General features: G+C 58.4%; 95 protein-coding genes, 3 pseudogenes and 2 riboswitches (1 of these 100 only partly in view). Of the genes and pseudogenes, 55 read left to right on the forward strand and 43 right to left on the reverse strand.

The window, feature by feature from the left end:
* The 3 genes from JIF53_RS17245 to JIF53_RS17255 form a co-directional block, all read left to right on the forward strand.
* Positions 1 to 1779, forward strand: partial view of a TonB-dependent receptor domain-containing protein gene (locus tag JIF53_RS17245; RefSeq protein WP_199453604.1) — the 3' portion only. The gene continues 267 nt to the left of window position 1, outside the view; the window shows 1779 of its 2046 coding nt (coding positions 268-2046); its start codon lies beyond the left edge, outside the window; it ends in the stop codon at positions 1777 to 1779.
* Positions 1780 to 1968: 189 nt separating this feature from the next.
* Positions 1969 to 3021 (forward strand): efflux RND transporter periplasmic adaptor subunit, encoded by a 1053-nt coding sequence (locus JIF53_RS17250; protein WP_199453606.1) that lies wholly within the window; start codon positions 1969 to 1971, stop codon positions 3019 to 3021.
* 6 nt (positions 3022 to 3027) lie between these two features.
* Positions 3028 to 6258 carry an efflux RND transporter permease subunit gene (locus tag JIF53_RS17255; RefSeq protein WP_199453608.1) on the forward strand — a complete coding sequence of 1077 codons (3231 nt, stop codon included), beginning with the start codon at positions 3028 to 3030 and terminating at the stop codon, positions 6256 to 6258.
* A gap of 14 nt (positions 6259 to 6272) precedes the next feature.
* On the opposite strand, the gene JIF53_RS17260 is transcribed toward JIF53_RS17255, so the two are convergent.
* Entirely contained in the window at positions 6273 to 6698 is a 426-nt protein-coding gene (locus tag JIF53_RS17260; protein WP_031211080.1) for an ion channel, read from the reverse strand.
* A gap of 135 nt (positions 6699 to 6833) precedes the next feature.
* Between JIF53_RS17260 and JIF53_RS17265 the strand changes: the two genes are divergently transcribed.
* The 5 genes from JIF53_RS17265 to JIF53_RS17285 are packed head-to-tail and all read left to right on the forward strand — an operon-like array spanning position 6834 to position 15270.
* On the forward strand, positions 6834 to 8075 hold the full coding sequence (locus tag JIF53_RS17265; RefSeq protein ID WP_199453610.1) for an efflux RND transporter periplasmic adaptor subunit: 1242 nt from the start codon (positions 6834 to 6836) through the stop codon (positions 8073 to 8075).
* A complete protein-coding gene (locus tag JIF53_RS17270) occupies positions 8072 to 11224 on the forward strand; it encodes an efflux RND transporter permease subunit (protein ID WP_199453612.1) in 3153 nt (1050 codons plus the stop codon). The genes JIF53_RS17265 and JIF53_RS17270 overlap by 4 nt, the downstream gene beginning before the upstream one ends.
* Positions 11225 to 11239: 15 nt before the next feature.
* Complete coding sequence (locus tag JIF53_RS17275; protein ID WP_199453614.1) at positions 11240 to 11923, forward strand: ABC transporter ATP-binding protein; 684 nt, start codon at positions 11240 to 11242, stop codon at positions 11921 to 11923.
* A gap of 6 nt (positions 11924 to 11929) precedes the next feature.
* A complete protein-coding gene (locus JIF53_RS17280) occupies positions 11930 to 14191 on the forward strand; it encodes an ABC transporter permease (protein WP_199453616.1) in 2262 nt (753 codons plus the stop codon).
* Entirely contained in the window at positions 14188 to 15270 is a 1083-nt protein-coding gene (locus tag JIF53_RS17285) for a lipocalin-like domain-containing protein (RefSeq protein WP_199453618.1), read from the forward strand. The genes JIF53_RS17280 and JIF53_RS17285 overlap by 4 nt, the downstream gene beginning before the upstream one ends.
* Before the next feature lie 11 nt (positions 15271 to 15281).
* Here the strand turns inward: JIF53_RS17285 and JIF53_RS17290 are convergent, their stop codons facing one another.
* The 8 genes from JIF53_RS17290 to JIF53_RS17325 all read right to left on the reverse strand — a co-directional run bounded on the left by JIF53_RS17290 (position 15282) and on the right by JIF53_RS17325 (position 23060).
* Entirely contained in the window at positions 15282 to 16490 is a 1209-nt protein-coding gene (locus JIF53_RS17290; RefSeq protein WP_199453620.1) for an ammonium transporter, read from the reverse strand.
* A gap of 229 nt (positions 16491 to 16719) precedes the next feature.
* On the reverse strand, positions 16720 to 17637 hold the full coding sequence (locus JIF53_RS17295) for a flagellar motor protein MotB (RefSeq protein WP_199453622.1): 918 nt from the start codon (positions 17635 to 17637) through the stop codon (positions 16720 to 16722).
* Between the two features lie 2 nt (positions 17638 to 17639).
* Positions 17640 to 18416: a flagellar motor protein PomA gene (gene pomA, locus JIF53_RS17300; protein ID WP_199453624.1), complete on the reverse strand. Its 777-nt coding sequence runs from the start codon at positions 18414 to 18416 to the stop codon at positions 17640 to 17642.
* 90 nt (positions 18417 to 18506) lie between these two features.
* Positions 18507 to 18902 (reverse strand): YkvA family protein, encoded by a 396-nt coding sequence (locus JIF53_RS17305; protein ID WP_141066799.1) that lies wholly within the window; start codon positions 18900 to 18902, stop codon positions 18507 to 18509.
* A gap of 75 nt (positions 18903 to 18977) precedes the next feature.
* Positions 18978 to 19613: a tRNA-uridine aminocarboxypropyltransferase gene (locus JIF53_RS17310; RefSeq protein WP_199453626.1), complete on the reverse strand. Its 636-nt coding sequence runs from the start codon at positions 19611 to 19613 to the stop codon at positions 18978 to 18980.
* A gap of 2 nt (positions 19614 to 19615) precedes the next feature.
* The gene (locus JIF53_RS17315) at positions 19616 to 21259 is read right to left on the reverse strand and encodes a phytoene desaturase family protein (RefSeq protein ID WP_303293497.1); all 1644 of its coding nucleotides are present in this window, start codon (positions 21257 to 21259) and stop codon (positions 19616 to 19618) included.
* The gene (locus tag JIF53_RS17320) at positions 21250 to 21741 is read right to left on the reverse strand and encodes a DUF6231 family protein (RefSeq protein WP_121208163.1); all 492 of its coding nucleotides are present in this window, start codon (positions 21739 to 21741) and stop codon (positions 21250 to 21252) included. Before JIF53_RS17320 ends, JIF53_RS17315 begins: the two co-directional genes overlap by 10 nt.
* A complete protein-coding gene (locus JIF53_RS17325) occupies positions 21738 to 23060 on the reverse strand; it encodes a DASH family cryptochrome (RefSeq protein ID WP_199453630.1) in 1323 nt (440 codons plus the stop codon). Before JIF53_RS17325 ends, JIF53_RS17320 begins: the two co-directional genes overlap by 4 nt.
* A 191-nt stretch (positions 23061 to 23251) precedes the next feature.
* Here JIF53_RS17325 and JIF53_RS19810 point away from each other — a divergent pair.
* The 4 genes and pseudogenes from JIF53_RS19810 to JIF53_RS19685 all read left to right on the forward strand — a co-directional run.
* Positions 23252 to 23983 (forward strand): annotated as a pseudogene (locus JIF53_RS19810) (PAS domain-containing protein); the annotation flags it as partial.
* 159 nt (positions 23984 to 24142) lie between these two features.
* Positions 24143 to 24523 (forward strand): annotated as a pseudogene (locus JIF53_RS19815) (methyl-accepting chemotaxis protein); the annotation flags it as partial.
* Positions 24524 to 24608: 85 nt separating this feature from the next.
* The gene (locus JIF53_RS17335; protein ID WP_022993365.1) at positions 24609 to 25721 is read left to right on the forward strand and encodes an S-(hydroxymethyl)glutathione dehydrogenase/class III alcohol dehydrogenase; all 1113 of its coding nucleotides are present in this window, start codon (positions 24609 to 24611) and stop codon (positions 25719 to 25721) included.
* A 68-nt stretch (positions 25722 to 25789) separates the two neighbouring features.
* Positions 25790 to 25951: a hypothetical protein gene (locus tag JIF53_RS19685; RefSeq protein ID WP_022993364.1), complete on the forward strand. Its 162-nt coding sequence runs from the start codon at positions 25790 to 25792 to the stop codon at positions 25949 to 25951.
* Positions 25952 to 26033: 82 nt separating this feature from the next.
* Here the strand turns inward: JIF53_RS19685 and JIF53_RS17345 are convergent, their stop codons facing one another.
* Positions 26034 to 26717, reverse strand: a complete 684-nt coding sequence (locus JIF53_RS17345; protein ID WP_022993363.1) for a type 1 glutamine amidotransferase domain-containing protein — start codon at positions 26715 to 26717, stop codon at positions 26034 to 26036.
* 181 nt (positions 26718 to 26898) lie between these two features.
* Here JIF53_RS17345 and JIF53_RS17350 point away from each other — a divergent pair, with 181 nt between their 5' ends.
* Both JIF53_RS17350 and JIF53_RS17355 read left to right on the forward strand, forming a co-directional pair.
* Positions 26899 to 27669 (forward strand): substrate-binding periplasmic protein, encoded by a 771-nt coding sequence (locus tag JIF53_RS17350; protein WP_199453632.1) that lies wholly within the window; start codon positions 26899 to 26901, stop codon positions 27667 to 27669.
* 100 nt (positions 27670 to 27769) lie between these two features.
* Complete coding sequence (locus JIF53_RS17355; RefSeq protein ID WP_023007751.1) at positions 27770 to 28453, forward strand: cytochrome b/b6 domain-containing protein; 684 nt, start codon at positions 27770 to 27772, stop codon at positions 28451 to 28453.
* Between the two features lie 10 nt (positions 28454 to 28463).
* Here the strand turns inward: JIF53_RS17355 and JIF53_RS17360 are convergent.
* Positions 28464 to 28926: pseudogene (locus JIF53_RS17360) on the reverse strand (c-type cytochrome).
* 134 nt (positions 28927 to 29060) lie between these two features.
* On the opposite strand from JIF53_RS17360, the gene JIF53_RS17365 reads away from it, so the two are divergent.
* Entirely contained in the window at positions 29061 to 29486 is a 426-nt protein-coding gene (locus tag JIF53_RS17365; RefSeq protein ID WP_014420257.1) for a hotdog fold thioesterase, read from the forward strand.
* A 283-nt stretch (positions 29487 to 29769) separates the two neighbouring features.
* Positions 29770 to 30498 carry a substrate-binding periplasmic protein gene (locus JIF53_RS17370; RefSeq protein ID WP_228285609.1) on the forward strand — a complete coding sequence of 243 codons (729 nt, stop codon included), beginning with the start codon at positions 29770 to 29772 and terminating at the stop codon, positions 30496 to 30498.
* A gap of 16 nt (positions 30499 to 30514) precedes the next feature.
* Here the strand turns inward: JIF53_RS17370 and JIF53_RS17375 are convergent, their stop codons facing one another.
* Positions 30515 to 31471: a GGDEF domain-containing protein gene (locus JIF53_RS17375; protein WP_199453634.1), complete on the reverse strand. Its 957-nt coding sequence runs from the start codon at positions 31469 to 31471 to the stop codon at positions 30515 to 30517.
* Between the two features lie 139 nt (positions 31472 to 31610).
* Here JIF53_RS17375 and JIF53_RS17380 point away from each other — a divergent pair, with 139 nt between their 5' ends.
* Positions 31611 to 32081 carry a YchJ family protein gene (locus JIF53_RS17380; RefSeq protein WP_228285610.1) on the forward strand — a complete coding sequence of 157 codons (471 nt, stop codon included), beginning with the start codon at positions 31611 to 31613 and terminating at the stop codon, positions 32079 to 32081.
* A gap of 5 nt (positions 32082 to 32086) precedes the next feature.
* On the opposite strand, the gene JIF53_RS17385 is transcribed toward JIF53_RS17380, so the two are convergent.
* Complete coding sequence (locus JIF53_RS17385; RefSeq protein ID WP_014420261.1) at positions 32087 to 32467, reverse strand: rhodanese-like domain-containing protein; 381 nt, start codon at positions 32465 to 32467, stop codon at positions 32087 to 32089.
* Between the two features lie 144 nt (positions 32468 to 32611).
* Between JIF53_RS17385 and rarD the strand changes: the two genes are divergently transcribed.
* The gene (gene rarD / locus JIF53_RS17390) at positions 32612 to 33508 is read left to right on the forward strand and encodes an EamA family transporter RarD (protein ID WP_199453636.1); all 897 of its coding nucleotides are present in this window, start codon (positions 32612 to 32614) and stop codon (positions 33506 to 33508) included.
* Positions 33505 to 33762 carry a DUF3565 domain-containing protein gene (locus JIF53_RS17395; RefSeq protein WP_121208183.1) on the forward strand — a complete coding sequence of 86 codons (258 nt, stop codon included), beginning with the start codon at positions 33505 to 33507 and terminating at the stop codon, positions 33760 to 33762. Before rarD ends, JIF53_RS17395 begins: the two co-directional genes overlap by 4 nt.
* Here the strand turns inward: JIF53_RS17395 and JIF53_RS17400 are convergent.
* Positions 33741 to 34622, reverse strand: coding sequence for a LysR family transcriptional regulator (locus JIF53_RS17400; RefSeq protein ID WP_022993354.1), 882 nt, complete (start codon positions 34620 to 34622; stop codon positions 33741 to 33743). The two genes, JIF53_RS17395 and JIF53_RS17400, sit on opposite strands and share 22 nt — an antisense overlap.
* 92 nt (positions 34623 to 34714) lie before the next feature.
* Between JIF53_RS17400 and JIF53_RS17405 the strand changes: the two genes are divergently transcribed.
* Complete coding sequence (locus JIF53_RS17405) at positions 34715 to 35548, forward strand: cation diffusion facilitator family transporter (RefSeq protein WP_228285611.1); 834 nt, start codon at positions 34715 to 34717, stop codon at positions 35546 to 35548.
* Here JIF53_RS17405 and JIF53_RS17410 read toward each other — a convergent pair.
* Positions 35471 to 36808 carry a CHAD domain-containing protein gene (locus tag JIF53_RS17410; RefSeq protein ID WP_023008750.1) on the reverse strand — a complete coding sequence of 446 codons (1338 nt, stop codon included), beginning with the start codon at positions 36806 to 36808 and terminating at the stop codon, positions 35471 to 35473. The genes JIF53_RS17405 and JIF53_RS17410 overlap by 78 nt on opposite strands.
* A 232-nt stretch (positions 36809 to 37040) precedes the next feature.
* On the opposite strand from JIF53_RS17410, the gene JIF53_RS17415 reads away from it, so the two are divergent.
* The 11 genes from JIF53_RS17415 (at position 37041) to JIF53_RS17465 (ending at position 50145) form a co-directional block, all read left to right on the forward strand.
* The gene (locus JIF53_RS17415) at positions 37041 to 38717 is read left to right on the forward strand and encodes a methyl-accepting chemotaxis protein (protein WP_199453638.1); all 1677 of its coding nucleotides are present in this window, start codon (positions 37041 to 37043) and stop codon (positions 38715 to 38717) included.
* 112 nt (positions 38718 to 38829) lie between these two features.
* Entirely contained in the window at positions 38830 to 39900 is a 1071-nt protein-coding gene (locus JIF53_RS17420) for a TRAP transporter substrate-binding protein (RefSeq protein ID WP_197535988.1), read from the forward strand.
* Positions 39901 to 40031: 131 nt separating this feature from the next.
* A complete protein-coding gene (gene potA / locus JIF53_RS17425; RefSeq protein WP_153739829.1) occupies positions 40032 to 41153 on the forward strand; it encodes a spermidine/putrescine ABC transporter ATP-binding protein PotA in 1122 nt (373 codons plus the stop codon).
* On the forward strand, positions 41146 to 42003 hold the full coding sequence (gene potB, locus JIF53_RS17430) for a spermidine/putrescine ABC transporter permease PotB (RefSeq protein ID WP_113879541.1): 858 nt from the start codon (positions 41146 to 41148) through the stop codon (positions 42001 to 42003). The genes potA and potB overlap by 8 nt, the downstream gene beginning before the upstream one ends.
* Positions 42000 to 42770 carry a spermidine/putrescine ABC transporter permease PotC gene (potC, locus tag JIF53_RS17435; protein WP_011783896.1) on the forward strand — a complete coding sequence of 257 codons (771 nt, stop codon included), beginning with the start codon at positions 42000 to 42002 and terminating at the stop codon, positions 42768 to 42770. The genes potB and potC overlap by 4 nt, the downstream gene beginning before the upstream one ends.
* Positions 42767 to 43807, forward strand: coding sequence for an extracellular solute-binding protein (locus JIF53_RS17440; RefSeq protein WP_199453640.1), 1041 nt, complete (start codon positions 42767 to 42769; stop codon positions 43805 to 43807). Before potC ends, JIF53_RS17440 begins: the two co-directional genes overlap by 4 nt.
* Before the next feature lie 151 nt (positions 43808 to 43958).
* Positions 43959 to 45032: an extracellular solute-binding protein gene (locus tag JIF53_RS17445; RefSeq protein ID WP_199453654.1), complete on the forward strand. Its 1074-nt coding sequence runs from the start codon at positions 43959 to 43961 to the stop codon at positions 45030 to 45032.
* Between the two features lie 5 nt (positions 45033 to 45037).
* Positions 45038 to 46132, forward strand: a complete 1095-nt coding sequence (locus JIF53_RS17450) for an ABC transporter ATP-binding protein (RefSeq protein WP_199453656.1) — start codon at positions 45038 to 45040, stop codon at positions 46130 to 46132.
* Positions 46129 to 46989, forward strand: a complete 861-nt coding sequence (locus tag JIF53_RS17455) for an ABC transporter permease (RefSeq protein ID WP_011783900.1) — start codon at positions 46129 to 46131, stop codon at positions 46987 to 46989. Before JIF53_RS17450 ends, JIF53_RS17455 begins: the two co-directional genes overlap by 4 nt.
* A gap of 4 nt (positions 46990 to 46993) precedes the next feature.
* Positions 46994 to 47842: an ABC transporter permease gene (locus JIF53_RS17460; protein ID WP_011783901.1), complete on the forward strand. Its 849-nt coding sequence runs from the start codon at positions 46994 to 46996 to the stop codon at positions 47840 to 47842.
* A gap of 65 nt (positions 47843 to 47907) precedes the next feature.
* Entirely contained in the window at positions 47908 to 50145 is a 2238-nt protein-coding gene (locus tag JIF53_RS17465) for a sensor domain-containing diguanylate cyclase (protein ID WP_228285612.1), read from the forward strand.
* Positions 50146 to 50147: 2 nt separating this feature from the next.
* Here JIF53_RS17465 and JIF53_RS17470 read toward each other — a convergent pair whose 3' ends face one another.
* The 9 genes from JIF53_RS17470 to JIF53_RS17510 form a co-directional block, all read right to left on the reverse strand.
* Positions 50148 to 51560, reverse strand: coding sequence for an alanine/glycine:cation symporter family protein (locus tag JIF53_RS17470; RefSeq protein ID WP_153739835.1), 1413 nt, complete (start codon positions 51558 to 51560; stop codon positions 50148 to 50150).
* A gap of 149 nt (positions 51561 to 51709) precedes the next feature.
* Complete coding sequence (locus tag JIF53_RS17475; RefSeq protein WP_011783904.1) at positions 51710 to 52153, reverse strand: universal stress protein; 444 nt, start codon at positions 52151 to 52153, stop codon at positions 51710 to 51712.
* Positions 52154 to 52183: 30 nt separating this feature from the next.
* A complete protein-coding gene (locus JIF53_RS17480) occupies positions 52184 to 53461 on the reverse strand; it encodes a TRAP transporter large permease (protein ID WP_199453658.1) in 1278 nt (425 codons plus the stop codon).
* A 36-nt stretch (positions 53462 to 53497) separates the two neighbouring features.
* A complete protein-coding gene (locus tag JIF53_RS17485; protein ID WP_199453660.1) occupies positions 53498 to 54091 on the reverse strand; it encodes a TRAP transporter small permease in 594 nt (197 codons plus the stop codon).
* A gap of 106 nt (positions 54092 to 54197) precedes the next feature.
* The gene (gene dctP / locus JIF53_RS17490) at positions 54198 to 55226 is read right to left on the reverse strand and encodes a TRAP transporter substrate-binding protein DctP (protein WP_199453662.1); all 1029 of its coding nucleotides are present in this window, start codon (positions 55224 to 55226) and stop codon (positions 54198 to 54200) included.
* Positions 55227 to 55367: 141 nt separating this feature from the next.
* Positions 55368 to 55907 carry a YqiA/YcfP family alpha/beta fold hydrolase gene (locus tag JIF53_RS17495; protein WP_153739838.1) on the reverse strand — a complete coding sequence of 180 codons (540 nt, stop codon included), beginning with the start codon at positions 55905 to 55907 and terminating at the stop codon, positions 55368 to 55370.
* 13 nt (positions 55908 to 55920) lie between these two features.
* On the reverse strand, positions 55921 to 56940 hold the full coding sequence (locus JIF53_RS17500) for an LLM class flavin-dependent oxidoreductase (protein WP_153739839.1): 1020 nt from the start codon (positions 56938 to 56940) through the stop codon (positions 55921 to 55923).
* Positions 56941 to 57071: 131 nt separating this feature from the next.
* Positions 57072 to 58895, reverse strand: coding sequence for an NAD nucleotidase (nadN, locus tag JIF53_RS17505; protein WP_199453664.1), 1824 nt, complete (start codon positions 58893 to 58895; stop codon positions 57072 to 57074).
* Positions 58896 to 58917: 22 nt separating this feature from the next.
* A complete protein-coding gene (locus JIF53_RS17510; protein ID WP_228285617.1) occupies positions 58918 to 61392 on the reverse strand; it encodes an ExeM/NucH family extracellular endonuclease in 2475 nt (824 codons plus the stop codon).
* A 185-nt stretch (positions 61393 to 61577) separates the two neighbouring features.
* Between JIF53_RS17510 and JIF53_RS17515 the strand changes: the two genes are divergently transcribed.
* The 3 genes from JIF53_RS17515 (at position 61578) to JIF53_RS17525 (ending at position 64152) form a co-directional block, all read left to right on the forward strand.
* Positions 61578 to 62126 (forward strand): glutathione peroxidase, encoded by a 549-nt coding sequence (locus tag JIF53_RS17515; RefSeq protein WP_041654477.1) that lies wholly within the window; start codon positions 61578 to 61580, stop codon positions 62124 to 62126.
* A 93-nt stretch (positions 62127 to 62219) separates the two neighbouring features.
* Positions 62220 to 63401, forward strand: a complete 1182-nt coding sequence (locus tag JIF53_RS17520) for a mechanosensitive ion channel family protein (RefSeq protein WP_199453668.1) — start codon at positions 62220 to 62222, stop codon at positions 63399 to 63401.
* Positions 63394 to 64152: a putative 4-mercaptohistidine N1-methyltransferase gene (locus JIF53_RS17525; RefSeq protein ID WP_014420283.1), complete on the forward strand. Its 759-nt coding sequence runs from the start codon at positions 63394 to 63396 to the stop codon at positions 64150 to 64152. The genes JIF53_RS17520 and JIF53_RS17525 overlap by 8 nt, the downstream gene beginning before the upstream one ends.
* 115 nt (positions 64153 to 64267) lie before the next feature.
* Here the strand turns inward: JIF53_RS17525 and JIF53_RS17530 are convergent, their stop codons facing one another.
* Positions 64268 to 65053 carry an FCD domain-containing protein gene (locus JIF53_RS17530; RefSeq protein ID WP_199453670.1) on the reverse strand — a complete coding sequence of 262 codons (786 nt, stop codon included), beginning with the start codon at positions 65051 to 65053 and terminating at the stop codon, positions 64268 to 64270.
* A gap of 220 nt (positions 65054 to 65273) precedes the next feature.
* On the opposite strand from JIF53_RS17530, the gene JIF53_RS17535 reads away from it, so the two are divergent.
* The 4 genes from JIF53_RS17535 to JIF53_RS17550 all read left to right on the forward strand — a co-directional run bounded on the left by JIF53_RS17535 (position 65274) and on the right by JIF53_RS17550 (position 69966).
* On the forward strand, positions 65274 to 66965 hold the full coding sequence (locus tag JIF53_RS17535; RefSeq protein WP_199453738.1) for an L-lactate permease: 1692 nt from the start codon (positions 65274 to 65276) through the stop codon (positions 66963 to 66965).
* Between the two features lie 63 nt (positions 66966 to 67028).
* A complete protein-coding gene (locus JIF53_RS17540; RefSeq protein WP_199453672.1) occupies positions 67029 to 67856 on the forward strand; it encodes a (Fe-S)-binding protein in 828 nt (275 codons plus the stop codon).
* Positions 67853 to 69295, forward strand: coding sequence for a LutB/LldF family L-lactate oxidation iron-sulfur protein (locus JIF53_RS17545; protein WP_199453679.1), 1443 nt, complete (start codon positions 67853 to 67855; stop codon positions 69293 to 69295). Before JIF53_RS17540 ends, JIF53_RS17545 begins: the two co-directional genes overlap by 4 nt.
* The gene (locus tag JIF53_RS17550; protein ID WP_199453681.1) at positions 69295 to 69966 is read left to right on the forward strand and encodes a LutC/YkgG family protein; all 672 of its coding nucleotides are present in this window, start codon (positions 69295 to 69297) and stop codon (positions 69964 to 69966) included. The genes JIF53_RS17545 and JIF53_RS17550 overlap by 1 nt, the downstream gene beginning before the upstream one ends.
* Here the strand turns inward: JIF53_RS17550 and JIF53_RS17555 are convergent, their stop codons facing one another.
* From JIF53_RS17555 to JIF53_RS17580, 6 genes are all read right to left on the reverse strand, one after another.
* A complete protein-coding gene (locus tag JIF53_RS17555) occupies positions 69967 to 71364 on the reverse strand; it encodes an NAD(P)(+) transhydrogenase (Re/Si-specific) subunit beta (protein ID WP_153739847.1) in 1398 nt (465 codons plus the stop codon).
* A gap of 2 nt (positions 71365 to 71366) precedes the next feature.
* Complete coding sequence (locus JIF53_RS17560) at positions 71367 to 71654, reverse strand: NAD(P) transhydrogenase subunit alpha (protein WP_011783921.1); 288 nt, start codon at positions 71652 to 71654, stop codon at positions 71367 to 71369.
* On the reverse strand, positions 71654 to 72811 hold the full coding sequence (locus JIF53_RS17565; protein ID WP_014420290.1) for a Re/Si-specific NAD(P)(+) transhydrogenase subunit alpha: 1158 nt from the start codon (positions 72809 to 72811) through the stop codon (positions 71654 to 71656). The genes JIF53_RS17560 and JIF53_RS17565 overlap by 1 nt, the downstream gene beginning before the upstream one ends.
* Positions 72808 to 74322: a malate dehydrogenase (quinone) gene (mqo, locus tag JIF53_RS17570; protein WP_199453683.1), complete on the reverse strand. Its 1515-nt coding sequence runs from the start codon at positions 74320 to 74322 to the stop codon at positions 72808 to 72810. The genes JIF53_RS17565 and mqo overlap by 4 nt, the downstream gene beginning before the upstream one ends.
* Before the next feature lie 106 nt (positions 74323 to 74428).
* Entirely contained in the window at positions 74429 to 75166 is a 738-nt protein-coding gene (nfsA, locus tag JIF53_RS17575) for an oxygen-insensitive NADPH nitroreductase (RefSeq protein ID WP_153739849.1), read from the reverse strand.
* Positions 75167 to 75328: 162 nt separating this feature from the next.
* Positions 75329 to 76378 carry a cytochrome-c peroxidase gene (locus tag JIF53_RS17580; protein ID WP_153739850.1) on the reverse strand — a complete coding sequence of 350 codons (1050 nt, stop codon included), beginning with the start codon at positions 76376 to 76378 and terminating at the stop codon, positions 75329 to 75331.
* 246 nt (positions 76379 to 76624) lie between these two features.
* On the opposite strand from JIF53_RS17580, the gene JIF53_RS17585 reads away from it, so the two are divergent.
* The gene (locus JIF53_RS17585) at positions 76625 to 77185 is read left to right on the forward strand and encodes a rhodanese-like domain-containing protein (RefSeq protein WP_153739851.1); all 561 of its coding nucleotides are present in this window, start codon (positions 76625 to 76627) and stop codon (positions 77183 to 77185) included.
* A 62-nt stretch (positions 77186 to 77247) separates the two neighbouring features.
* Here the strand turns inward: JIF53_RS17585 and JIF53_RS17590 are convergent, their stop codons facing one another.
* Positions 77248 to 77709 (reverse strand): hypothetical protein, encoded by a 462-nt coding sequence (locus tag JIF53_RS17590; RefSeq protein WP_153739852.1) that lies wholly within the window; start codon positions 77707 to 77709, stop codon positions 77248 to 77250.
* 243 nt (positions 77710 to 77952) lie between these two features.
* Between JIF53_RS17590 and JIF53_RS17595 the strand changes: the two genes are divergently transcribed.
* Positions 77953 to 79215, forward strand: coding sequence for an NAD(P)/FAD-dependent oxidoreductase (locus tag JIF53_RS17595; protein WP_199453685.1), 1263 nt, complete (start codon positions 77953 to 77955; stop codon positions 79213 to 79215).
* A 4-nt stretch (positions 79216 to 79219) separates the two neighbouring features.
* On the opposite strand, the gene JIF53_RS17600 is transcribed toward JIF53_RS17595, so the two are convergent.
* Entirely contained in the window at positions 79220 to 80215 is a 996-nt protein-coding gene (locus JIF53_RS17600) for a lipid A deacylase LpxR family protein (protein WP_199453687.1), read from the reverse strand.
* A 103-nt stretch (positions 80216 to 80318) separates the two neighbouring features.
* Between JIF53_RS17600 and JIF53_RS17605 the strand changes: the two genes are divergently transcribed.
* Positions 80319 to 81077, forward strand: a complete 759-nt coding sequence (locus tag JIF53_RS17605; protein ID WP_199453689.1) for a fructosamine kinase family protein — start codon at positions 80319 to 80321, stop codon at positions 81075 to 81077.
* A gap of 28 nt (positions 81078 to 81105) precedes the next feature.
* Here the strand turns inward: JIF53_RS17605 and ovoA are convergent, their stop codons facing one another.
* Both ovoA and JIF53_RS17615 read right to left on the reverse strand, forming a co-directional pair.
* The gene (ovoA, locus tag JIF53_RS17610; RefSeq protein WP_199453691.1) at positions 81106 to 83256 is read right to left on the reverse strand and encodes a 5-histidylcysteine sulfoxide synthase; all 2151 of its coding nucleotides are present in this window, start codon (positions 83254 to 83256) and stop codon (positions 81106 to 81108) included.
* A 105-nt stretch (positions 83257 to 83361) separates the two neighbouring features.
* Positions 83362 to 84090 (reverse strand): TrmH family RNA methyltransferase, encoded by a 729-nt coding sequence (locus JIF53_RS17615; RefSeq protein WP_199453693.1) that lies wholly within the window; start codon positions 84088 to 84090, stop codon positions 83362 to 83364.
* 180 nt (positions 84091 to 84270) lie between these two features.
* Here JIF53_RS17615 and rlmE point away from each other — a divergent pair, with 180 nt between their 5' ends.
* The 5 genes from rlmE to JIF53_RS17640 all read left to right on the forward strand — a co-directional run bounded on the left by rlmE (position 84271) and on the right by JIF53_RS17640 (position 87638).
* Entirely contained in the window at positions 84271 to 84891 is a 621-nt protein-coding gene (rlmE, locus tag JIF53_RS17620) for a 23S rRNA (uridine(2552)-2'-O)-methyltransferase RlmE (RefSeq protein WP_199453695.1), read from the forward strand.
* Positions 84892 to 84973: 82 nt separating this feature from the next.
* Positions 84974 to 85060: riboswitch (glycine riboswitch) on the forward strand.
* Positions 85061 to 85159, forward strand: a riboswitch (glycine riboswitch).
* Positions 85160 to 85199: 40 nt separating this feature from the next.
* Complete coding sequence (locus JIF53_RS17625) at positions 85200 to 85799, forward strand: trimeric intracellular cation channel family protein (RefSeq protein WP_206769654.1); 600 nt, start codon at positions 85200 to 85202, stop codon at positions 85797 to 85799.
* A 186-nt stretch (positions 85800 to 85985) separates the two neighbouring features.
* Positions 85986 to 86702 (forward strand): substrate-binding periplasmic protein, encoded by a 717-nt coding sequence (locus tag JIF53_RS17630; protein ID WP_199453699.1) that lies wholly within the window; start codon positions 85986 to 85988, stop codon positions 86700 to 86702.
* A 597-nt stretch (positions 86703 to 87299) separates the two neighbouring features.
* Positions 87300 to 87455 (forward strand): hypothetical protein, encoded by a 156-nt coding sequence (locus tag JIF53_RS17635; RefSeq protein WP_199453701.1) that lies wholly within the window; start codon positions 87300 to 87302, stop codon positions 87453 to 87455.
* A gap of 39 nt (positions 87456 to 87494) precedes the next feature.
* Complete coding sequence (locus JIF53_RS17640; RefSeq protein ID WP_156509988.1) at positions 87495 to 87638, forward strand: hypothetical protein; 144 nt, start codon at positions 87495 to 87497, stop codon at positions 87636 to 87638.
* An 88-nt stretch (positions 87639 to 87726) separates the two neighbouring features.
* On the opposite strand, the gene JIF53_RS17645 is transcribed toward JIF53_RS17640, so the two are convergent.
* The 3 genes from JIF53_RS17645 to dctP (JIF53_RS17655) all read right to left on the reverse strand — a co-directional run bounded on the left by JIF53_RS17645 (position 87727) and on the right by dctP (JIF53_RS17655) (position 90716).
* The gene (locus tag JIF53_RS17645) at positions 87727 to 89037 is read right to left on the reverse strand and encodes a TRAP transporter large permease (protein ID WP_199453703.1); all 1311 of its coding nucleotides are present in this window, start codon (positions 89035 to 89037) and stop codon (positions 87727 to 87729) included.
* Positions 89037 to 89588, reverse strand: a complete 552-nt coding sequence (locus JIF53_RS17650; RefSeq protein ID WP_023008944.1) for a TRAP transporter small permease subunit — start codon at positions 89586 to 89588, stop codon at positions 89037 to 89039. The genes JIF53_RS17645 and JIF53_RS17650 overlap by 1 nt, the downstream gene beginning before the upstream one ends.
* Positions 89589 to 89669: 81 nt before the next feature.
* Entirely contained in the window at positions 89670 to 90716 is a 1047-nt protein-coding gene (gene dctP, locus JIF53_RS17655) for a TRAP transporter substrate-binding protein DctP (protein WP_199453705.1), read from the reverse strand.
* 167 nt (positions 90717 to 90883) lie between these two features.
* On the opposite strand from dctP (JIF53_RS17655), the gene JIF53_RS17660 reads away from it, so the two are divergent.
* Positions 90884 to 91624 (forward strand): enoyl-CoA hydratase/isomerase family protein, encoded by a 741-nt coding sequence (locus JIF53_RS17660; RefSeq protein WP_199453707.1) that lies wholly within the window; start codon positions 90884 to 90886, stop codon positions 91622 to 91624.
* On the opposite strand, the gene JIF53_RS17665 is transcribed toward JIF53_RS17660, so the two are convergent.
* Positions 91621 to 93213 carry a class I adenylate-forming enzyme family protein gene (locus tag JIF53_RS17665; RefSeq protein ID WP_199453709.1) on the reverse strand — a complete coding sequence of 531 codons (1593 nt, stop codon included), beginning with the start codon at positions 93211 to 93213 and terminating at the stop codon, positions 91621 to 91623. The genes JIF53_RS17660 and JIF53_RS17665 overlap by 4 nt on opposite strands.
* A 141-nt stretch (positions 93214 to 93354) precedes the next feature.
* Here JIF53_RS17665 and JIF53_RS17670 point away from each other — a divergent pair, with 141 nt between their 5' ends.
* The 7 genes from JIF53_RS17670 (at position 93355) to JIF53_RS17700 (ending at position 100284) form a co-directional block, all read left to right on the forward strand.
* Positions 93355 to 94149 carry an SDR family NAD(P)-dependent oxidoreductase gene (locus JIF53_RS17670; protein WP_199453711.1) on the forward strand — a complete coding sequence of 265 codons (795 nt, stop codon included), beginning with the start codon at positions 93355 to 93357 and terminating at the stop codon, positions 94147 to 94149.
* Complete coding sequence (locus tag JIF53_RS17675; RefSeq protein ID WP_199453713.1) at positions 94149 to 94589, forward strand: PaaI family thioesterase; 441 nt, start codon at positions 94149 to 94151, stop codon at positions 94587 to 94589. The genes JIF53_RS17670 and JIF53_RS17675 overlap by 1 nt, the downstream gene beginning before the upstream one ends.
* Before the next feature lie 66 nt (positions 94590 to 94655).
* Positions 94656 to 95858, forward strand: coding sequence for an acyl-CoA dehydrogenase family protein (locus JIF53_RS17680; RefSeq protein ID WP_199453715.1), 1203 nt, complete (start codon positions 94656 to 94658; stop codon positions 95856 to 95858).
* A gap of 34 nt (positions 95859 to 95892) precedes the next feature.
* Positions 95893 to 96660, forward strand: a complete 768-nt coding sequence (locus JIF53_RS17685) for an SDR family NAD(P)-dependent oxidoreductase (protein ID WP_031210154.1) — start codon at positions 95893 to 95895, stop codon at positions 96658 to 96660.
* 81 nt (positions 96661 to 96741) lie between these two features.
* Positions 96742 to 97806 (forward strand): phosphotransferase, encoded by a 1065-nt coding sequence (locus tag JIF53_RS17690; RefSeq protein ID WP_199453717.1) that lies wholly within the window; start codon positions 96742 to 96744, stop codon positions 97804 to 97806.
* Positions 97803 to 98600, forward strand: a complete 798-nt coding sequence (surE, locus tag JIF53_RS17695; protein WP_228285613.1) for a 5'/3'-nucleotidase SurE — start codon at positions 97803 to 97805, stop codon at positions 98598 to 98600. The genes JIF53_RS17690 and surE overlap by 4 nt, the downstream gene beginning before the upstream one ends.
* Before the next feature lie 25 nt (positions 98601 to 98625).
* On the forward strand, positions 98626 to 100284 hold the full coding sequence (locus JIF53_RS17700; protein WP_199453719.1) for a long-chain fatty acid--CoA ligase: 1659 nt from the start codon (positions 98626 to 98628) through the stop codon (positions 100282 to 100284).
* 79 nt (positions 100285 to 100363) lie between these two features.
* On the opposite strand, the gene JIF53_RS17705 is transcribed toward JIF53_RS17700, so the two are convergent.
* The 4 genes from JIF53_RS17705 to JIF53_RS17720 all read right to left on the reverse strand — a co-directional run bounded on the left by JIF53_RS17705 (position 100364) and on the right by JIF53_RS17720 (position 104089).
* The gene (locus JIF53_RS17705; protein WP_058342383.1) at positions 100364 to 100819 is read right to left on the reverse strand and encodes a MaoC family dehydratase; all 456 of its coding nucleotides are present in this window, start codon (positions 100817 to 100819) and stop codon (positions 100364 to 100366) included.
* A 32-nt stretch (positions 100820 to 100851) separates the two neighbouring features.
* On the reverse strand, positions 100852 to 101613 hold the full coding sequence (locus JIF53_RS17710) for a class II aldolase/adducin family protein (protein ID WP_199453721.1): 762 nt from the start codon (positions 101611 to 101613) through the stop codon (positions 100852 to 100854).
* Between the two features lie 126 nt (positions 101614 to 101739).
* The gene (locus JIF53_RS17715; protein WP_199453723.1) at positions 101740 to 102882 is read right to left on the reverse strand and encodes an acyl-CoA dehydrogenase family protein; all 1143 of its coding nucleotides are present in this window, start codon (positions 102880 to 102882) and stop codon (positions 101740 to 101742) included.
* 10 nt (positions 102883 to 102892) lie between these two features.
* Positions 102893 to 104089 carry an acyl-CoA dehydrogenase family protein gene (locus JIF53_RS17720; RefSeq protein ID WP_199453724.1) on the reverse strand — a complete coding sequence of 399 codons (1197 nt, stop codon included), beginning with the start codon at positions 104087 to 104089 and terminating at the stop codon, positions 102893 to 102895.
* A gap of 320 nt (positions 104090 to 104409) precedes the next feature.
* Here JIF53_RS17720 and JIF53_RS17725 point away from each other — a divergent pair, with 320 nt between their 5' ends.
* Positions 104410 to 104934: a hypothetical protein gene (locus JIF53_RS17725; RefSeq protein WP_199453726.1), complete on the forward strand. Its 525-nt coding sequence runs from the start codon at positions 104410 to 104412 to the stop codon at positions 104932 to 104934.
* The last annotated feature ends 135 nt before the right edge of the window (positions 104935 to 105069 follow it).

Genomic DNA, 105069 nt, shown 5'->3' on the forward strand with positions numbered 1-105069 from the left:
GTGGAGGTTCTCCTTGATGGCATGCGGGTGGAAGGTGCCTGCCCGAGCCGGATGGATCCGCCCACCAGCCGCTTGAGCACGGCGCTGGCGCCGGTGCTGGAAGTGCGCACCAGCAACCGCACCCTGCGCTGGGGCCCGATTGCCGGCGGCCAGGTGGTCGCCACCACCGCCGCCCCGGAATTTGCTGATGACAACCGCACAACCGGCCACCTGACCGTCGGCGGTGCCGACAATGGCGAAGGCAAGCTGGTTAACGGCAGCGTGGCGGTCGGTGACAAGGAAACGTTTATCCGCCTCGCTGGCGGCTACGACGAAGCGGACGACTATGAAGACGGCGACGGTAACGAAGTCCGCAGCGCCTACAAAAACTCTGAAGGCCGGGTGGATGCCGCCTGGACCGCTGATAATGGCTTTTACATCAAGGGCCTGGTCAGCCGCCAGGAAGAGCGGGATGTAAAGTTTCCCGGCCGGGGTATGGATGCACCGAAAACGGATACCGACCTGTACCGGCTGGAGCTGGGAGCGCCGGTCGCCAGCGGCGGCTGGAACCTGATGGCCTGGCAGGCAGATGTGGATCACGTGATGGATAATTTCAGCCTGCGTGAGCCGCCGGTAAATATGGGTATGCCCATGAAAATGCAGACCAACTCGGAAACCCGTACCCGGGGCGCCCGATTGGTGCTGGATCAGACCATCAACTACACCAAAGACATTGCCTTTGGTGTGGATGTGGAAAGCAATGAGTGGGACGCCACCATGTACAACGGCATGAATCTCGACCACGAGGCCTCTTTGATGTGGCCTGGTGTCGAGCGTGACCGGGTAGGTGTGTTTGTGGAGGCTTTCCACCAGATCCGCGCCAATGCCCGCCTCGGCGCCGGCATCCGTTATGACCGGGTGGAAATGGATGCAACCCGTGCTGATCAGACGTTTACTCCGATGGCCGGCGGTATGATGACGTTCTCTCCTTCGGGACTTTACGCCTCGGCCTATGGTGCAAACGATACCGAAGCCAACGATGACAACGTGAGTGGTTTCCTGACCGGGGAGTGGCGTTTTTCTCCGGTCCAGGCCCTTGAGGTTACGGCCAGCCACAGCGTGCGCTCCCCCAGTGTGAATGAGCGCTACGTTGCCCGTAAGACCATGAAAGGCAGTTGGATTGGAAACCCGGATCTGGACACCGAAAAACACCACAAGCTGGAAGTCAGCCTGCCCGGCAATCAGGGCGAGTGGAGCTGGCGCCCGGCCGTCTGGGTAGACCAGGTGGATGACTATGTTTACCGCTTTGACATCCGCAATCCCAATAACACCACGGATACCCGCTACGAAAATATCAGCGCCCGCCTGCTCGGCGTAGAGGGCATGCTGGGATGGACCAACGGTACCTGGAGCAGCACCAGCAAGCTGGCCTCGGTGCGCGGCGAAAACCGCGATGCCGACAAGGCGCTGCCGCGGATTCCGCCCATCCAGTTTATCCAGACCCTGGGCTGGCACTACCAGGGCCACACCCTGGAGGCCGAATGGCAACTGGCCCGTCGCCAGGATCGGGTAGACCTGGAATCCGGACTGGACCCCAGCACTTCACCGGGATACGGCGTATTCAACCTGTCCGGAACCCATCCGCTCATGGCCAATCTGAGCCTGACCTGGGCAGTGGATAACCTGTTCGACAATACCTGGGCGTATCATGTCAGTAAGGACAACCTGGCCGACAGTGGGGTGTTCCGGGTCAATGAGCCCGGGCGCACATTGCGCGCAGCGCTTACGGCCCGGTGGTAAAAACGATTATGGCGGTTACCCGCTTCTCATAGCCGGCGGGTGACATTGATACCCCGGGTGGAGGTCACTCCATCCGGGGTTTTTTTGTCGTTGATCAAGCCCGGTTCGCAAGGACAACAACTAGACTGAAGGGTGTCAGGGGTAATGCTACAATTGGTTATCAGGTAATTCTCTAAAGGAATAACGAAGATGGGCAAGTGTGTTCAGGCGATCCGGATCCTGCTTCTGATGCTGATCAGTTTTGCTTTAGCGGCTGAGGACTTGGAAACGCAGGCGGTAACACGGGCGGCTCTGCAGGAAACCGCCCATCTTGATGGTGTTATTGAAGCGGTTCAGCAGAGTACCGTATCCGCCCAGACCAGCGGTACGGTGGTGGAGCTGCCCTTTGATGTGGATGATTCCGTTGCCGCCGATGATCTGATCGTGCGCCTGGAAGACAGCGAACAGCAGGCCCGGCTCAACCAGGCCGAAGCCGGACTGCAGGAAGCCCGTTCCGGATTGGAGGATGCCCGTCAGCAGTATCAAAGAATCGAAGCCATTCATGAACGGGGCCTGGTGTCGCGGCAGGAATTCGACCAGGCTCGCAATAATCTGGGCGCTGCCCAGGCCAGGGTGGAAAGGGCGGAAGCGACCGTGGCCGAAGCACGCAAGCAGTTGGACTACACTCGTATTATCGCCCCCTATGGCGGCATTCTCACCGAACGGCATGTCGAGCTTGGTGAGTCTGTGAGCCCCGGCCAGCCTTTGCTCAGCGGTCTGTCCCTTGAACAGCTGCGGGTGGTGGTGGACCTTCCCCAGAAATACGCCGATGTTGCACGCAGTCAGCGCCAGGCCACCGTGACCCTGCCCGATGGCCGGGTGCTGGAGACCGGCGAGATGACCTTCTATCCCTATGCCAACCCGCAAACCCATACCTTCCGGCTGCGCCTTCAGCTCAACGAACCCAATGGTGCCTTGTTCCCGGGCATGCTGGTGAAAGTGAGTGTGCCGGTGGCGAGCCGGGAGGCGCTGTGGATTCCGGCGTCTGCCCTGGTTCAGCGCAGTGAACTGCGGGCCGTGTTCGTGATTAACCCTGAGGGCGAACCACGGCTACGCCAGATTCGGCCCGGGGTTCGCGATGGTCAGCGGCTGGAGGTGTTGTCGGGGCTCGGTGCCGGTGAACAGGTGGTGAGCAATCCGGGGGTTCTGGTGGGCAGCGAAACACTGGCCATGCCCGGTTCCTCAGCGGCAAGCGGGGAGTAAGCGGCCATGAGTCAGGAATTGCCCCCGGTTGGCCCGTCCGGTGTCATTGCCCGGGCCTTTCAGAACAATCACCTGACCCCGCTGCTGGCCATTCTGGCGATCATCCTCGGTATCCTGTCGGTGATTGTCACACCAAAAGAAGAGGAACCCCAGATTGATGTCACCATGGCCGACATCATGGTGGCGCTGCCGGGAGCCAGTGCCCGCGAAGTGGAAAGTGTGATTGCCACGCCGGCCGAACAGGTGATGAGTGAGATCAAGGGCGTGGAACACGTCTATTCCGTATCTCGCCAGGGACAGGCGGTGATTACGATGCAGTTCGAGGTGGGTATTCCACGGCAGGAAGCCCTGGTTCGGCTCTATAACCAGGTGTATTCCAACCAGGACTGGCTGCCCCCGGATCTGGGTGCCTCCCAGCCCCTGATCAAGCCCCGGGGCATCGATGATGTGCCGGTGATGAGCCTGACCCTGTTTGATCCCACCAACACCCATTCCGGGGAGGAACTCACCCGGTTGGCGTACATGCTCGAAGTGGCCCTCAAGCGCGTGCCCGGTACCCGGGACATCTATACCCTCGGCGGCGTACCGGACCGGGTGGATATCGTTTTTGATCCGGCGTTGTTGGCGGGGTATGGCCTCACTACCGAGGACATCGCGAATGCGCTCAATGCTGGCAACGCGGCCAGCCAGGAAGCCCGGGTAACCCGCGACAACGTCTCCATTCCGGTACAGGCCGGAACGCTGCTGGAATCCGTAGAGGATGTCCGTTCCCTGGTGGTGGGCATGCACAATGGGGCGGCCGTCTACATGGATGATGTGGCGCAAGTGCGCCGTGGCGGGACGGTGCCGGACCAGAGTGTAATGGTCGGTTTCGGCCCGGCCCACCCGGAGCACAAAGCAGGCGTGGCCGGCCAGGTGTATTCGGCGGTGACGCTGGCGATTGCCAAGAAGCCAGGCGAAAACGCCATCGACATCACCACTGCCATCGAGCAGCGGCTGGATGAGCTGCGTAACCGGGCCCTGCCACCGGATATTGAGGTGCTGGTGACCCGGGATTACGGGGTGACCGCCTCCGACAAGGCACAGAAACTGATCTCCGATCTGGTGTCCGCCACCGTGGCGGTGATGCTGCTGGTGTTGGCGGCCATGGGCTGGCGCCAGGCCCTGATTGTCGGTATTTCGGTACTGATTACACTGCTGCTAACGTTGGTATTTTCCTGGGCCTGGGGCTTTACCCTGAACCGTGTGTCGCTGTTTGCGCTGATCTTTTCCATCGGGATTCTGGTGGATGACGCCATCGTGATCACCGAGAACATCAACCGGCGCATCCAGAACACCCGCCGTTCGATCACGGACATCATCCCGGTGGCGGTGGATGAGGTGGGCACCCCCACCATTATGGCTAGCCTGACCATCATGGCCGCGCTGCTGCCCATGGCGTTTGTGACTGGCCTGATGGGGCCCTACATGAGCCCGATTCCAATCAACGCCTCGGCTGGGATGGTGCTGTCCCAAATCGTTGCTTTCGTGGTGGCTCCCTGGCTGGCCTTCCGGTTGCTCAAGCACAAGAAGGGTGAGCAGGCCGCCGAAGCCGAGGAGGCGTCCAGCTCTGCCGATGGCGTCAGCCCAGTGTCCCTGAGAATTTTCCGGACGGTGCTCGGTCCGTTCCTGGGTGATCATCCCTGGCGGCGTCGTGTGCTGGCGCTGGGCGTGGTGGGCCTGACCCTGGCCGCCACCTCGCTGCCGGTGTTCCAGGCGGTGATCCTGAAAATGCTGCCGTTCGACAACAAGTCCGAGTTGCAGGTGGTAGTGGATATGCCCGAGCGAACGCCCATGGAGCAGACCCAGCGGGTGTTAATGGAAATGGGCAGCTACCTGGAAACGGTGGATGAGGTGGCCAACTGGCAGACCTACGCCGGTACCGCGTCGCCGATCAATTTCAACGGTCTGGTCAGGCAATACTACCTGCGTGGCGATCCTTACCACGGCGATATCCAGGTCAATCTTATTCATGAGGAGCGCCGGGAACGGCAGTCTCATGCCATTGCCCAGTCGCTCCGGGGTCCGTTGACCGAGATCGGTAAGCAGCACGGCGCCAGCGTCAAGATTGTCGAGGTGCCGCCCGGTCCGCCGGTATTGTCACCGGTGGTGGCGGAGATCTACGCGGTGGATGAAAACCGTCGGGCGGAACTGGCCCGGCAAGTGGCCGAGGGCATGACCCGGGTGGATGGTCTGGTGGATATCGATACCACGCTTGAGGCGCCTACTCGACAGTGGGAAGTGGTTGTGGATCGGGACCGCGCGGCACGGCTTGGCGTGTCCCAGGCCCAGGTGGTCGGTGCCCTCCAGACGGCCCTGGGCGGCACCAGTGTCAGTTTCCTGCACGATGACCACGCCAAGTACCCGGTTCCGATTCGTGTGATTCTGAGCGAAGGCGACAAGGCCCAGCCCGCGGCATTGTTATCCCTGAACGTGCGCAGTCGTGATGGCAACCTGCTTCCTTTGGCGAGTATTGCCGATGTTCGCGAGGCCGACTGGATGGGCGCGATCTACCACAAGGATTTGCTGCCGGTGACCTACGTGACGGCGGATATGGCGGGCGAGATCGATTCACCGTTGTATGGCATGTTTGCGATGGTTGAACGTCTGGACCAACAGGAGTGGGCGCCGGAGCAGTATTTCATTGATCAGCCCCCATTGCCGGAAAAAGGCACCCTGAAATGGGACGGCGAATGGCAGATCACCTACGAAACGTTTCGGGATATGGGGGCCGCCTACAGCGTGGGGGTTTTCATGATCTTCGTGTTGCTGGTGGCCCAGTTCCGCTCCTATATTTTGCCGTTGGTGATCATGGCGCCCATTCCCCTGACGATGATCGGTATCATGCCCGGCCATGCCCTGTTGGGGCGGGAATTCACCGCCACCAGCATGATCGGAATGATTGCCCTGGCCGGCATCATTGTGCGCAATTCCATTCTGCTGGTGGTATTTATCCGACAGTTAATCGAGGAGGGCGTAGAACTGGACGAAGCGGTGGTGCTGGCAGGTGCAGTCCGCATCAAACCGATTGCTCTGACGGCCATTTCAGCGATGGTGGGTGCTTACTTTATCCTGAACGATCCAATTTTTAACGGCCTGGCGATATCGTTGGTCTTTGGCCTCGCCATGTCCACTTTGCTGACGGTTCTGGTGGTTCCGCTTCTGTACTACACACTTGCGCGTTGCCGGTGGATTTGACGCCGGGTCATTTGCTACCGGGTTGGCCAGTAGCGCTGCATTTCGAGGAACAGGAAGGAGGCGCTCCAGGTAATCAGGACCAGCCCTGTCAGGGCCTCGATGCCGGTCAGATGACGGAGCATGCCAACGGCTTCAATATCGCCGTAGCCGAGGGTGGTAAAGGTTGTGAAAGAAAAATAGGTACAGTCCAGCATGGAGCCGTTGAAATTGCCAAGCAACTGGCCCCAGCCATCCGCGTGGTGCATGAAATAAAAGGCCGTGGCAAATATCCAGACCTGAAGAGCATGGGCGGTAAGGCAGCCGAGCACTGCGACGATCAAGCGGAAGTGGTGGCTTTGCCGCATTCGTCCCAAGAGGCTACTCAAACGGATCAGGACTTCGTTATGTATCACTACAACGGCACACACCAGAAGGATGTTCAGCAGGGTGACGTTGATCAGAGTATCGTGAGTGGCGTCCAACGGAGTCGGTCCTGAAGCCGGGAAACCTGCCGGAGTAATCCGGAACCTGTTGAAAATTGTATAGTAAATTCGTTGCCTTCGCGCATCTTCATTTAATCAGAGTATCGACGGTCCATGTCCAGAAAACTGCTACCCCTGTTAATGATCGCCCTCGGTATTGCCGGCTTCCTGCTTTTGAAGGCAACCCGGCCGGAACCGGCGGAAGTATCCGCCACCGAGCGTAGCTGGCTGGTGCAGGTGCAGAAGGTCAAGCCCACTCGAGCGACCCCGGTGTTGCCTCTGTATGGTGAGGTGGTGGCGCCGGATCTGCAGACCATCACCGCCACTCTGGCCGGGCGTATTGACCGGTTACCGGTACGGGAAGGGCAGCAGGTGAGCGAAGGTGACTTGCTGGTCGCGCTGGATTCCGCCGATATTGAACCGGTACTTGCCCAGGCTCGGGCCCAGGTCGCCGACCTGGAGGCGCAGGTGCGGTCCGAACAGGTGCGATACCGCAACGATCAGCGATCCCTGGAGAGTGAAAAGGCCATCCTGGACAACGCCCGTCGCCAGTTTGAGCGCATTCAGTCGCTGGTTGAGCGCAACCTGGCCTCCCGCGAGAACCTTGAGGCTGCCACCGATGCGCTGGCCAGGGCGGAGTTGACCGTTCGTACCCGGGAGCGGGCCATAGCTGAGCATCCGGCCCGGCTGCAAAGCCTGGAAGCCCGGTTGTCGCAGGCCCGGGCCAGTCTGAGCACGGCAGAACTGGACGGTGAGCGGGCGGTATCAACAGCGCCTTTTGACGGTATGGTCACCAACCTGCAAGTGGCGGCTGGCGATCAGGTATCCCGCAGTCAGGCGTTGTTGAGCATCTATCCGATACAGGGGCTGGAAGTCCGGGCGCGGGTGCCGCAGATGTATCTCGGCGAGTTGGTGGATGCCCTGGCCGGGGGGGCAACACTAACGGCTACCGCCGAGGATTCCGGCCTGCGCTTTGAGCTGGTCCGGTTTGCTGGCCTGTCTGATCCGGCCGGCACCGAGGCGGTGCTGGAGCTGAACGGGGAATCGGGAGCCTTGCGGCCCGGGGCTTTGCAGCCACTGCTGCTGCAGCGGCCAGCAAGGGACAACCTGATTGCCATACCCTTCAGCGCACTGTACGGGGCCGACAGTGTTTACATCATGACTGATGATAACCGCATGCAGCGGGTGACGGTGCAACGGGTCGGCGAGGCACTCAGCGAGAACGGTGAGCGTCGGTTGTTGATCGCCAGTGAACACCTGAAACCGGGCATGCACCTGATCACCACCCACCTGCCCAATGCGATCACCGGCCTGAAAGTAAAGCTGGCGGATAGCGAGGGAGCACCGGCCTCATGAGTCGCAAAAAGGGTGTGATCGGCTTTTTTGTCCATCACCGGTTAGCCGGCAATCTGGTGATGCTGGTGATGTTGCTCGGTGGCGTAATGGCCCTGAGCCGCATGAATATCCAGTTCTTCCCTACTTTCGCCCTGGATGTGGTCAGCGTGCGGGTGGTGTGGAGTGGTGCGTCGGCCGAGGATGTGGAGCGCGGCATTACCGACCCGCTGGAGCAGCGTCTGCGCAGCGTCGACGGCCTCAAGAAGATGACCTCCACGTCGGCGCAGGGGGTGTCGTCCATTACCCTGGAATTCCATGAAGGCACCGACCCGATACAGGCAGTGGACGACGTGCGCCAGCAGGTGGACGAGTTCAACAACTTGCCGGCGGATGCCGAAGAACCGCAGGTGGCCAGGGTAGAACGGTACGAACCGGTGGCCCGGCTGCTGGTTTACGGTGATGTCGACCGGGCCGAGTTGCGCCAGCTCGTGTACCGGTTTGAGGATGAATTGCTGGACCGGGGCATCGACCGGGTGACGCTCCGGGGCCTGCCGGAGCAGCAGATCAGTATTGATGTGCCGGTGGAGCGGCTGGAATCCCTGGGCCTGTCGCTGGAACAGATTGCCGACCGGGTGGCGTCGCTGTCCCGTGACCTGCCGGCGGGGATGATGGCTCAGGAGGATGCCACCCGAGAGCTGCGGGCGGTGGAACAGCGACGCAGCCCCCAGGCCTTCGAGACCATTCCGGTGCTCAGCGGTGATCGCATCCGCATGCAACTGGGTGACATAGCCATCATCCGCCAGGAAGCCCGGGACAACCAGACGGTCATGGAAAACAACGGCATGTCCGCCGTAGAGCTGCAGCTTCAGCGGGCGGAAAATGGCAACTCCCTGACCGCCGCGCGGGTGTTTGAGTCCTGGCTGACGGATACCCGCCCGACCTTGCCGGCCACCGTAAAAATCAAGGTGTACGACGAAACCTGGCAGCTGATTGAAGACCGGATTTCCTTGCTGGTGAATAACGGCCTGGGTGGTCTGGTGCTGGTGGTGGGGCTGCTCTACCTGTTTCTTCCCGGGCGGGTCGCCGCCTGGGTGGCGGTGGGTATTCCCACCGCCTTTCTCGCAGCCCTGGGGGTGCTATGGCTGATCGGCGGCTCCATCAACATGATTTCCCTGTTTGCACTGATCATGGCCCTGGGGGTGATCGTTGACGATGCCATCGTGGTGGGGGAGGACGCGGACGCCCATGCCCGTATGGGAGAGCAGTCCATCTATGCCGCCGAAGGCGCTGCCAAGCGTATGGTCTGGCCAGTACTGGCTTCGTCCCTGACCACGGTGGCGGCGTTCATGCCACTGCTGGTGGTGGGAGGTGTAATAGGCAATATCCTGGGCGATATTCCGGTGGTGATGATCTGCGTGTTGATTGCCTCTCTGCTGGAGTGTTTTGTGGTCTTGCCAGCCCATCTTCGCCATGCCTTTGTTCGCAAGGTTTCCGAGAATCAGCCAGAGCGACGCCCTCACGCCGTGGCCCGTTTGCGCCGGGGATTTGAGCAACGGTTCGATACCTTCCGCGACGGCCCTTTCCGCCGGTTCTCCCGCTACAGCCTGAAGCACCGGGGCATGACCGTAGCCTCGGCACTGGCGTTGGCTATTGTCACCGTCGGCCTGCTGGCCGGTGGACGGCTTGGGTTCAATTTCTTCCCGACGCCGGAACCATCGGTGTTCTACGCCAATGCCAGCTTTGTGGCGGGCACGGACAAGGACACGGTGGCGCGCTTCATCCGGGAAATGCAGCGCTCACTCACGGAAACGGAGGAGGCACTGGGTGGCGAGCTCGTACTCCATGCCGTGACTACCTACGGTGCTACCCAGGGGGCTGAGGGCAGTTCCCGGAACGATGACGAGCTTGGCTCCATGCTGGTGGAACTGGTGCCTTCAGACAGCCGTTCTGTGCGTAATGCCGAGTTCATTCGGGAATGGCGCAGCCGTATGAGTCAACCGGCCGGGCTTGATGCCCTGAATATCAACGAACGCCAGGCCGGCCCGCCCGGGCGAGATGTCAACGTGCGACTGACCGGTGATGACGCCGAGGCCCTGAAGCGGGCGGCGGATGAAGTGGCCCAGGCTCTGGATACCCTGCCGGGCGTGCTGGATGTGGAAGACGATATGCCCTGGGGCCGGGAACAGTTGCTCTATCAGGTCAGCCCTTATGGTGAGGCCCTGGGGCTGACCACTGTGGATCTGGGCCGACAGTTGCGGGCGGCATTTGATGGCCGGATCGCCCAGATCTACCAGGATGGTCGCGATGAGGTGGAAGTCCGGGTGCAGTTGCCGAGGGCGCAACGGGAGCAATATTCCACCCTGGAGCGCATGACCATCCGCATCCCCGATGGCCGTTTTGTACCGCTGACCCAGGTGATGAACCTGGATCACCGCCAGGGATTCCAGGCCCTGCGCCATGCCGATGGCAAACTGGCGGTGGAGGTCACTTCGGCGCTGAATACCCGGGTTGCCACCACCGACCAGATTCTTGAAAGCCTGCAGTCCGGGCCTTTGCCGGAGATCGCCAGTCGTCACGGTGTGCGCTACAGCTTTGAGGGCCGCTCGGCCGATCAACGCGAAACCATGGCGGACATGCAAACGGGGCTGCTTATCGGCCTGGCCCTGATGTATGTGGTGCTGGCCTGGGTGTTTGCATCCTGGAGTCTGCCCCTGATCGTCATGGCGATTATTCCCTTTGCCCTGGTCGGTGCCCTGCTGGGCCACTGGATCATGGGGCTGCAGCTCACCATACTGTCCCTGTTCGGGTTGTTCGGCCTGTCCGGTATCGTGGTGAATAACGCCATTATTCTGGTGGCTTTCTACAACCAGCAACGGCAGAAGGGGCTGGACATCACGGATGCCCTGAATGAGGCCGCCGTGCAGCGGGTTCGCGCGGTTCTGCTGACGTCCCTGACCACTATTGGGGGGCTGACACCGCTGCTGTTCGAAACGTCGTTGCAGGCCCAGTTCCTGATTCCTATGGCAACGTCGATTGCCTTTGGCTTGGGACTGTCCACCTTCCTGGTACTGCTGGTGATTCCAGCGCTGTTGTCCTGGGTCGAGCAATTCCGGGAATGGCGTGCCCAACGCAGGAACGGTGCGGCAGAACCTCTGGGGGCTGCCGACTGAATACCGGGAGAAAACATGGCCGATAACCTGATCAGTGCCACCGGCCTGAGCAAACAGTTCAAGAGCGGCGACCAGCATGTGACTGTGTTGCAGGAACTGAGTGTGCATCTGGGGCGAGGCGAGTCGCTGGCGCTGACCGGCCCGTCCGGGTCCGGGAAAAGCACGCTGCTGAATATTCTCTGTGGCCTGGAGTCTCCCGGTTCCGGTCGGCTGGCTATGTTGGGACAGCCTTTAGCCGGGGATGGCGCGCCAATGGGCAAGGCTCTGGAGCGGGCCTGGTGCAAATTGAGGCAGAGCCGACTCGGCGTGGTCTTTCAGGATGCCAACCTGATGCCGACCCTGTCCCTGCTGGATAATATCCGGTTGCGAGCGCGCCTGGCTGGCCAGGACGACACCAGCGCTGGCGACTGGCTCCAGAGGTTGGGCATTGGTGAGCTGGGCCAGCGTTATCCGGATCAGGTTTCCGGTGGCCAACGCCAGCGGGCTGCGCTGGCCATGGTATTTGTTACCCGGCCGGCACTGATTCTGGCGGATGAGCCGACCGGTAGCCTGGACCGGAGGACGGCAGAGACTGTCGCCGATGAGTTGTTCGAACTCCAGGCCCGACATGGCTGTGGGCTGGTGCTGGCTACCCACGATGCGGACCTGGCAGCCCGTTGCCTTCATCAGTTGGACCTCGGGCACCAGGGCGGGCCCTGAAGACCAATGTCTCCCCCCATCGCATTGTTCAGTCATTATCGTCGTCACCCCCTGCAGCTGGCCGCGCTGGCCGCCATGATCCTGCTTGCCACCGCGCTCTGGACTGGAATACATCACCTCACCAGCCAGGCCAGGGCCAGCCTTGAACAGAGCGAGAGCGCTGTCGCCGAGCGCCAGCAAGTGGTGCGTGAGGACGGCCAGCCGGTCTCGGTGCAGGACTTTGTCATGCTTCGACGCCAGGGCCTGTGCGTGATGCCATGGCTGGAAGTGCCGGTACCGGGGCGCGGCCGGCTGGTGGGCATTGATCCGCTGGCGGCCCATTGCTTTGCCGAGCCGGAACACACGCCAGCACCCTGGCAGGGCGAACTTGATGGCAAGCCCTTCGTCGATATCAGCGAAGCCGCTGTCCAGGCCTCAGCCGAGGCGTCGGCCCTGGTTCTGCTGGTGTCGCAAGCCGACGGTCAGTCGCCACCACCGGCGGGCTACCGCTATCAGGCATTCGCCGTTGCGCCTGATACGGCAGAGCTGGGTGACAGTTTTCTGCTCAACCTGGATGCGCTTGGAGTGCTGGTCCTGCTGATTACCTCGTTGTTGTTGCGCAGTGTGTTCCTTCTGGGCCTGGCTCAACGTCGGGAAAGCCTGGCTTTGCTGTATCGCTATGGTGTGAACAGGAGCCAGCTCAGCCGCCTGTTGCTGGTGGAAAACCTGCTGCTGGCGTTGGTGTGCATACTGCCCGGGGTTTGGTTGGGGCGGGCGCTGTCACTGGTTTTGGCAGATGGCTTTGAGCAGGCCCTGGAAGGCCTGTTCGACCGTCCGCTCTATGCCGGTGGAGGGGAGGACTGGTGGCTGCCAACCCTGACCATGGTGGCGGCGGTCGTGGCCGCTTGCCTGGCGGGCGTTCGGGACTCGTCGGGGCCGCTCTTGACTCGGGTGCAACCGGCAATTTATGTGCTGCTACTGGCCCTGGGGCTGGCAGTATCTCTGTGGGCACCAACTCTGATCTGGCTGTTCCTGGCGGTGGCACTGGTTTTTCTCGCTGCCGGTTGGCTGGCCCCGCTGGCGATTGCCGGGGTTGTCCGCTGGCTGGCCCGTAACACCGGGGATCCGCTGATTCGCTGGCGCCTACAGGAAGTCGCAGTCCTGGTGCGTCGGCTGGCGCTACCGCTGGTGGCCCTGCAGTTTGCCTTGGCACTGGTGCTGGCGGTTCATGCCCTGGTAACCACGTTCGAGGACACCTTTGATCAGTGGCTGGGGCAACGGCTGGAAGCGGATTACTACATTGAAGTACCGCCAGGGGCGGATATCACCGCTGCCGCAAGCTGGCTGACGGCGCAGCCGGAGCTGGTGAGTCCGGAATCGTGGCATCAGGTGATTCGGGGGCGGGCCAGCGTGCAGGCAGCACCAGGCAGTGAGCCGGTGCCTGTCGATGTGTTTGCCCTCGGGCCGGTCAGTCACCTGGTGCAAAACTGGCGCTTGCTGGCGCAAACAGAAACGCCCTGGCAGGCGTTGGCGCGGGGCAAGGGGCTAATGGTCAATGAGCAGTTGGCCAGAAGGCAAAAGCTTGCAGTAGGCGACCGTCTCATTGTCAGGCTTGGCGCCCGTCGGTTTCAGGCTCCGGTGCTGGCCGTTTATCCGGATTACGGACGGCCCTCCGGTGAGGTGCTGGTGCTGGCGAGTCTCTTGCCTGAGGACTTTGAAGCCCGCTTTCGAAGCCTGTCGATAAGCGCGGGCGTCGAAGAGATCAAAGTGGTTGAGGCGCAACTGGCCCGGCTTTGGCATACCCCCCAACTGACAGTGAGGGATAATCAGGCCATCCGGACCCTGGCCACTGATATTTTTGACCAGACCTTCCTGCTGACCCGGGCCATGACTACCCTCACGCTTATTCTGGCAGCCGCCGCGTTGTTGCTGATGGTGTGGGTCTTCCTCTCTACCCGCGCCTGGTATTTCCGGCTGCTGATCGTCTGGGGTATGCCCCAACGCCAGGCCGCGGCCCAGCTCACCCGGGTTTCCCTGGCGCTGATTTTTGCGGTATTGGTTTGTGCACTGCCGCTTGGCGTGTGGCTCACCTGGATTCTGGTCCAGCGCATCAACCCGCTGGCTTTCGGCTGGTCACTGCCGATGGCGGTGTACCCGGGGTTCTGGATCGAGCTGGCCGTGTTGGCTCTGATCATCGGCCTCAGCATTGCTTTGCTGATGCGCCTGCAACTGCGTCGCCCGGCCTCGGCGCCGGAGTCCGCCCACGGGCTGCAGGGAGGGGAACGATGAATCGTTTCGTTATCGTACTTCTGGCGCTGCTACTCACCGCCTGTGATCGGGCAGAAGAGCCGAGCGGATTCGCAGGCCTTGCCGGTGTGGCGGAATCTGAGCATGAGATTCAGTTCCTGCAGCCCGGGCCCGGAGACCGGCTGTCCTTCCCCGCCGATTTCGGCCCTCATCCCCAGCACCGCATTGAATGGTGGTATCTCACCGCGAATCTGGAAACCGAAAACGGCAGGCCGCTGGGTCTGCAATGGACGCAGTTCCGGCAGGCCTTGACCCCGAGGTCCGTTGAATCCGAACCGCCGAAGCCGGCACTCTGGCCTCTGGAGGCTGCCTGGATGGCTCATGCAGCGGTGAGCTACAACGGTCAGCACCGCTTTGCCGAAAAGCTCGCCAGGGGTGATGTCGGGCATGCCGGGGCCACCGCCCAACCTTTTTCAGTCTGGCTGGATCACTGGCACCTGAGGCCAGCGAGCGGACACGTTGGCTGGCAGCTGTCGGTCGCTACAGAACACTGGTCCTATGATCTGTTGTTGCAGCCGCAAGGTGATCCTGTCGCTCATGGTGACGACGGTTTCAGCGCCAAATCCGCCAGTGGCGAAGGCTCCATGTACTTCAGCCTGGTAGACCTGAAAATCGAGGGGACGGTCACCCTTGAGGGTGACACCTTGACGGTGGCGGGTACCGGGTGGTTCGACCGGGAGTGGAGCAGCCAGTTTCTCAAAGCCGGACAGCAGGGCTGGGACTGGTTTGCCCTGCATCTGGATTCGGGGTACAAGCTGATGCTGTTCCAGCTTCGGGAAACACAACAGGCGTTCCGCTCGGGTACCTGGATTCCAGCCACGGGCGAGCCGGTGGCGCTGGGTCCGGAACAGATCGGGCTGACCACTGTGGGCGAGCCAGCCGGATATCCGCGCCGTTGGCAGATAACCCTTCCGGGTTTCGACGTGAACCTTGAGGTCTCCGCGCCGGCTGGGGATTACCGGAATTCCGGGCTCTATCCGTATTGGGAGAGCCCGGTTTCCGTCACCGGAAGCCATTCCGGCGTGGGTTACATGGAGCTTACCGGTTACCAGGCACAATAAGGCCCGGAAACTCACTCAACGGCATTGGCACCGATACGGTGAATGCTGAGGTCGGCACCATTGAACTCTTCTTCCTCTGTCAGTCTCAGACCGCTAATGGTTTTGATGGCACCGTAAACGATGAGCCCGCCGGCAAAGGCCACGATCACACCGGCCACCGAGCCAATAATCTGCGACATCAGGCTGACGCCACCCAGGCCCCCGAGCGTTTCCTGGCCGAAGATACCGCAGGCAATGGCGCCCCAGACACCGCATACGCCATGTAAGGGCCAGACACCCAGAACATCATCCAGCCGCTCGATTTTCGCCTGTGCCCACTCGAACAGATAGACAAAGATGGCACCGGCCACGCCCCCGGTAATCAGGGCGCCGACGGGGTGCATAAGGTCTGAGCCGGCGCACACCGCCACCAGTCCGGCCAGCGGACCGTTGTGAATGAAGCCAGGGTCTTTGCGGCCGAGCAGCATGGAAACCAGAATACCCCCCACCATGGCCATCAGACTGTTGACCGCAACCAGGCCACTGATGCCGTCCAGAGTCTGGGCCGACATGACGTTAAAGCCAAACCAGCCCACGGTCAGAATCCAGGCGCCGAGGGCGAGAAACGGAATGTTGGAAGGGGCAAAGGCCACGACCCGACCGTTGCGATAGCGACCGGTGCGGGCGCCGAGCAGCAGCACCGCAGCGAGAGCAATCCAGCCACCGACAGCATGCACCACAACGGAGCCGGCGAAATCATGGAAGGACGCACCAAACTGGTTCTCCAGCCAGGCCTGGAAACCAAAGTTCCCATTCCAGATCAGGCCCTCAAAGAAAGGATAGACGAAGGCCACGATCAGGCCCGAGGCAATCAGCATGGGGTAGAAGCGGGCACGCTCTGCGATGCCGCCGGAAACGATCGCCGGAATGGCCGCGGCGAAGGTCATCAGGAAGAAAAATTTGACCAGTTCATAGCCGTTGGCGGAGGTGAGTTCGGCGGCGCCATTGAGAAAGTGCCCGCCATAGGCGATGTAGTAGCCGATGAAAAAATAGGCGACTGCGGATATGCCGAAGTCGGTCATGATTTTAACCAGGGCATTGACCTGATTTTTATGGCGAACAGTGCCCACTTCCAGGAACGCAAAGCCGGCGTGCATGGCCAGCACCATAATGGCGCCAATCAGAATGAAGAGCGTGTTGGCGCTCTCGGTCAGGGTGTGTACGGCACTCGTGATATCCACGGGTTTTTCTCCTGAGTGTTTTGATTACGCGGCTTCTGATGAGCCGTTGTGCATTGTTGGGGTGCGACTTAAGCAAGTGCTGTTCCAAAACAATGCATATCAAGTACTGCAGGGGGGTTGGAGAACCTGAGGGCGCCGAGGGAGGTATTTATCTGCGTCAAAGTGCACCAGAGGCGTGCGCATCAAGGGCTTGTGCACCAATCTGGATAGGGCGCGAGGCAAGGTTTTACTACCAGGTAATCTCGCTGGGCGTTTCCCGACCGGGCTCAATGCCAATAATGGCTTCCTGCGACTCGCTTTCGGAACGAATCAGCTCGCGAAGGCGCAGTTCCTGCTCTTCCATGGGCTCTGACAGATCGATAACGATTTCAACCCGCCGGTTCTTGGCTCGGTTTTCCGGCGAGGTGTTGGGTACCCGTGGTTCGGTGTCGGCCAGACCGGTCACCCGGATGCGATCCGGGGTCACCTGCTCCCGAGCCAGCAGAACATTAGCCACCGCGGCGGCACGGGCTGCGGACAGGTCCCAGTTACTGTAGAAACGTTCGGTGCGGATGGGCACGTTATCGGTATGGCCTTCAATGGCGAGGTCGCCGGGCATGTCGGCCAGAACCTCCGCCATATCCAGAAGCAGGCCTTCGAATTCCCAGGTCAGTTGGGCTGAACCTGAGGCAAACGAGCCCTTCTCCTCAATGCGAATGATGATGCGGCGCTGATCTTCCGAGACGTTGATCCGGCCATCCATAATCGCCGGTTCCAGCACTTCAAGAATCCGGGCCATGTTGGCGTCCATCTGTTCCTGGATGGATTCCTCAATGGCTTTCTCTTCGGGGCTTTTCAGAGTCTGGATTTCGGGCTGTACGTCGGTGGTGGTCTGTTTGACTTCATTGACCACCGTGGGCTCTGGCGGCGCCGGCGAAAACTTGTCGAAGATCGGGCTGGTGCCCTGAGGGATCTCAAGCGCAGGCACTTCCCGCTGCACTCCGAAGGCCTTGGAGAGTTCACCGGCGATCTGTTTGAACTTCTGGGCGTCGATTTCCGAAAACGACAGGAGCAATACGAAAAAGCACATCAGCAGCGACATCAGGTCGGCAAATGTGACAACCCACGCAGGAATCCCGGGCTTTTCCTCTTCTGGCAAATCATCCATGTTTAACCGCCTGCCGTTTCCGCATCGCCGTTTCTGGCCCGCTCTTTGGGCGAAAGATAGCTGGACAGCATCTGCTCGATAATGCGCGGGTTGGTGCCTTCCTGGATGGCGACGAGGGCATCAATATAGAGCGATTGCATGCGGGCCTCCTCCGTCATGCGCAGGGACAGCTTGTCGGCAATGGGGGTAGCGATCATGGTGGCGATCATGGCGCCGTAGAGCGTGGTCAGCAGGGCTACGGCCATGGCCGGCCCGATGGACTTGGGATCTTCCATGTTGGACAGCATCTGCACCAGGCCAATCAGCGTGCCAATCATACCCATGGCCGGAGCCACATCTGCCATGGCGGTGAACACTTTCGCGCCCGACCGGTTGTGTTCCAGTGTCATCAGGCGTTCCTTGTTGAGGAGCTGCTTGATGGTGTTGCCGTCCTGTCCATCCACCAGCATCTGAATACCCTGGCCCAGGAAAGGGCTGCTGACCTCCCTCCCTTCGATACCAAGAACGCCCTCTTTTCGAGCGATGCTGGCAATCTCCACCAGTTCTTCGATGCTGGCCTGAGTTTCGGGCAGTTTGAATTTGAACGCTCGGGCTGCCACCTTGAAGGCATCAAAAAACTGGGCAAGACTGAATTTGGCCAGAACCACCAGCAAGGTACCGCCGATCACAATCAGCAGGGATGGCGGATTGATGAACATGCCTGGCGATGCGCCCAGGATAATGGCCGAAGAAATCAGAAGAATGGCGCCGATGAGGCCGATAAGGGTGGCGAAATCCACAGTAACTCCAGAACTGTGCAGGTGACGATTAAGGGGGCGGGAGAATACTCCCTGGTTGATTATTAATCAATGCCCGGTTGGTCCCTCATCCTATGATGAGTGAAGCTCCTTCCATGCAGCGTAGCGGTGCAGATCGGATTCGACCAGTTTAAGGCACAAGGCAACCACACCGGCATCATCAACCAGGCCGAAGCCGAAGATCAGATCCGGAATCAGGTCCAGCGGATTCAGCACGTACAGCAACGCTCCGGCTACCGCAGCGATGGACTTCCAGGGTATGGCCCGGTAGTGGCCGTACCAGTAATCGCGAATCAGCGAGAACATCAGCTTGATATCGGTAGAGAAACGATTCAGCCTGCCGCTGTTTTTGACTTTCTCTTCAACGGCTTTTTGTCGTTCAAGCAGGGCCTCAAGGTCGCCTCTGTGAACCTTGGCACTTTGCTCTCTCAACTCGTTTGCCGCTGTTTTATCTGAGATCCATGCCATACATTGTCACCACTTTGCTCAGCGATTGCCTCAACATAACGAAATCGTGCAGGTTCGTCACCTTCCCAGGCCATTTCAATAATTCGTGAGACTTCCTGGGAGTTCAGGATCGGGCGCTTCATGGTCTTTGGTTTTGTGGTGGTCCGGAACGAAGGCCAGCCGTTTTCGAATCAGTACGTCCTGAGCTCTGAGTAATGGCTCGGTATCTGTGGCCGGTTCGGTCAATGTAAAAAGGTAGGCGACGGCTTCTGCGGTTGAGAGTTGCCCGGCCTTTGGTGCCTTTCGGATACGGTAATGTGAAGCTGGTGGCTCAGCGAAATGAAAGCAGGGCAACTGCCGGAACTGCGGGTTCAGGTGCAGGATTTTAGCGGCTTTACGCCAGGTGCCGTCCAGAACCAGCCACTGGTCGATCTGGGCTGGCGCGTTGCTCTCCACGGGCTGACTGTCAGCACATGGAAACAGCAGTCCGGTGCGGGTTCCGGTTAACAGGCGCTCCAAGCCTTGACCGGAAAACGACTCAGGGCTCTCGCCGACCAGTACCTCCAGCCGGGTCAGACACTGCTGAAGTACTCGCACAGTACCCTTGCTGTGACCGACTTCTGACGGGTGCTGCAAAATGATGACGCGATGGCGGTTGTCGACCTGCTCGCAAACCTCGCATACGCAGGTGTTCGGGTGCAGGCCGCAGCGGGTACACAGTGCTCTGGCCACGCTTAACCCACGAAAATGCGCTTGGCCAACCCCGCGCCTTTCAGGCCGCGAACGGCCAGGGTTGTAACCAGCCCGCCGATCATTGCCCCGACCACGCCACAGGTAAGAATATCCTGCCCGGTCAGGTACAGTCCGGGGATGTCGGTTTTCGGCCTCAGCCAGCGTTGCTCGAAACGTTCTGGCGTGTGGTCCAGCCCGTACAGCTCACCCTGCTCATAGCGGCAGAACCAGGCGGTCGACAGTGGTGTGGAGGTTTCCACATAGTCTACTTTACCTCGAAGCTGGGGCAGTTTTTCGTACATGACTTCCAGAAGCTGCTCGGTGATCCGAGCCTTCAGAGCCTCATAATCCTCGCCCCGTTTGCCCCAGGTGGAGCCCTGCCACGGCTCGAACATTTCCCAGGTGGTGGGCGCCACAATCTCGATGGTGGAGGTTCCGGGCCAGCGGTTCTGGTAGTCCGGGTCTTTGGCTGCCGGGAACGAGATGTAGACTACCGGGAAAGAGGTGTTCCGGGGATCTTTCAGGAATTGCTCCACGTTGCCATCGTGGTCGGCGCTCGGATAAATCCAGAAGTTGGTGCGCGGCAAGCCGAGCTGGTCGGGCGTGCCTTTCAGGCCTATATACAGGCCGATATGGGGCATTGAGGGTTTGATGTGTTCCCGGCTGCCAGGATAGCCAATGCTGTCTGCGACAGACTCGGGTAAAAGCCGTTCGAAAGTATTGATCACACCGGCGTTGCTGATCACCAGCGGTGACCGGATATCATGGCCATCGGCCATGCGCACACCCACGGCTTTGCCCTTTTCGACCAGGACCTCTCTCACGTCGGCGTAGGTGAGCACGTCACCACCGCCGGACTGAATCACCGGGATGATGGTTTTGGCAATTTCCGAGGCACCGCCCACCGGGTAGAAACCACCGTACAGGTAATGTTTGGCAATGAGCGCGTGCACCATGAAGCTCGACTGTTTCGGGGTCACCCCGCAATCGCCCCACTGACCGGTAATGGCGCCAATCAGCTCTTCGTTGGCGGTGAGTTCCCGCAATACGTCATAGGTGGTGCGGTTGAAACAGTCCGGCAGTACCGTTTTCAACCCTCTGGAAACCAGTGGCGCAGCCAGCGCGGGCGAGAGTTTGGACAGGGTATACCATTGCATGCCATCGGCCACTTTTCCGAGCAGAGCCAGGTAACGGTCGATGGCCTCTTCTTCGTCCGGGAAGGACGCCAGTAGCGAGTGCCTCAGGCCTTCCTTGCCGGCCCTGAGGTTGACCACTTTGTCGCCCAGAAAGAACCGGTCGTAGTTCTCATCCATCGGAGCCCATTCGAGCTTGCCATCGGTGATGTAATCGAACAGCCGGCGGCCGAGGGTGTGGCGCGCGCCCATGTCGCCTATGTAGTGCACGCCCACATCCCACTCGTAGCCATTACGGGCGTAGCTGTGGGTGTAGCCACCGGCGGTGTAATGCTGTTCCAACACCAGTACTTTGTAGCCGGCTTTGGACAGGCAGGCGGCAGTGGTCAGACCGCCGATACCGGAGCCGATCACTATCGCATCATAGGGCCCATCGAGCCGGCTCGCGCGGTAACGGGTACCGATTCGGATTGTACTGGGCTTCAAGGATTTCGAATTTGTATCTACCACCACGCTTTTCCCCACATTTCCGGATTGGCCCAGTTATCGGGATTGTTCCAGGCCCGTTTATGATTGTAAGTATCCAGATTGTAGGTATAGAGCGTGAGTGCGCCGTTCTCGCTTTCGATATCGGCGTGACGCTGAAAGCCCAGGGCGATGAAGTCGGTAAAACCCCAGTCTGTGGTTTGGGGCACCAGTACCGCAATCTGGTGGGTGCCATAGTTGCGTAACTGGCCCAGTAAAAGCGCCCCTTCTTCGTAGGGGAGGTGTTCCAGAGTGTCTGTGATGATGGCCAGGTCGGGCACGGAATCCAGTGGCAGTCGGGCGTTCGGGTCCGCGGTGTCCAGCGCCAGCAAGCGAACGGCTTTCCGTTGCCCGTGCCACACCTCGCTGACCCGGCTGGCGGTGTCGCCGCAATACAGAAGGGTGTCTGGCTGGCTGGTATCCAGAATCCGGGCCAGTACTCTCTCTGGTTGGCTAACAGGTATTGTCATGATATTGGCCAGTCTGCTGCGTCTACGGTATGCAGGCCCACTGGTTGTTGAGCCTCTCCCTGCCAACGATGTACGAAGGCTCCCTCAGGATCGTACTGTTGCGCCTGCTTGTCCAGATTGAACTGCCGAAGCCCGCGGGGATCGGCGCCGACGCCGGCCAGATACTGCCAGTTTCCGTAGTTACTGGCCACGTCGTAATCCACCAGTTGCTGTTCGAACCAGGCAGCACCGTAACGCCAGTCCAGTTCCAGTTCATTGATCAGGCAGCTGGCCACCAGTTGGCGTGCGCGATTACTGATGTAGCCGGTTTCCCGTAACTGATTCATGGCCGCGTTGACTATCGAATACTGGGTATTGCCCTCGCACCAGGCCTTGAATCGATGGCCATAGAAGGTCACCGGGCGGCGTTTACGTTGCACGCCATCGCGGCTAAACAACCGCCCCCCGTGTTTAAGGGCATACCAGAAGAAATACTCGCGCCAGAGCAGCTCAAACCAGAGCCAGTAGGTCGAATCGTTACGGGTGTGCTGACGTTCGTATTGTTCGATGGCGGCAACCACCTCCCGCACTGACAGGCAGCCGTTCGCCAGCCAGGGGGAGAACTTGGAGGATGAGCCCCAGTCGTCCAGCGCATTGCGGGTTTCCTTGTAGTTGGCAATGCGATGTTGTCCGAATACGAAGGCTTGCAGCTGTGCCAGGCCGGCTTCCTCACCGCCGGTGAATGGTGACCGATGTATCGGTTCCGGTATCGGCGGGCACAGGCCCCGGTTATCTTCGGGGAATCCCGGGGGTGGTGGCAGTGCGCTGACGGTTCGAATCCTGAGGGTGTGGTCCGGTTGCTCAGCTTTCTCCACCTGCTTGCGGAATTGCGAGAAGGTATCGGGCAGCTCTGCCAGTTCCATGGGAAGCTGGCCTTCCGCAAACATGCCCAGGGTTTCGAACTGCTGAAACGTCACTTCCGGCAGGCGGGTTTTGAGGGCCTGCCACTGCGCGGCTTCTTCGGTGCCGGGTAGGCGTGAGCGAATCAAACGCTGCACGCCGTGCTCACGGGCCAGCTCTGGCAGAACGATTTCCGGTTCGCCCCAGGCGATATGCATTCGTTGCCCCAGAGGCCGCAGGCTACGTTCCAGTGCCATCAAGCTTTGCCACAGGAAGCGCCAACGATGATCACCCAGGGCACGGCACTGCAACCGGTCACCGGTAAACCAGCGCGGGTCTACTACAAAGACACACAACAACATGTCTGAACGGGCTGCGGCCAGCAAGGCCGGGTTGTCATGCAATCGAAGGTCGCGGGTAAACCAGTAAAGGGTATGCAACGTATACACCTCTTCGTTAGATAGTAAACCGTTTAGTGGTACGCCTGCTGATTCGAAAAGGATCTGAAAACACGATGAAGGAATACCTCGGGGCGCCGATATAACGCTACCCACGGAACAGGATGTCAGTGGTTACCGATCAATGTAAGAGTAAAACGACGATGTTTCTGACCCGAAAGCAAAAGCAAGACATGGCCGATTGCCAGGCCCGTGCCAGCCAATGCCAGGCTGTGTACAGTGCTATCCGCCACGCGGTGGCGACGATTGAATTTACCACGGACGGGCTGATCGTGGATGTAAACGATCTGTTCCTTGACGTGGTGGGCTACCACCGGGATGAGGTGGTGGGGAAGCACCACAGCCTGTTCTGTGATCGTGAAGTGGCAAACTCGGCCGATTACCGGAGGTTCTGGGATGCAATCCGGGCTGGCCAGGCACAGACCGATACCTTCCCGCGCCGGCGCAAGGATGGCGGCAAACTCTGGCTGGAGGCAACCTACTTCCCGGTTTATGGGAACGATGGCCGGGTGCAGCGAGTGATGAAAATTGCCTCGGATGTCACCGCGAAACAGGAGCGCCTGCGGGACCAGCAAGCGGTCTTTGAGTCCGTTGACCGCTCCATGGCAATCATCGAGTTCGAGCCGGACGGCACCATCATTACCGCCAATGCCAATTTCCTTGCCGCGACTGGTTACCGGTTGAGCCAGGTTGAGGGCAAACACCACCGGATGTTCTGTGATCCGGGCTTTTACCGGGATAATCCCGATTTCTGGAAGGGTCTTGCCAGTGGCCAGTTCCGCAGTGGCCGTTTTCATCGCCTGCGCTCAGACGGCAGCGACCTGTGGCTCGAAGCCAGCTATAACCCGATACTGGACGAGCGTGGCCGTGTCACTAAAGTGATCAAGTTTGCCAGTGACATTACCGAACGGGTGGAAAAATCACTGCAGACCCAGGATGCGGCAGCGATTGCATCATCCACCGCCACCCAGACCGCGAATATTATCGGCAAGGCGGATGAGGCCCTGCGCCAGTCCAAAACCACTGCCGAACGCATTGAAGCGGGCGTCGACAAAGCCCGGGCTCTGATTGCTGATCTGAACGAACGGTCGCAAAGCATCGAGAAAATGGTCGATACCATTGCCGGCGTCGCGGATCAGACCAACCTGCTGGCGTTGAATGCGGCCATCGAGGCCGCCCGCGCCGGAGAACATGGCCGGGGCTTTGCCGTGGTGGCCGACGAAGTACGCAAGCTGGCGGCCAGAACCGGCACAGCCACCGATGAAATCGCTGATGTGATTCACACCATTCTGGAGCTGTCTGGTGGCGTGGAAACCCAGATTGCCGAGGTTCTGGCTGTGGCGGTCGAAGGGCGCCGGCAATCCGAGGATGCCGAGGCGGTGATCGCCGAAATCCGCGATGGCGCCAGGGCGGTGCTGGCCGCCATTGATGACATCGGACGGTAAGGCCCGGAAGACCGGGGCGTGCTAGAGTTGTGAACTGTATCAATGTCGGCGCTGGCCGACCGAACCGGACAACAGGAGACTGAACGTGATCAAATCCCGCGCAGCTGTGGCGTTTGAGGCCAACAAACCGCTGGAAATTGTGGAAGTGGATGTGGCGCCGCCCAAAGAAGGCGAAGTACTGGTGAAGATCGTGGCCACAGGCGTGTGCCATACCGATGCCTACACTCTGTCCGGCGCCGACCCCGAAGGCCTGTTTCCGACCATTCTCGGCCACGAGGGCGGCGGCATTGTTGAAGCTGTAGGGCCGGGTGTGACCGGCCTGGAAGTGGGTGACCACGTGATCCCGCTGTACACCGCCGAATGCGGTAAATGCAAGTTCTGCACCTCCGGCAAGACCAACCTGTGTGGCGCGGTGCGCGAAACCCAGGGCAAGGGTGTGATGCCAGACGGCACCTCCCGGTTCTCCTACAAGGGCCAGCCGCTGTATCACTACATGGGCTGTTCCACGTTTTCAGAGTACACCGTACTGCCGGAAATCTCCCTGGCCAAAATCCCTAAGGAAGCCCCGCTCGACAAGGTGTGCCTGCTGGGCTGTGGTGTAACCACCGGGATTGGCGCGGTGCTTAACACTGCCAAGGTTGAAGAAGGCGCCACGGTCGCCATCTTTGGCCTGGGCGGCATCGGCCTGGCAGCCATCATCGGCGCGACTATGGCCAAGGCCGGGCGCATCATTGCGATTGATATCAACCCTGGCAAGTTCGACATCGCCAAGCAGTTGGGCGCCACCGATGTGGTCAACCCCAACGACTACGACAAGCCGCTCCAGGAAGTCATCATCGAGATGACCGATGGTGGCGCCGACTATACCTTCGAGTGTGTGGGCAGCGTGAAGCTGATGCGTGCGGCGCTGGAAGCCTGTCACAAGGGATGGGGTGAAAGCACCATCATCGGTGTGGCCGGTGCCGGTGAAGAAATCAGTGCCCGCCCGTTCCAGTTGGTGACCGGCCGGGTCTGGCGCGGTTCCGCCTTCGGTGGCGTGAAAGGCCGCACCGAGCTGCCGTCTTACGTGGAAAAAGCCGAGAAAGGTGAGATCCCGCTGGATGTGTTCATCACCCACGAGATGAAGCTGGAAGACATCAACAAGGCGTTTGACCTGATGCACGAGGGTAAGAGCATCCGGACTGTGATTCACTTCTGACCACTGCTGACCAGAAGTGAACTCCGGGTCACTTCTGGTCAGACCCTTTCGATGAGGGTAGCAATACCTTGGCCGACGCCTACACACATGGTGCAAAGGGCATAGCGGCCACCGGTGCGCTGAACGTCAGTACCAACGCCGCACGGGTGGATATCAATACCCTGATGAACATCTACCTGTCACGCCTTCAGAACGTTGCGGAGAAGATTCGCCAGGCCGCTCGCGCCTGAAAGCGCAGAGGTGGGCCTGGAAACCAGAATTGCATGGATGAGCTCTGCTGTGACCTTGAGGGAAACAGACAGAATGTGACGGTCAGCCTTCCTGCAGCGCCTGCAGCACAGCCTTGGCAGCGCCTTCGGAAGACGCCGGGTTCTGGCCGGTAATCAGCTTGCCGTCCACCACAATGTGCGGTGCCCAGTCATCGCCCCGGCTGTAACGGGCGTTGTTCTGCTTGAGCATGTCTTCCAGCAGGAAGGGCACAATATTGGTGAGCTGCACAGCGTCTTCTTCGGTATTGCTGAAACCGGTGACTTCACGGCCGCCCACGATGTTCTGGTCCGGTTTTATGAACACATTCTTGAACACGGCAGGAGCATGGCATACGGCGCCGATCACCTTGTCCTGCTCGTAAGCGGTTTTGATCAGGGCTATCGACTTGTCGTCCTCGGCCAGATCCCACAGCGGGCCATGGCCACCGGGGTAGAAGATGGCGTCGTACTGATTCATGTCCACGTCGGCCAGTTTTCTGGTGCTGGCCAGCATTTCCCGGGCATGGGTGTCTTCACTGAACCGCCGGGTGGACTCGGTCAGTGCATCTTCAGCCTCGCTGTTCGGGTCAACCGGTGGCTGGCCGCCTTTAGGGGATGCGAGGGTGATGTCGGCGCCTGCGTCTTTGAATACGTAGAACGGCGCAGTGAATTCTTCCAGCCAGAAACCGGTTTTATGGCCGGTGTCGCCCATCTGGTCGTGGGAGGTTAGTACCATCAGAATCTTCATACCAGTCGACCCTCCTGTCGGGAGTCCGGGTGTATTTCGTTCGTCTCACTACATCAAATTGTGATGATCGCTCGGTTTTCAACCGTCAGTACGTTGGCACTGGCATATTGGATGCTCATTAACGGCTATACTGCGAGGGTAGTTATCGCACATGTAACGTCATGGACCAGGACGGATTTATATGAGGTGGATTGCCTTGAAAGGCGTGCTTGCCGGCATTCTGATGCTGCTTTGGGCGCCTGGTGTTCTTTCACAACAGGGCACTGAAACAGTAGAGCCACTGACGGTGACCGTTGGCGTTGACCACTCGCCGCCCTACCGTATTCTCGAGCCGTCGCAAAAATCCGGTCTTTATCTTGAGCTATTCGAGGAAATTGCCGACCGGCTAGGCTGGCGTGTGCAGTACCGGGAGGCGCCATTCCGGCGCATCCTGCTGCTGATGCGCAGGGGTGAGGTGGATGTCATGCTGGGGCCGCTGCGTACCGAAGAACGGGAAGAATTCATGACCTTCGTGGCTCCGGCTTTTCCGCCGGAGCGGCGCTTGTTTTTCTACCTGAACGAGAGTAACCGTATTGAGCGATACAGTGACCTGCCGGGAAAAGTCATCGGTATTCTGGAGGGCGCCCGCTACTTTACCCGGTTTGACAATGATCCGGCTCTGAATAAAGAGCCTGCGGCCCACTACGAAAACCTGATGATGATGCTTCAAAGAGGGCGGGTTGATGTCGTGGTGGCCCCCGAGCTGGTTGGTTTGTATACGCTGAGAGCCCAGGGTATAGAAGCGAACATTTCACCGTTCTTCGTGCCGGGTGACCGCTCCTGGATTGCGGTTTCGAACCAGTCTCCTGCCCGCCGGTATGCAGAAGATATAAGGGCAGCCCTGAAATTGATTGAACGCGAGGGGATTCGGGAAGACCTTGTGCTGAAGTACCAGGAACAAAAAGCCTATTGATCGATTTCCATGGTTTATACCGATGCTCCCCTGCTAAAAGGAACTTAGGGTGCTTACCTTTGTCTGTGATCGTTTGACAGGTTTTGGCAAAGGAACTGGTATGAAGACGATTCGATTGTGGGATCTCCCCACCCGGCTGTTCCACTGGTTGCTGGTAATTGCTGTGGTTGGGGCAGTGGTGACGGTCAAACTGGGCGCTGGCTGGATGGCCTGGCATGAGCGTTTTGGACTGGCGGTTGTTGGCTTGCTGGCGTTCCGGGTGGTCTGGGGGCTGGTGGGCTCCACTTACGCGCGCTTCAGTCAGTTTATATCGGGGCCAGGGGCGATGATCCGTTATCTTAGGGGCCAGTGGCAGGGCGCAGGCCACAATCCCCTTGGTGCCTGGTCGGTGCTGTTGTTACTGGGACTGTTCGGTTTTCAGGCTGTTACCGGTTTATTTTCCAATGATGAAATTGCCTTTAACGGCCCACTCTACCGGCTGGTGTCGTCGGGCTGGAGCGATACCCTGAGCAGCTGGCACCGTCTCATGGAATGGGGGCTGTACGCCGTGGTTGCCCTTCATGTCCTGGCGGTGCTGTTTTACACCCACGTGCGTAAGGATAATCTGGTAAAGCCGATGGTGACTGGCCGAAAGCAGGTTCAGAGCTCAGAGCTGAAAGACGCCAGCGGCGGTGGCTGGCTGGCAATGATCATTGCACTGGCGATTGCCGTTGCTGTGGTCTGGGCGGCGAGTGGCGGACTGATTCCGCCACCGCCGCCACCGCCCCAGAATCTGGGTTGGTAAGCCCCTTGGCCTACTTGGCGCGGGAGTTGTCGTGGCAAGCCTTGCAGGTTTCACCGACTTTGGCGAACTGGCGTGCAATCGCGGCTTGGTCGCCGGCTGCAGCCAGTTCCTGCAGTGCGTTGGCTTCACGGACGAAGCTGACCGCAATTTCCTGAACCTTCATCGGCTCCTCAAAGAAGCTGGGCTTGAGGCGGGTGTTCTCGGCCCGGTCATTGGCGCTGTCACGGCTGTAAAGCACGCTCATGCCGGAGTTGGCCACGGCTGCAATGGCTTTGGCGGCTGCGGCAACCTGGTTCTGGTCAAACGCTGCGGAGCCATCCACGGTCTGGGGCCTTGATTTTGCCCATGTTCCAGGACGCAAACTGGTAGGCGGCCTGGCGGGTTTCGATCTGGTCTTCCACGCTCATCTGGGCCACGGTCGGGGTTGAGATCGCGGCCGCAAGCACCGCAACGGAAACAAAACGTTTATTCATTCCAGGTCCCTCTCTTGGTGTGATTGGTGATAATGCAAAAATGCTCTATAAAGGCGTGGTTATAAGCATGCTACCTGTATAGACTCATTCCTGACAGCTATAAGAAACGAAAGTTCAATCTGAGGAGTTGCACGATGTCGATCTGGACGGTTACCCCTAATCTTGAGCAAATGACAGAGGCCAGCAAAAACACCGCGGTCAGTCATATGGGCATTGAATACCTCGAAATCGGTGACGATTATGTGAAAGGCCGGATGCCGGTGGATGAGCGCACGGTTCAGCCATTCGGGATCCTGCATGGTGGTTCCTCCGTCGTGTTGGCGGAAACGCTGGGCAGCATGGCTGCCAACTGTTGCCTGAAAGATAAAAATACGGTCGCGGTGGGGCTGGATATTAATGCCAATCATATTCGGCCTGTTACCGGGGGATGGGTCTATGGCACGGCGAAGGCCATACACATCGGCAGTGCAACGCAAGTATGGGAAATCCGCCTGGAAAACGATCAAGGCAAGGTGACCTGCATTTCCAGGTTGACCATGGCGGTAACCCGCCGCTCGTAAGAAAACAGGGAGCGATGGCTCCCTGATTCCGACCTTGCGCGTCGATTTGCGAAATAAGCTCGCCATCCTTGATTAATATCAAAAGAAAATCGTTTGCCGGGACTGTCGCCCTGCTATACTTAAAATAGTTGAGGATGTTAACTAAATGCCATGAGGTTATTCCTCACGGGAAGGTTTCACTGTGCTGAAAATTCGTTGTAACAGGGTGTCTTCGAAAGCGCACAAGTTCTGGTATGCGTTGCTCTTTTTGCTATGCGCATCCTTTGGTCTGCGAGCTGCCCCTTTGTCTGAGTGTTCAACGCTGAGAGTGAGTGGTAATCCGGAGTATCCGCCTCTCCTATGGCCGAGCGTGGAGTCGCCGGATCTTTTAAATGGCGCGGTTCCTCATTTCCTGCGGGAGTTGGTGGAGCCCCTGGGTATCAAGGTCAATGTCCGCAATATTGGGTCCTGGGCGCGGGTACAGCGGTTGGCAGAGTTGGGGGAGATCGATCTGGTGGCCGGGGCCTTTATCACGGCAGAAAGATTGGGCTACCTGGATTATATTCTGCCGCCCATGATGCACCTCGATACCAATGTCTGGGTGCCGCGGCAAAGGATGTTTGAGTATCGGCACTGGCCGGACCTGGAGGGGAAACAAGGCAGCACCCTGATCGACAACAGTTTCGGTGAGCGGTTCGACAGCTTTGCCGCCGATCACCTGGATATCCTCGGCGTCCGCTCCATTCACCAGTCCTACCTGATGGCCGATATCGGTCGTATCGATTATGTACTGTACGAGTTGTTGCAGGGGCGGGCGAAGCTGGCCCGGTATGGCATGTCGAATGACTTTGTGGCGCTGGAGCCCCCTGTGAGCAGAGAAGGCCTGTTCTTCGCGTTTCCGAAACTTTCCCGCTGCAATAGCAAAGCCTTGCGAGAGGCTTTTGCAGCCAGGTTGCTGGAGTTGACGGAGCAGGGCAGGCTGGAAGAGTTGATTGAAGAGTATCTCATCCGGTATACCGAGGAGGGCCGTTAGCGAGGCCTTCCTGGGTTCAGGTGGCCAGTGTCACTCTGCTTCTTCCTTTGGCCTTGGACTGGTACATGGCCTCGTCTGCGCGACACATCAGATCTTCCAGTCTGCGGTCGCCGTTTCCCAGGCTACTGATTCCGATACTTGCCGACGGCGAGATTCTGCTTTTCTCGTAAGACACCACCAGATTACAAAGCAAGGCCAGCAAGCGGCTCGCCAACACGTGTGCCATCGTCATGTCGGTGTCCGGTAGCAGAATGGCGAATTCCTCTCCGCCCATTCTGGCCACAATATCGCAATCCCGAATCCGGGCTTTCAGTAGCCCGCTGACCTGCTTTAACACTTCATCGCCCGCCTGGTGACCGTAGGTATCGTTGATGATCTTGAAGTGATCCAGATCCATCATGACCAGAGTCAGTGGTGTCTGATGCCTGGCAGACTGGTTCAGCAGTTGCTCTCCGAACTCGAAGAACGCGCGTCGGTTATGCAGCCCGGTAAGTTCATCCTCCAGCGCTGCCGCCCTGGCTTTTTCGTGGGCTGCCCGCAGCTCCAGCTCCATCTGTTTACGTTCGGTAATATCAGTGGCAATCTCCAACCTCACCAGGCGGCCATCGGTCCAGCGGATCGCCTGGTCACGGCACTGGTACCATCGTTGGTCCAGTTGATTCTGGAACTCCCAGACATGGGGTTTGTTGGGCTCGCCCTGATCATTGATCAGCAGGTGATTGGTGCAGAAGCTGCATGGGCCGTCACCGTCCTGAAGCACCTGCCAGCATTTTCGGTTGCCAATGTCACCCCAGATCTGCCGGCCGTAAGCGTTCATGTACAGCAGATCGTGTGTTGTAAAATCGGAGACGTACACCAGGGCATCCAGATTATCGAGTACGGCCTGAAGACCGTCCGGGGGTGTTTCCTCGGTGGCTGGCGGTGTCTGATCCCGGTGAACGGGCAGATTCAGTGATGGAATGCCGGATTTCATGGGGTGTGCGCTGTCTGCTTTTTATTCAGTTTAATTTCCAGTATGGCTTTTGTCATACGACGCTGTCTGCAAAAGCGTGTAAGGTTTGCGGACATTACCTACGTTGGCCGGACAGCCGGGCCAACGAAATTCTGGCTTCATGAGGGTTTGGAAAGGGATGAAGGTGTCCGGGGAAAACTGCCCCTGCGGTAGCGGGAAAGCCTACCTGCTGTGTTGTCAGCCCTGCCATGCAGGCGCGCCTGCCACCACACCGGAGGCGTTGATGCGTTCCCGGTTCAGTGCCTTTGTGGTGAAGGATGCCGATTATCTGCTCGAGACCTGGCATCCGGAGACCCGGCCGGCGGAACTGGACCTTTCCGGCTCACCGGAATGGGTTTCGCTGCAGGTACTCTCCTCCAGTGCCGGTGTCGACACGGGCCGGGTTCACTTCCGGGCGGTCTATCGTGCCGGTTCTGATTGGGGCTATCTGGAGGAGCAGTCAGACTTCAGCAAAGAGAATGGCTGCTGGTTCTATCGTGAGGGCAAAACCAGCGAGGGAGTGCTGAAGCTCGGCCGAAACGACCGCTGCCCCTGTGGCAGTGGCCGCAAGTTCAAGGCCTGTTGCCTCTAAACGTTCTATTCGAACTTCGGCAGATCCGGCTGAGCGACCTCTTTACCCGCTTCCAGCCAGGCGTCAAAGCCGCCTTCAATGGATTGCACGTTCATATAGCCCATCTCTTTCAGCGCTTTGGCGCTGAGTGCTGCACGGCCTGATGTTTTGCAGTAGAGCACAATTTTCATCTGCCGGTTCTCCAGCGCGGGGTCGTTGGTGAACTTGAATTCGAGCATGCCCCGGGAAATATTCACGGCGCCCGGAATATGGCTGGAGCGGTATTCATCGGCGTCCCGCACATCCAGCAGCAAATCGGCATTTTTAATGGCCGCCTCGGCGTTGGCCAGCGGCACCTCCTGAATCTCTTTTTTGGCTTCGGCAACAAGGTCGTGGGCAGTCTTCATGGCAGTTCCCTTTGAGCGTGGGTGTGTCTTTTCAGGTTAAGGCATTTACCACGGGCGAGTCACCTATAGGTTGTCTGTGACTAAGGCATGAGCCTTTGGCTAGCGGGTTTGTGCTAGATTGACGGGCCTGACAATGAGGAAGCTATGAAACCGCTGAATGACACCACCAAAGGCGTGGTCTACGGGTTAGGTGCCTACACCCTGTGGGGAAGCTTTCCCCTGTATTTTGCCCTGTTCAAGGGGATCCCTTCCTGGGAGGTGCTGATTCATCGGGTGATCTGGTCCTGCCTGTTGCTGGCCGTGGTCATCTCGATACTCAAGCGCTGGCCGCCGGTGGTGGCGGCACTGCGACAGCCGCGCCGGCTGGGGTATGTGCTGGGTTGTGCCGTGTTTATTGCCTTGAACTGGGGTATCTATATTTATGCCGTGGAAACCCGCCATGTGTTACAGGCCAGTCTGGGCTATTTCCTGACGCCGTTGGTAAATGTGGCCATGGGGCTGCTGATCCTGGGTGAGCGTATTTCCCGGCTGCAGGCTGCGGCGGTGGGTCTGGCGGCGGTTGCGATTCTCTATCAGCTGTTGCTGCTGGGCGAGCTGCCGTGGATTACTCTGGTGCTGGCGTTCAGCTTCGGCACCTATGGCCTGATGCGCAAGAAAGTGGAACTTGATGGTCTTTCCGGTCTGTTTGTTGAAACGCTGTTATTGCTGCCGTTGGGCCTGCTGACCCTGGCCTGGCTGTCGTCGCAGGGGCTGTCACACTTTTCGGACAGCACCTACAGTGCATTGCTACTGGCCTCCAGTGGCGCCGTGACCGCCATCCCGCTGCTGGCCTTTGCCGGGGCTGCGCGCCGTTTGAAGCTGTCAACCGTGGGCTTTCTTATGTACATCAACCCCACAATCCAGTTCCTGATCGCGCTGTATATCTTCCATGAGCCGCTCAGCACGGCCAAACTGGTGAGCTTTGTGATGATCTGGGTGGCGTTGTCAATATACTCGTGGTCGGCCTGGGTGGGCCGATCGAACAGAGAGGCTTCGGCATGAAACAACCCATCAGCGGCTATCACAAAGACGGGGAAAGCCATTGGGTAGCGCAGCTGGCGTGTGGCCATAACCAGCACGTGCGCCATGATCCGCCCTGGGTAAACCGGCCCTGGGTTGTCACGGTGGAAGGCCGGCAATCCATGTTGGGGGTTAAGCTGGATTGCCGGAAATGTGATGACGATGCGCCTGCGGATGTCCGTCCGGAGAGTCCGGAAGGACCTCAGTCTCCCGATCAGGCCAGGGTTTCCAGATAGGCTTCCAGTTCGTTGGCGAGCCAGCCCACCACGGCGCCTCCTTGCGCCTGCTCTGACTCCAGCGCACTGAACACTTTCCACCAGCGGGCGCTGCGGTGGTGGATGGTTTTCAGCTGTTCCTTGCGCAATGCCTCAGCAATCAGGGGTAAGGGTAAATCCGCCCAGCCAGCGCCATCAATCACCGCATCCCGCATCAGTTCGTATTGGGTAAAGGCGAGGTAGTTGGCGGTTTCCGGGGATTCGGCCACCAGTTGGGCGTCGAGCATGTAGGCCAGGGTGATTTCCGTGTGGCTGACCAGGTCGTCCTGAGTGACCCGTTTCAGCTGACTCAGGGGGTGATCCGGCGCCGCCACGGTGAGCATGCGCACATCAGCCAGTTCCCGAAACCATTGATAACCTTCGTTCAGCAATTCCGGCATCAGGCCATAGGCCACATCCACGGACTGGTTGCGAACCAGCGGCGCCAGTTCCCGGGGCGAGGCAAGGTAAACCGACAGGCTGGTCTGGGGGAAGCGTTGTTTCAGCCGGCGCAGAATGTCCCGCCAGATATCTTCCGGAATGGCATCGTCCCGGGCAATGCGCAGGACCGATTCGGCACCACTCAGGTGGTGCTGGCAGCGAGCCCTGATCTGGCTGGCAACCTGGTCGAATCGCCGGCAGTCGGTCAGGATGGACTGGCCGATGGCCGTCAGGTGCAGTTGATTGCCGCTGCGTTCAAACAGCTCCACCCCCAGTTCATCCTCCAGGGACGCCAGCACGGTACTGACGGTGGTGCGGCTGCGGTTCAGCTCCCGGGCTGCCGCGGCCACGCTGCCGTTGCGCACAACCGAGAGGAAGGTCTTGATCTGTGACGTTTTCATGGTTTGCTCTTTGCGACGGATTTTCCGTCGCTCAGCGACTCACACCTGTTGAATGATGCCGCTAATATGGCAGCAATTCTCAGGAGGTCAAAATGTTTACTTCTCTGGCGCGGGAAAACCTGGCGCTGACATTATCAGCAGTGGGCGCGGGCCTGTTTGCGCTCGCCGGTATTACCTGGGGTCTTTGGGTCGATTCCCTGGTTATTCTCTTCGATGGTGCCTATTCCCTGATCAGCCTCGGGTTGTCGCTCCTGTCACTCTATGCCGCCCGTCTGGTGCGCCGGCCGGCCAATGACGATTACCCATTCGGGATGGGGGCCGTGGAGCCTTTGGTGATCGCCGTGAAAGGTCTGGTGATTGCGGTGGTGTGTATCTTGTCGCTGGTATCGGCGGTGGTGTCGCTGCTTCAGGGTGGTCGTGCCGTGGCGGCGGACATGGCAATGATCTTTGGTGCGGTGAACGTGGTGGGGTGCCTGGCGGTCTGGGCGTATCTACGGTGGTCAACTCTGCGCAATGGTTCGGGGCTGGTGCAGGCGGAACAGCGCCAGTGGCTGATGGACAGTGCCCTAAGCGCTGCCGTAATGATTGGTTTTGGCGCGGCCTGGCTGCTGGAACGCAGTCATTGGGCGGAGCTGGCCGTGTATGCCGACCCGGTAATGATGCTGGTGATTTCGGTCTACTTCATGACGGTGCCTGTGAAGATGGTTCTGGAATCAGTTCGGGAGCTGTTGCTGGCGGCGCCCAAAGAGGATGCGCTCGAAGACATCCATGAAACGCTGGAAGATCTGGGTCTGAATCCGGAACAGGTCCGGGTGGCCAAGCTCGGCCCGAACCTTCTTCTTGAGGCCTCAGACGTTCAGCCCTCCCATAGCCAGTATTTGCCTGCGGGTATTGGCTTTCTCTTGCTCAAGTTTGCCAGTCAGTGACACCCCGTCGCACTCCGGATGGTCGGCGAGGAATCGCCGGGTCAGCTCGATCTGGACATGCAGATCCTGGAAACGGCCGTACAGATCCTGTCGCTGGCGTAGCTCTTTCCGGAATGGCTTGCTGTACCGGGCATCCAGTTCCAGAAGATAGCGGATACGCTTGAGGTTCTTGCGCAGCTGGTGCAGGGCTTCATCCGGAGCGGTGTGCAGCAGTTCTGCGGTTTTTCGGTTGAACTGCTTCAGGCGCCGGTTTGTCGCGGCCTGGATGTCTTTTTTCCGCAGGTTTGCAGCCAGCTTATGAAAAGATTTGGACTCAATGTAGTCTTGCCAGCGCGACAGGCTTTGCTGGTAGCGTTTCTGGCCAAGGCGTTTGGCCAGTTTGCGCTGTGCTTTAGATGCCCTGAGCCGCGCCCAGTCGGTCAGCGTGGTGCAGAGTTGTGGGTTGTCGTGGCACAGCTCGGGGATATCCTGAAGAAATACGTGCAGATCCCGCAGGGCGCTGGTGGCCCGGGCATGTCGCTTCAGTTCTCGGATATGCTCCTGTAGTTGGCGATCGCCGGTAATCTCGGCCAGGGGTTCGGCAATGGCCCGGCTGCGGCGAAGGGCAATGCGGTACTGGTGCAGAAATTCGTCATCCAGCCCCAGAATGACCCCCGGGGTCAGCAGTTCCAACTGATTGGTCAGCTGCTGCAAAACCTCCGGGAGTGTGTTCTGGTCCAGTTCAGTGGCGCCGGGACTGGCTTTTCGGTTCTTGCGCCGGAATTCGTTGTAACTGAAATCACGAGGCGTCAGGAAGGTTTCCAGTGCACCCTTGTTTTTGTCCACTTTCTTCCAGTGCCTTACCGGCAGCCGGATCTCAAGGATACTGGCGGTTGGCAATTCGAACGGAGCCTGAGGCGCCAGAAAGGCGGCCAGTTCGAGTAATGCCGGGTTGTGGCCAATAAGGGTAATGCGGTTCTGGTTGTTATCCAGATTCTGCAGCCAGCGTAATAGACGCCGGAAGTCGAAGGTGTAAAGCTCGTTTTCGGTGACGACTTGGGCCGGCTGGGCGTCGACGCTGAGTGCGCCTGCCAGCGTTTGCTGGGCTCGCACAGCGGGACTTGCATAAACGGCGCCAGACAGCGCGCCCAGGCATCTCAGTGCCCGCGCGAGCGGCGCAAGCTGGCTTTGGCCTCTGTCATTCAGCGGGCGTTCCTGATCGCAGAGGTTGTCGTCGTTCCAGCTCGATTTGGCGTGGCGGATAAGAAAAAGCCGTTTCATGCATGCTTGCTCATGAGCTGAATATTCAGACCTTAGTCTGACACAGCCTCAAGTCGTTTACATGACGGCCGATAAGTATTTAGACGTATGACCCTGATATGACGGGCTTGTTTACACAAAAACCTGTTCCGGACCTGCGTTTGGTATACAGCTTTTAACAAACTGCAACGGAGTGCGGGCTGCGTTTGTGCATAATCAAAGGATTACAAGAGATGACCCCGGAGCGAAGACCATGACCTTCATGAGCAACCTGACCATCAGAACACGGCTTCTGATTGGAGTGTTGGTGCCTGTACTGATTACGGCTGGAACAATTGCATGGATTACGGCGAACCAGATCCGGGCCAATGGAGAGGCAGAGTTGGAACGCCTCGAGCAGGAACTGTTGGAAGCGCGCAAGGAAGGTTTGAAAAATCTGGTTGAAACCGCGAAATCCGTGGTGCTTGAGGCCAAGTCCACTCCAGGTTTTACGGAGCAGGAGGCGCAGGAAGAGGCGCGAGAGCGGTTGCGGTCAATCAAGTTCGGTCAGAACAACTATGTCTTCGCCTATGATCGCAGCCTGTTCAATCTCGCCTATGCACCGGATCCCTCCAAGGAAGGGCCGACTACCAATCCGAACACCCAAAAGCTGGTTCGCGGGTTGTTTGACGCGGCAGGTGACGATGGCTTCATGCCTTATGAGTGGGCGAACCCTGCTACCGGCCAGGTGGAACCGAAAGTCTCCTACTCCACCATCATTCCGGGCTGGGACTGGATGATAGGTTCCGGCGTGTATGTAACCGATGTTCAGAGAGCTGTGGCCGCTGCCCGGCAAGAAATCGATGCAACCATGACGTCTGCTATGGGCTTCATTTTACTGCTGACCATTGTGGTGGTGGTGATTTCGTTGGTAATCGGGTTGGTCATTGGCCGCACCGTGACTGCGCCGCTGAACAAGGTCAGCGACATGATGCGGGAGATTGCCGACGGTGAGGGCGACCTGCGCCAGCGCCTGCCGGAAGATGGTAAAGATGAGCTGGCCGTTCTGGGCCGCCGCTTCAACCACTTCGTCATCAAGATTCAGGACACCATCCGTGAGGTCGGCTCAACCACCGACCAGGTGGCGTCGGCAGCTGAAGAACTCAGCAGGGTGGCGAATGAAACCCGTCAATCGGTTCAGGAACAGGGTTCAGAAACCGACCAGATTGCTTCGGCCATCAACGAAATGGCGGCAACGATTCAGCAGATTTCCGGCAACGCCAATGAGGTGGAAGGCGCAGCTTCCGATGCGGACCGCATGGCCAAAGAGGGTGGCGAGACCATCAACAGTGCCCAGGGCGCGGTCAATCAGCTGTCCCAGGAAATGGAAGATACCGCCCGCAGCATCAATGCCCTGGCCGAGAAGTCGAACGATATTCAGCAGGTGCTGGATGTGATTCACGCGGTTACCGAGCAGACCAACCTGCTGGCCCTGAACGCTGCCATTGAGGCAGCCCGGGCCGGCGAGCACGGTCGCGGCTTCTCGGTGGTTGCCGACGAAGTGCGCCAGCTGGCCAAGCGGTCAGCGGAATCGGCTGATCAGATCCGGGAAATGATTGATGGCTTTGTGGCGGAGTCCAAAGCTTCGGTGGAGCGCATGAACAACTCCCGCAAGAGTTCAGAAGCGACCGTTGAGCGCATCAATCACGCCACCAGTGCACTGAACACCATCGTGACGTCAGTGACCCAGATCCACGATCAGGTGACTCAGATTGCGACGGCCGCTGAACAGCAGAGCCAGGTGGCAGAAGAGATCAATCAGAACGTGGTGCGGATTGTCGACGCGGCCCAGCGCAGTGACACCGGCGTGACCCAGACCAATGAGGCCAGCCACGAACTGGCCCGGCTGGGGGAGAATCTGCGCGAGCTGGTTGGCCAGTTCAAGGTCTGATTACCCTCATAAGAAAGCCGGCCCGCCACATTGGCGCGGTCGGCTTTCGTCGTTATGATGGTTCATTCCGGCATGTTTGAATCAAAAATCGATAACAATGGAAGCCAACACTATGTCCCTGCGTAAAACCCTGCTGGCGGCGGTCAGCACTCTTGGCCTGCTGGCCAGTCCTTTCGCGGTCTCTGAAGAAACCTATACCCTGCGTCTCGCGGAAACCTGGGGTCCCAATTCTGGCCTGCTGGGGGATGCGCCCCGCAACATGGCGGCCATGGCCGAGGAAATGTCGGGCGGCCGCCTGAAGATCCGGATTGATTCCTCCAACAAGCACAAGGCCCCTTTCGGTATTTTCGATCTGGTCCGTAACGGCCAGTACGACATGGGCCACACCGCCTCTTATTACTACAAGGGCACCATTCCCAACGCCATGTACTTCACCACCATACCCTTCGGCATGATTGCACCGGAGATGTATGCCTGGTTCTACCACGACGACGGCATGGAGTTGATGCAGAAGGTATATGAACCCTTCGGGCTGCTGTCCTTCCCGGGTGGCAACACGGCCAATCAGATGGGTGGCTGGTTCCGGAAAGAGATCAAGTCTCTGGAGGACCTGAAAGGCCTGAAAATGCGCACCCCCGGCTTTGCCGGCGAGGTTATGTCGGAAGTGGGCGTGGCGGTCACCAACCTGCCGCCGGGCGAGCTGTATACCGCGCTTGAGCGCAACACCATCGATGCCGTTGAATGGGTTGGCCCGGCGCTGGATCTGCAGATGGGCTTTCATCAGATTGCCAAGTATTACTACTCCGGCTGGCAGGAGCCCAATGCCGAAGTGCAGTTCCTGATCAACAAGAAAACCTGGGACAAGCTGCCGGCTGATCTGCAGGCCATCCTGCGGGTCTCCATGCGTACCGCAGCGTATGACATGTATATCCAGAGCACCCACGAAAGCGGTGTGGCGTGGGAGAAGATGAAGCAGGAATACCCGGATGTGACCCACAAGGTGTTTCCACCGGAAGTTATTACTGCCCTGCGAGAAACCACCAATCGCCTGTTGGATGAATTTGCCGAGAAAGACGAACTGGCGAACGAAATCATCACCTCACAGCGTGAATACCTTAAGCAGGTGCGCCCCTGGACCAATATTTCGGACAAGGCGTATCTGAACAGTGTCGCGGAGCAGTAAAAACGCTGCGTGACAATCGGGCCTGATAAGGCTGGAAAACAGGAGGGGCGTGGTCAGGGAATATCCCGACGCCCCTTTTTGTTTGCGTCTGTTTCTGGAAAAATACGCCGCTCAAACTTTGGGCAGGGCCGATGAAACAGACACTGCTATCTCTGAGCAATCTCACCAAACAGTTCGACGGCAAAAAAGTGCTGGATTCACTGAATCTGGACATTTTTGACGGCGAGTTCATTACCCTCCTGGGACCTTCCGGTTGCGGCAAGACCACCTTGTTGCGGATGATGGCGGGTTTCGAGCATCCGGATGACGGCACCATCGCGCTGGGCGATCAGGACTTGACTCACACCCCGCCGGAACACCGGCCGCTGAACACGGTCTTCCAGAACTACGCGCTGTTTCCTCACATGTCGGTCTTCGACAACGTGGCCTATGGCCTGAAAATGGAGAAACGGCCAAAGCAGGAAATCCGGGATCGGGTCGAGGATGCCCTGGCCATGGTCCAGCTTGAGGACTTCGCCCGGCGCAAGCCGCATCAGTTGTCCGGTGGCCAGCAACAGCGGGTGGCCATTGCCCGTGCGGTGGTCAAGCGCCCGAAGGTACTGCTGCTGGATGAGCCGTTGTCGGCGCTGGACTACAAATTGCGCCGCACCATGCAGGTGGAGCTCAAACGCCTGCAGCGGGAGCTGGGCATCACCTTTGTGTTTGTCACCCACGATCAGGAAGAAGCCCTGTCCATGTCTGACCGGGTGGTGGTGCTGAAAGATGGCCTGATCCAGCAACTGGGGACGCCGCGGGAAGTCTACGAGCGACCGGCTAACCTGTTTACCGCCCGCTTTGTCGGTGAAACCAACTTCTTCCCGGGCCGGGTGGACAAAGCCAACGGCGACGACACGATCACCGTGGATGTGTTCGGCCTGAAACGTACCTTCCGCAAGCCGGATTTCCCGGTCTCCGGTGGCCAGTCTCTGCATGTGCTGTTGCGCCCCGAGGATATCCGGGTACTGGCGCCGGACGATGAGGATGGTGTGGCTGGCAAGATTGTAGAGCGTAACTACAAGGGCAGTACCCTGGATTCGGTGATTCATCTTGAGGATGGCACCGAGGTGCTGGCGTCGGAATTCTTCGACGAAGACGACCCTACCTTCGACTATCGCCTTGGCGAGCCGGTCAAAGTGAGCTGGGTTGATGGCTGGGAATGGCTGTTACCCACAGAGCCGGAAGCTCTGCCAGAGGAAGAAGGCACCGATGCGTAGCCTGACACAGCAGCCGTTCCGTACGGCGGTGCTGGTGCTGGTTTGGGGCTGGTTGCTGTTTCTGGTGCTGACCCCCAACCTGCTGGTGGTCGGTGCCAGTGTAATGACCCGGGACCCGGGCTCCTTCATTTCGCTGCCGCTGACCCTGGATGCCTACCGGCAACTGCTCAATCCGCTGTACCTGGAAGTGTTCCTGCACTCCCTGTATATGGCGGCCATGACGACGCTGGTGTGTCTGCTGATCGGCTACCCGTTTGCGTGGGCGTTGTCCAAGGTCGGCAAACGCAATCAGGTGCTGCTGATCTTCCTGCTTATCGTGCCGTTCTGGACCAATTCCCTGGTGCGAACCTACGCCCTGAAGTTGATCCTGGCCACCAATGGCCTGCTCAACAACGCGCTGATGTCGCTCGGGGTGATCGAGGAGCCCATGCAGCTGCTGTATACCGAAGGAGCCGTGATTATCGGGCTGGTGTATCTGTTGTTGCCGTTCATGATCCTGCCGCTCTACTCGGTGTTTGAAGACCTGCGGGAGGACTACCTGAGGGCGTCGCACGATCTGGGCGCGGGGCGCCTGTCCACGTTTATCCATGTGATCGTGCCGCTGACCCTGCCGGGGGTGCTGGCGGGCATCATGCTGGTGCTGTTGCCGGCCATGGGGTTGTTCTTTGTGCCTGATATTCTGGGCGGTTCCCGCAACCTGCTGGTGGGTAACGTCATCAAGAACCAGTTTCTGGATGCCCGCAACTGGCCCTTTGGTGCCGCTGCCAGCATCCTGCTGACCCTGGCCATGGCGTTCCTGATGTTCGCCCACCGCCTGAGTAAACGGCGGATCGGGGAGGACGGTGTATGAATCGCTGGCTGCCCCGCACCTACCTGACGCTGGTGTATCTGCTGCTTTACGTGCCTATCGTGGTACTGGTGGTATTCTCCTTCAACGATTCCCGCACCGGTTACGAATGGGGTGGCCTGAGCCTGCGCTGGTACGAAGCCCTGTTGAACAACCGGGCCATGGTGCAGGCCATGTGGAATTCCCTTTGGCTGGCGCTCTCCGCGGCCACTGTGTCGACGTTGATCGGCGCGCTCACCGCACTGGCACTGCACCGATACCGGTTCCGGGGCAAGAAAGTTCTCAATGGCATGCTGTTTGTAGTGATGATGTCGCCGGAAATTGTCCTGGCGATTTCGCTGCTGGCGCTGTTTCTGCTGGTGGGGCTGCAGCTGGGGTATGTATCCCTGTTGCTGGCTCACGTTACCTTCTGCCTGCCGTTTGTGGTCATCACCGTGATGGCTCGGCTCAGCGGGTTTGACGAACGCCTGCCGGAGGCGGCCCGGGATCTGGGCGCCAACGATTTCACCATGACCCGCACGGTCCTGATTCCGGTGATCATGCCGGCCCTGCTGGCGGGCTGGCTGCTGGGGTTTACACTGTCACTGGACGACGTGGTGGTCAGTACGTTTGTCAGTGGCCCGAGTTATGAAATTCTGCCGTTGCGCATCTATTCCATGGTGCGGGTGGGCCTGAAGCCCGAAGTGAATGCCCTTGGCACCCTGCTACTGGTATTCTCACTGGTCATGTTGATCTTGTCTCAATGGATACTGTTAAGGAGCAAACGATGAAGAAACTGGCACTGGCCGGCCTGCTGGCGGTGGGCCTGACTGGCTGCAGTGGTTCTGAGGAGCCCAAGGTTCTGAACCTGTACAACTGGTCTGAGTACATGCCCCAGGAAGTTCTGGATCGCTTTACTGAGGAAACTGGTATCCAGGTGGTCTACACCACCTACGACAGCAACGAAGCTATGTATGCCCGGCTGAAACTGCTGGATGAGAGCGCCGCCTACGACCTGGCCGTGCCCTCCACCTACTACGTGAGCAAGATGCGGCAGGAAGACCTGCTGATGCCCATCGATCGCAGCAAGATTGAAGGTTTCGATAACCTGGATCCGGAACTGGTGAACCTGGATATCGATCCGGAAAACCAGTACAGCGTGCCCTACCTGTGGGGCACCACCGGCCTGGCCGTGGATACCGCGGATGTGGAAGGCGAGGTTACCGCCTGGGCCGATCTGTGGGATGAGCGTTTCGAAGGCCGGGTCATGCTGACCAACGACATGCGTGAAGTGTTCCACGTGGGCCTGCGGGTACTGGGTTACTCCGGTAACAGTACTGACCCTCAGGAAATCGCGGAAGCCTACGAGAAGCTGACTGAGCTGATGCCGTCGGTGCGTACCTTTAACTCGGATGCCCCTCGCATGCCGTACCTGGAAGGTGAAACCGACGTGGGTATGATCTGGAACGGCGAAGCCGTCATGGGCCGCGATACCCTGGATTCCCTGGAATACGTGTATCCGGAAGAAGGCATCATCGCCTGGCTGGACAGCTTCGTGATTCCCAAGAACGCCAAGAACCCGGAAGCCGCTCACCAGTTCATCAGCTTTGTGCTGCAGCCGGAAATCTCGGCCCTGATCAGCGAAGAGATCGGCTACGCCACGCCCAACCTGGCGGCCCGGGATCTGCTGGATGACGCCGTTGCGAACGACCGGGCCAGCTACCCCAACGCCACCGACATGATCAATGCCGAGTTCCAGACCGACATTGGCGACGAGGCGCTGCAGGTGTATGCCAAATACTGGGAAATGTTGAAGTCCGGTCAGTAACCGGAAGAGCATCATGAACCTGGAAAACGGAGGCTTCGGCCTCCGTTTTTTATTGTCCAGGTTTCACAAAACTGAAATACATGGTCTATAACTTCCTGATAACAAAACCTTAGCGAGTTCGCATAACACCGTTTCAGGGGAATGAACGACCATGGCACTGCGCAAGACACGGATATCAGCACTGGCCACCCTGCTGGCCGCAACCACAGCTTCCGGCAACCTGCTGGCGGAAGAACTTCGCCTGATTACCTGGGGAGGCTACGCCCCGGATGAGGTGGTCGCCCAGTTCGAGGAAGAAACCGGAATTGATGTAAAGATCACCTTGTCCAACAACGAGGACATGATCTCCAAGCTTCGGGCCACCGGCGGCGCCGGTTTTGATCTGGCCCAGCCGAGCCAGGATCGTATCGTGGGCGTACAGCGCCAGTTCAACATCTACAAGCCCATTGATTATAGCCGCATCAATACCGGCCAGTTGCAGGCGTCGATGGTGAAGGCGACTCAGGAGTCGACGGCTCTGGATGGTCAATCTTACGGTGTGCCCTCGGTCTGGGGGACCAGTGGCCTGATTGTGCACAGTTCCGTCGCGGACACCGTTACCGATTACACCGACCTGTGTGACCCGGCAGTGGCTGGCAAAGTGAGTTACCGCCTGAAGCGGCCGACGCTGATCGGCTTTGCCTTCGCCATGGGCATGGATCCATTTGCGGCCTATGAAGACCGGGACGAGTACCAGTCCATCCTGGCGAAAGTGGAAGACAAACTGATCGACTGCAAAGACAACGTGAAAACCTACTGGACCGGTGGCGACCAACTGCTGTCGCTGCTTCGTACCGGAGAAGTGACCGCTGCCATGGCCTGGGATGCCGGCGGCTGGAAGCTGAATGCGGAGAACTCGGACATCCGCTTTGTGGCGCCGGAATCCGGAGCCCTGGGCTGGATTGATACCTTTGCTATCCCGCGCCGCAGCGAGAACGAAGAGGCCGCCTACAAGTGGATCAACTTTGTGATGCAGCCGGAAATTGCGGCCAAAATCACCAATGCCTCCGGCAACTTCACGGCCTCCAAAGGGGCCGATGAGTTTGTGAACGCTGAGCTGCGGGACGCCTATCGCCTGAGCTTCGATGAAGAAGCCATCAACAACATCAAATGGTATCCGCCGGTACCACCGGGGCTGGAAGCCATGGAAGGGCAGGTGCTGGATCGCGTCCAGGCGGCGAACTGATCCTTATGGCAACAGAGTCTGACCTGTCCTGCAGCGGACTGGTCCGCCGCTTTGGTAATAACGCGGCGGTGGACCATGTGTCGCTGGATGTTCCTGCGGGCACCTTTTTTTCCATTCTGGGGCCGTCGGGGTGTGGCAAGACCACCCTGCTGCGGCTGCTGGCAGGCTTCGACAAGCCGGATGAAGGAGATATCTTCATTCGCGGCCAGCGCATGAATGAGGTGCCGCCTAACAAGCGCCCGGTGAACATGGTGTTCCAGCACCTGGCGCTGTTCCCCACCATGTCCGTCGGTGACAACATTGGCTATGGCCTGAAACGCAAGAAGGTGCCCGCGGCCGAGCGCCGCAAGCGGATTGCACGGGTGCTGGAACAGGTGGGGCTGCCGGAACTGGAGAATCGCAATCCCCAGGAATTGTCGGGTGGCCAGCGCCAGCGCGTGGCCCTGGCCCGCTGCCTGGTGCTCGAACCCACCTTGTTGTTGCTGGATGAGCCTCTCGGTGCCCTGGATCTGAAACTTCGGGAGCAGATGAAGGTCGAGCTCAAACACCTGCAAAAGCAATTTGGCACCACCTTTGTGTACATCACCCATGACCAGTCCGAAGCCATGGTGATGTCGGATCAGGTGGCGGTGATGAAAAATGGCCGCTTCGAGCAGGTGGCGCCGCCGGAGGAGCTTTACCGGCATCCGGCAACGCCGTTTGTCGCGGGGTTTGTCGGCGACAACAATCGCCTGGCGGGGACGGTGGTGTCCGTGGCCGATGATGTGGCGGCTGTTCGTATGAGCGATGGTGCGGTGGTACGCGGTCGGGCTGCATCGGCGGGCCTGGCACCTGGTGCCCAGGCAGAATTGTACATTCGGCCGGAATCATTGTCGTTTTCGCAAACGGCTGCGGTCGCGGGTTCCTCCTCACTGCAGACCCGAGTCCGGACCACGCTGTTTGATGGCGCCAACAGCCGGGTTGAAGTCGAAAGCAATGGCCAGGCACTATTTGCACGACTCCCCCAGGACGGCTCGGCGCCGGCGCTGACGCAGGACGGCCACCTTGAGCTGTCGTGGGATCCGGACCTGGCCCGGGTATTTGGAGCTGCGCACCAGTGAATAGCTCGGTTAGCCGTTTCTCGCTGTGGCTGTTATTGGCGCCTTTCCTGCTCTGGATAGTGCTATTGGTGCTGGTGCCCCATCTACAGATGTTGCGGGTGTCGTTCCAGGTACGGGAAAGCTGGGATACCCTGGCCTGGGGGCTGGAGCAGTACCAGAATTTCTTCAGTGAATCCTACTACTGGCGTACCTTCGTGCGTACCGGGCTCATGTCCCTGTTCACCACCTTCCTCACCCTGCTGATTGCCTTTCCCATTGCCTGGTACATTGCCCGCCTGGCCCGTGGGAGGAGCAAGGGTATTCTGTTCCTGGCTTGCCTGATCCCGTTCTGGGCCAGCGAGTTGGTGCGTACCTACGGCTGGATGATCCTGTTGCGGGAGAGCGGCCTGTTCAGTTCCTGGCTGCAGGCGCTGGGCTGGGTGGATGGCCCGGTGGAGATGCTCTACAACGATGTCGCGGTGATCATCGGCCTGGTCTACAACGGCCTGCTGTTTATGGTGGTGCCGCTGGTGACCACGCTCGACGGCATGGACGAGAACCTGGTCGAGGCCGGCTACGATCTGGGTGGCGGCCACGGTACCGTGCTGCGGGAGGTAGTGATTCCCTGGGCCATGCCGGGCATTGTCTCCGGCTGTATTGTGGTGTTCATGCTCACCCTGGGCAGTTACCTCACGCCGATTCTGATGGGGGGCAAAGACAGTGCCTGGTTTACTCAGCAGATTTTCACCCAGTTCATCACCCGGTTTAACTGGGAGCAGGGGGCGGCTTTGGGGGTCTTGCTACTGGTATTGTCGTCGCTGCTGGTCTGGCTGGGCCTGAAGCTGACCGGGCAATCCCTGCGCAAGGTTATGGGGTGATGTCATGATCCGTTCTGTACCTCGGTCCCGGTTGTTTGATGCCCTTTACCTGAGCTATCTGTTGGCCTTTTTCCTGTATCTTGCGTTGCCTTTGCTGGTGACGGCCGTGTTCGCATTCAACGACTCGCCGTTCCCGTCATTACCGTGGCAGGGTTTTACCCTGGACTGGTATCTGGCCGACGGCACCGACGGGCGTACCGGGCTGTTTCACGACGACGGATTGCTCAGTGCGCTCTGGGTCAGTACCAAAATTGCGTTCTGGGTGACGCTGGTCAGTGTGGGGCTTGGCTGCGTGAATGCAGTATTGTTCGAGCGGGTGGAGTTTCGCGGCAAGGAGCTGCTGTACCTGTTGATGCTGCTGCCGCTGGTGATTCCGGGCGTGATTCTCGGGGTATCCATTCTGGTGTTCTACAGTGGCATGGCCAACGATGTCTCCCGCTTGTGGGGTATCGAGCTGGACTTGTTCCGGCCGGGGCTGACATTGGTGGTGATGGGGCAGGTCACCTTCATTACCACCCTGGCTACTCTGGTGATTGCGGCCAGGCTGCGCAAATTCGACCGACAGCTGGAAGAGGCTGCCCTCAATCTGGGTGCCACGCCGCTTGTGGCGTGGTTCACGGTTACCCTGCCGTGGCTGCTTCCCTCCATCCTCGGGGCCGCGGCAATGGCGTTTTTGATGTCCTTCGAGAACTTCAATACCACGGTCATGCTCACCGGTAGTGATACCCCGCTCACCGTGGCCCTGTTCAATCGTCTGCGGGAAGGCTCAACGCCGGTGTTGAACGCGGTGGCGCTGTTTCTGATGCTGGTGTCTGCGTTGCTTGCGCTGTTTACCCTCCGACAAAAAAGTTGAGAAAGTTCTGTATCTGGCGTTTACGGTTTATACTGGAACGATCACTCCTGAAAGCGGGTTCTGCTTTGCACGCGTCCACTTGTCGCATCAGATTTCTGCTGGTGATCATCGCCCTCGGGGTCTGTCTGTCCCAGCCTGGATTTGCCGCTATCCAGCCGGTGGATGAAGGGTGGCAGTATCGCTGGGGAGATTCCCCGTTTTTGCCTGATGGCACGCCATTGTGGATCCTTGAAGACTCTCCACAACACTGGCACGACATTGGTTTTCCATCGAACCCTCCTGGCCGCGATGGTCGTGAGCATGCCTGGTTCAGGGTGCAATTGCCGGAAGGTAGCTGGTACCAGCCTGTCCTTTATGTTTATAGCGTCGACATCATTGTGCAGGCCTGGTTTCGGGGTGAATTGCTCTATCAATATGGCACCTTTGACCAAGAGGGAAGGGGCCGTTTTGAGGGATGGCCCTGGCATGAAATACGGCTACCCGAGGATTATCAGGGAGAGACGCTCTATTTCCGGATATTCTCGAATTACACCGACATAGGGTTATGGGGGGAGGTCGGGATTACCGATCATGCCGATCTGACGGTATACCTCCTCGGGGGAGCTGCTGAGGAACTGGTAGTCTCGGCATTGTCGGCTCTGATAGCTTTTCTGGCTCTGGTGTTCGCCGTAATCCAAAGGGGCCAGCGCAGTTTCGCCAGCATTGCTCTGTTTTCATTCCTGACCTCGGTGATGCTGTTGGCTGAGAGCCAGGCGAGCTTGTTGATTGCTTACAAACCTTTGTTGTGGGACTACCTCGCGGCCGGCTCTTACTACCTGATTCCTATGGCGTTGGCCTTGTTGTTGCGGCAATGGCTGGGCGCTGCGCGCCCGGCGCTGATCAGCTGGCTGGTGTGGATTCATCTTGGATTGGCGGTGAGCGCCCTGGCCCTGGCGTTGGTCGGCGCGGTCGACCTTTCGTCGACCTTCCCGGTGTTTGATGTGTTGCTTCTGGTCTCCCTGGTGTTGATGGCTGGGGCTGTATTGCCTCGCTTCTGCGTGCTGTTCCGGGAGCAGCAGGTGCTGGTGGTGGCCTGTGGTGTGCTGGCCGTGCTGCTGATCGTCGATATGGCCGTTGCTCACGGGTTCCTGCCCTGGGGCCGGGTGCCGGTGAGCTGGGGCGCGCTGGGTTTCTCGCTGGCGGTGGTCAGCATTTCGGTCTGGCACTACGGCAAGACCCAGAAAGAGCTCCAGCAACTGAACATCCGGCTGGAACAGAAGGTTCAGGAGCGCACCGCCCGCGCTGAGTCACTGGCAGAAAGGGAAGTTGCCCGGGCCCGGTTGCTGGCACTGGAAAGCAAGAAAAGCCAGAAGCTGGCGGATGTCATTGCTGCCCTGCAGGATTGCGCCGGCATTGAGGAAGCCTTCGAGCCCCTGTTAAGAGCCATGCCGGAACTCTACCTGCCCATGACCGGTTGCTTTTATCGAAGAGGCGTCGATGGGCATTACGACCGCGTGGTTCACTGGGGCAGCGCCCCGGAGGACGTGTTCCCGGCGTCACTGGGGTCGAATCTTTCTGCCCTGACTGAAACCGTACTGCCGGTGCGTAGCTACGATTTACCGGCTCAAATGTGTTTCTTCCTGCGGGTAGAGTCTGCCCGCTCCGGCAATCGGCCTGAAGGGGTGTTGATGCTGGAGCGCCCGGATCTGCCGCCAGTGGTGAAAGACTATGGCATCGCACGGGTGATTGCCTGGGTATACCAGTCGGTTGAGAAAATTGGCATTACCTTGTCTGGTCTGGCCTTGCGGGCTGAATTGCAACGATTCTCCTATGAGGACAGTCTGACCGGCCTGAAAAATCGTCGCTACTTTGATGAACTCTTTCGCCATGAGCGGGAAGTGTCGGCCAGATCCGACAGGCCGCTTTGCCTGCTGATCTTCGATATCGACCACTTCAAACAGTTCAATGACTGCCACGGCCACGAGGCCGGCGATCAGGCGCTAAGAATGGTCGGTGACGTGCTCGGTACCTACTTTCGCGGCAGTGATACCGTATGTCGTTACGGCGGTGAGGAGTTTGCGGTGCTGATGCCGGGGGCATCCCTTGAGGAAGCCCGTCAGCGGGCCGAGCAGTTGCGGGCGGCCATTGCAGCCGAGCAGGTGGAGCATCGGAATGAAAACCTGGGCAGCCTGACCATTTCAGCCGGTATTGCCTGCTGGCCGGAAAACTGCGCGGAGTATGACGAGCTGTTCCGGGCCGCCGACAAGGCGCTCTATCAGGCCAAGGAAGCGGGCCGCAACCGAGTAGTTGCGGCCACGCTCTGACATCAATGCCAGATATTGCTGTCGATCTTTTCGTGCAGCTCAGGATAGTCCTTGGACTTGAAGTGCGGCACCAGGCCTTCCTTGCGCTGAGCCAGGTAGTCTTTGGTCAGTTTCACAACCGTGCCGGACAACAGAACGATAGCAATCAGGTTGATGGTGGCCATCAGCCCCATGGATGCGTCCGCCGCATTGAATACCGTGACCACCGCTTCGTAGCCACCCCAGATCACCATGCCCAGCGCAGCGAGCCGCAACAGGGTCAAGCCCAGAGTGTTGCCACCGCGCAGGTAGATCAAAGCGTTCTCGGCGTAGGTGTAGTTGGCGACAATGGAGGTGAAGGCGAAGAACAGAATCGCGATGGCGATAAAGTAGCCCCCGAACTCACCCAGGTGTACTTCCATGGCCTGTTGGGTCAACTGGGTGCCGGTCACACCGGAACCCGGCTCCAGAACGCCTGCCAACAGGATCATCACGGCGGTCGCCGTACAGACAATGATGGTATCGATAAAGACACCGAATGCCTGAACCAGACCCTGTGAAGAGGGATGGTGCGGAGCCGGGGTTGCGGTCGCGGCAATGTTGGGTGCCGAGCCCATACCGGCTTCGTTGGAGAACAGGCCGCGTTTGATGCCATTCAGCATGGCAGCGGTAACGGAGCCTGCCGCGCCGCCGGCGGCCTCTTCCAGGCCAAAAGCACTTTTTACGATCAGCGCCAGAATGCCCGGGACTTCGGTAATGTTCAGGGCCATCACGCCCAGCGCCAGGAGTACGTAGGCGCCGGCCATGAACGGCACGACAAACTCAGCGAAGCGAACGATCTTGCGCAGACCGCCAAAGATGACAATGCCGGCAAAAGCCGCGATGACCACGCCGACACCCAGCTTGGGCGCACCAAAGGCGCCCTGCATGGCATCGGCAATGGAGTTGGCCTGTACGGCGTTGAAAACCAGGCCGAAGGAGATAATCAGGCAGACCGCGAAAATGGCCGCGGCCCAGGGCGCTTTCAGGCCTTTGGCAATGTACACCGCCGGGCCTCCCCGGTACTGGCCCTTGCCGTCGCGAACCTTGTACAGCTGGGCCAGAGTGCTTTCAGCGTAACCGGTGGCCATACCGACGAGGGCTACCATCCACATCCAGAAAATGGCACCGGCGCCGCCCAGGTACAGGGCAACCGCAACCCCGGCAAGGTTACCGGTACCCACCCGGGAAGCCAGGCTGGTGCACAGGGCCTGGAACGGAGAAATCCCGTGTACATCGCTTTCCCGGGAGCCACGGATGGCGCGGACCATTTCGCCGAAATTGACGAACTGAAGGAAGCCCAGACGGATGGTAAAGAATACACCGACGGCAAGCAGGCCATAGACGAGGACATAGCCCCAGAGGATCGAGTTGAGAAAATCAACAATTGCAGTCATGGCTAGACGCCTTGTGATTTGTGAATGAGAAGTAATCCGAGGCGAGGCAGTCTAGCACGGTGAAAAATCAAGCAGACTGCGGAAATCCGTGATTGCCGGACAGCAAGGAATATGCTGTCCGGCGGTACTGCGGGGAGGGTTTCGCCGGTTCAGACCACCAGCACCGGGCACTTGGCCTGGGAGGCAACCCGGTGCGAGACGCTGCCCAGAAAGGTGCCATCCTTGTCGCTGTTGGTGCCCTTGGTGCCCACTACAATCAGGTCGGCCTCCTTGTCCTGGGCAAATTTCACAATCACCTTCGAGGGCCGGCCGGCTTTGACGAAACCGCGTACCTTGGTGGCGCCATGCTCCTTGGCCAGCTCCTTGGCGTGGTTCACTACGCCTTTGGCATACTCAGACAGCACCTTGTCCGGGATGTCCATGTCGTCGGGCCTTCCGATAGACAACGACGCCTCAAACAGGCTGTGATGCTTGTACACACAGAGGATGTAGATCTCGGCGTCCGGGATCAGTTTCTGCAGTTCAATGGCTTTATCCAGTGCCTTGAGTGAGGTTTTGGAACCATCCACAGCGGCCAGAATCCGTTTAAACATGTTGTTCTCCTTTGATCAGTGGCTGTGGATCTAGTCCCTGAACGCGATGTCACGCAGGAACAGGGCAATATCCGGGAAGGCGATGATCAGGCCGGCAGCCGCCACCAGCATGAATATGAACGGAGGCGTACCCCGGATAACTTCCATGTAGGGCCGTTTGAAGATGGCAATGGCGGTGAAAATGTCGCAGCCAAAGGGTGGCGTGGCAGAACCGATGGCCACCTGCAGGGTAATCAGCACACCGACAAGCACCGGATCCAGCCCGGTGGCCTGAATGGCGGGCGCAAAGATCGGTGTCAGCACCAGGATAACCACGATGGGATCGACGAACATACAGGCGATGAAGAAGGCCACACAGATGGCAATCAGCACGCCCACAGGTCCGGCCTCGTTGACGCCCACCGCTTCCAGGATGGCCTGGGGAATCTGGGCAAAGGAAATGATCCAGGAGAAGCCATTACCCACGGCCACCAGAATGAACACCACAGCCGTGATCAGCCCGGTGGATTTGGCAATCTTGTAAATGTCGTTCAGTTTCAGCGACCGGAAGACCACAAATTCCAGCAAGAAGGCGTAGAGCACGCAGACTGCAGCTGCCTCGGTGGGGCTGAAAATACCACCGTAGATACCACCGACAATGATCACCGGGAACATCAGGGGCCAGGAGGCATCCCTGACTGACATCGCCCGTTCTTTCCAGCTGGCCTTGGCTTCAGTCGGAACATCGTTCTTGTAGGCGTAGATCAGGCAGTAGATCGAGAACATGAACAAAATCAGGATGCCCGGGCCGATGCCCGCAATGAACAGTTCGGCAATGGAGGTTTCCGAGATGACCCCGTAGATGATCATGCCGATGCTGGGAGGGATCAGGAAGGCGATATCACTGGCGTTGATAATCAGAGCCAGCGTGAAGGGATCGGAGTAGCCAGCCTTGAGCATTTTCGGGCGCAGCGGTGAGCCCACTGCGACCTGGGTTGAGCCAGACACCGCCCCGAACAGGGTGCATGAGGTGGCGGTACTGATGGCGAGGCCACCTTTGATGTGGCCGATAAAGGCCATGACCATATTGATCAGGCGGTCCGCAGACTGGCCCCGGGTCATGATATCGGCCGCCAGAATGAACATGGGTACCGCAATCAACGACGCTGGCCGGATGCCACCCATCATCTGCTGGATGAATGTGCCCATCTGCCCGAAGCCATCGAACATCATAACGAAGCCGATGACGGCAGCAGTGGTTAGCGGAATCATCATCGGGAAGCCCAGAAGCAGCAGCCCGATCATGACGATCATCATAATAGTTGCCATGGTGTGTCTTTCCTTAACCTATGGGTTCACGCTGCTTCAGACTTCGGTTTCGGTATCGGCGTAGCCATCCACCACACCCGTCGACAGGTACACGTCTTTGGTGGTGAAGTTCTTGATGGCGGTCAGCAGGTACTGGATGCCGGTAATGGCGAAACCGACAGGGGCCCAGATGTAAATCCACCAAATCTCAAAACCAAGCGCTGGCAAAATCCGACCTCGGCTGTACAGGGTCTGGATGTACTCAAAGGAGTAATAGCACAGGAAAAACATGACCACGGAGGTAAACAGGGCGATGATGATCATCAGTACCTTACGGCCCTTGGTCGGGAAGGCATCGTACATGGCGGACATGCGGATATGGCGGCCGTGCCGGGCGGCGTAGCCAATGCCGGCAAAGGTAATCAGAATGATCAGAATCCGGTTGATTTCACCGGAGAAAAACAGGCCCTCACTGAACACGAAACGGGCAATAACATTGGCGCAGGTGTTTACCGCCATCAGAATCACGCCAGCGGCGAGCATGAGGGCTTCGATTTTTGAAATCCAGACGTCAATCGTGCCCAGAAAGCCAGGCAAGCCGGACTCATAGTGACCGGTATCGTCTTCGATCTCCGGGGAATTCTCGGACATGGATTCTGCTCCAGAACATGTCGCTCCCGGCGGGAAGAATCCCCGGCGGGGCGGGGTTAAAGCTGGGTTGCCACCCGCCGGAGCGGGGGCAACCGTTTGGCGAGGTTCAGTCGTTCTGAACTTCTTTCAGATCTTCCTTGAACTGCTCCAGCAGCTCTTTACCACGCTCACCGGTCATTTCGATGAACTTCTCTTCCACCTGTGGCGCGCGGGCCTTGAAGGCTTCGATCTGTTCGTCAGTCAGACGGGTAACGGTAACTTCGTCGCTGTTGGACTGGATCTTTTCCAGGGCCTCGTCCGCCAGACCATCAATGTGCACGATGATTTCCTCGAAGGCGTAATCAGCGGCATCCTGAACCAGCTTCTTGTCCTCATCAGACAGGCCTTCGTAGAAGTTCTGGTTCGCCATCATGGCGGTGGTGAACCAGCCGTGGCCGGTGAATACCAGGTTCGGGGAAACCTCATACAGACCACCTGACTCAATCCAGAAAATCGGGTTCTCCTGACCCTGGATCATGTTGGTCTGCAACGCACCGTATACTTCACCCCAGGGCAGGGGCGTGGGAGTGGCACCAAACGCAGAGTAGGTCTCGGACAGAAGCGGGTTGGTCATTACCCGGATCTTCTTGTTGTTGAACTCTTCTGGTGAGGTAACCGGCTCATCCACAGTCACCACCATTTCCCCTTCCGGGTACATCTTCAGCAGCTCCAGGCCTTTCTCGGAATACAACTCCGGGAAGTCTTCGTTGATGGCCTCGGATTCACGGAAGAACTTGATCACCTGGTCCATGTCGGTAGGCATCAGGTAAGGAATAAAGAAGATCTGCGCTTCCGGGATCAGGGAGCCGGTAAAGCCAGGAGACTGGTTTACAAAGTTAAGGATACCGGCCTGGGTCTGTTCCATGATGTCGTCAGACTCACCCAGCTCACCGAAACGGTAAATCTGCAGGGTGTGGTCGGAATTCTCTTCAATGTATTCCTTGAACTTATATGCGAATACGTCCTGAACGTCGCCTTCGTATTCTTCATGGGCGTAGCGCCAGTTGGCGGCATTCACGGCATTTGCCGCGGTCAGGCCGGCAAATGCCAGCGCTGAAATACCAGCCAGTTTCCTGAATTTACTTGTGCTGCTCATCGGGTTGTCTCCGCTCGTTATTTTACGTTAATCCATTGTTACATTATTAAAGACTGGCAAATCAAAGCGGTTTTCGCAAGGAAACGGGGGAAATAACCTGCGCGCCAATAGCCGATTAAGTCAAATTGCAAGTGCATGAATTCAGGATGGATTCGGGTTTTCAACACACAGGAACAGGAACCTTCTGAACTCCTCTGCCACCCGCTGGACACTGTTTTCCAGCCGATGTCCGTCGGGTAGAACCAGGGCTTCAATCTGCTGCTTCCGGGCCAGCTCCAGAACCGGCATTACCGGTACCACATCGTCGTTCCAGCCGTGGATAATGCGAGCGTGGCGGGCGCCGATCACCGGGTTGGACTCCGGATAATCCGGTAGCGCCAGTGCTGGTGCCAGCATAAAACAGCCCCTGACCGGCGTCTGTTCGCTGGTCCGGGCGCAGACCCAGCCGCCCATGCTGGAGCCTGCCAGGATGGTCTGTTCGGGCTTTGCACCGACAGCTGCCATGGCGTGTCGCATCTGCGCGAGGCGTTCGGCAGGGTCTTTAGTGCTGCGATGATCCACCGCCTCGGCATAAACGCCTGAAAACGTTTCCGCCACCGTTTTCAGGGCCTGGATCTTGGTACTGCCGGGGCCACTTTCCAGACCGTGGGAGAGAAACACATGGAATGCCGGTTGAGCCATGATCAGGTTCTGCCTAGTTGATGGTTGCGTCGGAGTCAGTTTGCGGGGAACGGGTTTCGGCCAGGATATCCAGGGCCTGCCGGCGTTTGTCCGGGTCGTGGATATCAATGGTGAACATCAGTTCGTCCACCTGAATGTCGGCCAGCAGGTCGTCGAGTTGCTGGCGCAGGTCTTCACTGTTGCCCATGATCTGCAGTTTCAGGAAGTCCCGCACGCCGGCCTCTTCGGCCGGATTCCAGAGCCCGTCCATGGATTCGACCGGCGGTCGCATCCACAGGGGCTGCCCGCGGAACAGGGCCAGAATGCGCTGGTAGCTGGTGGTGGCCAGATGGCGCGCTTCGTCCTTTGAGGCCGCCGGGATAGCGGGAATGGCCAGCATGGCATAGGGCTGTCGCAGCTGTTCTGAGGGCTCGAAGTTCTCGCGATAGACCTTCAGGGCTTCCCGGTAGAGCCGCGGTGCGAAGTGGCCGGCGAAGGCATAAGGGAGGCCCCGCATTGCCGCCAGCTGAGCGCTGTACAGGCTGGAGCCCAGAAGCCAGATGGGGACATTGGTGCCGGCGCCGGGAATGGCCTTCACCGGTTGGCCCGGTTGAAGCGGTCCCAGCAGGTTCTGCAGACGGGCTACGTCTTCCGGGAATTGCTCGGCGCCCAGACCATCCCGTCGCAGTGCCCGGGCGGTGACTGGATCGGTGCCCGGCGCGCGGCCAAGGCCGAGATCGATTCGGCCCGGATAGAGACATTCCAGGGTGCCGAATTGCTCGGCAATCACCAGCGGTGGATGGTTCGGCAGCATGACACCGCCGGAGCCCACCCGGATACTCCCGGTTTTGCCAGCGATGTGCCCCACCAATACCGAGGTGGCGGAACTGGAAATCCCTTCCATATTGTGGTGCTCTGCCAGCCAGAAACGCTTGAAGCCAAGTGCCTCCGCATGCTGGGCGTAACGCACGCTGTTGGCCAGTGTCGTTGCTACGGAGTCGCCCTCGCGCACGGAGGCCAGTTCGAGCAGGGAGTAATCGGGTGTTCTGGACATGGGGTTCCGGTACCTGTGAAGAAACAACGGTGTTCAGCGTTTCACAATGACGCCAGCGGACGGTTTCTTCAAGGGTAATGACAGGAGGGGCAGGAGCATCCGTTAGTGCCGGATGCTCCTGCAAGCACTCGTTACGGTGCTGGCGTGTACATCTGAGTGGAGTACTCGCCCTGGACGGGCTTGCTGAGGGTTACCTCTTCCTTGACGTAATCGACGAAGGATTGGGCATAGTCCAGAAAGGTATCCGTGGCTCGGCCATCCTCGCTGACGGTTCCGAAGGTCAGGTAGCCGTCACGGCCAGCCGCGGTGAAGCTGTTGGTGACGACGTTCAGGGTTTCAGCGTCGGTCAGAGCGCGCCAGGTGGTTTCACTCCGGGGCCGAACTTCGATGTCGTAAAGGCGTTCGCCAGCAGGCCTGGTCATGTCGACGGTCCAGCGCAGACCGGCGGCATAGGGGTAGGCACCCGTGGAGCCGCCTTCAACGTGGGCGAAATCCACTGCTTCATTCAGCACCTGTCTGATTTCTGCTCCGGTCATGGGCAGATCGGTAAGGGTATTGGCAAACGGCAGCAGGTTGTAGGCATCACCAATGGTGATATCGCCGGCCAGAATGTCGGTGCGAACGCCGCCGGCGTTCTGGATCGAAACATCGGCATTCTTGCTCTGGAACAGGAAGGCCTGAGCCACCAGGTTCGGGATATCCCCCCCACGGTTCGGGTCTTCGTTGGCGCAGGTGTCATCGCCGTATGGCCGGCCGGGAATTCGGGCCAGGCACAGGTCCTCGGATGCGGTACCGATGACCTGATTGCGGAAGCTGTCCAACTGGTTGGCGTACGTGGCCAGGGTTTGAGCGCCGGTCGGGTCGTCCGTCACAAGGCTGAGTTGCGGGTCCGCCTCGATGGCTGCCCGAATGGCGGCCAGTTCCTCGCCTTGGGGTTGGTAGCCATCGTCGGTGCCGTCATCACGGATGATGGGGTTGCCCAGGAGCAGGTGTGGCGTTCCGGAGCAGGAGGAAACAGTGCCATTGTTCTCCCAGGTCACGCTCAGTTCACCCAGCACACGCGAATACTGCCAGGCCTGGGCCACGCACACTTTGTCGCCGTCGGCATTGGTCACTTCGGTGGGGTAGGGGCCGGAGGCACTCAGGCCGTAGGCGTCAAAGTTGCCAAGCAGGGTGTGGGAATCTCCGCCGATAATGACATCCACTCCAGACAGGCGCTCGGCCAGTGCCAGATCGTTGGCATACTGGTAGTGGGTCAGCAGGATGATCTTGTCGATGCCCTGGTCGTTCAGCTCATCAATCATGGCCTGGGCGGTTTCGGTTTCGTCCAGAAACTCAGTGCTTGCCAGCGGGCTTGAGCTGTTGCGGGTTTTGGTGGCGATGTCGATGCCGATGATGGCCACCTGCTGGCCATCAATGTTCTTGATGGTGTACGGCTGGATGTAATCGTCCTGGGCCACCGGGGCCAAAGGGGTGCCGATGGCCGGTTTGACGTTGGCCGCGAGAACCGTCGTGTTACAGCTGCCTGCCGCCAGGTAGTCGAGGAATTTCACCAGCCCTTCGTCACCACGATCAAACTCGTGATTGCCCAGTGCAAAGGCATCAAAACAAACCTGGTTCATCAGCTCGGCATCGGCCTCACCTTCGAAGGAGGTGAAGTACAGGGTGCCGGTCATGGCATCTCCGGCATGCAGTTTCAGCACGTTGTCCAGTTCGGCGGTTCGTTCGTTGATCTTGGCGATCACCCGGGGGAAGCCGCCGGCGCTGAATTCGGTTTCTTCACCAGCGATATCCAGGGACTGTGAGCCCGCTTCCAGATGGGAGTGGTGGTCGTTGATATGCAAGATGTTAACGGTAAAGCGCTCGGTTTCCGTGGCGGGCGCGTCGTCGTTATCACTGTTACAGCCGGTCAGGGCAATCAGCGGGATTGCCAGCCAGAGTCCTTGCCGAATCATTACTCTATCTCCGTTGTGGGGGTTAGCGGCTGGTCAGCACGCGAATCAGGGCGATCAGGTCGTAATGGTTAATGCGCCCGTCACCGTCAATGTCGTAAGCCGGAGCTGTGGCTTTGCCGAACAGCATCGCCAGCACCAGGCGGGACAGGTCCCGGCCGTTAACGCGGCCATCGCCGTTCAGGTCGGCGCGGTCTGCGGGGGTTCTGGTATCGAGATTCAGGGCAACGATCACAGGGTCATGGTCAGAGGCCCGGTAAGCGTCCGGTGCGTAGAAGCTGGCCTGCTGCTCCGGCGTCTTGAACTCGGTGTTGTAGTCCAGGGCTCGGGGCTCATCGGCATTGATCGGCCAGACGGTGGTATCGGCAATTTTGCCGGCCAGGGCGGTATTGGCCAGAGCGTGGTCCAGGTAGCCTGCCTGGCCATAGAACACGTAGGAATACGCCTGCTCGCCAACGTAGGCCGCCAGTAAATCGGTATAGCCGGCACTGGCCAGGGCGCGAATGGGGTCTTCTTTCGCGTAGGCGTTGAGATCGCCGATGATTAACACATCCGGTTCGCCGGTTCCGGTGGCATCGTCTGCCAGCCAGGATGCCAGCGCCTGGGCGGCCTGGGTCCGTACTGGATTCCAGCAGCCCTGACCATCGTTCTGGTCAGCGTTGCTGCCTTCGGCACTGCCGCAGCCTTTGGACTTGAAGTGGTTGACGGCAATGGTGACGCCATCGTCTGAATCCTTCAGCCGAAAGGTCTGTGCCAGGGGCTGGCGGTTCAACTGATCAAAAGGAGCCGCGCTCAGAGTGGCGGCGGTGCCAACGATCTCGACACGGTCGGCGCGATACAGCAGGCCAACGGCAATGTCATCATTGCCCAGTTGTGCCAGGCCGGGATCGACCCACTGCCATTCGGAACCCAGGGCCCCGGCAAGTTCGGCAATGGCACTGGTCTGGCCGTAGCCGTCATTCTCGATTTCCATCAGGCCGATGATGTCGGCATCAAGGGCGACCAGGGCACTGACCAGCTTCTCGGTCTGGCGGGCCAGTTCTTCCGGGTTGTCTGCGCCCCGCGCCGTCGGGAATCCGCCACCCATGCCGTCACCGTTGAAGAAGTTCAGCACGTTGAAAGAAGCCACCACCAGGTTACCGCGATCCTCAAGGCCGGGCTCGGTTACACGTGCATTTGCCTGGCTGAAGGACGGGCTCGCGGTCGGCTGCAGACGCCATTCCGAAAAACGGTAGTCGAGAACGCCGGCAAGATCCTGAACGGTGTCGCCAGCGCGCACGGTCTGGCTGGCGCTCAGTTGCGGTGTCGGGTAGGGCACGATGGCCGGGTTCTGGCGGTTACTGGCGTCGTCCAGGATAATCCGGTCCAGCGCATTCAGATCAGCCACCAGTGCGGCATCCGCTCCGGGCTCAGCGATACTGGTGGGGATAAAGTGGCGACCGCTCCCGAGGGTCAGGCTGCCGTAACGGCCCAGGTCGTAGTTGTCGTTCACCACAAGAGGCGCGCTGAATTGTACCCGCATGGCTTCAAAGGCTTCCGGAGCAGTGGCATCGGCCCAGGGCAGGGAGATCTGCGCCGCCGGTGGAAGCTCCGCATTACCACAGTTTTCGGTACCGCTCAGGTTGGTCAATTCGGTCAGGCCGTCGTATTCGGTCACTTCACCGGCAAGCCGCAGGCGCTGGCCGGGCTCGGCGTTCAGAGTTGGCGCATAGACAAACAGGCCTTCGGAGGTTGCAGGGTTGTCGTCGCGGTCTGAGGCTTCTTCCTCCACAAAGACGCCGCCAAGGCCATCGTTGGTGTTGAAGGCGGCCGTAACTACGGCTTCGATCACCACGTGCTGGCCGGCAACCGGGCTGATATCGCCTTCGCCCTGAATGTCCGAAATGCGGGTGGCGGGAGCACCACAGGTCAGATCCGGCGCAGTCGGTGGCTGGTCCGGGTTATCGTCATCGTTGCCGGCGACGCCGAGATCGTCGAAGCTGTTCTGGGGAAAGCCGTCAAAGACTGTGGCCGGGTCGTAATCATCGTAGGCATCGGTATCGGCCAGGGTGCCTGCACGGCGGCGCAGAGTGCGATCCTGAGTGCGGGTATCCCCGGAGCCCCAGTAGCTGCCGGGGTCTGTGCCGACCTGGCCGATACTGTCGGCAACCGTGCCGCCGTTCAGGAGCAGGACAGCGTCATCACCGTTGAACAGCCCGGCTCCGGTGGTTTGATCCGCCACAGCGAGAATGGCCGGGTCAGCAGCGCTATGCGCGAAAACGAAGTTGCTGCCCGGAGCAATCGAACCCTCCAGGTTGAAGGTTTGCCCGGGGGTGGCGCTGCCGTTGAAGAAAACCTGCAGCTCCCAGGGAGCAAGATCCACCACCGCATTGCCGGTGTTGAGCAGTTCAATGGCTTTGTTGTTGCTGGAGCCTTCGACATACTCGCTGATGACCAGCGATGCCTGTGTTGTCGATGCCAGAAGGCCGCCGATGGCGGCTGCCAGCAGCGTTGGTTTCATCGTCATGGTACTGTCCTTGTTTCGGTTATGTTGTGTGTTTTGACACCACAATCTGACCGTGCTGTGTGACGATGACATGAGAGTTTTGTGAAGGATGCTTTGCCGGTTTGTGTCAATGTGGACAACGCGCCTGAGCAGTTTGGTAATCCAGTGCGTATACAGGGGATCTGTCGACAGGAGGGCCGATGATGCGTTGGACAGTCTTGAAGTGTGTGAGTGTGCTTTTACTGCTAGGGTTGACGGTGCCTGCCGTTGCCCGGGATTGCCCGGATTTCCTGGACCACGAGCAGCGCAAGCTGCACTCCCGGGATTCGGTGAATCTGTGCGAGGTGGCTGCTGGCAAGCCGATGCTGGTGGTGAACACAGCCAGCCGTTGTGGTTATACCGGTCAGTTTGAAGGCCTGGAGGCCCTGCACCAGCGGTACAAGGATCGGGGGCTGACGGTCGTGGGATTTGCCAGTGATGACTTCCGGCAAGAGGCGGATTCCGAAGAAGAAGCCGCGAAGGTCTGTTTTGTGAACTTTGGTGTGAGTTTTACCATGATCGCGCCGAGCGCAGTGACCGGTGAGCAGGCCAATCCGGTGTTTCAGGAAATCAATCGCCAGAGCCAGCCGCCAAGCTGGAACTTCACCAAGTATGTGATCGATCGTGAGGGTAAGGTGGCAGCCCGTTTCCCGAGCCAGGTGCGTCCCGAAGATGCCCGGTTGATTCAGGCCCTGGAATCGGTTCTGTAATCCCCGGCCGGTTTGCGGATAGCAGTCTATTCTGAAGGCAAAGGTTGTTCACCGCTCCGGGTGTAGTATGCAGTGTTTGGAAAAGGATGCCCTATGGCAGAAGCCCTGTTTGAATCCGTACGAAGCCAGATAGCACAGAATCTCTCGGCTACCCTGGACGCTCTCGCGGGCGGACAGACCGATTGGGTGGCCCTGGCCGGGCATGTTCTCAGTCAACTGCTGATTTCGGTGATCTACCTCGGCATTCTGTTGCTGGTCTATGCCATTCTGATCAGCCTGGTACGCCTTGTCGTCGGCAGCCGACGCAGCTCGAAGCCCTGGTTTGGTCAGTTGCGCACTGGCATCCGTTATCTGTTCGGGCTGGGCGGATTGCTGGTGATTATGGCGCAATTCGAGGCCTCGCCGGAGCTGTTGAAGGGCATGGCCAGGGCGGGCCTGATGGCGTTGGGCTTTTTTGTGGGCTGGCTGGCGATTGGTCGTCTGCTGCGGGAGACGATGAATCGCTACCGTCTGGAACCCTCTATCCGCCAATTGGTCGAGAATCTGTTCTCGGTGCTCACCGTTACCTTCGCGGCCGTTACGGTGCTGTCCCAGTTCGGTTTCGATGTGGTCTCCATCGTCGCGGGTCTGGGGATCGTGGGGATTGCCGTCGGGTTTGCGGCCCAGTCCACGCTGTCGAACTTTATTGCGGGTATTACGTTGCTGATTGAGCGCCCCTTCCGGATTGGCGATTGGGTCACCATCAACGGCCAGGATGGTAAGGTGGTGAAGATCGCCCTGCGGACCACCTGGCTGCGTACCCGGGACAATATCTTTACCATGATCCCGAACGATAACGTGGCGTCCTCGGAGATCATCAATTACAGCGCCGAAGGGGCGACGCGCCTGAACATTCCAGTTGGCATTGCCTACAAGGAGTCTGCCAGGGCAGCGCGGGACGTGATAATGCCGGTTCTGCTGGCGCACTCTGAAGTCTTGCAGGGGTCGGGTATGGAGCCGCGAGTGGTGGTCAAGACCCTGGGCAACTCTTCAGTCGATCTGGAGGTCAAGATCTGGATTACACCGGACAATCTGGAGGTTCAGCCCAGAATTATGGCTGATGTGCTTGAGAAGATTAAAGAGGCCCTGGACGAAGCGGACATTGAAATACCTTTCCCGCACCTGCAACTGTTCATAGATGATGCCAAAGGGCTTGCGCCGTTGGTACAACCGTTTTACCCAAGGTCGACGGAACAAGGGAAAGGCCTGTCGGCGCCAGGAGACAATCATGAATGAGCCGTCCGGCTACTACGAAAGCAACACCACCCTGGCCCAGTATCTGGAGTTTCACTTCGGTGAAAGCTGGCATGGTGAAGCCAACTTCGCGAAAGAACTGGCCGATGCCGCGCTTGGAGCGCTGGATGGCCGCGCCACCTGCCGGGCGTTGGATATCGGTTGTGCGGTAGGACGTACCTCGCTGGAGCTGGCCCGCCAGTTTGACCATGTCGATGGGGTCGATTATTCGGAAACCTTTATCGGCAAATGCCGTGAGGTGGTGCGGGAGGGGGTTGCGCGGTATGCGCGGCCCGAAGAGGGCGAGCTGGTCAGCTACCAGGAGCGGTCACTGGCAGCCCTGGGTCTGACTGAGGCTGCCCGCCGCGTGGCGTTCCATCAGGGCGATGCCTGCAATCTCGGCGCTGATTACCGGGACTACGATCTGGTGCTGGCCGGCAACCTGATTGACCGTCTCTACAACCCATGCCTGTTTCTGGAACAGATCCATGAGCGTATCAATGCGCTGGGGCTGCTGGTGATTGCTTCACCCTATACCTGGCTGGAGGAGTACACGCCCAGGCAGGACTGGCTCGGTGGTTTCCTGAAAGACGGTGAGCCATTCACCACCCTGGATGGGCTCAAGGCGGCGTTATCCCCCCGTTTCCGCTTGCTGGCAGAGCCCCGGAGCCTGCCCTTCGTGATCCGGGAGACCCGCAACAAGTTCCAGCACAGTTTTTCGGAGCTCACAATCTGGGAGAAGTTGCCGGATTAGCGTGCCCTGTCACACAAGCGTCATCTCTTCCGGTTAGTGTGAAGGCTCATCAGGACGACATGCATTGTGTTGATGCATCGTGTGATTGCTTATGCCGGGGCTTGCCCCGGCTTTTTTATGGAGCCCGGTGTTCGCCGCTCCCTTCCCTTCTCAACGCCCGTTCACTCCGTCGCGCGGTTTCGCTGCGTTCCGATATGGTTTGCTGCACAAACTGTATGTGTTCCCCGGCGATGGCCCTGGCGTCTTCTTCCCGGCCTTCAACGATGGCGTTATACAGCTTCTGGTGCTGGTCCATCAGGCCCTGGCGGGTCTGAACCTCGCGGGAGTACATGCCACCGATGTTGGTGACAATGTTGTTCTTGAGCATGCTGAACAGGTTGCGCATGGTGTGCAGCAGCACCACGTTGTGACTGGCTTCAGCAATAGCCATGTGGAAGCGGGCATCGGCAGCCCCTTCTTCTTCCAGATTGTGGGCAGTGGAATTCTGGTAGCAGGCGTGGAGCTCTTCCCAGGCTTTGCCCAGCCGTGCCAGATCCACTTCCGTGGCGCGCAGGGCCGCGTAGAAGGCACAGTCGCCCTCCAGTGTGCGACGGAACTCGAGCAAATCCCGGTGTGCTTCCGGGTGCTTTTCCAGTAGCGGGATGAGTGGGTCGCTGAAGCTGCTTCCCAGATTCTCCGCCACATAATTGCCGCCGCCCTGGCGGCTTTTCAGCAGGCCTTTGGCCGCCAGGCGCTGCACGGCTTCTCTGAGTGACGGGCGGGATACGCCGAATTGCTCCGCCAGTACCCGTTCCGGCGGCAGGCGCTGCCCCGGCTCCAGGGTTCCTTCCAGAATCATGGTCTCCAGCTGCTCGACAATGGTGTCGGCCAGCCGCTTGGGAGCAATCTGATTGATGGGCATGATGCCTCACTTGTGTGTCTAAAAATTGGTCATACCAATAAATCTTACCTGCGTCTACGCTTGTTTTTACAACAAAACTTCAAGGCAATACGACTAATGTATGAGTGGGCGGTTTTGACACCACAAGGCCTGCTCAAATAACGTACTCGGCACAGGTTTGTAAATTGGTAATACCAATTATCCAAAAACAGAATCCAACAACAAGACCCTGGAGAACATGATGTCGTCCGGATTGCTCGCCCTATTGGCGTTTACGCCCATTCTCCTGGCTGGAGTGCTGCTGATTGGCATGCGTTGGCCCGCCCGCCATGCCATGCCCGTGGTATTTCTGGTCACCGCGCTGATCGGCTACGGCGCCTGGGATATGACCCTGAACCGTATCCTCGCCTCCACCCTGCAAGGGCTGGTGATTACGATTGGCCTGCTGTGGATAATCTTCGGCGCGATATTGCTGCTGAACACCCTGAAACATTCCGGTGCCATCACCACGATTCGGGCTGGCTTTACCAACATCACCCCGGATCGCCGTATTCAGGCCATCATCATTGTCTGGCTGTTCGGCAGCTTTATTGAAGGTGCGTCTGGCTTCGGTACACCGGCGGCCATCGCCGCGCCCTTGCTGGTTGCGGTGGGCTTTCCTGCCATGGCCGCGGTCATGCTGGGCATGATGGTGCAGAGCACGCCGGTATCCTTTGGTGCCGTGGGCACCCCGATTGTGGTGGGGGTGACAACGGGGCTGGATCGGGCCAGCATTACCGAGCGACTGGAAGCCCTGGGCTCCAACTGGGATACCTACCTGCAGCTGATCACCTCGGAAGTGGCCATCACCCACGCCATTGTCGGTGTTGTTATGCCGGTACTGATGGTGACGATGATGACCCGCTTCTTCGGCAAGAACAAAAGCTGGAAAGAGGGGCTGGAGGTTCTGCCGTTTGCGTTGTTTGCCGGCATCGCGTTTGTCGTGCCCTACGCCCTGACCGGGGTGATCCTGGGGCCGGAATTCCCGTCTCTGCTGGGCGGCCTGATTGGCCTGGCGATTGTGACCACCGCCGCCAAAAAAGGCTTCCTGATTCCGAAACGCACCTGGGATTTTGCCGACAGCAAAGACTGGCCCAGTGAGTGGTTGGGCAGTATCGAGATGAAGCTGGAAGACATCGCTGCCAAGCCGATGAGTGGTTTCCGGGCCTGGGTGCCCTACGTGTTGGTTGGCGTGGTACTGGTTCTGAGCCGCACCGTTGAGCCGATCAAACAAGCCTTCACCAGCGTTGGCGTGTCGTTTTCCAATATCCTGGGCGAGGCCGGCATCAACGCCGGTATCCAGCCACTGTATCTTCCGGGCGGTATTCTGGTAATGGTGGTGCTGGCGACCTTCTTCATCCACCGGATGAACCTGAAAGCGCTGAATTCGGCGGTGAAAGAATCCGGTGGCGTGCTGCTGAGTGCCGGTTTCGTGCTGCTGTTCACCGTGCCCATGGTGCGGATACTGATCAACTCCGGCGTGAACCTGTCGGATCTGCCCAGCATGCCGCTGGCCATGGCCACCTGGGCTGCCGATGCCGTAGGCGGCATATACCCGCTGCTGGCCCCCTCCGTGGGTGCACTCGGTGCGTTCCTGGCCGGCTCCAATACCGTCTCCAACATGATGTTCAGCCAGTTCCAGTTTGGCGTTGCCGAGAGCCTTGGTCTGTCCACCGCCCTGATGGTAGCCGTGCAGGCCGTGGGTGCTGCGGCAGGCAATATGGTGGCCATCCATAATGTGGTGGCGGCGTCTGCAACGGTCGGGTTGCTGGGCCGGGAAGGCCAGACACTGCGCAAGACGGTTTGGCCGACCCTATACTACCTGGTGATGACCGGTTCGATTGCGCTTCTGGCCGCCTACGGCCTGGGGCTGACGGACCCGCTGCTGAACTGATAACACTGGGATAACCACAACGGGTGGCCGGCTGCTGGCCGGACCGCCCGGAGGCAATGACTGATGAGTGAGCTGTTTTACGACGCCGCCCCCAATGCTACCCGCGTGGCTCCAGAGCGCTCCAGGCCACGAACGTATCCGGCCAAGCCGGCCGAGGTCATTTTGTTCGGCACCTGCGTGGTGGATTTGTTCTTTCCCGAGGCCGGGCTGGATGCTATCCGCCTGCTGGAACGGGAGGGTATTCGCGTGCACTTTCCACAGGAACAATCCTGCTGCGGCCAGTCGGCCTGGACCTCCGGCTACGTGAACGAGGCCCGGGAGGTGGCACGGGCACAGCTCAACCTGCTCGACAACGGCTTGCCGGTGGTGGTGCCCTCCGGCTCATGTGCCGGCATGTTCCGGCAGCATTACCGGGAAGTGTTTGCGGAAGAACCCGATACCCTGAAACGTGTGGATAACCTGGCCGAGCGTACTTTTGAACTGACCGAGTTTCTGCTGCACGTATGCAAGGTGGACTGGCAGGATCTCGGCCAGCCCACGCAGATTGCCCTGCACACGTCCTGTTCCGCCCGTCGGGAAATGAACACCCACCTGCACGCCCGGGAGTTGCTGGGCAAGCTGGCGAACGTCGAGCGGCTGGATCACGACCACGAAAGTGAATGTTGCGGCTTTGGCGGCACCTTCTCGGTGCGCATGCCGGAAGTTTCCGGCGCCATGGTGCTGGATAAAACCCGCTCGCTGCGGGAATCCGGGGCGGTGGAAATGGTGACCGCCGATGGTGGCTGCCTGCTCAACATCAACGGCTCCCTGGAAAAACAGCAACAAGCTTTCCGGGGCCGGCATCTGGCCAGTTTTCTGTGGGAGCGGGTGAGCGGAGAGGTGAAACCATGAGCCAGCGTATACCGGTCAAAGAACTCACCGACAGCTTCCGTGGCCGCGCGGTGGGCGCCCTGGCCGACGACCAGCTGCGCACCAACTTCCGCGTCGCCATGGATTCGCTGATGCAGAAGCGCGCCGATGCTTTTCCGGACGAGGAAGAGCGTGAAGGACTGCGGGAACTCGGCAACCACATCAAGGCTCGGGCGCTGTCCCGGTTGCCGGATTTGCTTGAACAACTGGAAACCAGGCTGACCGCCAACGGTGTCAAGGTCCACTGGGCGGAGACTACCGAAGAGGCCAACCGGATTGTCCACTCCATCATTGAGGCGAAGCAGGGCTCTCAGGTGGTGAAGGGCAAATCCATGGTCAGCGAAGAAATGGAAATGAACGACTACCTGGCCGAACGCCACATCGAGTGCCTGGAGTCGGACATGGGCGAGTATATCGTCCAATTGGATGGTGAAAAGCCCTCCCACATCATCATGCCCGCGATTCACAAGAACCGCTTTCAGGTCTCCAGACTGTTCCACGACAAACTGGGCGTGGATGAGACCGAGGATGTGAACGAACTGATCCAGATTGGTCGCCGCACCCTGCGCCAGAAATTCCTTGAAGCGGATGTCGGGGTCTCCGGCGTGAACTTCGCCATTGCCGAAACCGGTACCTTGCTGCTGGTGGAAAACGAAGGCAATGGCCGCATGAGCACCACGGCGCCACCGGTGCACATTGCTGTTACCGGTATCGAAAAAGTGGTGGAGAACCTGAGGGACGTGGTGCCTCTGTTGTCGCTGCTCACCCGCTCCGCATTGGGCCAGCCGATCACCACTTACGTGAACATGATTTCCGGCCCGCGCAAGGCGGATGAGCTGGATGGTCCGGAAGAAGTGCATCTGGTGCTGCTGGACAATGGCCGCAGCGGCGCTTTCGCCGATGCCCAACTGCGCCAGACGTTGAACTGTATCCGCTGCGGTGCGTGCATGAACCACTGCCCGGTCTATACCCGTGTGGGTGGCCACACCTATGGTGAAGTGTATCCGGGGCCGATCGGCAAGATTATTACGCCGCATATGGTTGGCCTGCACAAGGTACCGGATCATCCCAGCGCGTCCTCATTGTGTGGCGCCTGTGGCGAAGTGTGTCCGGTGAAGATTCCGATCCCGGAAATGCTGCAGCGCTTGCGTCAGGAAAACGTGAAAAGCCCCGCCGAACAGCCGAAAGTTAAAGATGGCGGCGCCAAGTATTCCCGCAAGGAGCGGGCAATCTGGCGCTTCTGGGCCAGCCTGAATACGTCGCCGGTGTTTTACCGCCTGTTCCTATGGGGCGCGACCCGTTTTGGCAAACTGGCACCGAAAAACGTCGGCCCATGGACCGAGAATCACTCGGCGCCGATACCGGCCCGGCGGTCTTTGCACGATTTGGCCAAAGCTCATTTGAATCAGGGAGACCGGTGATGAGTGCCCGCAGCAATATTCTCAACAAGCTCCGTGCCGGTCTGGCCGGCACCACGCCCCGGCCGGATGATTTCGATGAGGGCCTGGTGACTCGCCCCTGGCAGTATGCGCCGGAGGACCGGATTACCCGTCTGCGCTCTCTGATGGAAGCGGTGCACACCGAAATCCACCAGCTGGCCACCGAGCAATGGCCCTCAAAGGTTCAGGAATTGCTGGAGAGCCGCGGCCTGAAGAATGTGCTTTATGCCCCGGGTACCGGGCACGGCAAGCAGCTGGCGGAGCACTGGCAGCGTGCGGAGCCCAGACCGGAGCTGTTGGTCTATGACCGTCCGATTGAGGAATGGAAGGAGGAGCTGTTCTGGCAGGTGGATGCCAGCGTGACGGGCACGGTGGGCGGGATTGCTGCCACCGGTTCACTGGTACTGTGGCCGGATCGTCACGAGCCGCGGCTGATGAGTCTTCTGCCGCCGTTGCATATCGCGTTGCTCAAGGCCAGTGAGGTGGAAGACAACCTGTATGGGATGATGCAGAAGCACAACTGGTCCGCGGGTCTGCCCACGAACCTGTTGCTGGTATCTGGTCCGTCCAAGACGGCGGACATCGAGCAGGTGCTTGCCTATGGGGCCCATGGCCCCAAGGAGCTGGTGGTCCTCATCCTTGAGGACGGCTGATCAGAGTTCCTTGATCGCGCTGGTGGTGGCTTGCAGGACTTCCTTGGCGTCGCCCTTCACCATCAGGCTGTTGTCGCGAATGAACAGACCGTTGGGAATGCCGGCGAAGCCAGCGGACAGGCTGCGCTTGACCACCACCACGGTTTTCGCCTTGTGCACATCGAGGATCGGCATGCCAAAAATGGGCGAGTTCGGGTCTTCGGCGGCGGCCGGGTTTACCACGTCGTTGGCGCCGAGCACGATGGCTACATCCGCCTGCGGCAGTTCCGGGTTAATGGCGTCCATGTCTTTCAACTGGTCATAAGGGATTTCAGCTTCGGCCAGCAGCACGTTCATGTGCCCTGGCATCCGGCCTGCCACCGGATGAATCGCGTAACTGACCTTGGCACCACGGCCCTCAAGCTGGTTGGCGAGTTCTTTCACCGCATGCTGGGCTTGAGCCACCGCCAGGCCGTATCCGGGCACCATGACCACCTTGCGGGCACCATCCAGCAACAGGGCCAGATCGTCAGGGGTGGCGTATTTCACCTTGCCATCGTAGAACTCCCCTTCATCCTGCTGGCTCGCCGTACTGTCTGATCCGCCCAGTACACCGCCGAACAGAACGTTGGGCAGGGACCGGTTCATGGCCTTGCACATGATGGCGGTCAGAATCAGGCCGGAGGCACCCACCAGGGAACCGGTAATGATCAACCCCTGGTTGCCCAGCACGAACCCGGTGGCCGCACCCGCCAGGCCGGAATAGGCGTTAAGCAGGGCGACGACGACCGGCATGTCGGCACCACCGATAGGCTGGACCAGTCCAATGCCAAGTAGCAGGCAGAGCCCTACGAGGGCCGCGAGGGCCAGCGGGCTGGTGCTGCCGCTGGTGGCAAACAGCACCGCTCCGGTCACGGCGGCAATCAGAGTAACCAGCGTGACACTGTGCCACAGGCGATTGTTCCGGCTGTCGCCAATATTCCCCTTGAGTTTCAGAACGGCTACGACCGACCCGGTCAGGGTCACTGAGCCGATGACGATGGAGGCCAGAATAGCGGCGGTCCAGCCACTACTTCCGGCACCGGTGGCGTTAACCGCATGCATCCAGGTACTGGCGGCCACCGCAACGGAGGCGCCCCCGCCGATACCGTTCAGGCTCGCCACCAGTTCCGGCATTTCCGTGGTTGCGGTCCGTTTTGCGAGCCAGACGCCGATCGAGCCGCCCAGCAGCATACCAGCGATGATGGCCGCGTAGCTGATGATTTCCTGGTGCAACAGGGCGGCGACGACCGCAATCAGCATCCCGATGGCGGCCAGCTGGTTGCCACGTACCGCTGTTTTTGGGCGGGTCATGCCCTTGATGCCGAGAATGAAGCAGACAGCAGCTGCAAGGTAAGACAGATTGATCAATGCAAACATGGTTATCCCTTCCGCTTGAACATATTCAGCATGCGATCCGTCACCAGAAAGCCAGCTACGATATTGATGCTGGCCAGGGTGACAGCGATAAAGCCCAGAACGCCGGCGACATTAGGCGACAGCTCTGTGCTGCCCGCACTGATGATCGCGCCGACGATTACGATGCCGGAGATGGCATTGGTGCCGCTCATCAACGGGGTATGAAGGGTGGGCGGAACCTTGTTGATCAGTTCTACCCCGACGAACAATGCCAGAATGAAAATGGTAAAGCTGAGTGCAAACAGTTCCATCAGTCCGTGTCCTTTTGGGTTGAAGTTTGCGGAGTGTCTCGAGTCTCGGCGTTGTGGCGGACGCTGCCGTGCTGGACCACCAGTGTGGCCGCAACAATCTCGTCCTCCAGCTTGGGTACCACACGACCGTCTTCGGTCATGTTGAGCAAAAAGGCGGTAATGTTGCGGGTGAGCAGCTGGGACGCGTGCACCGGTACGCGGGAGGGGTGGTTGGCATGGCCGACCAGGGTAACGCCGTCCACATCCACCTTCTGGTTCAGAACGGTGCCTTCCACGTTACCTCCTTTGTCGGCCGCCAGATCCACGATGACCGAGCCGCTCTTCATTCGGTGAATCATTTCCTGGTCAATCAGTTTGGGAGCCGGTTTTCCGGGTACCGCCGCCGTGGTGATTACCAGGTCGGCGCGGGCGACGCAGTCTGCCAGTTGCTGTCGTTGGGCGGTGTAGAACGCCTCGCTCTGCGCCTTGGCATAACCGCTGTCTCCGGTGGTATCGGATTCAGGCACTTCGATTTCAATGAAATCGGCGCCCAGGCTCTCCACCTGCTCTTTCACCTCAGGGCGAAGATCGTAGGCCTCGACCACTGCGCCCAGACGGCGGGCGGTGGCAATGGCCATCAGACCTGCAACACCGGCGCCAATGACCAGTACCCGGGCCGGATGAATGGTGCCGGCGGCGGTCATCAGCATGGGGAAGTAACGGGGCAGGGCCATAGCGCCACTGAGGACGGCGCGGTAGCCGCTGATGCCCGCCATGGCACTCAACACGTCCATGGACTGGGCGCGGGTGGTTCTGGGCACCAGGTCCAGGGCAAATGCCTGTACGTTTTGCCCGGCGAGCTGTTCCAGCAAAGGCTGGTTGAACCAGGGATCGAGCAGGCAGATCAGGGTGGCGTCTTGCTGAATCAGTCGCGCTTCCTCTGAGGAGGGCGCCCGAACCTTGAGGATGACTGTGGCCTGACGATATAAGGCGTCGGCATCGTCGGCGATGATGGCCCCGGCGTGGCGATAGTCGTCATCGGTGAAATGGGCGGCACTGCCAGCGCCACTCTCGACCACCACCTCGTAGCCGGCCTCCAGCAGGGTGGAAACTCCGGATGGGATAATGGCCACACGGTTTTCACCGTCTTGTCGTTCTCTGGGAATCCCTATCATCATGCGTACAGGCTCCGTTCAGTTTGAGTTTGTTCTGCCCCGGTGTTCAGTCCCAGGGTGTTAAGGGTGTAGCGGCGGACATCGGCTAGCAGTTGGCGGTTGGCCTGAAGCGATTGACCGTAGCTCGGAATCAGCGATTGCAGGGTTTGCAGCGGTTGGCCCTGAATCAGTTCCGGGAAACAACGTTCTATAACCTCCAGCATTGCGGAGACGCAGGTGGAGGCGCCCGGTGAAGCGCCCAGCAGGGCTGCCAGGGATCGGTCCTCAGTGCTCAAAACCTCGGTGCCGAATTCCAGACTGCCCCGGCCCGAGGCCGTTGGCTTGATAACCTGAACACGCTGCCCGGCCCGCACCAATTGCCACTGAGCCGGATCCGGGTCCTCCATAAAGCGCGCCAGTTCGCCGAGGCGGGCCGATTTGGGGCTGAGAGCTTCTTTGATCAGGTATCGGGTCAGCGGCCAGTTGTGCACGCCAACGTCGATCAGCGGCCGCAGGTTGTGGCTGCGAACTGAGCGGATCAGGTCCGATCGATCGCCGCTTTTGAGGAAGCGGGTGGTAAAGCCAGCGAAGGGGCCGAAGAGCAGCGCCGCCTTGCCATTGATAAACCGGGTGTCCAGGTGGGGCACCGACATGGGTGGGGCGCCAACCGGTGCCTGGCTATAGACCTTGGCGTTGTGTGACAGGGCCATGTCTTCGTTATCGCAGGCCAGCCACAGGCCGGATACCGGGAACCCCCCGTAGCCGCGAATTTCCGGAATACCGGTCTTCTGCAGCAATGACAGGGCCGCTCCGCCCGCGCCAATGAACAGAAAACGGCTGGTAATGCTGCGTTTCTCGCCGCTGCCCAGGTGATGCAGGCTCACGCGCCAGCCGCCGGCTTCGCGCTTGATATCGGTTACCTGGCACTGGAGCTGAATATCACAGGCGTGCTGGGCCAGGGAGCGCCCCAGCAGGCGCGTCAGTGCGCCAAAATTGACGTCACTGCCGTGGGCGACGCGGGTAGCTGCGACCGGCTCAAAGGCTTGCCGGGTACCGTGGATAAGCGGGAGCCAGCGAGCGAGGGTGTCTGGCTGATCGCTGAACTCCATCTCCTGAAACAGCGGTTGGCCCTCGAGGGCTCTGTGGCGGGTTTTCAGAAATTCACAGGCCCTGGCACCCTCAACCCAGCTCAGATGTGGCACCCGGCGAATGAAGTTGGCCGGTGCGGGCAGGAGCCCCTTCTCAACCAGGCTGCTCCAGTACTGAAGTGAGAGCTCGAAGCGCTCGTTGATGGCGAGCGCCCGCTCTACGGAAACGCTGCCATCGGGGTTGGCGGGGGTGTAGTTGAGTTCGCAATAACCGGCGTGACCGGTGCCGGCGTTGTTCCAGGCGTCCGAGCTTTCTCCGGCCAGCTCCTGACCCTGTTCGACCAGGGTGATCGACCGGGAGCTGTCCAGTTGCTGAATCAGAGAGGCCAGCGTGACGCTCATAACGCCGCCGCCAATCAGAAGAATATCGGTATCGAAGCCCGCCATGGGTATGCCCCTTTCAGTAGCAAACGAACAAAGGGGGCATACTTTAGTCTAAGGCGGTTGCCGCAAGAATCGTATTTACTGAGGCAAATACATCGAAAAAATCGATCTATTTAGTGCCGAAGCCGCGACCATTCAGGAATGCTTTTATGTGCGGGCGCAGTTTTGAGGTAAACAGTGGCTTCAGCTGTTCGGACCAGGTGGTGTCCTTGTTGCTGCTGCTTCTGGCCTGGTAATACTGATTCATGGTCTGGTCGAAACGGGTCACCAGTGCGGTGTCATCGGCATCGGTGTAGGCGTCTTCTTTCAGAATCGCGGAAAGTGGCAGCCGGGGCTTAACTTCCGGGTTCTGATCGGGGTAGCCGAGGCACATGCCAAATACCGGGTAGACATGTTCCGGCAGTTTCAGAATCTCGCTCACGTCCTGCGGGTTGTTACGAATACCTCCGATGTAACACAGTCCCAGTCCCTCGGATTCCGCGGCAATGGCGACATTCTGTGCCATCAGGGCGGTGTCGATGGTGGCAACCAGCAGTTGCTCGGTCATACCTCGTATCACCTCGGCACCGGCCCGCTCAGCGGCTTCGGTCGCCCGTTTCATATCGGCACAGAAGACCAGGAAGTCGGAACTGTTGGCGACATAGGGTTGGCCGCCGGCCAGTTCGGCGATCTTACGGCGGTTCTCCGGGTTGACCACATGGATGATGGAGTAGGCCTGAACGTGATTGGAGGTGGCGGCACTCTGGCCGGCACGAATCAGCTCTTCGAACAACTCCCGTGGGATCTGCTGGTCCTTGAACTTGCGGATAGAGCGGTGGGATTTCAGAAGTTCAATGGTCGGATTCATAGCCTCTAGCCTGTCTCTAAGAAAGAAAACAGACGATAGCTTGCTCATCAGCAACCGCACAAGCGGACAAAGGTGGGTAGTTGTCCGGATAGTATGACCAACCTCAACAAAAAAGGCGCGCCGGGAAAGCGCGCCTTCGAGGGTGAATGCAGAGCCCGTGACTTACGGGATCATGTCCACGGGCTTGGGCGTATTGACGGTGCTTGGTGGCAGTACCGGATAGGTTACTTCCGGAACATTGCCGGTCAGGGTCTTGAGGAAGGCGACAATGGATTTCACTTCATCATCGTTCAGCTCGGTGCCCAGCTGGGCCGTACCCATCACCGCAACGGCTTCTTCCAGGCTCCAGACGGCGCCAGAGTGGAAATAGGGCGCGGTCAGCTCGATGTTACGCAGCGGAGAGGCGCGGAACACATACTCGTCAGACGCGGTTTCGGTGACAGAGAAGCGGCCTTTATCGCCCTCTGGCAGGATCTCGGCACCCGGCTTGGCAACCAGCCCGAATGGATGGTAGCTCTGACCGCCGAGGTTCACACCGCTGTGGCAGGCGGTACAGCCGCGGTCCATGAACAGCGCCAGACCTTCTTTCTCACTCTCGTTCAGCGCGGAGGTGTCGCCGCGCAGATATTTGTCGAAAGGTGCTTCCGGGGTGATCAGTGTTGCTTCATAGGCTTCAATGGCAACAGCCATATTGTCGAAGGTGACTGGATTTTCCTGGCCCGGGAATGCGTCCTCAAAGCGCTCGATGTACTCCGGCATACTCTTCAGGGTAGCCACCACCCGGTCCGGCGTACTGCTCATCTCGACACCCGCCTGTACAGGCCCTTTGGCCTGTTCGGCCAGGTCGGCGGCACGGCCATCCCAGAACTGGGCTGCGTTAAATACGGCGTTGAACACAGTCGGCGAGTTCCGTGGACCCTTCTGCCAGCCATGGCCGATAGAGGTAGGGAGCTCGTCATCACCGCCCAGTCCCACGTTGTGGCAGGTGTTGCAGCTGATCAGATGGCTGGAAGACAGGCGCGGTTCAAAGAACAGCATCTTGCCCAGTTCAACCTTGGCCTGAGTGAGTTCATTGCCATCAATCACCGGTGGGTATTTGGGAATGGGCTCGAACATGCTGTTGGCCCGCTCCATCAGGTTGTCCGCCATGGCGGAGCCTGCTGCCACGCCCAGGCTCAGGGTGAGTGCTTTTGCCAGTGGATGCTTGATCATGTCGCTTTCTCCTTTGAGAACAACTTGGTATCCATCTGGTTCCAACGTAACAGAGTGGCAGCGCGGTTCATCGCAAAAACGCGAGAGTTGGTTCTGAGCTTGACGTTCATCAAGTTTGATTCCGGTCTGCAATTTCTGGATCTTTCTGCGGCATTTCGTCGCGCAGAAAAGCCGTGCTCTCCCGTTTTCATTTAGGTTATAAAGTTATACTCAGAAGAAATTTAAAAGTAGGCAGGAGTACGCGTTATGAAACCGATTGTTGTGTCTGTGCTTTTCTTTTTGACGGTTGCCATGTCAGCCCAAGCGGAAGATGCACTGTCTGTGACTCCGGAGCAGACCTGGGACGCGGTTCAGGAGCAAGGTGACCATCTGCTGTTCATTGATGTCCGGGATCCGGTGGAAATCATGTTCATCGGCTTTACCGATGCGGTGGACCGAAACATTCCGTTCCAGCTGGTGGATCGTACGCGCTGGAACGATGAGAAAGGTGTCTTCGCCATGGATATCAACGAGGATTTTGTTGCCCAGGTTGATGCCGCGCTGAAGGAAAAGGGACTGACGCGGGATTCCCTGATCATCACCATGTGCCGCTCCGGTTCCGCCCGCGGCAAGCCCAGTGCTGATTACCTTCTGGAACGTGGCTTTACCAACGTGAAGTACATCGACAACGGCTTCCAGGGCAGTACTGTGAAGGACGGCGAAAAGAAAGGATTCCGTGTGCAAAACGGCTGGCAGAATTCTGGCCTGCCCTGGTCGACCAAGGCCAACCCCGAGAAAATCTATCGTTTCCCGGCATCAGGGACCTGACCAACACGGCTGTCAGCCTGGAGCGGCCACTCCGCTCCAGGACAGAAATTCAATCACTTCAGTCAAAAAGTAAAAACCCTCGTCTTGCGATCCAGCATCTGGTTCGCCATCGACGGTGGGGTTGCAACGCCGACACCCTCCATCAAATCTTCTTTGCTGTGTTCGCTGTTGGGCAGGTACAGCGCACACACATTCACCGTACCACCGGCTTTCATCAAACCGCGCAACATCTGGCCCGGGGTGACGTTTTTCGGTGCCAGGGGCTTGGCCTCATAAGTTTTCAGGGCCAGGGCGCCGGCTTCGTCGCATAGAAGCACATTCACCTTGGCACCTTTCTGGGCCATGGTGTTGGACAGCACCATCGCCATACCCTGGGTTTGCGGGGAGTCGCTGGAAAGAATCACCAGAACCTCGTCTACGGTGTTTTCTTTACTGCCGTTGTTCGCCTTTTGATTCTCCGCAACGGCTGTCAGTGGAGCCGCGAACAACAGCGACAGTACAAAAGTCTTGATGGCATTCGTCATTGGGTCACTCCTGAGTTTTGATGGTTCACATGCCAATCCTAGACGCGGGGCTATTGGAGCTTCAGTGACAATGTCACTGTTCTGTCTGTCACCGGGCTCTTCTCCACCCTGCGCGCTATGAGACAGGAAGACCTTGCGCGGCGATATATTCCTTTATGATATAACGATATATCTAAAATGGTGTTAGGATTTGATATGTATCAAGATGAAATGCCGTGCAAATAAACACAAGAGGGTAGAGGCATGAACAGCAGAACAGAACCGGCGGGGGCCGATCGGCACCACAGCGTTGTTATCGTTGGTGGCGGCGCTGCCGGTATCTCGGTGGCGTCCAGCCTGCACAAACGGGACCGCCGTCTGGATATCGCGATCCTGGAACCATCCGCGACCCATCACTATCAACCAGGCTGGACCATGGTCGGTGGCGGCGTTTTTCAGCCGGAGGTTACCTCCCGGCCCATGTCACAGGTGATGCCGGGTTTTGTCTCCTGGTATCAGCAGGCGGTTTCGGGCGTAATGCCGGAGCAGAATCAGGTAAGGCTGGCGGACGGTTCGAGTATTTCCTATCAGGCACTGGTGCTGGCGCCGGGGCTGGAGCTGAACTGGTCTGCCATTGATGGCCTGGAATCCGCGCTTGGGGACAATGGTGTGACGTCCAACTACCGTCAAGGTATGGCGCAATACACCTGGCAAACGGTACAGGCCCTGAAAAAGGGAAGGGCCCTGTTCAGCCAGCCACCCATGCCCATCAAATGTGCCGGGGCGCCGCAGAAAGCGATGTATCTGTCTTCCGACCATTGGCGCAGAAACGGAGTTCTTGGCCAGCTCGATATTCAGTTTCATAATGCCGGAGCGGTTCTGTTCGGTGTACCGGCTTATGTCCCGGCACTTCAGGAATACATTGATAAATACGGTATTCAGGTCAACTTTCAGAGCAATCTGGTGGCGGTCAACGGCCCCGCCCGCAAAGCCACGTTCCGGCTTACGGACGCTGAAGGTAACAGCCAGGATCGGGAACTGGATTTTGATATGCTGCACGCGGTGCCGCCCCAGCGAGCGCCCGGTTTCATCCGCGAGTCCGTTCTGGCCAATGACGGTGGCTGGCTGAATCTGGCGGACGATACGCTCCAACACAAAACCGTTGCCAATATATTCGGACTTGGCGACGTGAGCGGCACCGGTAATGCCAAAACCGCCGCAGCCGTTCGGAAGCAGGCGCCGGTCGTGGCGGAAAACCTTATTGCAAGTTTACGGAATCAGCCCCTGCCTGCGGCTTACCTCGGGTACGGCTCCTGCCCGTTGACGGTAGAGAACGGCCGTATCGTGCTGGCGGAATTTGGCTATAACGGCGTGCTTCAGCCCAGTTTCCCGCAGTGGGTGAATGATGGCACCAAAGCCACACGCGCTGCCTGGTGGCTCAAGGCCAAGCAGCTGCCCACTTTGTACTGGCACGGTATGCTCAAAGGGCGTGAGTGGTTGGCGAAGCCTGAAGTCCGGGAGGGCTAGGCGCTTACAGTGCCCAGCTAAAAGACAGCGTGCCAAAGCTGAAGTTATCCTGGTTACGCTGTTCTTCCCCCGTCGTGGCCCGCAAAATCAGCGCCGCTTGCAGGTTGTCCCACTGCCAGGTGCCGCCCAGGCCTAGCTGGCCGAGCAGGGGGCCTTCACTGAACCGGTAGGGCCCGGAATTGTCCTCCAGATAAGAATAGGCAACGTATTCCGCCCCCAGGCCTATGAATACTGACCAGGCGCTTTTCGCGTCACTGAAAGAGCCGGGTAGCGCGATGGCCGAGGAGCTGCCGGCGTAATCCGGTATAAAATTGGCCGGAAGGTTTCTGCCCATCCGCCAGATCACGCCAACGGTCGCGGAGGTTCGAAAACTGGACAGCAGGCCGGAGCCTACCGCTGAAAACTGTTGTTCAAGGTCGCCGCGTTGCCCCGCTTGCAACAGTTTGCGCCCGTGGGCCGCCTGAAATCCGCCAACCACGTCGGTCCCTAGCTGGTTGTCCCATCCTTTGGGGCGTTCGCTCCCGGTGATTTTGTGTACCCATTTCTGGCTGGCTTCGGCGCCGCTTTCAGGACCAACCACGCCAATGTGAGCGCCGTACCCCGTAATACTGTCAGCACTCCAGCTCCAGAGGGTGCTGCTCAGGGAGAGATGACCGGCGTAGGGGATATCATTGAATTGAGGCTCTTCCTGGCTAATGTCTGCCGGTGTCACCATGAGTTGACGCAGACTGACACTCATTGCATGGTTGTTGTCGGCGTCGCCGACGCCGGGCAGAAATGACAGACTATCTCTGCCCGCCCTTGCAAGTCGGGCTGAGCCTCCGCCGGAGTCTTCGGCTGTATTGGTAAGGTAAGACAGGCGCACGCCATTGGTGTAGCCCCGGTCGCTGCCAGTGAATAGATCGTTGTCCCAGGCAAGGTTGAACTGTTCCGCATTGGCGGAAGCGGGTGCTAGCACGAGTAAGAGGCTAATGCGGGCAAAAAGAGCTCGGATGGGCACTGGGAATGGACTCCGTGAGGGTAGGATGCAAAGTATCTTAGCAGAATCCTGCTACGGTTTTATGGCGCAAACAGATCCATACCCGCGCTAATCAGGAGTCAATATGCACGTTAAAACCAATACCACGGGCTATGCCGATGCGCTGATCTGCGAAGCTGAGGGTCTGGAATCTCTTCGGGACGGGTTGCAACAGGCAGGGGTTGAAGCACTCCGTATTCCGGAAGTTATGGAGGTGAACCAGCACCGACTTACCCTCAGGCGGATTGACTCAGCACCGCCCGACGACAAGTGCCTCACTGCGTTGGGGGAGGGGCTGGCGCAGTTGCACCTGCTGGCTCGGGATCAATATGGCTGGCGCCGCGACAACTTCATTGGCCTGGCACCTCAACCCAATACGCTGACAGATTCCTGGGGCCGGTTTTTTCTGGAGCAGCGGCTGAAGTATCAGGTCAGCCGGATCTCAGATGCCGGGGTGCGAGCCAGGTTCGAGCGCACCCTGGAAACCTGTGGTGCCCGCCTGGCCAACTGGCTGGATCAGCATTGCGAACATCCGAGCCTGCTGCACGGCGATCTGTGGAACGGCAACGTGATGTTTGACCGTAATGGCCCCTGGCTGATTGACCCGGCGGTGTATCAGGGCGACCGGGAGGCGGACCTTGCCATGACCGAGATGTTTGGCGGTTTCGGCGCGGCGTTCTATCGTGCCTACGATCGCGTATACCCGCGCACTGAGGTCTACGCCACCAAGCGTGAAATCTATAACCTGTACCACTACCTCAACCACTACAACCTGTTCGGTGGTGGGTATCTGGGTGGTTGCGAGCGTGGCCTGTCGGCCTTGGCGGCGCTACCAGCCTCGTAAGCAGAAGCTGGTAACGCCGGCATCACACTCAGCTCCTGGCGGGTTTGCGTTCCCACACGGTCACTTCAGACAGCGTGTGCTGGAACTTGTGCTCGGTCTCGCGGATCACGAAGGGCACTTTCCGGGGCTCGCCCACCATCCTGAAGTGCTCTCCCAGGCACTCTCGAATGCCGTCTAGCGTTCGGTGATTTTCGCCATCCTTCTTGAAACCGCCAAGCCATTCCTCTTTCGGGGTGTGTTCTTCAAGCCAGGTATACGGGGAGGCAATAATCAGCAGCCCGCCTTCGTTAATGCGATCGTGGATGCACTCCAGGAAACGACGTGGCCGGTACAGGCGGTCGATCAGATTGGCGGCCAATACCAGGTCATAACCGGAATACTGGGGCTTCAGGTTGCAGGCATCGCCCTGATAGAACGCCACCTTGGCGGCGGTATCTTCGAGATCCAGTTCTTTCAGGGTGCGGGTGTGGTAGCTGACCAGTTCGCCTTCTTCGGTCAGTGAATAACGGATGGCGCCCTGCTCGGCCATCTCCACCCCCAGACGTATGAAGTTGGCAGAGAAATCGACACCTTCAACCTCGTCAAACTGGCGCGCCAGCTCAAAACTTGCCCGGCCACAGGCACAGCCCAGATCCAGCGCTTTCCCGGTCTTTTTGCCGGCCATAGCGTCCAGGGCCAGTGCCGCCATGGTTTTCGGGAAATTGGCGACGCCAAACCAGCTGTCGCCGTAATGGAACTCGGCGTATTCAGTGAGTAGCCGGTCGCTCTCGTAGTAGGCGTTGGGTTGAACAGCCTGGGCCTCGGAGGTGATGTAGCGGAAGCCTGCATGCTGGAAGAAATGCCGACGGAAGGCATAACGGGAGGCCAGCCTTGCTTCGTTGCCACAGGAAATCCAGGAGCCGCCTTTGATCAGATTGTGCTGGCCGTCGAACGTGGGTGTGGTGAAGTCGTCGTACAGTGGATGCACTTTGAAGTTGTCGAACGGATAGGTGGGCGTTTCGGTCCACTGCCAGACGTTGCCAACCACATCGAACCACTGGCCGTGGCGAAAGCGCGTTACCGGACACGACGAGGCACCATGGTCCAGGTGGAGGTTGGCGTTGGCCGGGGATTCACCCACTTCCCGGACGCCGGCTTCGTCACAGAGGCGATACCACTCGTCTTCCGTGGGCAGGCGGATGGGTTTGCCGGTTTGCTCACGTTTCCACTCACAGAACGCCTTGGCCTCGTGATAGTTGACCTCGACCGGCCAGTCCCAGGGCATCTCCACCTCTTCAGTCATCAGGCGCAGTTGCCAGCCATTCTGCCAGCGCCAGAAGGTGGGGTGTTTAGCTGCGGCAAAGCTTCGCCAGGCCAGGCCCTCCTCGCTCCAGTATTCGTCTTGTTGATAGCCGCCGGCCTCGACAAATTCCAGAAATTCCTGGTTGCTCGCCAGGTACTGGCTGGCCTTGAACTCGGCGACGTCGGCCTGATGCTCGCCGTACTCATTGTCCCAGCCGTAAAAGGCATCGTCGTAGGGTTTTCCAATGTGTACCTTGCCAGCGGGAACGGTGAGCAACTCGTTTTCCGGTGCCTCGCCGGTTTCCCGGATGGGCGCCCATTCCGGTTGCGGTTGAACGCGTTCCAGCGCGTGCTGGCGGATGAGCACCGAGGAAGTCTCAAGGTGAATACGCTCATGTTCGATGCCCATCACGATGGGCCACCAGTTACTGTCCCAGTCAATTGGCAGCGAGAGTGGCATGGTTTCGATCAACTCCAGCACGGTCTGGCGCACCTGTGCCCGGTAGTCCAGCACTTCCTGGACAGCGGGCCAGTCGTAGTGATCGTCGTTCAGGTCGTCCCAGCTCATTTCATCCACACCCACCGCGAAGATGGATTCCATGTTGGGGTTGATGCGTTCTTTCAGGATCTTGGCCAGCACCAGTTTGTTCACAAAAAAGGTGGCGGTGTGGCCAAGGTAGAAAATGAGCGGATGCCGGAGCGGGATAGATTTCTGGTAATAGCCGGAGTCATCAGCCAGGCAATCGAACAGGCGCGTGTAGGTGTCGAAGGTGTCTGTGAAATAACGCGCGATTTCCTGGCGTTTGGTGTCCGGGGCTCCCTCGGCCAGATTGGGCGTGCGGGTTAAACCGATGGCATGTTGGCGTTCGAGAATTGCAGTCGGGTTGGAGAACTCCATGGCTGAACCGATCCTTTCAGTGAATGATGTCCTACGGGATTACGTTCCACCATAGGTAACCGGTTCAGCGACTGGCAAGTAAAGGCCGGAATTAATCCGGGGGACTCAGACGCGGTTCAGCTCATAAACCGCCATATTGACCGCGGAGGCCAGGTTCAGCGACTCGATAGCGGCCGCACCGGGGATGGTGTAGGCGTGGGCACCCAGTTCAGTCAGGACTTGCTTCGGCACGCCGCGGGCCTCATTGCCAAACAGGTAGCAGTCCTGGGCCTGGAATTCGGGCGTGGTAATGGCGTCGCCGCCGATGTCCAGGCAGGCGATGCGGGCGTATCGTTGGCCCAGCGTGTTCAGGTCAACCTCGGTTTCCAGCGGTACATGGAATATGGCGCCCATGCTGGCGCGCACCACCTTCGGATTGAATGGATCGACGCTGCCAGGGCTTAGCAGGCACCGGAAACCACCGAACCAGGCCAGCGTGCGCAGGATGGTGCCCAGATTGCCGGGATCCTGCACCTCGTGGAGGTAGATGGCTTTTTCCTTGGGAGCGGTTTGGCCGCTGGCAGCCGCTGGCAGTGGCACCACCGCAAGGATGCCCTGAGGCGTTCTGGTATCGGATAGCTGGGCCATCTGCCGGTCGCTGATGACGTGCGTGGGCCAGGGGCTGGGCCAGTGCTCGTAGGCGCTGGTTACGTACAGTTGGGCGTTGCGCCAGTGGGGCACCTGCTTCGCCGCTTTTTCCAGCTCCAGTACCAGATGTTCGCCTTCCACCAGAAACTGTCCGAACGACTGGCGGTATTTCTTTTGATGCAGCTTTTTGATGTCGTCCAGTTTCACGGTCTGCTTTCCATGGTGCCTGGCACGGCCGGGGCCGGGCGATGATGTTTTTAATGAGGCATGTGATCAGGCGCTATTGTACGGGGGCGTGGCTGGCTTGTCAGGAAGTGGCTGGTTTTTGCGGCGTCACTGGCGGCGGCGTACAATGCCGTTTTTCCCGCAGTGAACAGAAGGCAGGCGATGGCACGCTCGAAAAGCAGTAACCGATGGCTCGAAGAGCACGTAAACGACCCCTTTGTAAAACAGGCGCAACAGGATGGCTATCGTTCCCGTGCCAGCTACAAACTGCTGGAAATCAACAACAAGGATCGGCTGATAAAACCCACGGACCTGGTCGTCGATCTGGGTTCGGCCCCGGGCGGCTGGTCTCAGGTGGCGGCGAAACTGGTGGGCCACAAGGGCCGCGTGGTGGCGTCTGACATTTTACCGATGGATCCGATTGCCGGCGTCGAATTCATCCAGGGCGACTTCACCGAACAGGAGGTCTTCGACCAGATCATGGCGATACTGGACGGGGCCCGTGCCGACGTCGTGATCTCGGATATGGCCCCCAACATCAGTGGCGTAAACGCCGCAGACCAGGCGGCCTCCATGTATCTGGTGGAACTGGCCCTGGATATGGCCTGCCAGGTGCTCAAACCCAAAGGCAGTTTTGTTGCCAAGGTGTTCCATGGTGAAGGCTATGATGAGTATGTGAAAACCGTGCGCGAGTCCTTCGATAAGGTGGTGGTTCGCAAGCCGGATTCGTCCCGGGCCAGGTCCCGGGAGGTGTATCTGGTGGCCAAGGGTTTCAAGGGCTGAAGAGCGCAAGCCGGTTCAGGCAGCGTCGGGGAGTCCCACAGCTTTGCTCGCTCGACGTAGCCAGAAGGTGTGCCTATAATGCGCGCCTTCCGCAGGAGAGTGGGCCGGCTGGCCCCGCCGAAGGCGCAAACTCCCATAAACGCTCAGGCACAGGTACTGCGGGCATTCGATAACGCCGTCTGGAGAGAGACTGTCGACACAGTCCACCGAAGGGGCAAGCGGAGCCGGGCTCTGTAAACTCTCAGGTATCAGGGACAGGGGGAGAGGCCACAGAAACGCAGGAGACCTGTGTGCTGACCTCTATCTATATGATTGCCATTACCGCGGAAGCCATGTCCGGGGCGCTGGCCGCCGGGCGCAGGAACATGGATCTGTTCGGCGTGGCCCTGATAGCCTTCCTGACCGCCCTAGGTGGCGGCACCGTTCGGGACATCCTGCTGGGTAACTTTCCCGTGACCTGGACCCAGCACCCTCGCTACATCTACATGACCATCACCGGTGGCCTGATCACTATCGCCATTGCCCGCTTCATGCGCCACCTGCACCAGCTGTTTCTGGTACTGGACGCCATCGGGCTGGTGGCCTTCACCGTGATTGGCTGCAATGTCGCCCTGAAACTGGGTTACGACACCATCGTGGTGGTGATGTCGGGCATTACCACCGGCATATTCGGCGGCATCCTCCGCGACATCCTCTGTAACCGCACGCCGCAGGTTCTGCGTCACGAACTCTATGCCAGTGTCTCTCTGGTGGTGGCATTGCTTTATCTGGAGCTGCTGAACCAGGGCCTGAGCGAGAACATCACGTTACTGGCTGCCTTCAGTGTTGGCCTGCTCTTGCGCATGGCTGCCATCCGCTGGCAGTTGTCGCTGCCGGTGTTCAGCTATTCGCAGGCGCGCTGGGAATAGGTTTCTGTGTAAAAAACTGGAGTATCCCTAACTAAATAGATGCGGACACGACCGCCGGGATGATTCGCCGCGATATCGACTTTCTCATGGCATCTGGCCAGAATCCGAGCCAAACTGTCTTTAACTGGCGAGGCAGAGTCGGGCAAACGACGGCCTTGCCCGATTAATCAGTCCAACGAGGACCGAATGAGAGTAGTCCTGTTTATCATCACGGCATTCTGGTTCTTCCCGGTTTCCTCCCAAACCCTTCAGATTATGGGTTCGGACGAGGGCTTCCTGCCGTTTTATTATGGCAAAGGTCTCAGCGAGGGAGTTTTGGTCGAGGTGATCAAAGACTTCTCCATGGAGACTGGTATCGAAGCCGACTTCCGCCCGATGGCCCGCAAACGCCAGATCTGGGCCCTGCAACGAGGACTCGCCAACGCGGTTTTCGCCAGCCCGCACTGGATGCCTTTGCCGGACCAAATGCACGCTGTAGGGCCGGTGTTAACCTGGCGCGACCGGGTGTTCGCGCAGCCTGGCATGCCAACGGATTCCTTCGATGATATCTCGGGAAGCATCTGTCTTCGTAGATGGTTTGTATACAGTGACCAGCTCGAGCGGCGGATAGGGACTCAGCTGGTGCGCCATGACGGATACAACACACAGCAGATGCTGCTAATGTTTTTGCGCAAACGTTGCGATTACATCGTCATGAACGAAACGGAGTTCCGGTTTCTGACAATGATGGGGGGCATTGATCCGGAGCGTTACAGCACGGAACTGATAGACTCAGAATGGCCGGTCTATCTTGGGATACTCAAAACCGAGAAAGCTCTCATTGAGGCGGCGGAAGATTTTTTCGCTACCTACTCGATTGACGTAGAGGCCATGTTACCTGAACTGCCGCGGCCGGATCGCTGAAGAGGTTGGCTGGCAAATGTCCATTCGCCAGGCATTCACGCTTTTTGTCAAACGTCGTACCCGAATGTCCGCTTAGCGACCGTAGCTTGTGTTTGTACCTCTGCCAATCGCTGGGGCGCCCACTCCATAGTTATGCTGCTTGAGTTCGACACGTTCTTTTAGCCCGGAAGCCAGCCGTAATTCCCGATGGTGTCAGTACTACCTAGCAAAAAGGTGGGCACTCTTCAGCACCAACGGCCGGCTAAACTATGAGCTCAAGAACACAGCAAGATATCGTCATCAAGCTAATGCGTATGTCGTGTCCTCATAACGACATTGATTAGCCCAAGGGTCGGAAGACGTTATCGAAGAGAGCTTGGCTAAGCTGATGCAAGTGAATCCGGATCTTCTGGTTGGGACGTCGATGGGAAGATGGCTGGCGGGCATTCTGTGAGCCGAAGCCGGTATTCCGGTTGTCGCCATCAATCCTGTGACGGATTCTGCCCACACTTTCACGTCCTGGATAGGCCCGGATGTCGATCATCAGGGTAGGCCTATCAACTGACAGACGAAGTGGTTTCTGGCTACTATTCTTTCACCCGCTGGGGCAGCGGGCTGTTGCTGCTGGATCAGGGGGATGAACTGCTTCCGTGGAATGACACCGTCGGGGCGCTTGGGGATTATTTTCCGGTTTATAGCTTTGAGGGTGGCAGCCACCGGGTTGAGCATATGGAAGAAGCGTTGAAGCTGATTTGGGAATATGTGAAGGATTGAAACCGAAAACCAGGACTGTATGAACGGATAGACCGAACCATGAATTATGACACTCTCAAGCAGTGCCACCGCGATGAGCGAGGCGGCTGCCCCGCCAATCTCAGCCTGCGGGTTCATCGGTCTATGAACTGGCTGCAGCGAGCAGGGCAACTTGAAGACCCCTGGATTGGAGCGGGCAAATAAGTTCCTTTGCTTGTGAGCGACTCTGACAGGTCGATTTGCAATTAATAAAAGCAAGAAGGCCTGAGGTCGTTCAGGCCTTCTTGATATCTCAGAAGAGTAATTCCGGCAACCAGGTTGCGATCTCCGGGAAGATCATGATCAGGATGATCCCAACAATTTCTACCAGCACAAACGGTATGATCGACTTGTAGATATCGCTCATCGTGACCGACGGAGGCACTACACCTTTCAGGTAGAACAGGTTGAAACCAAACGGTGGTGTCTTGTAACCAATCTCCATGTTGATCACGAACAGAATACCGAACCAGATTGGGTCAAAGCCTAAGGCAGTAATAATCGGGATAAACACCGGCAGAGTGATCATCATGATGCCGACAGGATCCAGAACCATCCCCAGAAAGAAGATGATGATCATCATGGCAATGACGGTTCCCCAGGCTCCGCCTGGAATCATGGCCATGATGCTTTCTATCAGAGCCTGGGCGCCCATGCTCTGATAGGCGGAGCTGAATGCGTGGGCCGAAAACAAAATCCACATCGTTAGGCCGGTCAGCTTGAGTGTACGGATCGCGGCTTCATTCAGTACCGACCATTTGAACTCGCCGTAGACCGCTGCTGAAATCAGCGCACCGAGGACACCTATGGCTGCGGCTTCTGTCGGTGTGGTGAGCCCGCCCATGATGGAGCCCAGTACCATTCCCACCACGCTGATCGGCAGGAGAACAGAGCGCAGGGCGCGGAACTTTTCAGGCCAGGATGCCCGGTCTTCTTTAGGAAGCGCTGGTGCCAGGTCTGGCTGCAGGGCGCAGCGGACAACAATATAGAGGGTGGTGAGTACCATCAGCATAATGCCGGGCATAACACCTGCAGCAAACATCTTGCCTACGGATACACCCGTAATCAGGGCATACAGAATCATCAGGATACTTGGCGGAATCAGAACACCCCAGCCGCCACCGGTATTGATAACCCCGAGTGCCATCTGCTTGTCGTAACCCCGGGAGAGCATGGAGGGGAGTGCGATCGCACCCATAGCGACCACTGCCGCACCGCTGATGCCCACCATGGCTGCAAATACCGCACAAATACCCAGAGTACCGATGGCCAGGCCGCCCCGGAGGCCGCCGAACCAGAGATACATCATGCGGTACAAGTCTCGCGCAACACCTGTGCGTTCAAGAATCATTGCCATGAATACAAACAGTGGTATGGCCACCAATGTAAAGCTTTCCATGGTGCCCCAGATCTGGGAAACCACCATGTAGAAGGAGTCAAAGCCCCAGGTGAAATAAAGAAAAACAACAGACACACCACCCAGCACAAATGCCAGTGGCAGGCCAAGCAACAGGAAAAACAGCAGCGAACCAAAGAAAAGAAGCGTCATGACTTCAATGCTCATTATGCTTCTCCTTCTTCAGAATGGCTTTTCCGCTCGGCGGGGTCGTAATAGCTCAGGTTAAATGCGATGGCGATATCCTCCAGCAACCTCACAATGCCTTGCAGCAGCATCAAAACAGAGGCAACAAAGATGGCTCCCTTGGCTGGCCAGATAGGCGGGTTCCAGGCAGAAAAGGAGGTTTCCCGGCTTTCGAACGACTCAGAGGCCATGTCAAAGCTGAACCAGACCAGCGCCAGCATGAAAATGAAAAACAGAATAGAGGTGAAAATGTCGACAAAGCCCTGGGCCCTCAGCTTAAGCGTCGAGTGCAGCAGATCGACATTCACGTGCCCGCGGTGGGCCATGATGTATCCGCCAGACATTACTGCGTATACACCGAACAGCAGCTGTGTCAGTTCATTTGTCCACACCGAAGGTGAATTGAAAAAATAGCGCAGAGCTACTTCAAGTATCAGAAAGACAAACATGGGAAAGACGATCAGGGCTATACATCGGCCAACGTACTCGTTGAGCCTGGTGACGCCTTTCATGAATGCGCTGACTACGCTCATGGCACTCTCCGGGGGACTTGGGTGTGAACTGAGAAAACAGGCCCCGGGGGTTAATCAGGGCCTGTGGTGTTGCGTTTAGGATCAGAGGTAGCCAAGTTCGCCAAGGAACTGCTTGAGCAGGCTCAGAGCCTTCTTGGCCTCATCGCTGCGCTTGGCTTCTTCATCCCACATGCCCTGGGCTGTCTGGGCAAGCTTCTGCTGAACATCTTCAGGCATCACGTTTACTTCAACACCTTGATCAGCAACGGCTTTGGCCAGGGCGATACGCTCTTTGTACAGATACTGGTTGGTGCGGATCCAGAATTGCTCATCCAGAGCCTGTTTCACCACCTGCTGCAGGTCTTCCGGAAGTTTGTCCAAGGCCTTCTGACTGACGATGATGACATCGGTGCCGGCAATGTTCAGCGCAGGCTGAACGTGGTATTTGGCAACATCATACAGGCCCATGCTCGCAGCACCCTGGGCAGCGCCCCAGTGGGCGCCGTCTACAATGCCGGAATCCAGTGCGGTGTACAGTTCACTGCCCGGGATATAGGAAGCGGAAGCACCGGCTTCGGTCAGGAACTTCTGAAGCGCACCGGAGGAACGGATTTTCAGCCCCTTGAAGTCTTCCCAGCTGTTGATGGGTTTGCTGGTAACCATTTCGGTCGGGTAAACCTTGTCGGTTGCCCAGTAAACGCCAGACTTGGCGGCTTCATCCCGCAGCATTTGTTCGAAGCCCATGTTCTGGTGGAAGTACGCGGCTTCCCAAACGTTTCGGAATGCGAAGGGCAGGCCAGAAGCAATGCCGGCCAGGGTCATCTTGTCCTGGGCATAACCGGGAGAAATCGTACCCATTTCCAGAATGCCACGACTCACGGCATTGAAGGTTTCTGTGGCCTTGAACATGGCGCCTGCTTCAAACAGCTGGAGCTTGATCCGGCCTTCAGAGCGTTCTTCGATCACATCCTTCAGTCGACCAAGGCTGTCCTGGTAGGAGCTGCTGGAGCCTGGCCAGTGGGACTGAACCTTCCAGGTGTAGGTTTTTTCAGCGTATACAGGTGCGCTGGCGATAACAGCGGATACACCCAGTGTTAACGCGGATGCATAGGTAGTAAGGTTTTTTCTGAATGTGGCAAGGAAGCTCATAAGTTTGCTCCAGTATTTGTTATAGTTGCATTGCTCGTGTTTCGCAGTGCAGAATATAAGACTGCACCGTGAACTTTTGTTGTTCGACTTTATCACAAGATTTGCCATTTGCAATAGGACGTTTTTCTCCTGTTTCAGAGGGGGAGGGCGACACCCAGGAGATGTACATGATCAAGAAATATAGCCAAGAAAAAACGATCCATCTTGTCATAGATCGTCCGGATAAAAAGAACGCCCTGAACCGAAACATGTATGAGCAGCTGGCAGGTTATGTGCGGGAGGCAAGTTCTGACCAGCATGTGCATGCCATCGTCATCTCGGGTGCTGAAGGTGTGTTTACCGCCGGCAACGATCTTGATGATTTCCGGGCGCGGGCTACGGACGAAAACCCGAAACCCTCTGCCGGCCTTGCATTCATTGAAGAATTGATGGCGTGTGATACTCCGGTGATAGCGGCGGTGGAAGGGTTGGCGATTGGTATTGGCACCACTATGTTGCTCCATTGCGACAGCGTATTTGCGGGGCGCTCGGCCAGGTTCAAAACTGCCTTTGTCGATTTGGGATTGGTGCCGGAGGCTGCTTCAACTGTGACCATGCCATTGCACCTTGGCTCCCGGATGGCTGCTGAATTGCTGTTGCTTGGTGAAACCCTGGATGGCACCCAGGCCGGTGAATGTGGCCTGGTAAGCCGGGTGGTAGATGATGGACAGGCTGTGGATTCGGCCCTGGCCCTGGCGGGCAGGCTGGGAGAAAAGCCCCGAGAGGCATTGCGGGCCAGCAAGCGTTTAATGAAGGCGCCATGGCGCGACCAGGTGCAGCAGGCATTGGAGCGGGAGCGCGGTGTGTTCAGTGAGCGCTTGCGTTCCGACGACTGCCGTAATGCTTTGAGTCGCATGCAGCGCCGTTAACCGGCGCTGTTATCCCAGTAAGGCGTTCTTAGCTCCCGCTTCAAGACCTTGCCAATGGTAGAGCGAGGCAGTTCCTGCCGGAACTCTACGGCACTGAGGCGCTGGGTCTTGCCCAGATGCTGGTTGGCCCAGTCCCGGATTTCCTCTTCTGTTTCCTGGCATCCGGATTTCTTTACCACCAGAGCGAGGGGAGTTTCGCCCCATTGGCTGCTGGGTATGCCGATAACCGCAGCATCGGATACCGCAGGATGGCTGAGGACGACTTTTTCCAGGTCTACGGCGTAGATGTTGAAACCGCCGGAAATAATCATGTCTTTCCTGCGGTCGAGAATATGAACAAAGCCGTCTTCGTCAATGCGGCCCATATCGCCGCTGCGATAAAAGGCAAGTCCATCGGGGCTTTGCCACAGCATCTCCCTGGTCTGCTCCGGGCGGTTTACGTAACCCCGCATCATGGAAATCGCGCGCCCGACAATCTCGCCGATCTCACCCTGAGGCAGCTCCTTGCCATCTTCGCTGACCACCCTTACTTCAGCCCCTTCGGTGGGCACTCCGACGGTATCCCATTTGTCCGGATAGGCAGCGCAGTCGAGGCTGGTGGAAATGCCGCCTTCTGTGAGGCCATAGACCTCCCGGATATTGCCTGGCCAGCGTTTCATGGTTTCGGCGATCACATGGGCCCGGAGCGGCGCACTGGTACAGAGCTTGAGCTTGAAGCTTGAAAGGTCAAACTGGTCGAAGTCCGGAACCGCCAATATGCGCTCAAACTGCACGGGCACCAGCATGGCGTGAGTGACTTTGTGCTGTTCTGCCAGTTCAAGGAAGCGACGGGCATCAAACTTGGCCATCAGCACGAGGGTGCCGCCATAGAAAATGGTCGGTAGCACCGATACCAGGGTGGTGTTGGAGTACATTGGTGTCGATACAAGGTTAACGGCTTCACCGTTGAGCCCGAACCGGCTCATCCTGACCATTTGCCGCTGGCGGAACCGGTAGTCGTGGAGTATGCCCTTGGGAGTTCCGGTCGTGCCTGAACTGTAAATGATGTTGAACGGATCGTTCAGTGTTACCGGCGCCGGGTCTGGCTCGGCGGGAATCGAGCCCAGCCAGTCCTTTAAATGCTGTCCGGCAGCATCGTTGTCCAGCCCGATCACCTCATCGTGATTCAGGCCGGCCCTGAGGCTGGCTTCGGCCCAGATATCGAGGTTTTTACGGGAAACGAACAGGAACCTGGAGCCGCAGTCACGAATCATCAGAGCCAGGGATTCGCCGCTGGCCATACCGGAAAGCGGCACCATGCAGCCACCCGCCACCAGGGTTCCCAGATAGAGGGCCACCATTTCCCTGCTGTTTTCCGACAAGGCCGCAACGCAGTCGCCTTTTTTAAGGCCGGTTTGTCGCAGCTTGTTGGCAATGCGGTTGACCTCATGCAGCAGACCGGCCCAGCTGAGCGCTCCCTTTTCGTCGATGATCGCGGTCTTGTCGCCTTGTCCGCTGGCAAAGGCCTGAATACGAAAACCGATGGCCTCCATGGCTTCGCCGGAGTCAGTGGGAGCGTATACGGGCATTTCGTCAAATTGCGTTTTCATTTTGTCATCCTTTGATGTTGTAGTTTTGCTAGATGAAATTAACTTCCAATTATATTGACTCATAACCGTTGTGCGTGACAAATTATCTGGAAAGCAAAATAGAACACACAAAAATAAATCATGTTAGCGAGGGAGAATTTCATGGGGCGATTTGTTCAGCGAGTGGCAATCGTCACCGGGGCCGGAAGTGGTATCGGGCGGGCAACCGCACTCAGGCTGGGTCGCGAAGGGGCATCCGTTGTGCTTGTTGATGTCGCCGAGGGCGGCTTGCTCGAAACCGAGAATCAGATGGCCGATGGTGTATCTGTGCTGCGTCGGGTGGCAGATGTTGCGGATGAGGCTGCGGTAACTGCCCTGGTAGCCGAAACCATGAAAACCTTTGGCCAGATTGATGTGCTGTGCAATATCGCCGGTATCGCCAGTATTTCCGGAGCCCATCCGCCGGTCACCGAGAACAGTCGTGACGAGTGGGAGAAAGTGCTCGCTGTAAACCTGCTGGGAACCATGCTGACGATAAAGCACGTTGCACCTCACATGCAGGCCCGCAAGAAGGGCAGCATTGTCAATACCGCATCGGTTGCCGGTATTCGTTCGGGGGCTGGAGGCAATGCCTACAGCGCATCAAAGGCCGGCGTGATCAACCTGACCATGACCGCAGCCTGTGACCTGGGGCTGGACAACGTGCGGGTAAACGCAGTTTGTCCCGGGCTGGTTGAAACCGGTATGACTCAGACAGTCTTTGACTATGCCCGGGCACACGAAAAGGCCCACAAGCTCGGCTCCCGTTGTGAGTTGCGCCGTTATGGCGATCCCGCGGAAATTGCTGCCGCCATCCTTTTTCTCGCCAGTGACGATGCCAGTTACATTACCGGTCAGGCCCTGGCCGTTGATGGCGGCAACACAGCGTCCCTCAACCTGCCTGGAATGAAAGTCTGATGAACAACAGTAGTCTGCACATTACCGGTGGCAAAGACTTGCCGGGTTTTCACAACATGCTGGGCTACCGGCAGGTATCGTGGGAAGAAAATGAAGCCGTGATCGAGCTGGAAATCCAGGCGGATCACCTGAATCTGGGTGGTGTGATCCATGGTGGAGTACTGACCTCCCTGCTGGATATTGCCATGGCCGAAGCCGGCACCTACTGCCCCTACCCCGGGCGCATGCGCAAAGCCATTACGCTTTCGCTGACCACCACGTTTACCGGGCAGTGCACCGGGGGCGTAATCCGGGTGACCGGTCGTAAGCGCGCGGGTGGAAGCAGGATTTTTAACAGTACCGGTGAAGTTCACGACGAGCTGGGCAACCTGCTTGCAATCGGTGAGGGCACTTTCCGGATTCGTTCTGGTAGTGAGAAACCTGAAGGCGTTCCCGTCTGAATGCCTGCTAACGCGATTGCCGGCGTTAGTAGCAGTCGCAAATAACTGAACAGAGAGGAAACGGATATGTTCGAGCTGTCTGACAAGGCCAAGAAACTGCAGGCCGAATTAACCGAGTTCATGAATGCCTATATCTACCCGAATGAAGAAAAGCATCACCATCAGGTGGCAACCGCGGAGAACCGCTGGGCACCGGTTCCGATCATTGAAGGGCTGAAAGAAAAAGCGAAGGCTGCCGGGCTGTGGAACCTGTTCCTGCCAGAAAGTGATCTGGGTGCCGGGCTGACAAACTTCGAGTACGCACATCTGTGCGAGATTATGGGCCGTTCCGAGATGGCTCCCGAAGTATTCAACTGCTCCGCGCCGGACACCGGCAACATGGAAACCATTGCCCGTTACGGTAACGCGGAGCAGCAGGAGCAGTGGCTGAAGCCGCTTCTGGATGGAAAAATCCGTTCCTGCTTTTCCATGACAGAGCCGGACGTCGCTTCCTCTGACGCAACCAACATTGCTTGCGAGATCCGTCGGGACGGTGACGAGTACGTTATCAACGGTCGTAAGTGGTGGTCTTCAGGTGCCATGACCACCACCAGCAAGATTGCCATCGTTATGGGCAAAACCGATCCCACCGCTCCCAAGCACCAGCAGCAGTCGATGATTCTGGTGCCACTGGATGCACCCGGGGTGAAAATGATTCGCCCGCTGACGGTATTCGGTTATGACCATGCGCCGCACGGCCACGCCGAGATTCACTACGACAACGTGCGTGTACCGGTCAGTAATATCCTGCTGGGTGAAGGTCGCGGCTTTGAAATCGCCCAAGGGCGCCTCGGGCCGGGCCGTATCCACCATTGCATGCGCACCATCGGTGTCGCCGAGCGTGCGCTGGAGCTGATGTGCAAGCGCGCGAATGCCCGTGAGGCCTTTGGTCGCCCGCTGTCCGAATTTGATTCCATCCGGAAAGACATTGCCCGTAGTCGCATCGACATCGAGCAAGCTCGCCTGATGACCCTCAAGGCTGCCCATATGATGGATACCGTAGGCAACAAAGTGGCCCGTCAGGAAATTGCCATGATCAAGGTGATTGCCCCGAGCATGGCCCTGAAGGTCATCGACCGCGCAATACAGGTGCACGGTGGTGCTGGCGTCAGCCAGGACACCTTCCTGGCGTCGGCCTGGGCGAAAGTCCGTACCCTGCGCCTGGCAGACGGCCCGGATGAGGTTCACCTGGATTCCGTCGCCAAACTTGAATTGCGTCGGTACCGCTGAAACAGCTGTTACCCAGAGTAATAAGGATTCGGAAATGACTAATCCATTATTTGATATGACCGGGAAAGTGGCTGTTATCACAGGGTCCACCAAGGGCATTGGCCGGGCCATTGCCGAAGAAATGGCCCGCTGTGGCGCCCGGGTTGTGATCTCCAGCCGTAAGGCTGAAGCCTGTGAGCAGGTTGCCAGTGAAATGCGGGCCCAGGGCTTTGATGCCATGGCCATCGCTTGCCACGTCGGTAAGAAGGAGGACCTGCAAAACCTGGTCGACAAAACTAACGAAGCCTGGGGCACCATCGACGTTCTGGTTTGCAACGCCGCGACCAACCCGGTGTATGGTCCGACCGCGGAAATGACCGACGACGCCTGGGACAAGATCATGGACACCAACGTCAAGGGAACCTTCTGGCTCACCAATATGGTGCTGCCACAGATGGCCGAAAAGGGCTCAGGTTCTGTGGTGCTGCTGTCCAGTATTGCCGGTATTCGCGGCAACACCACTATCGGCACTTACGGTGTGTCCAAGGCGGCAGAAGCTGCCCTGGCGCGCAACCTGGCCGTTGAGTGGGGGCCGAAGGGTATCCGTGTGAACAGCATTGCGCCGGGCCTGATCAAGACCGATTTTGCCAAAGCGCTTTGGGAGGACCCGGTTCGCGTAAAGCGGGCAGAAGACAAAACCCCGCTTCGGCGCATCGGTGATCCGATCGATATTGCCGGCCTGGCTGTTTTCCTGGCGACCCCGGCCAGTGCCTACATTACCGGGCAGGTGATTGTTGCCGACGGTGGTGAAACCATCTGCTGATACCGGGAAACCGGAACACCCCTGCCGCCGGGCACCTGTCTGGCGCCAGGGGTAGCCAGAACATAACGACAAGAGATAATCATGAGCATGACTCCAGAGCTGGTAGCGGTTCTGCCAGCCCACAAATTCGATGAAGCCCGCCTGCTCAACTGGCTTCAGCAGGCATTGCCGGAATTCGGTAACCAGATGGACGTGAAGCAGTTTCAGGGCGGGCAATCCAATCCCACCTTTCTGCTGGATACCGGCAACAGGCGTTATGTACTGCGGAAGAAGCCCCCGGGAAAGACGCTGCCTTCGGCTCACATGGTGGAGCGGGAATACCGCGTTATGCGCGCGCTCGCTGAACACACGTCCGTTCCGGTACCCAATGCTCGCGAACTGTGTGAAGACAGTGAGGTCATTGGCACTCCCTTCTACGTGATGGATTTTCTGGAAGGCAGGATTCACTCCCATTCAGCACTCAAAGAGCTGGAGCGTGAAGAGCGAATGAGGGCTCATCACTCAGCCATCGACACGCTGGCAGCTTTGCACTCTGTGGATGTCAACGCTATTGGCCTGGCAGATTACGGCCGCCCGGAGGGTTATGTGTCCCGTCAGGTGGCTCGCTGGAGCAAGCAATATCTCGCATCCCGGACGGATGACCTGCCGGCCATGGACAAGCTGATGTCCTGGCTGCCGGAGAACCTCCCGGCCAGGGACGAGACTTCAATTGCTCACGGTGACTACCGGTTTGGCAACCTGATGCTGGCACCGGATCGCCCGGAAGTAATCGCGATCCTGGATTGGGAGCTGTCGACTCTCGGGCATCCGCTGGCAGACCTTGCCTATTACTGCCTGCCATACCACCTGCCTGCTGATATGCCCGGTATGCGTGGCCTGAATGGCGAAGATCTGCAGGAGCTCGGTATACCAAGCGAGCAGGAAACGATTGCACGGTACTGCGCGCAAACCGGCCGGGACGGTATCGATGACTGGCACGTGTTCCTGTCGTTCTCATTATTCCGGCTGGCGGCCATTCTTCAGGGCGTTTACAAGCGGGCTCTGGATGGCAATGCTGCCAACGCCAATGCGCTGGAGGTTGGCAAGCGTGCCAGCCTGCTGGCGGATATTGGCTGGCAAATCGCTTGTGAAGGTCGGAAGCCATGAGCGGAGAAGCGATGATGCACGGAAAGATTGCCAATCGAATTCTGATTACCAACGATGACGGCATCAATGCGCCGGGTATCGCGATCCTTGAAACCATTGCCCGGCGGTTGGCCGATGAGGTTTGGGTTGTGGCGCCGGAACATGATCGCAGCGGAGCTGGCCAGAGCATATCCATTCACAGTCCGTTACGGGTTTATCAGGTTGGGGCTAATCGTTATTCGGTGTCTGGCACGCCGGCCGATTGCGTGTTGTATTCCCTGGCCGAGTGGTTCGGGGAAACACCGCCAGACCTGGTGCTATCCGGTGTGAATTGTGGTGCGAACATCAGTGATTCGGTCCAGTACTCCGGTACCGTTGGTGCGGTACTGAGTGCACACCACATGAACATTCCGGCCATTGCGCTGAGCCAGGCTTACCTGAACCGGGACGACGTCCGCTGGTCGCCGGTGGAAACCTTTGCTGAAGCTGTCATTCGCAGACTTTACCGCTCCGGCCAGGTTCTGGCGTGGAATGTGAACTTTCCAGCCTGTGAAGCGGCCGATATTACCGCAGCCCGATGGTGTCGGCAGTCCAACGGCTCTATCCAGAAGCCAACACTGGTCGCTGGCCGTGATGCGCGCAGCCTGCCTTACTGGTGGCTTGGTTTTGACCGGAGCTCACGCCACATTGTGGAGCCGGATGCGGATGTGACCGTACTTCGTGAAAAAGCCGTTGCCATTTCACCGTTACGCCATGACGAGCCCTTGCCCGGGGCTGTTGATTATTTTGATTTGTCCGCTCAAGCGGTTGACTGAATTAACCCAGGGGGAGAACAAGAATATGTTTACACGCCACTACAAGGTTTGGCCAAAAGATCTGCCCAAAACCATGACCCTGCCGAAAACCAGTCTGTACACCAACCTGGAAGTCTCGGCACTGCGCTATCCGGACCACAATGCCATCGTTTTCTACGATGCGCCCATGACCTATGCCCGGCTTAAGCGAGAAGTCGATACTATGGCGGGTTACCTGCAGGCCCAGGGGGTCAAGAAGGGTGACCGGGTCCTGCTTTATATGCAGAACTCCCCGCAGTATGTGATCTCCTACTATGCCATCCTGCGGGCCGATGCCGTGGTTATTCCTGTGAATCCCATGAACCGCGCGGCGGAGCTTGAGCATTATATTTCGGATACTGGCTCCACGGTGTGCATGGCGGGCCAGGAACTGGCGGGCTTCATCGCGCCGTTGATTGGTGAGACCAACCTGGAACAAGTGATTGTTGCGTCTTACAACACCTACATTAACCCGGAAACCGACCTGACGTTGCCGGCTGAAGTTGCTGCGCCCGCGTGGTCCAGAGATATACCGGGAGTGGTTACCTGGGAGGCGGCCCTGGAAGCCGGACACAAGCCCGGTGAACATACTGCCGGCCCGGATGACCTTGCCGTTATTCCGTACAGCTCCGGTACCACCGGGGCACCCAAGGGCTGCATGCACACTCACCGGTCGGTAATGGCGACAGCCGTGCACCGGGTATTCTGGAACCTGTCTACGCCCGATGGTGTGCAGCTTTCCACGCTGCCATTCTTCCATGTAACTGGTATGACGGGCTCCATGAACGGCCCCATCTTCTCGGGTGCCACTTCCGTCATCATGACCCGTTGGGACAGAACCACCGCGGCGCGCCTGATTGAGCGCTACAAGGTCACCGGCTGGACCAATATCGTCACTATGGCGGTGGATTTTCTGTCAAACCCGGAGCTGGGTAACTACGACATCAGCAGCCTGAACATGATCGGGGGTGGTGGTGCCGCGATGCCTGTTGCGGTGGCGGAAAAGCTCAAAAAGCTGACAGGCCTTGATTACATCGAAGGATACGGTTTGTCTGAAACCATGGCAGCTACCCACATCAACCCCGGTAACAACCCTAAACCGCAATGCCTGGGGATTCCGGTATTTGATGTTGACAGCCGGATTATCGATGTCGACACACTTGAAGAAAAAGGCGTGGGAGAAACCGGCGAGATCGTGTCCTGCGGGCCTCAGGTCACTCTGGGCTACTGGAATCGACCCGTGGATACCGAGGCCTCGTTCGTCGAAATCGATGGTAAGCGTTTCTTCCGCACCGGCGATCTGGGTTACTACGATGAAGATGGTTACTTTTTCATGGTGGATCGGGTCAAACGCATGATCAACGCGTCTGGCTTCAAGGTCTGGCCGTCTGAGGTAGAAGGGTTGATGTACCGTCACCCATCCATCCACGAAGTTTGCATTATTTCTGCCCCGGACCCCAAGCGTGGTGAAACGGTCAAGGCTTGTATTGTACTAACGCCTGAGGCTGAAAACACAACAACCAAGGATGACATCATCAGTTGGTGTAAGGAGCAAATGGCGGCCTACAAGGTACCAACCATCATTGAATTTGTTGATGAGTTGCCAAAATCACCGACCGGAAAGCTGATGTGGCGGACACTTCAGGAGCAGGAGTGGCAGAAGTAGCCTGCACAACACTGGAAGTTAGGAAGGCGGCCCCCCCCCACTCTCAGGGCTTGCCGCCTTTTTGCACTGACCGGAAGGCTCAGACCACGTACATGGCCAGATTTTCCAGTACGCAGGCTGGCTTGTCTTCGTTCCTTATTTCCACCACGGTCTGGTAGGTGGCCAGCAGGCGGTGATCATCCACCTGCTTCAGGGATGCCAGCTCAACCCGGGACCGGATATCCGAGCCAGCCTTCACCGCCGCCGGAAAACGCAGCTTGTTCAGGCCATAGTTGATGGTGGCTGAAGTACCGGTCACCTTGATGACCTCGCTGTTGAGCTTGGGGATCAGTGATGCCGTCAGGTAGCCATGGGCTACCGGGCTCTTCCAGGGTGACTCCCGGCTGGCCCGGTCGACATCCACATGGATCCACTGATGGTCGCCGGTGGTTTCGGCAAAGGCGTTTATCATGGCCTGGCTCACGGTTACCCAGGGGCTGTGGCCAATCAGCATGCCCTGATAGGCTGCCAGTTCATTAATATCAACAGTAATCATAGGACCTTCCTGATAGTGGATTGATGAAGGGCTCAAACGTTGTAGCCAGGAGACCTGGCATCAAGCAGTCTCAGAAGGGCGGGCCAGGTAAGCTTTGCTGCCTTGCCGAGTGAGCCTGATTGATCCGCCGTGGTGTCGATAGCCTGTTGGGTTGGCATGTATACCGGGCCACAACTCTGCGCTTTTACCTGTATCTCGCAGGCCTTCATCAGGAAGTAGAGGTAAGTGAAGGTTTCGGGCACATCGTGGCCCACGGTCAGAATGCCGTGGTTTCGCAAGATCATCATGGATTTGTTACCCAGATCCCGGATCAGGCGCTCCCTCTCATCAAGGTTGAGCGCTACGCCTTCATATTCGTGGTAACTCAGGTGCTCAAGGCACAGCATGGCGGTCTGGCTCAGGGGCTGGAGGCCATCACGGTGGGCTGATACTGCAACACCATCTGCTGCATGCAGGTGCATGACGGCTCCTGCATCTTCACGCCCCATATGTACGGCGCTGTGGATGGTAAACCCCGCCGGGTTAACCCTGCGCAGCCCGCCGGCTTCCACGACTTCGCCATTCTGGTCGACTTTCACCAGGGATGAGGCAGTCATTTCATGGAACAGCAATCCGTAGGGGTTGATCAGAAAGTGATGATCAGGGCCGGGCACCCGGGCCGACAGATGGGTGAACACCAGGTCGTCCCAGCCAAACAGGGCTACCAGTCTATAGGCGGCAGCCAGTTCGGTTCTTATTTTCCATTCGGCTTTTCTCAGATCAGCCTGCATTTCGTCCGGATGGTTTTTTGTCATGATTGTTCCTCCGTAGAGATTTATTACTCAAGGTTATTCCAGGCATAAAAAAGGGGTGGCATAGGCCACCCCGAAAGAGGGTCCTGACTGAATGTGGAGGCAGACCCAAGGTTCACTGATTCAGTATCAGTTGGCTTCCAGCAGAGCGGCATAGCGCTCAAGATGGAAGTCATCATCGCCCAGCTGGTGGTTGATCATCACCAGGCGCTTGGCGTAGTGGGCAAAGTTGTATTCCCAGGTCATGCCGATACCGCCGTGTGACTGAACGCCCTTTTCGGAAATAAACTGGGCGCTGCGACTAATTACGTTTTTAGCGGCCGCAATTACCCGACGGCGCTCGTCGCTCTGAGGCTCATCAGCCACACTGGCGGCAAGGATGGCCATTGAACGAGCCTGCTCCAGTTCGGACATCATGTCAGCCATCCGGTGCTGAAGTACCTGGAACTTACCGATGGGCACGCCAAACTGCTTGCGCTGCTTGAGGTAGTCCAGGGTCAGGTCACAGGCGACTTCCATAACGCCGACCGCCTCACCACACAGAGCGGAAATGGCACGGCCAACCTGGTATTCAATAGCATCGGCCGCTTCGCCTTCGCTTCCCAGCAGAGCGTCTGCACCCACCTTGACATTGTTCAGGAGCAGGTCGCAGCCCTTGGCGCCGTCAATAGTCGGGTAGCTGCGACGCTCCAGGCCATCAGCGTTGGCGTCGATGACAAACAAGCTGATGCCAGAGGCATCACGGCTGCTGCCAGAGGTGCGAGCAGAAACCACCAGCAGGTCGGCACTATGACCACCGATTACGACCGCTTTGCGGCCGTTAAGAACATAGCCGCTGTCGGTTTTCTCGGCGGTGGTTTCTACGTCATTTGTGTTGTAGAAGCTCTGGGGCTCCTGCAGGCCAACGGCAAGCTGGGTTTCGCCTGTTGCAATGCCCGCCAGCCACTGTTCTTTCTGCTGTTCATTGCCGGCCTGGCTAATCAGCCCGCCGCCCAGAACCACAGACTGAAGGTACGGCTCGATGCACAGGCCGCGGCCCAGCTCGGTCATCACGCTTTGAACTTCAACACCGGTGCCGCCAAAGCCGCCAAGTTCCTCGGGGAATGGCACAGCCATCAGGCCCAGTTCGCCCAGTTGCTTCCAGAAACTTTCACTGAAGCCAAGTTCGGTTTCGCTGTATTCCAGCCGCTTTTCAAAGCTGTATTCACCGCGAACCAGACGAGCCACGGTGTCCTGCAGCATTTGCTGCTCTTCGTTGAGTCGGAAATCCATGGTCGCCTCCTTAAAGTCCCAGAATCATTTTCGAAACGATGTTCTTCTGGATCTCGTTTGATCCACCGAAAATAGACAGCTTGCGGTTGTTGAAGTAATGGGCAGCCAGAGGAGCAGCATCCGGGTCAGACAGGAATTCGCCGTCATAGGCCTGGTCCATCTCTTCTTCAACAAACGGAATGGCGTAAGGCCCGATCGCCCGGCGTGCCAAGTCGTTGATGGCCTGGCGAATCTCGGTGCCGCGCACTTTCAGCATGGAACTTTCCGCTCCCGGAACGCCGCCGCCCTCTACCGAGGCAACAATTCTCAGGTTGCTGATCGCTGCTGCCATCAGGTCGATTTCGACCTGCGCGATACGTTGGCTGAAGGTCGGATCCTGAATCAGGGGTTTGCCGTTCTTCACCCGACGGCTGGCCAGCTGCTTGAGGTGTGTCAGCGCTGCCTTGGACAGGCCGATGCCGGCCAGGCCGGTGCGCTCGTAGGTGAGCAGGTACTTGGCATAGGTCCAGCCTTTATTTTCTTCACCTACCAGGTTTTCGGCCGGAACCTTCACGTCTTCAAAGAAGACTTCATTAACTTCGTGCTCGCCGTCCAGAGTGATGATCGGACGAACGGTGATGCCCGGGGTATTCATGTCGATCAACAGGAATGAGATGCCTTCCTGCGCCTTCACTTCTGTGTTGGTGCGAACCAGGCAGAAGATCATGTTGGCGTGCTGGCCCAGCGTGGTCCAGGTCTTCTGGCCACTAACGATGTAATGGTCGCCTTCGCGTACAGCCCGTGTTTTCAGGGAAGCCAGGTCAGAACCCGCGCCTGGCTCGGAATAACCCTGACACCACCAGTCTTCGCCGCTCAGAATCCGGGGGAGGTATTGCTGCTTCTGTTCTTCGGAGCCGAACTTGATGATGACCGGAGCCACCATATTTACGCCGAAGGGAATGGAGCGGGGCACGCCGTAACGGCAGGACTCTTCATCCCAGATGTGCTTCTGGACCGGTGTCCAGCTGACACCCCCGTACTGTTCCGGCCAGTGCGTGGCGTACCAGCCTTGCTCGCTGAGAATTTTTTGCCACCGCTGGTGGTCTTCCTTGCTCAGCTTGCGAAAGCCTTTCACCTTAGCTGCGATGTCCGCAGGCAGCTTGGCATTCAGAAATGCGCGAACTTCGTCGCGGAAAGCCAATTCCTCGGCTGTGTAATTCATGTTCATAGGTAACCCTCACCGTGCTCTTAGCGAAAATGTATACCGCATAGCAGAATTGCTCCATGATCCATCAACCAAACGGTGGATGTCAATGCTAACGGAATCAACTGTCAAAAAAATGCGCCGTTGTAGACGTGCAAAAAGATAAATGGACTTGTTGATATAAAAATCTTCATCTATATTCGGATGCGTGGAAGATGGTGCTGCATAATGAAATGCAAACAACCAATAGTTCCGCTGTGCGGAATTATTGCGGGAAGGTATGTGCCAGTCCCGTAGATTTAACAATAAAGACGCTAACCAACTCCGATGCGAGGTTTTTCAAGATGACAACAACAACCCGTTTTGCCACCCATCCGCTGGTCCGTGCCGTAGCCCTGGCTGGTGCACCTCTGCTGATGCTTGGCTCGGTAACTGCCCAGGCGCAGAGCAACACAGAACTGGAAGAGCTGCGTGAGCGCATCCAGGTTCTGGAAGGAAAGCTGGAAGGTGCTGTGTCGACTGCCCCTGAAACGCGGGACGATAGCCGTTATCTGTTGCGTGATGGCAAAGGCATCAAGATTGGTGACACCACGATTTCATTTGGCGGGTTCATCAAGGCCGATGTGATTTTCGGATCCAACGGTAATGGAATCAGCAACGGTTACTCCATTGGTTTGCCCCGGACGCTTGCCAAGGCGGCCAATGAAGGTGAAAGCGACTGGAAAACAGGCTTCTCTGCTCGTGAATCTCGTATCAGCATTGGTACCAAGACCGAGGATGTTGCCGGCCATGATTTGACCACGTACATCGAAATGGATTTCAACACCGCGGCTGATGCTCCCGGCAATGAAGTTGTCTCAAACACCTGAATCAGTGACTTCGCTCGCCAATATACCCGTCAAGCCCACCTCTGCGCCAACAAGAGGCGATAACTGGGTGAGATTCTGACTTTGAGGTCAGGAAGCAAAGAGCGGGAGCAACCGATGGTCCGATATTGGTTGATA

This window comes from Marinobacter sp. bablab_jr008 (assembly GCF_016464145.1).
GTDB classification, from domain to species: Bacteria; Pseudomonadota; Gammaproteobacteria; order Pseudomonadales; family Oleiphilaceae; genus Marinobacter; species Marinobacter nauticus.

Bases quoted from the DNA above. Each gene is read 5' to 3' on its own strand.
- JIF53_RS17450 (WP_199453656.1), top strand. From the start codon at position 45,038: ATGGCAACAGAGTCTGACCTGTCCTGCAGCGGACTGGTCCGCCGCTTT.
- JIF53_RS17715 (WP_199453723.1), bottom strand. From the start codon at position 102,882: ATGGATTTCCGACTCAACGAAGAGCAGCAAATGCTGCAGGACACCGTG.
- JIF53_RS17565 (WP_014420290.1), bottom strand. From the start codon at position 72,811: ATGATGATAGGGATTCCCAGAGAACGACAAGACGGTGAAAACCGTGTG.
- JIF53_RS17460 (WP_011783901.1), top strand. From the start codon at position 46,994: ATGATCCGTTCTGTACCTCGGTCCCGGTTGTTTGATGCCCTTTACCTG.
- JIF53_RS17400 (WP_022993354.1), bottom strand. From the start codon at position 34,622: ATGAAAACGTCACAGATCAAGACCTTCCTCTCGGTTGTGCGCAACGGC.
- JIF53_RS17645 (WP_199453703.1), bottom strand. From the start codon at position 89,037: ATGAGCATTGAAGTCATGACGCTTCTTTTCTTTGGTTCGCTGCTGTTT.
- JIF53_RS17690 (WP_199453717.1), top strand. From the start codon at position 96,742: ATGAGCATGACTCCAGAGCTGGTAGCGGTTCTGCCAGCCCACAAATTC.
- JIF53_RS17580 (WP_153739850.1), bottom strand. From the start codon at position 76,378: ATGATCAAGCATCCACTGGCAAAAGCACTCACCCTGAGCCTGGGCGTG.
- rarD (WP_199453636.1), top strand. From the start codon at position 32,612: ATGAAACCGCTGAATGACACCACCAAAGGCGTGGTCTACGGGTTAGGT.
- JIF53_RS17410 (WP_023008750.1), bottom strand. From the start codon at position 36,808: ATGAAACGGCTTTTTCTTATCCGCCACGCCAAATCGAGCTGGAACGAC.
- JIF53_RS17660 (WP_199453707.1), top strand. From the start codon at position 90,884: ATGATCAAGAAATATAGCCAAGAAAAAACGATCCATCTTGTCATAGAT.
- JIF53_RS17585 (WP_153739851.1), top strand. From the start codon at position 76,625: ATGAAACCGATTGTTGTGTCTGTGCTTTTCTTTTTGACGGTTGCCATG.
- JIF53_RS17685 (WP_031210154.1), top strand. From the start codon at position 95,893: ATGACTAATCCATTATTTGATATGACCGGGAAAGTGGCTGTTATCACA.
- JIF53_RS17705 (WP_058342383.1), bottom strand. From the start codon at position 100,819: ATGATTACTGTTGATATTAATGAACTGGCAGCCTATCAGGGCATGCTG.
- JIF53_RS17525 (WP_014420283.1), top strand. From the start codon at position 63,394: ATGAATGAGCCGTCCGGCTACTACGAAAGCAACACCACCCTGGCCCAG.
- potA (WP_153739829.1), top strand. From the start codon at position 40,032: ATGAAACAGACACTGCTATCTCTGAGCAATCTCACCAAACAGTTCGAC.
- JIF53_RS17545 (WP_199453679.1), top strand. From the start codon at position 67,853: ATGAGCCAGCGTATACCGGTCAAAGAACTCACCGACAGCTTCCGTGGC.
- JIF53_RS17295 (WP_199453622.1), bottom strand. From the start codon at position 17,637: ATGGATGATTTGCCAGAAGAGGAAAAGCCCGGGATTCCTGCGTGGGTT.
- JIF53_RS17630 (WP_199453699.1), top strand. From the start codon at position 85,986: ATGAGAGTAGTCCTGTTTATCATCACGGCATTCTGGTTCTTCCCGGTT.
- JIF53_RS17625 (WP_206769654.1), top strand. From the start codon at position 85,200: ATGATTGCCATTACCGCGGAAGCCATGTCCGGGGCGCTGGCCGCCGGG.
- JIF53_RS17365 (WP_014420257.1), top strand. From the start codon at position 29,061: ATGTCGATCTGGACGGTTACCCCTAATCTTGAGCAAATGACAGAGGCC.
- JIF53_RS17375 (WP_199453634.1), bottom strand. From the start codon at position 31,471: ATGAAATCCGGCATTCCATCACTGAATCTGCCCGTTCACCGGGATCAG.
- JIF53_RS17470 (WP_153739835.1), bottom strand. From the start codon at position 51,560: ATGACTGCAATTGTTGATTTTCTCAACTCGATCCTCTGGGGCTATGTC.
- JIF53_RS17720 (WP_199453724.1), bottom strand. From the start codon at position 104,089: ATGAACATGAATTACACAGCCGAGGAATTGGCTTTCCGCGACGAAGTT.
- JIF53_RS17560 (WP_011783921.1), bottom strand. From the start codon at position 71,654: ATGGAACTGTTTGCACTCAGCTTTACCATTTTCATTCTGGCATTGTTC.
- JIF53_RS17380 (WP_228285610.1), top strand. From the start codon at position 31,611: ATGAGGGTTTGGAAAGGGATGAAGGTGTCCGGGGAAAACTGCCCCTGC.
- JIF53_RS17640 (WP_156509988.1), top strand. From the start codon at position 87,495: ATGAATTATGACACTCTCAAGCAGTGCCACCGCGATGAGCGAGGCGGC.
- JIF53_RS17395 (WP_121208183.1), top strand. From the start codon at position 33,505: ATGAAACAACCCATCAGCGGCTATCACAAAGACGGGGAAAGCCATTGG.
- JIF53_RS17305 (WP_141066799.1), bottom strand. From the start codon at position 18,902: ATGGCATGGATCTCAGATAAAACAGCGGCAAACGAGTTGAGAGAGCAA.
- potB (WP_113879541.1), top strand. From the start codon at position 41,146: ATGCGTAGCCTGACACAGCAGCCGTTCCGTACGGCGGTGCTGGTGCTG.
- JIF53_RS17530 (WP_199453670.1), bottom strand. From the start codon at position 65,053: ATGCCCATCAATCAGATTGCTCCCAAGCGGCTGGCCGACACCATTGTC.
- JIF53_RS17710 (WP_199453721.1), bottom strand. From the start codon at position 101,613: ATGACAAAAAACCATCCGGACGAAATGCAGGCTGATCTGAGAAAAGCC.
- JIF53_RS17480 (WP_199453658.1), bottom strand. From the start codon at position 53,461: ATGGCAACTATTATGATGATCGTCATGATCGGGCTGCTGCTTCTGGGC.
- JIF53_RS17320 (WP_121208163.1), bottom strand. From the start codon at position 21,741: ATGACAATACCTGTTAGCCAACCAGAGAGAGTACTGGCCCGGATTCTG.
- JIF53_RS17590 (WP_153739852.1), bottom strand. From the start codon at position 77,709: ATGACGAATGCCATCAAGACTTTTGTACTGTCGCTGTTGTTCGCGGCT.
- JIF53_RS17700 (WP_199453719.1), top strand. From the start codon at position 98,626: ATGTTTACACGCCACTACAAGGTTTGGCCAAAAGATCTGCCCAAAACC.
- JIF53_RS17595 (WP_199453685.1), top strand. From the start codon at position 77,953: ATGAACAGCAGAACAGAACCGGCGGGGGCCGATCGGCACCACAGCGTT.
- JIF53_RS17725 (WP_199453726.1), top strand. From the start codon at position 104,410: ATGACAACAACAACCCGTTTTGCCACCCATCCGCTGGTCCGTGCCGTA.
- JIF53_RS17475 (WP_011783904.1), bottom strand. From the start codon at position 52,153: ATGTTTAAACGGATTCTGGCCGCTGTGGATGGTTCCAAAACCTCACTC.
- JIF53_RS17670 (WP_199453711.1), top strand. From the start codon at position 93,355: ATGGGGCGATTTGTTCAGCGAGTGGCAATCGTCACCGGGGCCGGAAGT.
- JIF53_RS17520 (WP_199453668.1), top strand. From the start codon at position 62,220: ATGGCAGAAGCCCTGTTTGAATCCGTACGAAGCCAGATAGCACAGAAT.
- potC (WP_011783896.1), top strand. From the start codon at position 42,000: ATGAATCGCTGGCTGCCCCGCACCTACCTGACGCTGGTGTATCTGCTG.
- nadN (WP_199453664.1), bottom strand. From the start codon at position 58,895: ATGATTCGGCAAGGACTCTGGCTGGCAATCCCGCTGATTGCCCTGACC.
- mqo (WP_199453683.1), bottom strand. From the start codon at position 74,322: ATGGCGGGCTTCGATACCGATATTCTTCTGATTGGCGGCGGCGTTATG.
- JIF53_RS17350 (WP_199453632.1), top strand. From the start codon at position 26,899: ATGAGGTGGATTGCCTTGAAAGGCGTGCTTGCCGGCATTCTGATGCTG.
- JIF53_RS17355 (WP_023007751.1), top strand. From the start codon at position 27,770: ATGAAGACGATTCGATTGTGGGATCTCCCCACCCGGCTGTTCCACTGG.
- JIF53_RS17250 (WP_199453606.1), top strand. From the start codon at position 1,969: ATGGGCAAGTGTGTTCAGGCGATCCGGATCCTGCTTCTGATGCTGATC.
- JIF53_RS17485 (WP_199453660.1), bottom strand. From the start codon at position 54,091: ATGTCCGAGAATTCCCCGGAGATCGAAGACGATACCGGTCACTATGAG.
- nfsA (WP_153739849.1), bottom strand. From the start codon at position 75,166: ATGAATCCGACCATTGAACTTCTGAAATCCCACCGCTCTATCCGCAAG.
- JIF53_RS17535 (WP_199453738.1), top strand. From the start codon at position 65,274: ATGTCGTCCGGATTGCTCGCCCTATTGGCGTTTACGCCCATTCTCCTG.
- JIF53_RS17675 (WP_199453713.1), top strand. From the start codon at position 94,149: ATGAACAACAGTAGTCTGCACATTACCGGTGGCAAAGACTTGCCGGGT.
- dctP (WP_199453705.1), bottom strand. From the start codon at position 90,716: ATGAGCTTCCTTGCCACATTCAGAAAAAACCTTACTACCTATGCATCC.
- JIF53_RS17420 (WP_197535988.1), top strand. From the start codon at position 38,830: ATGTCCCTGCGTAAAACCCTGCTGGCGGCGGTCAGCACTCTTGGCCTG.
- JIF53_RS17405 (WP_228285611.1), top strand. From the start codon at position 34,715: ATGTTTACTTCTCTGGCGCGGGAAAACCTGGCGCTGACATTATCAGCA.
- JIF53_RS17665 (WP_199453709.1), bottom strand. From the start codon at position 93,213: ATGAAAACGCAATTTGACGAAATGCCCGTATACGCTCCCACTGACTCC.
- dctP (WP_199453662.1), bottom strand. From the start codon at position 55,226: ATGAGCAGCACAAGTAAATTCAGGAAACTGGCTGGTATTTCAGCGCTG.
- JIF53_RS17515 (WP_041654477.1), top strand. From the start codon at position 61,578: ATGATGCGTTGGACAGTCTTGAAGTGTGTGAGTGTGCTTTTACTGCTA.
- JIF53_RS17500 (WP_153739839.1), bottom strand. From the start codon at position 56,940: ATGTCCAGAACACCCGATTACTCCCTGCTCGAACTGGCCTCCGTGCGC.
- JIF53_RS17265 (WP_199453610.1), top strand. From the start codon at position 6,834: ATGTCCAGAAAACTGCTACCCCTGTTAATGATCGCCCTCGGTATTGCC.
- JIF53_RS17550 (WP_199453681.1), top strand. From the start codon at position 69,295: ATGAGTGCCCGCAGCAATATTCTCAACAAGCTCCGTGCCGGTCTGGCC.
- JIF53_RS17255 (WP_199453608.1), top strand. From the start codon at position 3,028: ATGAGTCAGGAATTGCCCCCGGTTGGCCCGTCCGGTGTCATTGCCCGG.
- JIF53_RS17270 (WP_199453612.1), top strand. From the start codon at position 8,072: ATGAGTCGCAAAAAGGGTGTGATCGGCTTTTTTGTCCATCACCGGTTA.
- JIF53_RS17440 (WP_199453640.1), top strand. From the start codon at position 42,767: ATGAAGAAACTGGCACTGGCCGGCCTGCTGGCGGTGGGCCTGACTGGC.
- JIF53_RS17555 (WP_153739847.1), bottom strand. From the start codon at position 71,364: ATGTTTGCATTGATCAATCTGTCTTACCTTGCAGCTGCTGTCTGCTTC.
- JIF53_RS17285 (WP_199453618.1), top strand. From the start codon at position 14,188: ATGAATCGTTTCGTTATCGTACTTCTGGCGCTGCTACTCACCGCCTGT.
- JIF53_RS17415 (WP_199453638.1), top strand. From the start codon at position 37,041: ATGACCTTCATGAGCAACCTGACCATCAGAACACGGCTTCTGATTGGA.
- JIF53_RS17540 (WP_199453672.1), top strand. From the start codon at position 67,029: ATGAGTGAGCTGTTTTACGACGCCGCCCCCAATGCTACCCGCGTGGCT.
- JIF53_RS17680 (WP_199453715.1), top strand. From the start codon at position 94,656: ATGTTCGAGCTGTCTGACAAGGCCAAGAAACTGCAGGCCGAATTAACC.
- JIF53_RS17445 (WP_199453654.1), top strand. From the start codon at position 43,959: ATGGCACTGCGCAAGACACGGATATCAGCACTGGCCACCCTGCTGGCC.
- JIF53_RS17510 (WP_228285617.1), bottom strand. From the start codon at position 61,392: ATGAAACCAACGCTGCTGGCAGCCGCCATCGGCGGCCTTCTGGCATCG.
- JIF53_RS17385 (WP_014420261.1), bottom strand. From the start codon at position 32,467: ATGAAGACTGCCCACGACCTTGTTGCCGAAGCCAAAAAAGAGATTCAG.
- JIF53_RS17650 (WP_023008944.1), bottom strand. From the start codon at position 89,588: ATGAGCGTAGTCAGCGCATTCATGAAAGGCGTCACCAGGCTCAACGAG.
- JIF53_RS17605 (WP_199453689.1), top strand. From the start codon at position 80,319: ATGCACGTTAAAACCAATACCACGGGCTATGCCGATGCGCTGATCTGC.
- JIF53_RS17495 (WP_153739838.1), bottom strand. From the start codon at position 55,907: ATGGCTCAACCGGCATTCCATGTGTTTCTCTCCCACGGTCTGGAAAGT.
- JIF53_RS17345 (WP_022993363.1), bottom strand. From the start codon at position 26,717: ATGAAGATTCTGATGGTACTAACCTCCCACGACCAGATGGGCGACACC.
- JIF53_RS17275 (WP_199453614.1), top strand. From the start codon at position 11,240: ATGGCCGATAACCTGATCAGTGCCACCGGCCTGAGCAAACAGTTCAAG.
- surE (WP_228285613.1), top strand. From the start codon at position 97,803: ATGAGCGGAGAAGCGATGATGCACGGAAAGATTGCCAATCGAATTCTG.
- JIF53_RS17280 (WP_199453616.1), top strand. From the start codon at position 11,930: ATGTCTCCCCCCATCGCATTGTTCAGTCATTATCGTCGTCACCCCCTG.
- rlmE (WP_199453695.1), top strand. From the start codon at position 84,271: ATGGCACGCTCGAAAAGCAGTAACCGATGGCTCGAAGAGCACGTAAAC.
- ovoA (WP_199453691.1), bottom strand. From the start codon at position 83,256: ATGGAGTTCTCCAACCCGACTGCAATTCTCGAACGCCAACATGCCATC.